The 110,831-nt window shown below is 73.4% G+C and carries 106 protein-coding genes, 2 pseudogenes and 1 riboswitch; of the genes and pseudogenes, 57 read left to right on the top strand and 51 right to left on the bottom strand.

The genetic code is table 11. From position 1 onward, the window contains the following. Positions 1–15: 15 nt before the first annotated feature. Both ACGFS9_RS01775 and mshA read right to left on the bottom strand, forming a co-directional pair. Positions 16–507, bottom strand: coding sequence for a YbjN domain-containing protein (locus ACGFS9_RS01775; RefSeq protein ID WP_393249728.1), 492 nt, complete (start codon positions 505–507; stop codon positions 16–18). Between the two features lie 79 nt (positions 508–586). Beyond that, complete coding sequence (gene mshA, locus ACGFS9_RS01770) at positions 587–1,924, bottom strand: D-inositol-3-phosphate glycosyltransferase (RefSeq protein ID WP_393249726.1); 1,338 nt, start codon at positions 1,922–1,924, stop codon at positions 587–589. Positions 1,925–2,485: 561 nt separating this feature from the next. Between mshA and ACGFS9_RS01765 the strand changes: the two genes are divergently transcribed. The 3 genes from ACGFS9_RS01765 to ACGFS9_RS01755 all read left to right on the top strand — a co-directional run bounded on the left by ACGFS9_RS01765 (position 2,486) and on the right by ACGFS9_RS01755 (position 6,529). After that, a complete protein-coding gene (locus tag ACGFS9_RS01765) occupies positions 2,486–3,334 on the top strand; it encodes a class I SAM-dependent methyltransferase (RefSeq protein ID WP_393249724.1) in 849 nt (282 codons plus the stop codon). 408 nt (positions 3,335–3,742) lie between these two features. Then, a complete protein-coding gene (locus ACGFS9_RS01760; RefSeq protein WP_393249722.1) occupies positions 3,743–4,882 on the top strand; it encodes an NlpC/P60 family protein in 1,140 nt (379 codons plus the stop codon). Positions 4,883–5,197: 315 nt separating this feature from the next. Then, the gene (locus ACGFS9_RS01755) at positions 5,198–6,529 is read left to right on the top strand and encodes a PP2C family protein-serine/threonine phosphatase (protein ID WP_393249720.1); all 1,332 of its coding nucleotides are present in this window, start codon (positions 5,198–5,200) and stop codon (positions 6,527–6,529) included. Between the two features lie 623 nt (positions 6,530–7,152). Here ACGFS9_RS01755 and ACGFS9_RS01750 read toward each other — a convergent pair. From ACGFS9_RS01750 to ACGFS9_RS01740, 3 genes are all read right to left on the bottom strand, one after another. Beyond that, the gene (locus tag ACGFS9_RS01750; RefSeq protein WP_393250487.1) at positions 7,153–7,494 is read right to left on the bottom strand and encodes a DUF2516 family protein; all 342 of its coding nucleotides are present in this window, start codon (positions 7,492–7,494) and stop codon (positions 7,153–7,155) included. A gap of 116 nt (positions 7,495–7,610) precedes the next feature. Next, complete coding sequence (locus tag ACGFS9_RS01745) at positions 7,611–8,198, bottom strand: hypothetical protein (RefSeq protein ID WP_393249718.1); 588 nt, start codon at positions 8,196–8,198, stop codon at positions 7,611–7,613. Positions 8,199–8,259: 61 nt separating this feature from the next. Beyond that, positions 8,260–8,799 carry a helix-turn-helix domain-containing protein gene (locus ACGFS9_RS01740; protein WP_393249716.1) on the bottom strand — a complete coding sequence of 180 codons (540 nt, stop codon included), beginning with the start codon at positions 8,797–8,799 and terminating at the stop codon, positions 8,260–8,262. A 483-nt stretch (positions 8,800–9,282) separates the two neighbouring features. On the opposite strand from ACGFS9_RS01740, the gene ACGFS9_RS01735 reads away from it, so the two are divergent. The 3 genes from ACGFS9_RS01735 (at position 9,283) to ACGFS9_RS01725 (ending at position 11,220) form a co-directional block, all read left to right on the top strand. Beyond that, on the top strand, positions 9,283–10,167 hold the full coding sequence (locus ACGFS9_RS01735) for an aminoglycoside phosphotransferase family protein (RefSeq protein ID WP_393249714.1): 885 nt from the start codon (positions 9,283–9,285) through the stop codon (positions 10,165–10,167). 223 nt (positions 10,168–10,390) lie between these two features. Continuing rightward, on the top strand, positions 10,391–10,852 hold the full coding sequence (locus tag ACGFS9_RS01730) for an NUDIX domain-containing protein (protein WP_393250485.1): 462 nt from the start codon (positions 10,391–10,393) through the stop codon (positions 10,850–10,852). A 143-nt stretch (positions 10,853–10,995) separates the two neighbouring features. Continuing rightward, on the top strand, positions 10,996–11,220 hold the full coding sequence (locus tag ACGFS9_RS01725) for a hypothetical protein (protein ID WP_393249712.1): 225 nt from the start codon (positions 10,996–10,998) through the stop codon (positions 11,218–11,220). Between the two features lie 84 nt (positions 11,221–11,304). Here the strand turns inward: ACGFS9_RS01725 and ACGFS9_RS01720 are convergent, their stop codons facing one another. Further along, entirely contained in the window at positions 11,305–11,853 is a 549-nt protein-coding gene (locus ACGFS9_RS01720) for a GNAT family N-acetyltransferase (RefSeq protein WP_393249710.1), read from the bottom strand. Positions 11,854–12,083: 230 nt separating this feature from the next. Here ACGFS9_RS01720 and ACGFS9_RS01715 point away from each other — a divergent pair, with 230 nt between their 5' ends. Further along, the gene (locus ACGFS9_RS01715) at positions 12,084–12,755 is read left to right on the top strand and encodes an SDR family oxidoreductase (RefSeq protein WP_393249708.1); all 672 of its coding nucleotides are present in this window, start codon (positions 12,084–12,086) and stop codon (positions 12,753–12,755) included. Between the two features lie 48 nt (positions 12,756–12,803). Here the strand turns inward: ACGFS9_RS01715 and ACGFS9_RS01710 are convergent, their stop codons facing one another. The 3 genes from ACGFS9_RS01710 to ACGFS9_RS01700 all read right to left on the bottom strand — a co-directional run bounded on the left by ACGFS9_RS01710 (position 12,804) and on the right by ACGFS9_RS01700 (position 16,054). Continuing rightward, complete coding sequence (locus ACGFS9_RS01710) at positions 12,804–13,865, bottom strand: phosphotransferase (RefSeq protein WP_393249706.1); 1,062 nt, start codon at positions 13,863–13,865, stop codon at positions 12,804–12,806. A 570-nt stretch (positions 13,866–14,435) separates the two neighbouring features. Then, positions 14,436–15,173, bottom strand: coding sequence for an HAD family hydrolase (locus tag ACGFS9_RS01705; RefSeq protein WP_393249704.1), 738 nt, complete (start codon positions 15,171–15,173; stop codon positions 14,436–14,438). Continuing rightward, entirely contained in the window at positions 15,173–16,054 is an 882-nt protein-coding gene (locus tag ACGFS9_RS01700; RefSeq protein ID WP_393250483.1) for a winged helix-turn-helix domain-containing protein, read from the bottom strand. The genes ACGFS9_RS01705 and ACGFS9_RS01700 overlap by 1 nt, the downstream gene beginning before the upstream one ends. A gap of 177 nt (positions 16,055–16,231) precedes the next feature. Here ACGFS9_RS01700 and ACGFS9_RS01695 point away from each other — a divergent pair, with 177 nt between their 5' ends. Then, a complete protein-coding gene (locus ACGFS9_RS01695) occupies positions 16,232–16,420 on the top strand; it encodes a hypothetical protein (RefSeq protein ID WP_393249702.1) in 189 nt (62 codons plus the stop codon). Positions 16,421–16,447: 27 nt separating this feature from the next. Here ACGFS9_RS01695 and ACGFS9_RS01690 read toward each other — a convergent pair whose 3' ends face one another. After that, positions 16,448–17,341, bottom strand: coding sequence for a GntR family transcriptional regulator (locus ACGFS9_RS01690; protein ID WP_393249700.1), 894 nt, complete (start codon positions 17,339–17,341; stop codon positions 16,448–16,450). Between the two features lie 219 nt (positions 17,342–17,560). Between ACGFS9_RS01690 and ACGFS9_RS01685 the strand changes: the two genes are divergently transcribed. Continuing rightward, positions 17,561–17,746 (top strand): hypothetical protein, encoded by a 186-nt coding sequence (locus ACGFS9_RS01685; protein ID WP_393249698.1) that lies wholly within the window; start codon positions 17,561–17,563, stop codon positions 17,744–17,746. A 300-nt stretch (positions 17,747–18,046) separates the two neighbouring features. Continuing rightward, entirely contained in the window at positions 18,047–18,478 is a 432-nt protein-coding gene (locus tag ACGFS9_RS01680; RefSeq protein WP_393249696.1) for a pyridoxamine 5'-phosphate oxidase family protein, read from the top strand. Between the two features lie 76 nt (positions 18,479–18,554). Here ACGFS9_RS01680 and ACGFS9_RS01675 read toward each other — a convergent pair whose 3' ends face one another. The 4 genes from ACGFS9_RS01675 to ACGFS9_RS01660 form a co-directional block, all read right to left on the bottom strand. Next, on the bottom strand, positions 18,555–20,006 hold the full coding sequence (locus tag ACGFS9_RS01675; protein ID WP_393249694.1) for an FG-GAP and VCBS repeat-containing protein: 1,452 nt from the start codon (positions 20,004–20,006) through the stop codon (positions 18,555–18,557). A gap of 115 nt (positions 20,007–20,121) precedes the next feature. Beyond that, the gene (locus ACGFS9_RS01670) at positions 20,122–20,724 is read right to left on the bottom strand and encodes a DinB family protein (RefSeq protein ID WP_393249692.1); all 603 of its coding nucleotides are present in this window, start codon (positions 20,722–20,724) and stop codon (positions 20,122–20,124) included. A 357-nt stretch (positions 20,725–21,081) separates the two neighbouring features. Beyond that, positions 21,082–21,543: a lamin tail domain-containing protein gene (locus ACGFS9_RS01665; RefSeq protein WP_393250482.1), complete on the bottom strand. Its 462-nt coding sequence runs from the start codon at positions 21,541–21,543 to the stop codon at positions 21,082–21,084. Between the two features lie 597 nt (positions 21,544–22,140). After that, positions 22,141–23,019: an alpha/beta fold hydrolase gene (locus ACGFS9_RS01660; RefSeq protein WP_393249690.1), complete on the bottom strand. Its 879-nt coding sequence runs from the start codon at positions 23,017–23,019 to the stop codon at positions 22,141–22,143. Between the two features lie 57 nt (positions 23,020–23,076). On the opposite strand from ACGFS9_RS01660, the gene ACGFS9_RS01655 reads away from it, so the two are divergent. After that, on the top strand, positions 23,077–23,565 hold the full coding sequence (locus ACGFS9_RS01655) for a MarR family winged helix-turn-helix transcriptional regulator (RefSeq protein ID WP_393249688.1): 489 nt from the start codon (positions 23,077–23,079) through the stop codon (positions 23,563–23,565). A gap of 149 nt (positions 23,566–23,714) precedes the next feature. After that, complete coding sequence (locus ACGFS9_RS01650) at positions 23,715–24,326, top strand: DUF4232 domain-containing protein (protein ID WP_393249686.1); 612 nt, start codon at positions 23,715–23,717, stop codon at positions 24,324–24,326. Positions 24,327–24,462: 136 nt separating this feature from the next. Here the strand turns inward: ACGFS9_RS01650 and ACGFS9_RS01645 are convergent, their stop codons facing one another. Further along, positions 24,463–28,737, bottom strand: coding sequence for a discoidin domain-containing protein (locus ACGFS9_RS01645; protein WP_393249684.1), 4,275 nt, complete (start codon positions 28,735–28,737; stop codon positions 24,463–24,465). A gap of 881 nt (positions 28,738–29,618) precedes the next feature. Between ACGFS9_RS01645 and ACGFS9_RS01640 the strand changes: the two genes are divergently transcribed. Beyond that, on the top strand, positions 29,619–30,965 hold the full coding sequence (locus tag ACGFS9_RS01640; protein ID WP_393249682.1) for a Rieske 2Fe-2S domain-containing protein: 1,347 nt from the start codon (positions 29,619–29,621) through the stop codon (positions 30,963–30,965). A gap of 30 nt (positions 30,966–30,995) precedes the next feature. Here ACGFS9_RS01640 and ACGFS9_RS01635 read toward each other — a convergent pair whose 3' ends face one another. Beyond that, positions 30,996–32,207 carry an MFS transporter gene (locus tag ACGFS9_RS01635; protein ID WP_393249680.1) on the bottom strand — a complete coding sequence of 404 codons (1,212 nt, stop codon included), beginning with the start codon at positions 32,205–32,207 and terminating at the stop codon, positions 30,996–30,998. A 270-nt stretch (positions 32,208–32,477) separates the two neighbouring features. Between ACGFS9_RS01635 and ACGFS9_RS01630 the strand changes: the two genes are divergently transcribed. Beyond that, positions 32,478–32,987: an SRPBCC family protein gene (locus tag ACGFS9_RS01630; RefSeq protein WP_393249678.1), complete on the top strand. Its 510-nt coding sequence runs from the start codon at positions 32,478–32,480 to the stop codon at positions 32,985–32,987. Between the two features lie 134 nt (positions 32,988–33,121). Here the strand turns inward: ACGFS9_RS01630 and ACGFS9_RS01625 are convergent, their stop codons facing one another. Continuing rightward, positions 33,122–33,475 carry a hypothetical protein gene (locus ACGFS9_RS01625; RefSeq protein WP_393249676.1) on the bottom strand — a complete coding sequence of 118 codons (354 nt, stop codon included), beginning with the start codon at positions 33,473–33,475 and terminating at the stop codon, positions 33,122–33,124. 89 nt (positions 33,476–33,564) lie between these two features. Continuing rightward, on the bottom strand, positions 33,565–34,221 hold the full coding sequence (locus ACGFS9_RS01620; RefSeq protein WP_393249674.1) for a hypothetical protein: 657 nt from the start codon (positions 34,219–34,221) through the stop codon (positions 33,565–33,567). A 270-nt stretch (positions 34,222–34,491) separates the two neighbouring features. Here ACGFS9_RS01620 and ACGFS9_RS01615 point away from each other — a divergent pair, with 270 nt between their 5' ends. After that, positions 34,492–36,276, top strand: coding sequence for a SpoIIE family protein phosphatase (locus ACGFS9_RS01615; protein WP_393249672.1), 1,785 nt, complete (start codon positions 34,492–34,494; stop codon positions 36,274–36,276). A 45-nt stretch (positions 36,277–36,321) separates the two neighbouring features. Here ACGFS9_RS01615 and ACGFS9_RS01610 read toward each other — a convergent pair whose 3' ends face one another. After that, positions 36,322–37,605 carry a phosphatase PAP2 family protein gene (locus tag ACGFS9_RS01610; RefSeq protein WP_393249670.1) on the bottom strand — a complete coding sequence of 428 codons (1,284 nt, stop codon included), beginning with the start codon at positions 37,603–37,605 and terminating at the stop codon, positions 36,322–36,324. Between the two features lie 379 nt (positions 37,606–37,984). Here ACGFS9_RS01610 and ACGFS9_RS01605 point away from each other — a divergent pair, with 379 nt between their 5' ends. Together ACGFS9_RS01605 and ACGFS9_RS01600 are read left to right on the top strand one after the other, a co-directional pair. Continuing rightward, positions 37,985–38,785 carry a class I SAM-dependent methyltransferase gene (locus tag ACGFS9_RS01605; protein WP_393249668.1) on the top strand — a complete coding sequence of 267 codons (801 nt, stop codon included), beginning with the start codon at positions 37,985–37,987 and terminating at the stop codon, positions 38,783–38,785. Positions 38,786–38,966: 181 nt separating this feature from the next. After that, the gene (locus ACGFS9_RS01600; RefSeq protein WP_393249666.1) at positions 38,967–39,314 is read left to right on the top strand and encodes a VOC family protein; all 348 of its coding nucleotides are present in this window, start codon (positions 38,967–38,969) and stop codon (positions 39,312–39,314) included. Between the two features lie 52 nt (positions 39,315–39,366). Here the strand turns inward: ACGFS9_RS01600 and ACGFS9_RS01595 are convergent, their stop codons facing one another. After that, positions 39,367–40,404, bottom strand: a complete 1,038-nt coding sequence (locus tag ACGFS9_RS01595) for a ferritin-like protein (protein WP_393249664.1) — start codon at positions 40,402–40,404, stop codon at positions 39,367–39,369. Between the two features lie 437 nt (positions 40,405–40,841). Here ACGFS9_RS01595 and ACGFS9_RS01590 point away from each other — a divergent pair, with 437 nt between their 5' ends. Then, complete coding sequence (locus ACGFS9_RS01590; protein WP_393249662.1) at positions 40,842–42,644, top strand: PP2C family protein-serine/threonine phosphatase; 1,803 nt, start codon at positions 40,842–40,844, stop codon at positions 42,642–42,644. A 2-nt stretch (positions 42,645–42,646) separates the two neighbouring features. Continuing rightward, positions 42,647–43,123, top strand: a complete 477-nt coding sequence (locus ACGFS9_RS01585) for a response regulator (RefSeq protein WP_393250480.1) — start codon at positions 42,647–42,649, stop codon at positions 43,121–43,123. Here the strand turns inward: ACGFS9_RS01585 and ACGFS9_RS01580 are convergent. Then, positions 43,075–45,441, bottom strand: a complete 2,367-nt coding sequence (locus tag ACGFS9_RS01580; protein WP_393249660.1) for an ATP-binding protein — start codon at positions 45,439–45,441, stop codon at positions 43,075–43,077. The genes ACGFS9_RS01585 and ACGFS9_RS01580 overlap by 49 nt on opposite strands. A gap of 502 nt (positions 45,442–45,943) precedes the next feature. Here ACGFS9_RS01580 and ACGFS9_RS01575 point away from each other — a divergent pair. The 7 genes from ACGFS9_RS01575 to ACGFS9_RS01545 all read left to right on the top strand — a co-directional run bounded on the left by ACGFS9_RS01575 (position 45,944) and on the right by ACGFS9_RS01545 (position 51,945). Then, entirely contained in the window at positions 45,944–47,125 is a 1,182-nt protein-coding gene (locus ACGFS9_RS01575; protein WP_393249658.1) for an ATP-binding protein, read from the top strand. Then, positions 47,122–47,964: a roadblock/LC7 domain-containing protein gene (locus tag ACGFS9_RS01570; protein ID WP_393249656.1), complete on the top strand. Its 843-nt coding sequence runs from the start codon at positions 47,122–47,124 to the stop codon at positions 47,962–47,964. The genes ACGFS9_RS01575 and ACGFS9_RS01570 overlap by 4 nt, the downstream gene beginning before the upstream one ends. Next, positions 47,957–48,340, top strand: coding sequence for a DUF742 domain-containing protein (locus ACGFS9_RS01565; protein ID WP_393249654.1), 384 nt, complete (start codon positions 47,957–47,959; stop codon positions 48,338–48,340). Before ACGFS9_RS01570 ends, ACGFS9_RS01565 begins: the two co-directional genes overlap by 8 nt. Before the next feature lie 3 nt (positions 48,341–48,343). Continuing rightward, positions 48,344–48,904, top strand: coding sequence for an ATP/GTP-binding protein (locus tag ACGFS9_RS01560; RefSeq protein WP_393249652.1), 561 nt, complete (start codon positions 48,344–48,346; stop codon positions 48,902–48,904). Between the two features lie 10 nt (positions 48,905–48,914). Continuing rightward, on the top strand, positions 48,915–50,282 hold the full coding sequence (locus ACGFS9_RS01555; RefSeq protein WP_393249650.1) for a cytochrome P450: 1,368 nt from the start codon (positions 48,915–48,917) through the stop codon (positions 50,280–50,282). A gap of 99 nt (positions 50,283–50,381) precedes the next feature. Next, positions 50,382–51,401 (top strand): alcohol dehydrogenase catalytic domain-containing protein, encoded by a 1,020-nt coding sequence (locus ACGFS9_RS01550; protein WP_393249648.1) that lies wholly within the window; start codon positions 50,382–50,384, stop codon positions 51,399–51,401. A gap of 106 nt (positions 51,402–51,507) precedes the next feature. Next, the gene (locus ACGFS9_RS01545) at positions 51,508–51,945 is read left to right on the top strand and encodes a glutaredoxin domain-containing protein (RefSeq protein ID WP_393249646.1); all 438 of its coding nucleotides are present in this window, start codon (positions 51,508–51,510) and stop codon (positions 51,943–51,945) included. 206 nt (positions 51,946–52,151) lie between these two features. Here ACGFS9_RS01545 and ACGFS9_RS01540 read toward each other — a convergent pair whose 3' ends face one another. Next, entirely contained in the window at positions 52,152–53,369 is a 1,218-nt protein-coding gene (locus ACGFS9_RS01540) for an alkaline phosphatase (protein ID WP_393250478.1), read from the bottom strand. Positions 53,370–53,797: 428 nt separating this feature from the next. Between ACGFS9_RS01540 and ACGFS9_RS01535 the strand changes: the two genes are divergently transcribed. Next, positions 53,798–54,400, top strand: a complete 603-nt coding sequence (locus ACGFS9_RS01535) for a DUF998 domain-containing protein (RefSeq protein WP_393249644.1) — start codon at positions 53,798–53,800, stop codon at positions 54,398–54,400. Positions 54,401–54,636: 236 nt separating this feature from the next. On the opposite strand, the gene ACGFS9_RS01530 is transcribed toward ACGFS9_RS01535, so the two are convergent. After that, positions 54,637–54,819, bottom strand: a complete 183-nt coding sequence (locus ACGFS9_RS01530) for a CsbD family protein (RefSeq protein ID WP_393250476.1) — start codon at positions 54,817–54,819, stop codon at positions 54,637–54,639. Positions 54,820–55,273: 454 nt separating this feature from the next. Here ACGFS9_RS01530 and ACGFS9_RS01525 point away from each other — a divergent pair, with 454 nt between their 5' ends. After that, complete coding sequence (locus ACGFS9_RS01525) at positions 55,274–55,624, top strand: PRC-barrel domain-containing protein (protein WP_393249642.1); 351 nt, start codon at positions 55,274–55,276, stop codon at positions 55,622–55,624. 61 nt (positions 55,625–55,685) lie between these two features. On the opposite strand, the gene ACGFS9_RS01520 is transcribed toward ACGFS9_RS01525, so the two are convergent. Further along, a complete protein-coding gene (locus ACGFS9_RS01520) occupies positions 55,686–56,510 on the bottom strand; it encodes an SDR family oxidoreductase (protein WP_393249640.1) in 825 nt (274 codons plus the stop codon). 195 nt (positions 56,511–56,705) lie between these two features. Between ACGFS9_RS01520 and ACGFS9_RS01515 the strand changes: the two genes are divergently transcribed. The 3 genes from ACGFS9_RS01515 to ACGFS9_RS01505 all read left to right on the top strand — a co-directional run bounded on the left by ACGFS9_RS01515 (position 56,706) and on the right by ACGFS9_RS01505 (position 59,277). After that, positions 56,706–57,416, top strand: a complete 711-nt coding sequence (locus ACGFS9_RS01515; RefSeq protein WP_393249638.1) for a hypothetical protein — start codon at positions 56,706–56,708, stop codon at positions 57,414–57,416. A gap of 173 nt (positions 57,417–57,589) precedes the next feature. Further along, positions 57,590–58,666 carry a MerR family transcriptional regulator gene (locus tag ACGFS9_RS01510; RefSeq protein ID WP_393249636.1) on the top strand — a complete coding sequence of 359 codons (1,077 nt, stop codon included), beginning with the start codon at positions 57,590–57,592 and terminating at the stop codon, positions 58,664–58,666. 32 nt (positions 58,667–58,698) lie between these two features. Continuing rightward, entirely contained in the window at positions 58,699–59,277 is a 579-nt protein-coding gene (locus tag ACGFS9_RS01505) for a putative immunity protein (protein WP_393249634.1), read from the top strand. A 25-nt stretch (positions 59,278–59,302) separates the two neighbouring features. Here ACGFS9_RS01505 and ACGFS9_RS01500 read toward each other — a convergent pair whose 3' ends face one another. Both ACGFS9_RS01500 and msrA read right to left on the bottom strand, forming a co-directional pair. After that, positions 59,303–60,118, bottom strand: a complete 816-nt coding sequence (locus tag ACGFS9_RS01500; protein WP_393249632.1) for a spermidine synthase — start codon at positions 60,116–60,118, stop codon at positions 59,303–59,305. A 261-nt stretch (positions 60,119–60,379) separates the two neighbouring features. Continuing rightward, positions 60,380–60,892, bottom strand: coding sequence for a peptide-methionine (S)-S-oxide reductase MsrA (msrA, locus tag ACGFS9_RS01495; RefSeq protein WP_393249630.1), 513 nt, complete (start codon positions 60,890–60,892; stop codon positions 60,380–60,382). A gap of 278 nt (positions 60,893–61,170) precedes the next feature. On the opposite strand from msrA, the gene ACGFS9_RS01490 reads away from it, so the two are divergent. Next, on the top strand, positions 61,171–61,989 hold the full coding sequence (locus ACGFS9_RS01490; RefSeq protein ID WP_393249628.1) for an alpha/beta fold hydrolase: 819 nt from the start codon (positions 61,171–61,173) through the stop codon (positions 61,987–61,989). Positions 61,990–62,445: 456 nt separating this feature from the next. Here ACGFS9_RS01490 and ACGFS9_RS01485 read toward each other — a convergent pair whose 3' ends face one another. Further along, the gene (locus ACGFS9_RS01485; RefSeq protein WP_393249626.1) at positions 62,446–63,060 is read right to left on the bottom strand and encodes an ATP-binding protein; all 615 of its coding nucleotides are present in this window, start codon (positions 63,058–63,060) and stop codon (positions 62,446–62,448) included. A 222-nt stretch (positions 63,061–63,282) separates the two neighbouring features. On the opposite strand from ACGFS9_RS01485, the gene ACGFS9_RS01480 reads away from it, so the two are divergent. Then, positions 63,283–63,879 (top strand): TetR/AcrR family transcriptional regulator, encoded by a 597-nt coding sequence (locus tag ACGFS9_RS01480; protein WP_393249624.1) that lies wholly within the window; start codon positions 63,283–63,285, stop codon positions 63,877–63,879. 29 nt (positions 63,880–63,908) lie between these two features. On the opposite strand, the gene ACGFS9_RS01475 is transcribed toward ACGFS9_RS01480, so the two are convergent. Next, entirely contained in the window at positions 63,909–65,561 is a 1,653-nt protein-coding gene (locus ACGFS9_RS01475) for a sigma-70 family RNA polymerase sigma factor (protein ID WP_393249622.1), read from the bottom strand. A 446-nt stretch (positions 65,562–66,007) separates the two neighbouring features. Between ACGFS9_RS01475 and ACGFS9_RS01470 the strand changes: the two genes are divergently transcribed. Beyond that, positions 66,008–67,423, top strand: a complete 1,416-nt coding sequence (locus ACGFS9_RS01470) for a DEAD/DEAH box helicase (RefSeq protein ID WP_393249620.1) — start codon at positions 66,008–66,010, stop codon at positions 67,421–67,423. A 135-nt stretch (positions 67,424–67,558) separates the two neighbouring features. Here the strand turns inward: ACGFS9_RS01470 and ACGFS9_RS01465 are convergent, their stop codons facing one another. Continuing rightward, positions 67,559–69,082: a methionine--tRNA ligase gene (locus ACGFS9_RS01465; protein ID WP_393249618.1), complete on the bottom strand. Its 1,524-nt coding sequence runs from the start codon at positions 69,080–69,082 to the stop codon at positions 67,559–67,561. Between the two features lie 299 nt (positions 69,083–69,381). Between ACGFS9_RS01465 and ACGFS9_RS01460 the strand changes: the two genes are divergently transcribed. Further along, on the top strand, positions 69,382–71,733 hold the full coding sequence (locus ACGFS9_RS01460; RefSeq protein WP_393249616.1) for a discoidin domain-containing protein: 2,352 nt from the start codon (positions 69,382–69,384) through the stop codon (positions 71,731–71,733). A gap of 83 nt (positions 71,734–71,816) precedes the next feature. On the opposite strand, the gene ACGFS9_RS01455 is transcribed toward ACGFS9_RS01460, so the two are convergent. Further along, the gene (locus ACGFS9_RS01455) at positions 71,817–72,836 is read right to left on the bottom strand and encodes an aldo/keto reductase (protein WP_393249614.1); all 1,020 of its coding nucleotides are present in this window, start codon (positions 72,834–72,836) and stop codon (positions 71,817–71,819) included. Positions 72,837–73,019: 183 nt separating this feature from the next. Here ACGFS9_RS01455 and ACGFS9_RS01450 point away from each other — a divergent pair, with 183 nt between their 5' ends. Both ACGFS9_RS01450 and ACGFS9_RS01445 read left to right on the top strand, forming a co-directional pair. After that, positions 73,020–73,610 (top strand): TetR/AcrR family transcriptional regulator, encoded by a 591-nt coding sequence (locus ACGFS9_RS01450; RefSeq protein ID WP_393249612.1) that lies wholly within the window; start codon positions 73,020–73,022, stop codon positions 73,608–73,610. Between the two features lie 237 nt (positions 73,611–73,847). Then, positions 73,848–74,312: an SRPBCC family protein gene (locus ACGFS9_RS01445; RefSeq protein WP_393249610.1), complete on the top strand. Its 465-nt coding sequence runs from the start codon at positions 73,848–73,850 to the stop codon at positions 74,310–74,312. Between the two features lie 30 nt (positions 74,313–74,342). Here the strand turns inward: ACGFS9_RS01445 and ACGFS9_RS01440 are convergent, their stop codons facing one another. Next, positions 74,343–75,914, bottom strand: coding sequence for a cation acetate symporter (locus ACGFS9_RS01440; protein ID WP_393249608.1), 1,572 nt, complete (start codon positions 75,912–75,914; stop codon positions 74,343–74,345). 371 nt (positions 75,915–76,285) lie between these two features. On the opposite strand from ACGFS9_RS01440, the gene ACGFS9_RS01435 reads away from it, so the two are divergent. The 3 genes from ACGFS9_RS01435 to ACGFS9_RS01425 all read left to right on the top strand — a co-directional run bounded on the left by ACGFS9_RS01435 (position 76,286) and on the right by ACGFS9_RS01425 (position 77,883). Beyond that, the gene (locus ACGFS9_RS01435; RefSeq protein ID WP_393249606.1) at positions 76,286–76,759 is read left to right on the top strand and encodes a carboxymuconolactone decarboxylase family protein; all 474 of its coding nucleotides are present in this window, start codon (positions 76,286–76,288) and stop codon (positions 76,757–76,759) included. Positions 76,760–77,029: 270 nt separating this feature from the next. Continuing rightward, complete coding sequence (locus ACGFS9_RS01430; protein ID WP_393250474.1) at positions 77,030–77,659, top strand: AAA family ATPase; 630 nt, start codon at positions 77,030–77,032, stop codon at positions 77,657–77,659. After that, a complete protein-coding gene (locus tag ACGFS9_RS01425) occupies positions 77,656–77,883 on the top strand; it encodes a hypothetical protein (RefSeq protein ID WP_393249604.1) in 228 nt (75 codons plus the stop codon). Before ACGFS9_RS01430 ends, ACGFS9_RS01425 begins: the two co-directional genes overlap by 4 nt. 199 nt (positions 77,884–78,082) lie before the next feature. Here the strand turns inward: ACGFS9_RS01425 and ACGFS9_RS01420 are convergent, their stop codons facing one another. Both ACGFS9_RS01420 and ACGFS9_RS01415 read right to left on the bottom strand, forming a co-directional pair. Further along, positions 78,083–78,346, bottom strand: coding sequence for a hypothetical protein (locus ACGFS9_RS01420; RefSeq protein WP_393249602.1), 264 nt, complete (start codon positions 78,344–78,346; stop codon positions 78,083–78,085). A 180-nt stretch (positions 78,347–78,526) separates the two neighbouring features. Continuing rightward, complete coding sequence (locus ACGFS9_RS01415; RefSeq protein WP_393249600.1) at positions 78,527–78,934, bottom strand: YrdB family protein; 408 nt, start codon at positions 78,932–78,934, stop codon at positions 78,527–78,529. 137 nt (positions 78,935–79,071) lie between these two features. Here ACGFS9_RS01415 and ACGFS9_RS01410 point away from each other — a divergent pair, with 137 nt between their 5' ends. After that, positions 79,072–79,605, top strand: coding sequence for a GNAT family N-acetyltransferase (locus ACGFS9_RS01410; RefSeq protein WP_393249598.1), 534 nt, complete (start codon positions 79,072–79,074; stop codon positions 79,603–79,605). A 42-nt stretch (positions 79,606–79,647) separates the two neighbouring features. On the opposite strand, the gene ACGFS9_RS01405 is transcribed toward ACGFS9_RS01410, so the two are convergent. Together ACGFS9_RS01405 and ACGFS9_RS01400 are read right to left on the bottom strand one after the other, a co-directional pair. Then, a complete protein-coding gene (locus tag ACGFS9_RS01405; RefSeq protein ID WP_393249596.1) occupies positions 79,648–80,841 on the bottom strand; it encodes an MFS transporter in 1,194 nt (397 codons plus the stop codon). 201 nt (positions 80,842–81,042) lie between these two features. After that, positions 81,043–81,801, bottom strand: a pseudogene (locus ACGFS9_RS01400) (glycoside hydrolase family 2 TIM barrel-domain containing protein); the annotation flags it as partial. Between ACGFS9_RS01400 and ACGFS9_RS01395 the strand changes: the two are divergent. Both ACGFS9_RS01395 and ACGFS9_RS01390 read left to right on the top strand, forming a co-directional pair. Then, positions 81,794–82,237 (top strand): annotated as a pseudogene (locus tag ACGFS9_RS01395) (ABC transporter permease); the annotation flags it as partial. The pseudogenes ACGFS9_RS01400 and ACGFS9_RS01395 overlap by 8 nt on opposite strands. After that, entirely contained in the window at positions 82,234–83,256 is a 1,023-nt protein-coding gene (locus ACGFS9_RS01390; protein ID WP_393249594.1) for an ABC transporter permease, read from the top strand. The pseudogene ACGFS9_RS01395 and the gene ACGFS9_RS01390, both read left to right, overlap by 4 nt. Before the next feature lie 112 nt (positions 83,257–83,368). On the opposite strand, the gene ACGFS9_RS01385 is transcribed toward ACGFS9_RS01390, so the two are convergent. The 4 genes from ACGFS9_RS01385 to ACGFS9_RS01370 all read right to left on the bottom strand — a co-directional run bounded on the left by ACGFS9_RS01385 (position 83,369) and on the right by ACGFS9_RS01370 (position 86,232). Continuing rightward, positions 83,369–83,998: a class I SAM-dependent methyltransferase gene (locus ACGFS9_RS01385; RefSeq protein WP_393249592.1), complete on the bottom strand. Its 630-nt coding sequence runs from the start codon at positions 83,996–83,998 to the stop codon at positions 83,369–83,371. 229 nt (positions 83,999–84,227) lie between these two features. Then, positions 84,228–84,431 carry a cold-shock protein gene (locus ACGFS9_RS01380; RefSeq protein WP_037622929.1) on the bottom strand — a complete coding sequence of 68 codons (204 nt, stop codon included), beginning with the start codon at positions 84,429–84,431 and terminating at the stop codon, positions 84,228–84,230. A 408-nt stretch (positions 84,432–84,839) separates the two neighbouring features. Continuing rightward, positions 84,840–85,406, bottom strand: coding sequence for a lamin tail domain-containing protein (locus ACGFS9_RS01375; RefSeq protein WP_393249590.1), 567 nt, complete (start codon positions 85,404–85,406; stop codon positions 84,840–84,842). 373 nt (positions 85,407–85,779) lie between these two features. Further along, entirely contained in the window at positions 85,780–86,232 is a 453-nt protein-coding gene (locus ACGFS9_RS01370) for an iron chaperone (protein ID WP_393249588.1), read from the bottom strand. A 162-nt stretch (positions 86,233–86,394) separates the two neighbouring features. On the opposite strand from ACGFS9_RS01370, the gene ACGFS9_RS01365 reads away from it, so the two are divergent. The 4 genes from ACGFS9_RS01365 to meaB all read left to right on the top strand — a co-directional run bounded on the left by ACGFS9_RS01365 (position 86,395) and on the right by meaB (position 92,238). Then, a complete protein-coding gene (locus ACGFS9_RS01365) occupies positions 86,395–87,003 on the top strand; it encodes a TetR/AcrR family transcriptional regulator (protein ID WP_393249586.1) in 609 nt (202 codons plus the stop codon). Positions 87,004–87,257: 254 nt separating this feature from the next. Next, a complete protein-coding gene (locus ACGFS9_RS01360; protein WP_393249584.1) occupies positions 87,258–89,066 on the top strand; it encodes a methylmalonyl-CoA mutase family protein in 1,809 nt (602 codons plus the stop codon). Continuing rightward, positions 89,066–91,240, top strand: coding sequence for a methylmalonyl-CoA mutase (gene scpA / locus ACGFS9_RS01355; protein ID WP_393249582.1), 2,175 nt, complete (start codon positions 89,066–89,068; stop codon positions 91,238–91,240). The genes ACGFS9_RS01360 and scpA overlap by 1 nt, the downstream gene beginning before the upstream one ends. Continuing rightward, positions 91,237–92,238 (top strand): methylmalonyl Co-A mutase-associated GTPase MeaB, encoded by a 1,002-nt coding sequence (gene meaB, locus ACGFS9_RS01350; RefSeq protein ID WP_393249580.1) that lies wholly within the window; start codon positions 91,237–91,239, stop codon positions 92,236–92,238. The genes scpA and meaB overlap by 4 nt, the downstream gene beginning before the upstream one ends. 81 nt (positions 92,239–92,319) lie before the next feature. Here the strand turns inward: meaB and ACGFS9_RS01345 are convergent, their stop codons facing one another. The 8 genes from ACGFS9_RS01345 to ACGFS9_RS01310 form a co-directional block, all read right to left on the bottom strand. After that, positions 92,320–93,078 carry a CbtA family protein gene (locus tag ACGFS9_RS01345; RefSeq protein WP_393249578.1) on the bottom strand — a complete coding sequence of 253 codons (759 nt, stop codon included), beginning with the start codon at positions 93,076–93,078 and terminating at the stop codon, positions 92,320–92,322. Positions 93,079–93,099: 21 nt separating this feature from the next. Next, complete coding sequence (locus ACGFS9_RS01340; RefSeq protein WP_393249577.1) at positions 93,100–93,321, bottom strand: CbtB-domain containing protein; 222 nt, start codon at positions 93,319–93,321, stop codon at positions 93,100–93,102. A 60-nt stretch (positions 93,322–93,381) separates the two neighbouring features. After that, a riboswitch (cobalamin riboswitch) is annotated at positions 93,382–93,457 on the bottom strand. 151 nt (positions 93,458–93,608) lie between these two features. Continuing rightward, positions 93,609–94,709, bottom strand: a complete 1,101-nt coding sequence (locus ACGFS9_RS01335; RefSeq protein WP_393249575.1) for an enoyl-CoA hydratase/isomerase family protein — start codon at positions 94,707–94,709, stop codon at positions 93,609–93,611. Positions 94,710–95,084: 375 nt separating this feature from the next. After that, on the bottom strand, positions 95,085–96,335 hold the full coding sequence (locus ACGFS9_RS01330) for a PP2C family protein-serine/threonine phosphatase (protein WP_393249573.1): 1,251 nt from the start codon (positions 96,333–96,335) through the stop codon (positions 95,085–95,087). A 90-nt stretch (positions 96,336–96,425) separates the two neighbouring features. Continuing rightward, the gene (locus ACGFS9_RS01325) at positions 96,426–97,184 is read right to left on the bottom strand and encodes an IclR family transcriptional regulator (RefSeq protein WP_393249571.1); all 759 of its coding nucleotides are present in this window, start codon (positions 97,182–97,184) and stop codon (positions 96,426–96,428) included. 70 nt (positions 97,185–97,254) lie between these two features. After that, complete coding sequence (locus ACGFS9_RS01320) at positions 97,255–97,713, bottom strand: MarR family winged helix-turn-helix transcriptional regulator (RefSeq protein ID WP_393249569.1); 459 nt, start codon at positions 97,711–97,713, stop codon at positions 97,255–97,257. A 57-nt stretch (positions 97,714–97,770) separates the two neighbouring features. After that, on the bottom strand, positions 97,771–98,136 hold the full coding sequence (locus tag ACGFS9_RS01315; protein ID WP_393249567.1) for a DUF6204 family protein: 366 nt from the start codon (positions 98,134–98,136) through the stop codon (positions 97,771–97,773). A gap of 176 nt (positions 98,137–98,312) precedes the next feature. Beyond that, on the bottom strand, positions 98,313–98,696 hold the full coding sequence (locus tag ACGFS9_RS01310; protein ID WP_393249565.1) for a hypothetical protein: 384 nt from the start codon (positions 98,694–98,696) through the stop codon (positions 98,313–98,315). A gap of 390 nt (positions 98,697–99,086) precedes the next feature. Between ACGFS9_RS01310 and sigK the strand changes: the two genes are divergently transcribed. The 10 genes from sigK (at position 99,087) to ACGFS9_RS01260 (ending at position 108,531) form a co-directional block, all read left to right on the top strand. Further along, a complete protein-coding gene (sigK, locus tag ACGFS9_RS01305; RefSeq protein WP_393249563.1) occupies positions 99,087–99,683 on the top strand; it encodes an ECF RNA polymerase sigma factor SigK in 597 nt (198 codons plus the stop codon). Further along, entirely contained in the window at positions 99,680–100,423 is a 744-nt protein-coding gene (locus ACGFS9_RS01300; RefSeq protein WP_393249561.1) for an anti-sigma factor domain-containing protein, read from the top strand. The genes sigK and ACGFS9_RS01300 overlap by 4 nt, the downstream gene beginning before the upstream one ends. A 214-nt stretch (positions 100,424–100,637) precedes the next feature. Continuing rightward, positions 100,638–101,483, top strand: a complete 846-nt coding sequence (locus tag ACGFS9_RS01295) for an MIP/aquaporin family protein (RefSeq protein ID WP_393249559.1) — start codon at positions 100,638–100,640, stop codon at positions 101,481–101,483. A gap of 24 nt (positions 101,484–101,507) precedes the next feature. Continuing rightward, positions 101,508–103,025, top strand: a complete 1,518-nt coding sequence (glpK, locus tag ACGFS9_RS01290) for a glycerol kinase GlpK (protein ID WP_393249557.1) — start codon at positions 101,508–101,510, stop codon at positions 103,023–103,025. Between the two features lie 232 nt (positions 103,026–103,257). After that, positions 103,258–103,749 carry a peptidylprolyl isomerase gene (locus ACGFS9_RS01285; RefSeq protein ID WP_393249555.1) on the top strand — a complete coding sequence of 164 codons (492 nt, stop codon included), beginning with the start codon at positions 103,258–103,260 and terminating at the stop codon, positions 103,747–103,749. A gap of 497 nt (positions 103,750–104,246) precedes the next feature. After that, positions 104,247–104,858 (top strand): hypothetical protein, encoded by a 612-nt coding sequence (locus tag ACGFS9_RS01280; RefSeq protein ID WP_393249553.1) that lies wholly within the window; start codon positions 104,247–104,249, stop codon positions 104,856–104,858. A 344-nt stretch (positions 104,859–105,202) separates the two neighbouring features. Beyond that, entirely contained in the window at positions 105,203–105,646 is a 444-nt protein-coding gene (locus ACGFS9_RS01275) for a DUF485 domain-containing protein (RefSeq protein ID WP_393249551.1), read from the top strand. Further along, a complete protein-coding gene (locus tag ACGFS9_RS01270; RefSeq protein WP_393249549.1) occupies positions 105,643–107,283 on the top strand; it encodes a cation acetate symporter in 1,641 nt (546 codons plus the stop codon). The genes ACGFS9_RS01275 and ACGFS9_RS01270 overlap by 4 nt, the downstream gene beginning before the upstream one ends. A 253-nt stretch (positions 107,284–107,536) precedes the next feature. After that, on the top strand, positions 107,537–107,911 hold the full coding sequence (locus ACGFS9_RS01265) for a hypothetical protein (RefSeq protein WP_393249547.1): 375 nt from the start codon (positions 107,537–107,539) through the stop codon (positions 107,909–107,911). A 203-nt stretch (positions 107,912–108,114) separates the two neighbouring features. Beyond that, positions 108,115–108,531: an ArsR/SmtB family transcription factor gene (locus ACGFS9_RS01260; protein WP_393249545.1), complete on the top strand. Its 417-nt coding sequence runs from the start codon at positions 108,115–108,117 to the stop codon at positions 108,529–108,531. A 42-nt stretch (positions 108,532–108,573) separates the two neighbouring features. Here the strand turns inward: ACGFS9_RS01260 and ACGFS9_RS01255 are convergent, their stop codons facing one another. From ACGFS9_RS01255 to ACGFS9_RS01240, 4 genes are all read right to left on the bottom strand, one after another. Continuing rightward, the gene (locus ACGFS9_RS01255) at positions 108,574–108,951 is read right to left on the bottom strand and encodes a toxin Doc (RefSeq protein ID WP_393249543.1); all 378 of its coding nucleotides are present in this window, start codon (positions 108,949–108,951) and stop codon (positions 108,574–108,576) included. Then, positions 108,951–109,187 carry a hypothetical protein gene (locus ACGFS9_RS01250; RefSeq protein WP_393249541.1) on the bottom strand — a complete coding sequence of 79 codons (237 nt, stop codon included), beginning with the start codon at positions 109,185–109,187 and terminating at the stop codon, positions 108,951–108,953. Before ACGFS9_RS01250 ends, ACGFS9_RS01255 begins: the two co-directional genes overlap by 1 nt. Before the next feature lie 285 nt (positions 109,188–109,472). Then, on the bottom strand, positions 109,473–109,937 hold the full coding sequence (locus ACGFS9_RS01245; RefSeq protein WP_393250472.1) for a GNAT family N-acetyltransferase: 465 nt from the start codon (positions 109,935–109,937) through the stop codon (positions 109,473–109,475). 115 nt (positions 109,938–110,052) lie between these two features. After that, complete coding sequence (locus ACGFS9_RS01240; protein ID WP_393249539.1) at positions 110,053–110,463, bottom strand: Fur family transcriptional regulator; 411 nt, start codon at positions 110,461–110,463, stop codon at positions 110,053–110,055. Positions 110,464–110,831 lie beyond the last annotated feature (368 nt).

Here is a 110,831-nt window from a genome sequence, read left to right as displayed (position 1 = left end):
CCCGCGCGGGTGGCGTCAGGCGGAGGGGCGTTCGGTCAGGTGCGTGAACGCGTCCAGGTTGCGGGTCGACTCGCCGCGGGAGACCCGCCACTCGTACTCCTTGCGGATCGCCGAGGCGAAACCCAGCTCCAGGAGGGTGTTGAAGGAGCCGTCCGCGGCTTCCAGGACCGAGCCGAGCAGCCGGTCCACCTCATCGGGCGTGACGGCGGCGAGCGGGAGCTTGCCGACCAGGTACACGTCTCCGAGGGAGTCGACCGCGTAGGAGACCCCGTAGAGCTTGAGGTTGCGCTCCAGGAGCCAGCGGTGGACCGCCGCGTGGTTCTCGTCGGGGTGCCGGATCACGAAGGCGTTCAGCGACAGCGAGTGGTTGCCGACGATGAGCGAGACCGTCGTGGAGAGCTTGCGGGTGCCGGGCAGTTTCACCACGTACGAGCCCGCCGCGGGACTCTCCCACTCCAGCTCGGCCTCGGTGAGGACCTGCTCGATGATCGACGCTGCGTCAGCCATGCAGGCGAGCGTACGTGACGGCCGCGCGCCGCGTCGCGCGCCGCCGCCCGGCGCCGGGCCCCCGGGTGCGGCCGGCGGCTCAGGCGAGGTGGGCGCGCACCCGGCGGCGGTGGTCCTGGGCCGCCGCGGCGTAGACGTCCGCCGTCGCGGCGGCGGCGGTGTCCCAGCCGAAGCGTTCGGCGTGGCGGGCCGCGGTGGCTCCCATCCGGTCCGCGAGGGTCGCGTCGTCGGCGAACTCGGCGAGCACGCGCGCGTAGTCGGCGGGGTGGTGGCCGGGGACCAGGAAGCCCGTCTCGCGGTGCCGGACCGCGACCGGCAGGCCGCCGACCTCGGCGGCGAGCACCGGCGTGCCCGCGGCCTGCGCCTCGATGGCGACGAGGCCGAAGGACTCGCTGTAGGAGGGCATGACCAGCACGGACGCGGCGCGGAACCAGTCCGCGAGCTGGTCCTGGCCGACGGGCGGGCGGAACCGCACGACGTCGGCGATGCCGAGCCGCGCGGCGAGTTTCTGGAGCCCCTCGGGCTTGGCCAGCCCGCTGCCGCTGGGCCCGCCGACCACGGGGACGACGATCCGGCGGCGCAGCTCGGGCCGCTCGTCGAGGAGGACGGCGACGGCGCGCAGCAGCACGTCCGGGGCCTTCAGGGGCTGTATGCGGCCCGCGAAGAGGGGGATCAGGGCGTCCTGCGGCAGGCCGAGGCGGGCGCGGGCCGCGGCGCGGCCGTCGGCGGGCCGGAACCGGTCGAGGTTGACGCCGGGGTGGACGACGGCGACGTTCCCGGACGCGGCCTCGTAGTGGCGGACGAGTTCGTCCGCCTCCTCGGCGGTGTTGGCGATGAGACGGTCGGCGGCGCGGACGATCTGGGTCTCGCCGATGACACGGGCGGGCGGCTCGGGGGTGTCGCCCTCGGCGAGCGAGGCGTTCTTGACCTTGGCCATGGTGTGCATGGCATGCACCAGAGGGGCTCCCCAGCGCTCGGCGGCCAGCCAGCCCACGTGCCCGGAGAGCCAGTAGTGCGAGTGGACGAGGTCGTAGTAGCCGGGGCGGTGGCCCGCCCATGCCTGCATGACCCCGTGCGTGAAGGCGCACAGCTGGGCCGGCAGGTCCTCCTTGGCGAGACCCTCGTAGGGGCCCGCGTCGACGTGGCGGACCAGGACGCCGGGGGCGAGTTCCACGCTGGGCGGCAGCGCCGCCGTGGTGGCGCGCGTGAAGATCTCGACCTCGATGTTGATCGCGGCCAGCCGCTGGGCCAGCTCCACGATGTAGACGTTCATGCCGCCCGCGTCGCCCGTGCCCGGCTGGTGCAGCGGCGAGGTGTGCACCGAGAGCATCGCGACGCGACGGGGCCTGCGGTGCAGCCGGAGCCGCGACGGGGCCACCGCCGAGCGACGCCCGAGCCTGCTGACGTACTGGCTCACCTGGCGTTCCTCCTCGCTGCGGGCATGCCGGTCGGAGGACCCATCACGCCCTCCAGCAGGGGCAACGCCGGAGGAGTCTGCTCCATTTCCGCTTTGCCGAATCATTACCGCCTGTCGCTCAACCGTTCGACCGAAGAGTGCGTCTGCCCCTCGGGTCTCCGTACGGCGGGTCCCGGACGCCGGGGGTGGGGGATCCGGCCTCCGGCAGCGGGGGGCCTGGTCTCCGTACGCCGGGCCTGGGGGGCCGGACGCCGGGGAGGCTCGCCGGACGTCGGGCCTCGGGCGCCATGCGCCGGGCGGTCGATGCGGTGGGGCCGGCCGCCGTACACGGCTCCGGCACGCGCTCGGCGACCGTTCGCGGATCGATACGGTCCCGTCGATCCATACGTCGATCCATACGGTCCGTACGGATCGATACGCTCCAGGAGACCGCCCACAGCCGCCGTGCCAGGCGCCCGAGCCCGGCGGGCACCCCCGGTTCTCCACAGGCTCGACGGGGCGCCGCCCGACGTTGTCCACAGGCCGGAACGGCCCTCGGCGAAGCCGCCTACTCTCGTACGCATGACACCGCGCGCCGCGTCCCTCCCCCACTCCCGGCTCCCCTTGAGCCGCGGGGCCTCCGTGGTGGGTTCGGTGACGCGCGGGACGACGAACCCGAACCGCCTGCGGCGCATGGACCGCTGGATCGCCGCGACGCACGGCGCGGAGCTGCGCCGCTCGGCGGAGCCCGTGGCGGTCGACCTCGGATACGGGGCCGCGCCGTGGACCGCCGTCGAACTGCTGGCCAGACTGCGCACCGCCGCGCCCCGGACCCGGGTGTTCGGCGTCGAGATCGAGCCGGCCCGCGTCGCCGCCGCGCTGCCGTACGAGCGCGAGGGCCTCGCCTTCCGGCACGGCGGCTTCGAGGTGCCGGTGCCGGGCCGCCCCGTCCTGATCCGCGCGGCGAACGTGCTCCGGCAGTACGACGAGGAGCGGGTCGCCGAGGTCTGGCGGGGGCTGTGCGCACGGCTGGCACCGGCGGGTCCGGGGTCCCGGGGCGGGCTGCTCGTCGAGGGCACCTGCGACGAGATCGGCCGTCGGCACGTGTGGGTCGCCCTCGGCCCGGACGGCCCGCGCACGGTCACCTTCGCCACCCGGCTCGGCTCCCTGGACCGCCCCTCCGACCTGGCCGAACGGCTGCCGAAGGCACTCATCCACCGCAATGTCCCGGGAGAGCCCGTGCACGCCTTCCTGCGCGACTTCGACCGCGCCTGGGCGGCCGCCGCACCGTACGCGTCGTACGGCGCCCGGCAGCGCTGGATACGCGCGGTCCGCGACCTGGCCGCCGACTGGCCGGTCGCGGACGGGGTCGCGCGCTGGCGCCAGGGTGAAGTGACGGTCCGCTGGCAGGCGTTGGCGCCCCGGGGCTGACGCGGGACGGGCGGGCCGCACCGGGCCCCCTCCCACGGAAGCCCGACCGCGCGACGGACCGGCCGCCCGACAAGCCGGCCGCGTCGCATAGCCCTGCGCAGAAGCGGCGGCCGGGCTCCGGGGGCGGCGGGCGGGTCACGGAGTGACGGCCGGGCTTCGGGGGCAGCGCCCGGGTTCCGGGGCCGCGGCCCGGAACCCCGGGTGCCCGGGGAGCCGCCCAGTCCGTGGACGACAGGGGGGAACGATCCCGCCGCCTCGCACGTCACACAGCCCGGGGGTACGGGCGTGATGCCCGGCGGGGCTTGGGGAGGGAGTTTCCGCCCGGCTCTGTCGTATTGCGCGCCGTCATGGCACGATCCCCGGAGCGTCCGAAAGTTACTGACGGTAAATCAGGTGGGGGGCGGAGCAATGCGATCCGGCAAGCGGAGCCTGACGACGGCGACCCTGTTCCTGGCCTGCGCGTGCGCCTGCGTGGTGCTGGCGACACCGGGCGCGGCGTACGCGAGTCCGACACCGAAGCCGACGGCCACCGGCTCCCCGGCGCCGGCCCCCGCACCGAAGGGGAGTCCGACACCGGCACCGACGGGCACCGCCACCCCGAAGCCCGTGAGCACCAAGGAACTCGAAGCGGTCCGCGAGAAGCTGGACACGCTCTACCACGACGCCGCGGTCGCCACGGACGCCTACAACGCCGCGGAGGAGAAGGCCCGCAAGCAGTCGGCCGAGATCGTCGACCTGGCGCGAAAGATCGCCAAGGGCCAGGCGAACCTGGACAAGCTGAAGGACCGTGCGGGCGCCGCGGCCCGCGCCCAGTACCGCGGCGGCGGCCTGCCACCCGAGGCCCGGCTGTGGCTGAGCGAGGACCCGCAGCGCTTCCTCGACGGCACCGGCCGGGTGCGGGCGGGCGAGCACGCGACCAAGGGCCTGCTGGACGAGATGACGCGCACCCAGCAGGACCTGAGGCAGTACGAGAAGGACGCCTCGGCGCGGTGGAAGAAACTGGAGTCCAACCGCGAGGAGAAGGCCGAGGCGCAGAAGAAGATCACGAAGAAGATCGCCGCCGCGGAGCAACTGGAGTCCCGGCTGGAGACGAAGGAGAAGGAGCGGCTGGCGAAGCTGGAGGAGGAGGCCGCGCAGGAGGCGCAGTCGGTCTGGCTCGGCTCCGGCGTCCTCGCCGACATCAAGGCCAAGGCGTCCGCGAGCGGCAGGAAGGCGGTCGCCTACGCGACGGACCAGATCGGCAAGCCGTACGTGTGGGGCGCCGAGGGGCCGGGCTCGTTCGACTGCTCGGGGCTCACCTCGCAGGCGTGGGCCGCCGCCGGACATCCCATCCCGCGCACCTCGCAGGAGCAGTGGCACCGGCTCCGGCACGTCGCCGTCGAGGACATGCGCCCCGGCGACCTCGTCATCTACTTCGATGACGCGAGCCACGTGGGGATGTACATAGGCGACGGCTCGATCGTCCACGCGCCCCGCCCCGGACGGAACGTCACGATCACCGGAGCCGGCTCGATGCAGATCCTGGGCGTCGTGCGACCGGACGCCTGACGGGACGGCGGGCCGGTGGCGGCGGCCTCCGGGCAGCGCACCTCCGCCGACCGCCCGGGCCCACGTGACCGGGCCCACGTGACCCACCGCACCGTCGTCCCGGAGCCCGGCTGGCGGTGACGTGACCTTCGTCATCCCTGGCCGGACCGCGTCCTGTCCAAATGCGGTACGGGATGCGGCATATGACGGGGGCCCCGTGCCGTCCGGGACGCCGTACGCCATTCCGCTGCGGCACCGACGGACGCTATGGTCCCCGTCGGTGGGTCGAGGTCCTTCGCCCCACCACGCCCTCGGGGGAGGGAAGGAACCCAGACGATGCCCGTACCCGTACCGCGGCAGAGAGCGATCCCGGCCGTGGAAAGTGGTCAGGCTCACGCCGTGCTCTCACCCGGCGGCCCCTCCGGAGACACCACCGGCGGCCCCGCCGGGACAGCATCGGCGCCCCGCGCCACCACGACCCCGGCCGACAGCACCACCAACCTGACCCTCCTGGTCATCGAGGACGACCCGGGGGGTTCGCTCGGCGTGCCCGACATGCTCGACGCGACCGGCAGGCCGATCCGTATCCGCACCGCCCGCAACCTCACCGAGGCCGAGCGGCTGCTCACCGACGACGTCCACTGCATCCTGCTCGACCTCGCGCTGCCCTCCCCCGGCCGGTCGGCCGACACCGCCGACGAGCTGACGACGCTCCAGCACGTCCTGGAGCTCGCACCCCGGCACGCCGTCCTCGCGCTCACCGCGTCCGGCGACACCGAGACCGGCGCGGAGGCGGTACGGGTCGGCGCCCAGGACTACCTCTTCCGGGACGAGCTGGACAGCCGGCTGCTGAGCCGCGCGATCCGGTACGCCGTCGAGAGGAAACGTTCCGACAAAGCCGAGCGGCGACTCACCGAGTCCCGGCTGCGCGCCCAGGAGAACGCCCGGCTGGAGCGCGGCCTGCTGCCGACACCGCTGCTGGAGGGCTCCTCGCTGCGGTTCGCCGCCCGCTACCGCCCGGGCCGTTCCCGCGCGCTGCTCGGCGGCGACTTCTACGACACGGTGCGCACGGCCGACGGCACGGTGCACGCCATGATCGGCGACGTCTGCGGCCACGGCCCCGACGAGGCGGCGCTCGGCGTGGAGCTGCGCATCGCCTGGCGCGCCCTGACCTTCGCGGGACTGTGCGGCGACGAACTGCTCTCGACACTCCAGCAGGTCCTGGAGCACGAGCGCGAGAACGACGAGATCTTCGCGACGCTGTGCACGGTCGACATCGCGCCGGACGGCCGCCGCGCCGGGCTCTGCCTGGCCGGCCACCCCTCGCCGCTGATCGCCCGCCCGGGCCGGCCCGCGCGACTGCTGCCGTACGAGAACAACGGCCCGGCGCTCGGCCTGCTGCCGAACGCCCGCTGGCCGCGCATGCAGGTGGAGCTGGGGGCCGCGTGGAGCCTGATGCTCTACACCGACGGCCTGATCGAGGGTCACACCGGCGTCGGCAACGAACGCCTGGGCCAGGACGGCATGGTCGACATGGTCCGCAGGCAGCTCGCCCAGGGCCTGGAGGGCGAGGCACTGCTGCGCGCGGCGGTGAACGAGGTGCGCGACCTCAACGGCGGGGAACTGGCGGACGACGTCGCCGTCCTGCTGCTCGACCGGACGCCGTAGTCCCGCCCGGTCGCGGAGCCGCGCGGACCGCGGAGCCGCGCGGACCGGGGAACGGCGCGCACCGAGGAGCGGCGCGCACCGAGGAGCGGCGCAGACCGGGGAGCAGCACGCACCGAGGAGCAGCGCAGACCGGGGAGCGGGTGTACCCCGCGGCCCCGACAGTGCGCGGGGTGCGGCGATGACCGCCGGGGGCGCGAGGGAGTCGGCCGGTGACCGTCCGGAGGAGCACAACGAGCGGGTGACCGCCTGGCGGAGCACAACGAGCGGGTGACCGCCTGGCGGAGCACGGCGAGCGGGTGACCGGCGGCCCGCGACGCCGAGGAAGACGACGGAAGCTGCCGTCGGCGCGACGGGCGCGGGCCGTGCGACGGGCACGGGCGGTGCGGCGGGCGCCTGTTGGTGCGATCGGCGCGACGGGCGCCGTCGATGTGGCGCGCCGACCGCAGATGTGGCGGGCGCCTGTTGGTGCGGTCGGTGCGGCGGGTGCAGTCGGTGTGGCGGGCGCCGGCGAGTGCCGTGAGTGCGGGCAGGCGCGGGCGAGTGCCGACGGTGCGGCGCGTGCGGTTGGTGCGGCGGGTGCCGTGAGGAGAGGCAACCTGACTCTCGGCGCGGCCGGCGTGTGGCTAGCGTCCGCCGTTGTAGGGGCCGTAGGGACCGTCGCTGCTGCTGCCGCCGCGACGGCCGCCGCGGCCTCCTCCGGAGACCTGACGGAGGGCGGGCCGGACGTCGACGAAGAAGACGATCGTGGCGACCAGGCCCGCGATCTGCAGGAACAGCATGGGAACCAGAAGGTTCACGGCGACCGTGACGCCCAGGATGATCAGCCAGAACATCTTGTTCTGCTTGTCGGCGGCGCGATAGGCGTCGTCGCGGGCGACCGCGGCCATCACCAGCGCCACCACGGCGAGCACGAGCATGGCTGTGAAGATCAGCCACATGAGGCCGCCGAATGCCGTCATCAGCACAGTGTCCACCGCCCGGGTCTAGTCGTCTTGACGCCACCGTACCCGGAGAACGGGCCGGGAACTCCGAGAGTGCCCGGCCCGCCCGCCGATGACGCGGTGGAGGTGCCGCCGCTCGCCTACTTGGCGGGCGGGGTCGTCTTCTTGGCCGCCGGCTTGCGGGCCGGAGCCTTCTTCGCGGGAGCCTTCTTGGCGGGCGCGGCCTCGGCGACGGCGGTCGGCTTCGGCTCGGTCTTGATCTCGCCCGGCTCGGCGTTCGGCTCCACGGCGATCGCGAAGTCCTCGATCTCCTCGGCGGCCTCGCCGCGCCAGGTGCGCACGGTCGCCTCGCCGTGCTCGGCGACCTTCTCGTACGTCTCCCGGGCCTTGACGGCGTACTCGGCGGCGACGCCGACACCACGCAGCGCGAAGTCCTGGGCGGACTCACCGAGCTTCTTCAGGTCGGTGTCGAGGGAGTTGATGAACTCCGTCACCTTCGTCTGAAGGTTCTCCTGCGCCTCCTTGGCGCGGGAGGCGGCCTTCTCCTGAACGGCGTTCGGGTCGATGTTCTTCACGGTGTCGATGCGCGCCGGAGCCTCGGCACGGATCTGCTCCACCAGGCCGGGGACCTTCCTGGCCTGCTGCACGGCCAGGTCGGCGGTGCCGGCGAGGAAGTACAGCGGGGTCGGGTCGGTGGCGGCCTTGCGGATGTCGTCGGTGATGGCCATGACGGTGGTCCTCCCGTGAATCGCTGTCAGCTGAGGGTTTTCGTGGTCCGCACGCGGCCGGTCACCCGGCGTTCTGCTGCGGACCGGCATCGCTGCCGTCGGCCGTGCGGGGGCCGCGGACGGCGGTGTCCTGGACAGGCTGGGCGTCCGATATGTTCCGAACCTCGGGCCCACCGGCGCCGGGGTCCTCGTCGACCGCGGGGGCCTCCGGGACCTCGGCGGTCCCGTCGGCCTCGTCCGCCGCCGCGATCTCGATCCCGTTCTCCTTGCGGAAGGACTCGTAGATCTGGAGCAGCACCTGCTTCTGCCGCTCGTTCAGCGTGGGATCGGCGAGGATGACGGCGCGCGTCTCCACCTCGTCCCGGTCCCGCTCGGCGTCGAGGATGCCGGCGCGCACGTACAGCGTCTCGGCGGAGATCCGCAGGGCCTTCGCGACCTGCTGGAGCACCTCCGCGCTCGGCTTGCGCAGCCCGCGCTCGATCTGGCTCAGATACGGATTGGACACCCCGGCGGCGTCGGCGAGCTGCCGCAGGGACAGCTGCGCGGTGCGCCGCTGTTCCCGCAGATACTCACCAAGATTGCCGACGTTGAGCGATGCCATGCCTCCACCTTGCCCCACCTCCGCTAACTTTTGCAAGCAGCCGCTTGCAAAAGTGCGCCACGCCATGCGGTGAGGGGGTCGGGGTTCCCTGTCTCAGGCTGTCCGGGCCGTCTCGGCGATCTCCGGCCGGGCGAGACACCGTCTCGGTCACCTGCGGGCGGAACCCGTGCCCTCGACGCCTCCCCTGCCGTCCCCGTCTCATGCCTGCCGCTTGCAGCATGTAGGTGCGGTTCGAAGCGGAGTTCATGCGGCGCCCGCCCCACGACCGAATCTTCGAAGGAGCCTGCAAGTCGTGGTTCTCGGCGAGCTGAGCGAGAGAGCGCAGGCCCGTCCTGGCAGCCGTCAGCGCCGTCGCCGCCGAGACCGGGACCTGAGACCCGGAACTCGGGATCCGAGACCCGCGCCCGGGAGGTGCGGCATGCGCCGGGGGCCCGGCAAAAATCGGTGTCCCCTCGCCGGCCGCTTCCTTAGAGTCTCGGACCGATGATGCACGAGAACGAGACTCCGACCGACGGCGCGCTGGTGCGGCGGCTGCTCACCCACCAGTTCCCGCACTGGGCGGGTCTGCCCGTCAGCCCCGTGGACTCCGCGGGCACCGAGAACGCGATCTACCGGGTGGGCGACGAACTCGCGGTCCGTTTGCCCCGGGTGGAGGGCGCTGTCGGCCAGGTGGAGTTCGAGCGGGAATGGCTGCCACGGCTGGCCCCCCGCCTCCCCGTCGCCGTGCCCGAGCCGATCGCCGTGGGACAACCGGGCCACGGGTATCCCTTTCCGTGGGCGATCAGCCGCTGGATCGACGGCTCGCACCCCGCCACCACGCCGGACGGGTCAGCCGACGGCCACCGGCTCGCCGGAGACCTCGGCGCGTTCGTCACGGCGATGCGCGCGGCCGACACCACCGGAGCCCGCCCGGGCTACCGGAGCGTGCCCCTGCGCACCCGCGACGCCTCCGTACGGGAGTGGACCGCGAAGGCGGCCGACGACATCGACGCTCCCGCTCTGCTGTCCGCCTGGGAACAGGCCCTCGACCAGCCGGACTGGGACGGGCCACCCCAGTGGACGCACGGCGATCTCATCCCCGGCAACATCCTCCTCGACGGCGGCCGGCTACGAGCAGTGATCGACTTCGGCACCGCGGGCGTGGGCGACCCCGCCTGCGATGCCGTCGCCGCCTGGACGCTGCTCGACGCGGAGACCCGGAAGACCTTCCGCACGGCGGGTGGATTCGACGACGCCGCCTGGGCCCGGGGACGAGGGTGGGCACTCACCTTCGTCAGCGGGATCGACTACTACCGCCACACCAACCCCGCCATGGCCGAGCTGGGACGCCGCGCCGTCACGGAGGTCCTCGCGGAACCGGCCGGATGAACCCCCATCTCCCGCCGTGTGAATGGTGAGTGGTGAGCGGTGAGCGGTGAGCGGGGTCCGGACGGCCTGCGCGGCAGGATGCCCCGCCGGGCCGCCCGGGCCTGACCCCCTGTCCCTGCCCCTGCCCCTGCCCGCCTGTCGCGCGGCGGCGTTGTCGGCGGGCCGTGCCAGGGTGCACGTCGTGGACGAACGGGTGGAGCGGGTCGACGGTCGGGATCGTGGAATGGGGCTGGTGGTCGGCCGTCGGGAGGCCGTCCGACGGGGTTGGCTGCACCGGATCGCCGTGACGCTGTGCCGTGACGATCGCGGCCGGGTCCTCGTCCACCGGCGGTCGAAGCACCTGTCGCGCTTCCCCGGACTCCACGAGGTCGTGGTCGGTGGCGCGGTGAACGTGGGCGAGTCCTACGAGCAGGCCGCCGCTCGGGAGCTGGCCGAGGAGCTGGGCGCACGGTGCCGGCCGCGTCTGCTGTTCACGTTCCTCAACCGCAGTGGTGTGAGTCCTCACTGGCTGGGGGTGCACGAGGCCCTGGTGCCGGACACCGTGGTCCCCGATCCCGACGAGGTCGCCTGGTACACCTGGCTGACCGAGCCGGACCTCGACTCGGCCCTGCGGGAGTGGCGCTTCACCCCCGACAGCCACGAAGCCTTCACCCGGTATCGCGCCTTCCGCGGCGCGCAGTCCTGACACGCCCCTCTCGTGGGCCCGGGACGTCCCACCCGGCCGGACCCCGGCTCGGGGGTGGGTGCCGCCGGGCGCCCTCCGTGCCGGGTCCGACCGCAGGGGGCGTAGCCGGGTGGACCTTCGGACACGTTTTCTAGACTCGCCCGGTGAACAACTACCTGTGCACCTACTGCGGCACCGTCGGCCTGGTGGAGGGCTTCATCGAGGACGGCGGTGACAACGCGCGGGGGTACGCGCGCTGGATCGAGGGTGCGCTGGAACGGGGCATCTTCGGCGGAGCCCGGCGGATGGGGCGCCCGCGGCGACGGATCGAGGCGTTCCGGTGTCCCCGGTGCGGGCACCTGGCCCTGTTCGCCACCGACACCGTGTAGCCGGCGTCCGCCACCGGACCCCATGCAGCCGCGTCCGGCACTGGTGCGCTCGGCCCGCGCGGGCACGCACGGCGTCCGGCCCGTTCAGTGGCGCGCGGCCCACTCCTCGCGCAGCAGGCCGAACTCGACGCTGTCGTACCAGGCGTCGCCGACCCGGACGCTCGACCTGCGCCGGCCCTCCTCGACGAAACCGGCCCGGCGGAAGGCGCGCAGGGCACGCTCGTTGCCGCTCCAGGTGTCCAGTTCGACGCGGTGCAGCCGGCAGGCTCCGAACAGGTGGCCCACCAGGAGGCCGAGTGCCTCGGAGCCGTAGCCGCCGCCCCAGCGGTCCCGCTCCCCGATGGTGATGCCCACCGTCGCCCGCCCGGCGAAGGGGTCCAGGTCGCGGTAGTCGGCCATGCCGATCGCCCGGCCCTCCGCCCGGTCCTCCACGGTGAACGTCAGCTCGCGGGCGGGGTTGTCGCGCAGCCGGGCCTCGTGGAAGGCGGCCATCGCCTCCCGGCTGACGGGACCGAAGTACGGATTGTCGCCGGTGGCCCAGTGCACCACCTCCGGGTCGTTGCGCCACCGGACGTGCGCGTCGAGGTCGTCGGCGCGCAGCGCCCGCAGTCGTACCAGTGAGCCTTCGATCATGCGGTGATCGTAAGGATCGGCCCGGCGGCGGCGACACCGGTTTTCCACGGTCCGCGCCGGCCACCGGGACCTCCCGCCGCTCGCCGAACCGCGCGGCGCCGTCGTTCCCGAGCGGGGCGGCCCGGCCCGCGTACGCTCCGGGGTGGACCGCCTCACCGGCGAACGCGAAGCCCGTCCGGGCAGGAGGAGAAGCAGTTGATCCCCGTCCCGGACAGCGCCGGAGCACCCTCGTGATCGCGCTCGTCACCGGCGCGAACCGCGGAATCGGCCGCGAGGCCGCCCGGCTGCTCGCCGCCGGCGGCCACACCGTCTACCTGACCGCCCGCTCCGCCGAGGCGGCCACCGGCGCCGCCGACGCCCTGGCCGGGCCGGACGTCCGGCCGCTGCGCCTCGACGTCACCGACGAGGGCGACATCGCGGCGGCGGCCCGGGACATCGGCGCCCTCGACGTGCTGATCAACAACGCGGCGATCAACTACGACACCTGGCAGCGCGCCACGAGCGCCGATCTGGACGTCGTACGGGAGGCGGCCGAGACCAACCTGTACGGGCCGTGGCGGCTGACCCGCGCCCTGCTGCCGCAACTGCGCGCGAGCGCGCACCCGCGCGTCGTGAACGTCTCCAGCGAAGCCGCCTCGCTCACCAGCATGGGCGGCGGCACCCCCGCCTACGCGACGTCGAAGGTCGCGCTCAACGCACTGACCAGGATGTTCGCCGCCGAGCTGCGTTCCGACGGCATCCTCGTGAACGCGGTCTGCCCCGGCTGGGTCGCCACCGACATGGGCGGGCCCGGCGGCCGTCCCGTCGAAGAGGGCGCGCGGAGCGTGCTGTGGGCGGCCACCCTCCCGGACGACGGCCCGACCGGCGGCTTCTTCCGCGACGGGCGCCCGCTGCCCTGGTGAGGCGAGGGACGGCACGGCGGCCCCCGCCGCGCCCGGCGGTGCGTTCGCTCAGGTCCCGCGGCACCACCGTTCGAGGGCGCCGGCGACGTCCTTCCCCGTCGGCACCTCGTCGAGGTGGAGCGGCTCCCGGGCTGCGGCGAGCAGCGTCTCGATCCCGTGCCCCGCGCGGAGCAGGTCCCGCTCGCCCGCCGCTTCCTGCTCCAGGGTCAGCGCCGTGCGGATGACGTCGGTGAACACGGACTGGGCCCGCTTGTAGGCGAGCAGCCGGGGCAGGTCGTCCCGGTACCCGGACGAGGCACGCGGGTCGACGCCGTCGACGGCGTCGGCCCACGACCGGATCACCCGGCGTTCCTGGTCCGCCGGATAGCGCATCAGGTGCAGGTGCGTGGCCAGGTCGTAGAGCGGGTCGCCGAACAGGGCGAGCTCCCAGTCGATCGTCCAGAGCCGTTGCCGCGCGTCGACCACGAAGTTCTCCCGGTGGAGATCGGCGTGCAGCAGGCAGAAGGGGCGCTCGGTCAGCCCCGACAGGTGTTTGCGGAGCTTCCCGAAGGAGTCGTCGTCCAGTCCGAGGGCGTGGAACAGGCCGGAGAAGCGGGGCAGGTTGTCCCGGTAGACCCGCTCCTGGGTGAAGACCACGAGGCGTTCCAGGAAGCCGGAGCTGTCGCCCTCGCACGCCCGGTCGGCGGGCCGGCAGGTGCGCTCGGCCGTCAGGGAGTCGGGCCGCACGGCGGCCAACCGGCGGAAGAGGTCGATGATCTGCTCGACCAGGGGTTCGGGGACGGCCGTGCCCGCTCCGTACAGCCGGCCCAGGGTGTCGCCTTCGACGAACCGCTGCAGCGAGGTCGAGCCGGCCTGGATCAGCTCGGGGATCTGCTCGATCCGGCCGGCGAGGGAGTGGAGCAGTTCCTCCTCGGAGGCGAAGCACCGCCGGTCGAACCAGAGCAGGTCCGGGCGCGGTTCCCGGCATTTCCAGCGGACGGCGCCGGAGCCCGGCAGGGGGACGACGTACGTCTCGTGGTGGTAGCCGCGCAGCGGTCCATCGACCGCGTCGGCGTCGCCGCTCACCGCGATGGCCCGCAGCAGGGCGGGGGAAGGCGATTGCGCTGACATCGACCGTCTCTTCGTCGGACCGCGGCCTGGGGAAGGAGGGGCACGCTACTCCCCCTCGCGTGCGCATGGTGCCAGAAGCTCTCGTCCGGCCGCCTCGCTCCTCTTTCCGAACGGTTGGTCGCGTCCGCGGCCCCGATGCGGCACTGAGCAGCGGCGAACGGCGCCGCGGGGGCCGCTCGCCTGCCGCCGAGGTTCACACGGTCGAGTGCTCCCCGGCGGCCTCGGCGCCGGAGGCGGTGGAGCCGCGGTCCGGATCGCCGTATCCGCGCCCGGGACCGCCGGGCAGCCGGACCGCCGGGCGCGGCGGCCATCGGGCCGGCCGCCGCCGAGCCGCGGGGGCGCGTGTCCCGGAGTCCGGCCGCGTCCCGGAGTCCCGAGGCCCGGAGTCCCGAGGCCCGGCCGTGTCCCGAAGTCCGGGAGCCCGAGAGTCCGGCCGTCTCCCGAAGTCTTGAAGCCCGGGAGCCCGGGAGCCCGGGAGTCCAAGAGCCCGGGAGTCCCAGAGCCACGAAGAGCCTTGGCCCGGGGATACCGGCAGGTCCCCGGCCGGGTGCGCCCCTCGCCGCGAACGGATCAGAGTGTGCCGCGCAAAATGCGCAGCACCGTCTCCAGCGAGGTCACCACGTCGTCGGCCCCCGCGCCGCGCAGGGCCCCCTCCTGGCGCTCGTTGCGCGCGTAGCCGAGGAAGGGCACTCCCGCGCTCCGGGCCGCGTGCAGGTCGGAGGGCGTGTCCCCGATCATGAGGGCGGCGGACGGGGCGGCGCCGAGCGCGTCGAGTGCGCGGTGGAGGCAGTGCGGGTCCGGCTTGAGGTGGTGCAGATCCCGGGTGCGGCCGTACACGTTGGGGGCGAAGCACTCGGCCAGACCTCGCCCTTCGAGGTAACGAGCCGCGGTCTGGGCCGAGTTGTTGGTGGTGACCGCGAGACGGGCGCCGACGGCGCTCCAGGTGCGGATCAGCGGATCGGCGTAGGGGGTGGGACGGGCGGAGGCGACCGCCGTCAGCTCCTGCTGGGCGAACCGCTCCTCCAGCTCGGAGACCAGGTCGCTGCGCGGACGGCGCCGGTCGACCGCGTGCAGCACCACCATGGGATCGGGGTGCACCCGCTCCTCGTCGGTCAGCAGCCCCCGCATCCCCTGTTCCTCCAGCCAGTCGACCAGGTCGCGCGCCACCCGCTCGGCGGAGTGGCCCGCGTACAGGCGGAAGACGGGGCCGTCGAAGTCGAAGAGCACGCAGCGGGCGCGGGTGACCACGGTCCTGACCCTCGCCGTCCGGGTCGCCGTCGCTTCGGTCTGCGCCGTTTCGGAAGTCACTAGGAGAGTTTCAGGTCCGTGGTGATGGTTTCCCAGAGGGCGTCGAACCACTTCTGCGATTCCTCCACGAACGCGGTGTCCCGCCGGCCGGCCCGGCGCTCGAAGGAGAACAGCAGGGAGGCCGCCCCGATGGTGTCGTACATCTCCAGGACCTCGCTGTCCACGGTCTCCTCGCGCCGGGCGACCATGTAGTACGCCATCAGCGCCTCCGACGCGTTGAGCAGGTACAGCTTCACCGGCGGGGTGAAGGGCAGGGCGCGGAAGGTCACGCGGACGTCGATGCCGTGCGAGGAGCGCAGCGACCGGAGGTTGTGCCGCAGCACCTGCCCCTGGGCGTTGCGCTGGCTCAGCCAGCGGCTGTGGACGGCCTCGTCGTCCTCGCCCTGGCCGGGGACCGGCACCGGGAAGGCGAGCGCGATGTCCCGCGAGGGCAGCATGATGCGGACGTCGACGGACTGGGGGCGGAGCCGGCCGTCGTGGATCTGCCGGATGGGTTCGCTGAGCGCCAGCATCAGGGACTCCGCGGTGAGGCACACCGCGTCGATGCGCACCTGGGGGACGGCGAACGCCTCCACCAGGCGGGGAGCGAGGGCCACCATCGTCGGCTGCGGCCCGTCCCGGGTGGGGACGATGTCGGCGATCCGCGGCGGGCTGCCCTTGCTGACGTTGCTGAGGAGGCCGTCCGCCTGGAGCATGCCCAGCGCCTGCCGGACGGTGCCGCGTTCCACGCCGAACTCCTCGGCGAGTTCCGCTTGGGTGGGCAGCCGGTCGCCCGCCTTCAGCGCGCCGCTGCGGATGCGTTCGCGAAGGGTGTCGGCGATCTGCTGAGGCGGGAGCCTTGTGCTGTCGTTCACGGCCACGTTCTCCTGGGTCACGACCAGACGCTACAACTGACCTGCACCTGGCGGCAGTTGTCGGAAACCTGTTTACGACGGGTCACCAAGTGGGGACAACTTAAGCATAGTTGGCAACCAACCTGGCCAAGTTGGCGGAAGTTTTGCCTCCCCATCGTGGCCGGTCCCCCTGCCGGCCCTCCTACCACCGCAGGAGGAACCACCATGCCCGTCATCGCCCTCCTCTCCGCCGTCCTCGTCGTCGGCTTCGAGCAACTCGTCCAGTGGCAGTACGGCCCGTCCGGCCTCGTCGGGCTGCTGCTGCTGGCCGTCGGCATCAAGGCCAAGAGCCCCACGTGCAGCTCCGTCGGGGCGGTCGTGCTCGCCCTGATGGTCGCGGGGCCGGCTCTGTGACCCGCCGGAAGCCGCGTCCGGGGGACCTCAGCCCGCGAGCACCAGCTCCGAGCTGATGGTCTCCCACAGCGCCTCGAACCACAGGCGGGACTGCTCCACGAACGCCCGGTCGCGCCGTCCCGCCCCCTGCGCGAAGGGGAACAGGGTGGAGCGGGTCCCCTGCGCGTCGTACATCTGCAGCCGCTCATGGTCGATCTCCTCCTCGCGCCGGGCGAGCGTGTAGTACGCGAAGAGCGCCTCGGCACCGTTGAGCAGGTACAACTTCACCGGCGGGGTGAAGGGCAGCGCGCGGAAGGCGACGCGGACGTCGACGCCGTGCGTGGAGCGCAGCGCCAGCAGGTTGTGCCGCAGCACCTGCCCCTGCGCGTTGCGGTTGGCCAGCCAGGTGCGGTGCAGGCGGCTGTCCGAGCGCGCCCCGACCGGCGCCGGAAAGGCCAGGTCGATGTCGCTGCTGGGCAGCAGGACCCGCACGTCCACCCGGGCCGGCCGGGTGTCGCCGGCGTGGATGCGGCGCAGCGGTTCGCCGAGGGCGAGGGTCAGCGAGATCGCGGTGAGGCACAGCGCGTCGATCTCCACGTGCGGGGCGGCGAACGCGGCGGCCACCCGCTCGCCGAGGGCCACGGTGGTCGGCTGCGGCACCGCTTCCGGGCCGGTCGGCGCCCTCTCGGGCGGTTCCGCGACGGTCGCCGGGCTCCCCTTGGACACGTTGACGAGCAACTGCTCCGCCTGGAGGATGCGCAGCGCCTGGCGCACCGCGCCGCGCTCGACGCCGAATTCCTCGGCCAGCCTGGCCTGGGTGGGCATGCGCTCACCGGCCCGCAGCCGACCGGACCTGATCCGGCCGCGCAGCTCGTCGGCCACCTCGCGGTGCGACGGCGGCGGCCCCTTCCGCCCGCAGGCGGCGGCATGTTCCGGCTCCACGACCGAACACTACAACTTCGGGCCATCTTTGGGCAGTTGCCGGATGGATGGTTATGAGTCGACCCAACATGGAGATACTGAAAGCAAGTTGGTCGCCAACTTGAACAACATGGTCAAGCTTCCCGGGGGTTGGCCGCCTACGGGGCACCGTGAGCGTCGGGTGCCGGGGCGGACGGTCCTCAACGGGGTCCGTCTCCCCGTCCCGAAGGAGGGACCGTCATGCCGCTCGTCGCCCTCGCCGTCGCCGCCATCGCCATCGGATTCGAGCAGCTCGTCCAATGGCGCTACGGGCCGATGGGCATCATCGCGTTCATCGCACTGTCCGTCGGCCTCAAGGCCAAGAACACCACGGTCAGCGGCATCGGGGCCGTGATCCTCGTGATGCTGCTCGCCCAGTCCGGCTGATCGGACCCCGCCGTCCGCCGGCCCGGGGGCCCCCGGGGCCCCCCCCCGGGGGGGCGGGGCGGGGGGCGGGGCGGGCCCCCCCCCCCCGGCCCGGGGCCGGGCGGGGGGCCGCCCCCGCCGGGGGGGGGGGGGCGCGGCGCGGCGCCCCCCCCCCACCACGCCGGCCGAGCCGCCACCACCCCGGTCGCGCGCGGCCCGCGGCCGCACGCCGGGGACCGTCCCACCCGCCGCCCTCGGCCCGCAGGACCGGGCCTGCCGTGCGCCCGCGAGGACAGGGCCCGGGACCCGCCCTACAGTCGGTTGCACGGCCTCTCACCCGCAGAACGCGAAGCCTTCCTGGCCGAGCCGCACGTCACCACGCCGGGCGTCGCCGCCGGAGGGGACCGAGGCCCTCTGCTGGTCCCGATCCGGTACGGCTACGAGCCCGGCGACACGCCGTGGATTCTCACCGGCGCCGACTCCCGGAAGATGGGTCTGATCAGGGCCGCGAGCCGCTTCAGCCTGCTCGTGCAGCGCGTCGAACCCACCCCGCGGTACGTGTCGGTCGAGGGACCGGTCGCCGAGATCGCCGAACCCGCCGCGGGCGTGCACCGCGGCCTCGCCGCACGCTATCTGTCCGGCGAGGCGCTCGACCGCTACGCCGCCTGGGCCGGGGCCCGGCTCGGCGACCACGTGCCGGTCCGGATGCGTCCGGCGCACTGGACCGGCGCCGACCTCGGCTCGGTCGGGTGACAGGACCGGCCGCGGGCACCGGACACGGCGTCCCGCACGCGGCTCGCCCGACAGGCGGACCGGGCCGTCCAGCGCCTCAGCGGCTCGCCAGCGTTCGGCCGTAGTGCGGCGCGCCCGAGGAGGAGGGCAGTCCGAGCCGGGCAGGGGTCAGCACCCCGGACCCCGCGGAAGAGGCTGCCGGGAGCACCCAGACACCACCGGAACCCGCGTTCTCACCGGGCGAGCCGACGGCCAGGTCGATCGAGCCGTCGCGGTCGAAGTCGGCGGTGGCCAGGGCGCTTCCGAAAGCGTCATCCGTTTCCGCGACGCCGGGCACGCCACGGGAGTCCTGGTGGTAGGCCACCGACCGGCACGCGCCGTGCGCGTCGACGAGGCCGGTCGGGCCGCCCAGCAGCAGGGTCGCGGCGCCCGCTCCCGTGCGGCTGCCGATCGCCTCGCCGGGCGCCCCGGCGATCAGGTCGTCGCGGCCGTCGCCGTCGACGTCCGCCGCGCGGAGTGCCGCGCCGAAGCGGTCGCCGCTCTCGGCGACACCGCGCACGCCGGGGGTGTCCTGGTTGAGGGTCTGCGCGCGGTAGCCGAAGTTCCAGGGAACGCCGGCGCCGTAGTGGACGTGGATGCCGCCGCCCTCGGCGAGTTCCTCGGGACCGCAGGGGTCGTCGATGTTCTCGTCCGCGATCTCCCGGCATTCGCCGAGAGCCAGGTCGTCGTGGCCGTCGCCGTCGAAGTCGCCGGCGGCCAGCGAGGAGACGCCGGCGTTGTCGGTGTTCCAGAAGTTGGCGAGCGACGTCTCCTGCGCCGACCAGGTCCACAGGCGCACGTGCGACTGGGTGAAGGGGGTCGTGGACCAGTACGCCGTGGCGAGGTCGGCCGTCCCGTCGTCGCTGCCGTCGAAGTCGCCGGCCGCCAGGACCGGGGCGCGCCCGCCCATGGCCCCGGTGAACACGGTGGTCGCGGGAGCGCCGCGCCGTTTCAGCACGACGGCGTCCGTCGCGCCGACGGCCACGTCCGTGACGCCGTCGCCGGTGAAGTCGGCCGCCGCCAGGGACCGTCCGTACCCGGCGGAGCGCCGGGGGCCGTTCAGGATCGTCGCGCCGGTGCGCGGACCTCCCCGTGCGCCGTACACGACGGCGACCGTGCCCGCGTCGGCACCGGTCGTCCGGACGTCCTCGCCGGGGGCGCCGACGACCAGGTCGGCCGTACCGTCCCCGTTCACGTCGGCGACGGACACCGCCGCGCCGAAGCGGTCGCCCTTCTCGGGGGTGCCGGGGACCCCGGGTGTCGCCTGGGTGATCCGCATGCCGCCCCGATGGCCGAGGCCCTTCGGCCCGCCCCAGACGAGGTCGACGTATCCGGCCTTCGCCTTGCCGCCGACGGCACCGTCCGGCACCCCCACGGCGAGATCGGCGAATCCGTCGCCGTCGACGTCGCTGACGAGCGGCGCGGGAATCGCGGCGGTCGCCGGCGGGGCCAGGCTCAGCCCGGCGGTGGCGGCGACCGTCAGTGCTGCGGCGTACGTCCGAATGCGCACGGGGGCTCCATCTCGGTGGTGAACACGGGCGACATGGGTGTGACCACCGAGAAGGGGCAGGGGTTGTAGGGGAGTTGGCCTGGGCCCGCTCGTCCCGGTCGGACGGGGGCGGCGATCAGCCGTCGCCGGCCTGCCGGGCCGCCCGCTCCAGTCGGTCCCGGTGGCGCTCCCAGTCCTCCCGGCCGCCGTCCGGGAGGTTGCCGCGTCCCTCCGACTCGCCGGCGGAGCCGTCCACGAGTTCGCGCACGATGTCGGCGTGGCCGGCGTGCCGGTGCGTCTCGGCCAGGACCCGCACGATGACGTGATGCAGCGTCACCTCGCTTCGTTCCGCCGGCCACCAGGGCACCCGGCCCACGGCGTCCAGAGCGAGGGAGTCGATCGTGGCGTTCGCGTGACTCCACGCCTCGCGGTACAGGCCCACGATCCGCTCGCGCGACTCCTGCTCAGTGGCCCACATGTCCGCGTTGGGTTCGGGGTCCCGCGTGTACCACCAGGCGGGCGGCGGCTCCCGGTGAAAGCGGGGCCGGCCGAAGGTGTCGCCGAAGTACCCCAGCTCCACGCCGGACAGGTGCTTCACCAGTCCCAGCAGGTTCGTCCCCGTCGGGGTGAGGGGACGACGGATGTCGTACTCGCCCAGCCCGTCCAGCTTCCACAGCAGGGAGTCCCGCGCCTGCTGGAGGTAGCGGAGCAGATCGGCCTTGGCCGCTTGATCCTTCATGCCGGGCAGTCTCGCACCCGGCACCGACACCCGGCATCGGTTCCGGCCGCCGCTCCCCCACGGTCGAAGGCCCAGGCGGCCGGCCGCCTGGGCCTTCGATCGAGCGGTCTCCGGGACCGCCCTCTCCGCGGTGACGATCCGGGCCGTGCCCGCGGACCGGTGCCCGGCCGGAGCCGCACGGCCGGGACACCCACCCGTGAGCGGGGACGGCTCCGAGCGGTGGTCCCGGCGACGGCGTCGCGGGGTGGAGCGGGCGCGGCCGCGCCCGCTCCACCCCGTTCCGTCACGGTCTCCCTCGCGCCCGCCGCGGGACGGGGACCGGGTGGTCCACGTCCGGCGACCGGCGGTCAGATCCGGTTACCGGCGGCCCTGGTGGTGGTGGCGCCCCCACGACACCTCGTCGACGAGGCGGCGGTGGTCGTTGCGCAGGGTGGCGGTGTCGGCGTGGTTGTCCCACACGTAGTTGCGGCGGTCCTGGTAGACGTCGCGGCGGGTGTCGCGGCCGACTCCGGTGTGGACGCGGACGGTCGAGCGCCCACCGAGGCGGTAGTGGTGGAAGGTGTAGGTGCGGCCGTCGCGGGAGGAGAGCGTCCAGCCGCTCAGGTTGACGGCGTGGCGGGTGTTGTTGGTGATCTCCACCCACTCGTGGTTCAGGGAGCGGTTGGAGCGGTTCTCCGGGCCCGGGGAGTCGTACTGCACCCGGCTGATCTCGACGCTCTGCCGGTGCGGACGGTGGTCGGCCGCGGACGCCGGCACCGCGATCGCCGCGGTCACGGCGGCGGTGGTCATCGCGGCGGCGGTCAGACGACGGGCGGTCATCGATACGGTCACAGGTTCCCCCTGCTCGGTGCGGGCACAACCGGCGGACGTTCCGGCCGTGTTGTGCGGCGTGCGGGTGGCGGCCGGTCGGCCGCGCATTCACACCTTGCCCACGCCGGCGCCACGATGTGAACGAGACGTGCGTCGCGTAGCCGTTCGCCTACATTTCGGTGACCCTTGATTGCAGTGTCCATCTAGGTGATGTAGGCACGAAGTTGACGCCCGCGCCGGGGGTGAACCCTTGCCGCCACTGCCTGCGGGAGCCCTTTCGCCAGGCCACGCCACCCCGGGCGCCGCCGCCCCGTCACCCGAAAGTGGGTAACAGCCGCCGCACCAGGACCCGGTCGGAGACTCGCCGGGACAACGAAGAAGACCCCGCCCCGGACATGGGGCAGGGTCTTCACAGAGCGCCGGGCAGGCCTTGCACCTGCATTTCCCCGCAGGAAGCGGGGCGTCTTTCCTTGGACCACCGACGCAAGCATGAACCGGGTTTCGCACCGCCCGGCTCAAGATCGACTCTAGCACTCACCGTCCAGGGTGCACAGCCCCGGCGGCATCCGCCCTGGAGCCGCGGGCACCGCGACCCAGCCGGCCCCGTCACGCACCGGCCGCTTCCTCGCGCCCCTCCGACAGGAAGTCGACGAGAGCGCGGGCGAAGCGCTCCGGCCGCTCCAGCGGGACGTGGTGACCGGCGTCCTCGACGTCGACGACCCGCCCGCGGGGCACGGCCGCCATCAGCGCGGCCACGGTCGCCAGGCAGCCCGGCGCGTCCAGGCGGCCGTTGACGGCCAGGACCGGCACGGCGACGTCCCGGGCACGCGCGGCCACGTCGGTCACCGGAACACACAGGTCCGGCTCGTCGGGGGTGTGCTTGGAGAGGGTGCGCACGGCCATCTCCCGCAGCCGGCGCACCACGTCCGGGTCGAGATCGTCCAGGGTGCGGGTGGGTCCCGCCGCCCAGCCGGCCCTCGCGAGCGACCATGCGGCGACGTCCCCGGCGGCCAGCGCTTCCGCCTGGGCCCGGCCGAGCGCCGCCGACCAGGGATCGTCCGCCTCCGGTTCGCCCAGACCCCGGCCGCTCACCACCAGCGCCTCGACCAGGGAGGGGTGTTCGAGTGCGGTGTCGAGGGCGATGAGCGCCCCCATGGAGACGCCCGCGAGCGTCGCCGGGCCCGCGAGGCCGAGATGGCCGAGCAGGGCGGCGAGGTCGTCGGTCTGGCGGAACGGCCGACTCGCGTTCGCGGACCAGCCGTGGCCGCGGGCGTCCGGGGCGATGACCCGGTATCCCCGGCCGGCCAGCAGCGGGAACAGGTCGTCGAACTCCGTGTGGTCCGCGAAACCCGCGTGCAGCAGGACGACCGGGCGCCCCGAGCGGGGCCCCTCGTCGCGATAGGCCAGGGGGCCGTCGCCGGAGGCGAAGACGTCGAACACGGGGGTGGGCTGGACGGCCTGGTCGGGCCGCGCGATCTCGGTCATGACAACCAAGGTGTCATAACGCGGCCATCATGACAACCCGAGTGTCATGATGGCCGTATGGCCGACGCTTCCCGCCCCCTCACCCCCGACGAACTGCCCGGACGCCTCATGGAGGTGTTCGCGGTCGTGGGGCCCCTCTACCGGCGCGTCCAGCGCAAGATCGAGCAGGACGCCTCGCCGGATCTGCCCGCCGGCGTCCGGGCGGTGCTGGACCTGCTGCGCGAACACGGGCCCCTGACGGTCCCCCAGATGGGCCGGGCCCAGTCGCTCAGCCGGCAGTTCGTCCAGCGGATGGTCAACGAGGCCGCGGCCGGAGGTCTCGTCGAGATCGTCCCCAACCCCGCGCACCGGCGGTCCTCGCTGATCCGGCTGACCGGCACGGGACGGGACGCCATCACCGCCGTGACGCAGCGCGAGCACGCTCTGCTGCGAGGGGCCCGCGGCGATCTCACCGGCGCCGACGTCGACACGTGTCTGCACGTCCTCGGCCGGATGCTGGAGTTGTTCGACGACGTCGATCTCGCCCGAACCGACCCCCCGCGCTGACGCGGTCCGGCCGCGCCCGGTCAGCCGGACGAAGATTTCTTCGCTCTCTCGCGAACTTTTCCCGCCCGCCGCTCATCGGACCTTGTGTACGGCACCGACCGACGGCGCGGGCGCACCTCTGCCCGCGCCGGTGAACAGGAGTGGAGAGCATGCTCATGAGCGACCGCCACAGCACCGCCGACCAGAACGCCGTCACCGCCCCGGGCGACGGCCGCAGGGACCGCCGGCTGCGCCGCGCCGCGCTCGCCGCGACCGTGGCCGCCGCCCTGGGCCTGACCGGAGCGGGCGTCGCCAACGCCGCGGGGGGCGGCGCGCGGACCGGCACGGCCACCCCGACCTGTGCCGCCGCAGCCCTCAAGGCGACCTTCGGCGAGAAGCTCGCCGGAGGCATGAACCACGAGGGCGTCGTGGTGAGGCTGCGCAATCTCAGCGGCACCACGTGCGCGCTGCGCGGCTTCCCCGGCCTGGGCCTGGAGGACTCCGCGCACAGGACGCTCACCTCGCACACCCACTGGGGCGACACCTGGTACGCGGCGAACCCGGGGAAGCGGACCCTGGTCCTGGAGGACGGCGAGAGCGCGGAGGCCGTCGTGGCCTGGACGCACGCCAACGCGGGCACCGACGACGCCGTGCACGCGTCCTACCTCGAGATCACCCCGCCCGCCTCGACCCGTCACAAGACCCTCGCCTTCCCCGAATGGGTCGACCACGGGGACCTCAGCGTGACCGCTCTGGCCCGGCACATCGACATCCCGCGCTGAGCGGGAGCCGCTCCGGATCGGACCGGGGACGGGGCCGTTCGGCGGCGCCCTCCCCGGCCGGCGGCGGACACGGGCGCGGGGCCGTCCTCCTCGGAGGGCGGCCCCGCGCCGTCGGTGTGTCAGTCCACCTCGCGGGTCACTCGACGTTGATCTTGAACGTGCTGGTGGTGTTGCGGATGTCCCGGGCGTTGCCGCTCATCCGCAGGTTGCGGAAGGTGGCCTCGCCGACCGCCGGACCCTGGCCGGGCTCGGGGAGTTCGTTGGCCCAGATGCCGAACCCGGACTTGGCGTCGAAGGCGTCGCCGCTCTTCTTGGAGTTGGTGATCGAGATGTCGGTGAAGACGGTGTCCTTGACCGGGAACTGCGGCTGCCCGCCGACATAGTTGGTCTGGAACATGACGCCTCCGTAGGTGGAGTCGTCGATGTCGACGTCGTTGACCCGGATGCCCTGGAACACCTTCGACGCGGAGAAGGCCCAGATGGCGGGGAAGACCTGGGAGCCCCAGAAGTGGCCGCCCGTTCTCTCCAGCGAGACGTTCTCGATCGTCGTGGGATCGGTCCCGAAGCCGTTCATCGGGTAGCCGAAGTCCAGCGAGGAGATCGTGATGCCGGAGTACACCAGGGTGTCCGCGACCCGGATGTTGCGGAAGGTGTTGTGGTAGCCGCCGTAGACGGCGATCCCGGCCGCTCTCCAGGTCAGGGTGGACGTCAGGTTCTCGTAGAGGTTGTTCTTCTCGTCGGCGCCTCCGGAGTCGATGGCCGAGAAGAGCGCGAAGCTGTCGTCGCCCGTCGCGCGGGCGTCGTTGTTGACGACGTGGTTGTCCGTGGAGCCGTTCGTCATGTTGACGCCGTCGGCGAACGTGTCACGGATGCGGGAGTTCTTGATCGTCATGTTGTCGGTGTTCGCGCCCCAGTAGAGGCACACCATGTGTTCGACCCAGACGTTGTCGATCGTGATGTCGGAGACGTTGGAGAAGTCGAACACCTTGCCCGGACCGTCGATCCGGGAGGTGTAGTTGCCGAAGTAGGCGAAGCCGGCGAACGTCGAGCCCTTCGCGGTCGCCTCGGCCCGGAAGCCGATGTCGGTGTTCTCCTGGGAGGACGGGGCGTGGAAGCGGGTGAACCACGGGCCGGCTCCGACGACCTTGACGGCCTTGCCGTAGACCTGGAACTTGCTCGCGGTCTCGTAGTCGCCCGCGGGCAGGTAGACGCCGACGAGCTTGCCCGTGGTGTCCATCCGGACCTTGTCGAGCGCGTTCTGCACGTCCTGGTGGGAGAAGCCCGCGGGGACCGCGTAGGCGGCCGGGTCCGGGTTCGCGGCGGCGGTCGCCTGTTCGGTGTTGACGAAGTCGATGGCGTAGGTGGAAGTGTTGGCGGCGTCCTTCTGGAGACGGATCTTCGAGCCCGCCGGCACGGTCTTGCCGAGGAGCAGGTTCGCCTCGTCGTAGATGTGGCGCGGTGCTCCGGAGCCGGGCGAGTTGCCGGGCGCGGTCTCGCTCCCGTAGAGCCAGGCGTACTGCGAGGTCAGGTCGATGGCCTTGAGGAACTGGCCGTCCACGTAGACGTTGAGGGTGGTGTTGGTGCCGTCCGGGATCGAGAAGCGGGTGACCAGGGTGTTGGTGGCCGCCCGGGTGGTCCACTCGACGTACTGGCCGGTGCCGCTGAGCGTGACCGCCTTGCGGCCGCTCGCCTCTCCGGCGATGTCGCCGACGGTCCGGTTCGGGCCGACGACCTTGGCGCCGCCGCCGACCGTGCCGTCCTCCGCCTCGTACATGTCGTACGGCATGTCGGCGCCGCGCCCGACGAACAGGGGCTGGCTGGTGGTGTTGTTGGCGCGCTTGACCGGGAGTTCGTTGGCGTCGTCGGCGATGACCGTCTTGACGGTGTACTTGCCGTTGCCGGCGGTCCACGTGCCGAGGCTGACCGGAGCGGTGGTCTGGCCGGCGGCGATGGCGCCGCTGTAGGAGCCGGTGAGCGTCTTGACGGTGGCGCCCTTGGAGTCCTGGACCGTCAGGGTCACGCCGTGCGAGCCCGCGGCGGAGGCGACGGTTCCCTGGTTCTTGAGGGCGACGGTGAACTTGACGTCGTCCCCGGCGGAGGGGCTGGACGGCGACCACGCGACGGGCGCGGCCACCAGGTCGGAACTGGAGACGGGCTTGACGACGAGGGCGTCGGAGCGGGTGAAGGTGTTGTTCGCCTCGTTCTGCTCGATGACCTTGCCGGCCGGGTCCACCTCGGCCCCGACGGAGTAGCTGCCCGCGTCGCGGGCGCCGATGCTCGCGGAGACCGTTTCGCTCTCGCCGGCGGCGAGGGCGGGGACGTCCGCCGTGGCGACCTTCGTTCCCCCGAGGGTGAAGTTCAGGTCGGTGGCCTTGGACGCCTTGGTTCCGCTGTTGGTGACGGTCGCGGTCAGGCTGATCGCGTCCGACTCGACGGGGGCCGCGGGGGTGCTGGTGATACCCGTGACCCTGAGGTCGGGGTTCGCCGCCGGGGTGCCGACGACCTGGAACTCGGCGACCTGCGCGCCGGGCGCGCCGGTGTTGGAGGTGAACGTGAGCCGGACGTCGGCGGCGGTGCCGGAGACCGGGATGGTCACCGTGTTGCCGCTCGCGGGCGAGAACGTGTAGTCCTTCGCCGCGGCGAGGGAGGTGAACGTCGTGGCGTCCTGGTCCCGGCCGAGCACCTGGATGTTCTGCGTGCGCGTCGCCCACGCGGCGTCCGGACTCAGCTTGACCACGACCTGGCCGAGGTCGGCGTTGGCGCCCAGCCGGGTGGTGAGGGTCGCCGGGTAGGCGCCGCCCGCACTCTCCCAGTAGGTGCTCGTCGAACCGTCGTTGGCGTTGGCCGCGACGTAGGTGAAGGTGGAGGACGAGGCGTCGATGGGCTTGCCCTGGGCCAGGTTGGACCCGCCTCCGGTGGAGCCGGTGCGGGTGACGCTGTTGCTCGCCGTGGAGACGTTCCCGGCGGCGTCCTTCGCCTTCACGGCGTAGGTGACGGTGGCCGTCGGGGAGGGGGTGTCGGTGTACGTCAGGACGTCGCCCGCCACGGAGGTGACGATCCGGTCGTTGGCGTAGACGTCGTAGCCGGTGACCTTGACGTTGTCGCTCGACGCCTGCCAGGTCAGCTTGACGTCGTTGCCGGACTGGGTGAAGGCGAGGTTGCCCGGGGCGGTGGGGGCCGTGGTGTCGCCGGTCGCCCCCTTGCGGGTGACGCTGTTGCTGTTCGCGGAGGCGTTGCCCGCCGCGTCCCTGGCCCGCACGTAGTAGGTGACGTCGGCGCCGGCGGGCTGGGTGTCGGTGTACGTCAGGACGTTTCCGGCCACGCCGGCGCGCAGTTGGCCGTCCGCGTAGACGTCGTACCCGGTGACGGCCGTGTCGTCGGTGGCCGCGCTCCAGGTCAGTTTGATCTGCCCGGTGGCGGGTTCGGTGTAGGCGAGGTTCGTCGGCGCGGTCGGGGCCTGGGTGTCGCCGGTGGCGGGGCCGTAGACCTCCAGTTCGGACACCTGGCCGGCCGGCCAGCCGGTGTTGGCGGTGATCAGCACGCGGACGTAGCGCGTCGTGGTGGTGTCGAGGCCGATGGTCGCCGACTGGTCGTTGCCGCTGTCGAAGGTGTACGCCTTGGAGGCCGTCAGGTCGGTGAAGTTCTGGTTGTCGGTGGAACCCTGGATCTTGAGGGTCTGGGTCCGGCTCGGCCATCCCGCGGGCAGCCGCAGGGCCACCTGGTTCACCTTGACGGAGGAGCCGAGGTCGACCTGTATCCACTGCGGGAAGGCGTTGTTCCTGCTCTCCCAGTAGGTCGCCCGGTTCCCGTCACCGGCGTTCGCGGCGCCGTACACGTCGGCGTGCCCGCTCTCGGTGAACGGCTTCCCCTGGGCGAGGTTGGGCGTCGAGGCGGCGCTCGTGAGCACCTGCATCTCGGCGAGTTGCGCGGTGGGGGCGGCGGAGTTGTCGCTGAAGTCGGCGCGGACGTAGCGGGCGAGGGTCGCGGGGAAGGAGACCTTCACGGTGTTGCCGTTGCCGGGGCTGAAGACGTACCGGGCGGACGACCTGAGGGTGGCGAAGCTCTTGCCGTCGGCGCTGCCCTGGATCGCCAGCGTCTGCCTGCGGGTCTGCCAGTGCTCGGGCAGGCGCAGCACCACCTGGCGGACGCGCCGGGTGCGCCCGAGGTCGGTCTGCACCCACTGGGCGGACTTCCTTCCGGCCTGCCAGTAGGTGTCGCGGTCGCCGTCGGTGACGTTGGCGGCCTGGTGGGCCTCGCGGGCGCTTCCGGCCCTGGTCGCGCTGTCCGCGGCGGCGTCGGGGCCGCCGGCGGCGTTGGCGCCCACGGCGGGCAGGCCCAGAACCATGACGGCGGAGGCGAGCACAGCGGTCGCTGCGCGGCGTCTCCACGATCTCGGCTGGTGGTCAGTCATGCGGGGTCACTCCCTGCGGAGGCTCGCGCGCCGGAGGGGCGGCGAGGTCGGCTCGTTCCTGGCAGAGCGGTGGCGCGGTCCGGTATGCGGGACGGCACGGTGTCGTCGTCCCCGGACGACTGCACGCCTCACGTGAGCGCGCGCAGCTTCTTGCAATGATTCATCGCAATATTGCAGAGCAATGCACAGGCGTCTACGGTCCGTGCGCCACAAGTTTCACGTCCGTCCGGACCCCGACGAACCGGAAGTACCCGGTGCAGGAGCCGACCCGTCTGGGAGGGCACCTCCCGTCACGTCCCGAACACGGAGCGAGCGACCGGGACAGGGGATCGACACTCACCGCCTCAGCCCGCCAAGCCGTGGAGACAGCGCCGTACCACGCCCGCTCGCGGCCCGACCCGCCACTCCCCCGGCCCCTGCGCCGACGCTCACCGCGGGCACCCGATGCAGCACCGCGCCGGACCCTCACACCTGAACGCAGGTCACGCAAATTCTTGCAAAGCCCGGGGGTGCTCGCCCCTCCGATACCGGCGCTCACCTCACGCAACCGATTGCGCGTCCTGGACGGCAGCGGGGGTGCCCCGCGGAGCGACGTCCCCTCCCCGGGCACGCGGAATTCGTCCGCGAGCTCCTCGAACGGCTCCGGTCCGCGCCGCGCCCCCACCCCGCCGGACGCGCCGCTGCCACACCAACGCACCCCCACGGTTGCCGTGAGGCGGAGCCCCGGCGACCGTGGGCGGGAGGCCCCCCGCGAGACGGCGACGGCGCACCCCGCGGGTCGCGGGTCTCCGGCGCGGTGCCGCCGGGCGGGACGCCGCGCCCGCGAGAGACGGCCCGACGCACGTCAGGATGTTCCGCCCGAACGCAAGGGACCCCAGACCATGACCCAGGCCCGCCCCGACCGACCCGGAGCAGACCGGCCGGACCGAGCCGTCACCGCCGCACCCCGGCCCGGCGCGGACGGACGCCCGCGGACGTCCGGCGGCCCGGTGCCCGATCTCCGGCGGACCGGGATCGCGCCGGACCACTGGTATCCGGTCGCGACCTCACGGAGCGTTCGGCGCGAACGCACCTTCGCGACGGCCTTCGCCGGCCGTCGGATCGCGCTGTACCGGGGACGCGGCGGCGTCGTCCACGCCCTGGAGGACCGCTGCGCGCACCGGCAGGTGCCGCTGAGCATGGGCGTCGTCGAGGGCGACATCCTGCGGTGCTGCTACCACGCCTGGGCCTACCGGGGCGACGGGCGCATCTCGCAGATCCCGTATCTGCCCAAGGGCTGCGAGCGACCGCCGCGCGGGGTGCGCTCCTACCCCGTCCGCGAGGCGTACGGCCTGGTGTTCGTCTTCCCCGGGGACGCCGGCCGGGCCGAGGCCGCGGCCTTCCCCCGGCTGCCCGAGTACCACTCGCCCGCCCACCGGACGATGACGTTCTCGCGCACGGTCCACTGCCACTACTCGTTCATGCACGAGAACCTGCTCGACATGAACCACCAGTTCCTGCACCGGAGCGTGCTCGGCAGGATCCGTCCCGAACTGCTCGGCTACGAGGCCGGGACCCGTCACGTCGAGGCGCGCTACCGCTTCGTCCCCGCCGGAGGCCGCAAGGACCGGGGCGCCGGGCTGCTCTCCTCGGAGGGCGTCGGCGGGCGGGACACCCCCGACGTCATCACCATCCGCACCGAGTACCCGTACCAGACGCTGCGGGGCGTCCCCGAGGGCGGCGACCTCCCGGCGTTCTCGCTCTGGGCCGCCTATGTGCCCGAGGACGCGGAGCAGCGCCGGAACCACGCCTACGGCCTGCTCACGATCGCGAAGCCGTCGGTCCCGGGGGCCATCCATCTCGCCTGGCCCCTCATCCGCCGCTTCACCGAGCGGGTGTTCGCGCAGGACAGGACCGCGGTGGAGGCGGAGCAGCGCGCCTGGGACGAGCAGGGCGAGGACCGCAACCACGAGGTGTTCCCGCTCATCCTCGACCTGCGCGACGTGCTGCGGAGCAACGGGGTCGCGCTGCGCCCGCCGGAGGCGTGGGGTCCCGGGGCGGCCTGCGGGCCGCCGTCCTCCGGAGCGCCGACGGGCGCCCCGCAGGACGCGAACGGCGACATCCGACGGACGCCACGCGCGGCTCCGGCGGCTCCGGCGGCTCCGGCGGCTCCGGCGGCTCCGGCGGCTCCGGCGGCTCCGGCGGCTCCGGCGGCTCCGGCGGCCGAGGGTGCGACCGGGGCCGAGTAGCCGGGGCACCGACGACGTGGGCCCGATCGCTCAGACGGTGGGGGCGGATATCTCGCGTTCCGCGGCCGGCATCCCCTCGGAGACGATCGCGGACCGCCGCTGCCCCCGGTCCATCAGCCCGCCCGTGAACGCGAGGCCCAGTCCCGCCAGGGCGAGCGCCGCGCCGACCAGGTTGGGCGAGGCCCAGCCCCAGCCGGCGGAGATGACCAGGCCGCCGAGCCAGGCACCGCCGGCGTTGGCCAGGTTGAACGCGGAGTGGTTGGAGGCCGCCGCCATGGTGGGCGCGTTCCGCGCCTTGGCCATGAGGAGCATCTGGACGGGCGTGGTGATCAGGGAGCCCATCGCGCCGATGAAGACGATGGTCAGCAGGGCGGGCACGGTGCTGTGGACCGAGAAGTAGAAGGTCACCAGGCCCACTGCGAGCAGGACCAGCCCCGCGTAGAGCGTCGGGCGCAGGGCCCGGTCGGTGAGCGGTCCGGCGAGCAGCGTGCCGAGCGTCATGCCGACGCCGTACAGGGCGAGGATCCAGGTGACCGACGTGCCGGAGACTCCGGTCAGGTGCGTGAGCATGGGGACGAGGTAGCTGTACACGGCGAAGAATCCGCCGAAGCCGACGACCGCGGTGGCCAGGCCCATCACGACCTGCCGGTTGCCCATGGCGCGCAGTTCGTGGCGGATGCCGGACTGCGCGCCGCGCGGCTGGTGCGGGACGAAGGCGGCCAGCGCCGCGAGGGCGGTCAGTCCGATGACGGCCACCGCGCCGTAGGCGGCGCGCCAGCCCAGGTGCTGGCCGAGGGCGGTGCACAGGGGAACGCCGACGATGTTGGCGACGGTGAGACCGAGGAACATCCTGGAGACCGCTCGGGCGGCGCGCTCGGGGGCGACGAGGCGCGAGGCGACGACGGCGCCCACGCCGAACAGGGCGCCGTGCGGGAGCCCCGCCAGGAAACGGGCGGCGAAGAGGGTGCCGAAGCCCGGTGCGAGCGCGGACGCGACGTTGCCGACCACGAACAGCCCGGTCAGGAGCAGCAGCAGCTTCTTGTGCGGCACCCGGGCGCCGATGCCGGTCAGCACGGGCGCGCCGACGACGACGCCGAGCGCGTACGCCGACACGACGTTGCCGGCCTGCGGTACCGACACGTCGATCCCGTCGGCGATCTGGGGCAGCAGCCCCATCGTGGCGAACTCGGTCGTGCCGATGCCGAACGCGACGACGGCAAGGGCCAGGAGAGCCAAGGGCATGGTGCGGGGGAACCTTTCGGGGACAGCGGGCAGGGGACGCGGGAGAGGCGGGGCCGCGGTCCGCCCGCGCCTCCCGTGTCCGGTCGTGCCGAGCGCCGTTGCCCGGAGCACCTTCCCGACCAGTGTGAGCCCCCGGGAGGGGGAACGGCGCCGAGGGGTCCCGCATTCCGGGACCGGCCGTCGCGCGACGACCCTGCCCTCGGTGCGCGGCGCGGTGCGTGCCATGATCCCTACTCGTCGGTAGTTCCGTGTCCCGTCGGGAGGATCGCCATGACCCGTGTGTTCACCGTGAGCGGCAGCATCGTCGTCGGCGTGTCCCCGGAGACCGCCTTCCGGGCGGTGAGCAGCCCGGCCGACATGGGCCGCTGGAGTCCGGAGAACCGGGGGACGACGGATGACGGCCCGGCCGGTCCGGCGGTCGAGGGCAGCACCTTCGTCGGGCGCAACAAGCGGGGTGTCTTCCGCTGGGTCACCCGGTGCCGGGTCGTCGCGGCCGATCCCGGGGTCCGCTTCGCCTTCCGTGTCCGCGCGATCGGAGTGGGCCGTCCTCGTCTGCGGGCCCCGATCGCGACGTGGGAGTACCGCTTCGAGGCCGTCGAGGGCGGCACACGGGTCACGGAGACGTGGACGGACGACCGCCGGGCCTGGCCGGCGTTCGCGGCCCGCGCCTTCGACTGGATCGTGACGTCGGGGAAGACGTTCGCGCAGTTCCAGGAACGCAACATCGCGATCACGCTGCGCAATCTCAAGCGCGAGCTGGAGCACGACCGGGCGGTGTGAGCGGCCCGATCCGCGGGCCGCGCGGCGTGCGACCCGGCGGGCGGATGCCTTCGCGGGCCGCCCGCGCCACGCCGTGGCCCACCGTCGCGCCTCTCCGCGCGGCTGTCGGCGGGTCGGGCCGGCCCGTGGACCGATCAGCCGGTACGGGGCGCGCGCGGCGGGCGGGACAGCAGCAGCACCGCGCCGACGACCCCGGCCGCGAGGAGGCCCCGGGAGGAGCGCCAGGACAGCACCGACCACCGGGACTGCGCGGACAGGACCGATCCCGTGCTCAGCCACGATCCCGCGGAGATCAGCGACAGTGAGGAGCCGATCGACCCGAGGGAGAGCGCGCTGCCGACCGATCCCACCGACAGCACCGAACCGACGGAGCCGACCGACAGCACCGAACCCGCGGACCCGATCGACAGGACGGAGTCCCGCGACCACAGCGAGAGCACCGAACCGGACGCGTCCCGGCCGGCCGTGGGTGCGCTGAGAGGTGCCATGGGGCCATCCTGCCCGATGCCGGTCCGCGGCGGGAGCGGAGTCGGCCGGGCCGGGCTCCTCGGACGACGCCGCTGCCCGCGCCCGCGGGTCACGTGGCCGGTGCGGCCTCGGCGATGTCCTGGTGCATGTGCCCCATCAGCTCGCCCATTTCCCGGACGTCGGCCGTCGGGTTCTCGGCGTCGCGCGCCGCGCGGCGCAGCCAGTCCGCGGTGGTGAGCGCGAGCGCGGTCGCGTCCTGCTGCCGGTTGTCGCCGAGCAGTTCCTCGACGCGGAAGGCGAGCCCGCCGAGCGTTTCGTCGTTGGTCTCGGGGATCAGGTAGCCGCGGAGACCGGCGGGTTCGGGGGTGCGGGACCTGGCGTGCCGCACCGCGTCGAGCACCTCGCGGTCCTCGCTGTACTGGTCGAGGTGGCCGAGCAGGACGTAGATCCGTGCCGTCAGGCGGGGCAGGCCCGGATGGTGGTCGAGCCAGACCATCAGCTGCGGCTGGCCGCCGAGATGGTCGACGAGCGGCGTCAGCGCCTCGACCGACTTCGTGGGCAGGTCCCAGTGGTGCGGGATCATCCGGGCGACCTCGTCGGCGAGTGCCGTCTCGTCCTCGGTGCCGATCTCCCCGGAGACGAACTCCGCGATCTTGGCGTTGTCGAGGACGAAACCGTCCCGGGTCGCGCGGGCGGCGCGCGTGGAGACGCCGTGCCGCCGGCGCAGCAGCTCACCCACGCTCTTGAGGAGCGGCTTGTCGTGCACGAGACCTCCTGGTGAACGCTCCCGGGAACCGGCCGGCCGGGCACCGTGACCGGTGGTGCCGCGACTGCTGCATCACGCCGCCGACCGGTGGACGCGATCGGCACTAACACCGTGCCGCCGGGTCTCCGGGAGCGCGCGCCCGGTGACCCGAACGGGTGCGGCCGGGACGGGGCGGCGGCGGGGCCCTGCCGAGCTGGGGAGGCGGCGCACGCGGGCGGGACGGAGCATGGGGAGATCACAGGACGGTGGCGCGCGGACGGGAGGGCACGGGTGGGTGGTGGGCGGGAGGACCGCAGCTTCGAGGAGGACGCCGGGGCGCGCCAGATCGCGGCGCTCAACCGGATGGCGGGCCCGGCCGGGGACGGCTCCGGTGACCTCGCCGACCGGATGCGCGGCCGGGAGACCGACCTTCTGGTCGGGCACGCGCTCGCCCGCGCGGACACGCTGCGCGAGGCGCTGGCGCTCGTCCCGCGGCTGGCCGACGGCTCGCTGCCGCTGGACGGCCAGGTGGTGCTCCGCTCGGACCGTGAGCGGCTGCACTGCGTGGCCCGGCTCGGGTTCGAGGACCGCGGGGTCGACGACCTCGCGGTCCCGCTGACGGCCGGCCATCCGGCGGCGCAGGCGCTCCGCACCGGCAGGGCCGTGTTCCTGCCCTCGGCCGAGGAGTTCGCCGACCGGTTCCCCGCCGCGGGGACACCCCGCGGCGGGGACACGCAGGAGGCGTGGGCCTATCTGCCGCTGACCACCTACGGGCAGGTCACGGGCGTGTGGGTGGCCGGATTCGGCGCTCCGACGGAGATGACCGAGGGGGTCCGCGCGCTGCTGGCCACGGTGGCGCGCCTGCTCGGGCAGACCATCGAGCGCACATACACCGACGAGGCGGATCTGGCGCTCTCGCAGAGCCTGCGCAGCAGTATGAGCCGTGTGGGTCCGGGCGTCGACGGCCTCACGGTGGCCGCCCGGTACGTCCCCACCGGCGGCGGGCTCATGGTCGGCGGCGACTGGTTCGACAGCCTCACCCTCCCCAGCGGCCGGCTGGGCCTGGTGATCGGCGACGTGCAGGGCCACGACCTGCACGCGGCCGGGCTGATGTCCCGGCTGCGCACGGCGATCCACGCCTACGCGGCCGAGGGGCACGGGCCGGACGCCGTTCTGGTGAGGGCCTCGCAGTTCCTCGCGGCGCTGGACGAGGACCGCTTCGCCACCTGCATCTACCTGGAGGCGGACCCGGCCACCGGGACGCTGCGCGTCGCCCGCGCCGGCCACCCCCATCCCGTGCTGCGCCTGCCGGACGGCACCTGCCTGCTCAAACACCTCGACGGGGGGCTGCCGCTGGGGCTCGGACTCGGCGAGGACGACTACCCGGTCAACGTGCTCACCCTGAACGAGGGCGAGGTGCTCATGCTGTGCACCGACGGTCTGATCGAGAGCGGCGGCCACGACATGTACTCGGGGTGGCTGCGGGTGCGGGGCGCCCTGTCGCCGGGGACGTCCGAGAACCTCGACGCCATGGCGGACCGGCTGCTGAACGCGGTCGTCACGCCGCGGGAGCCGGGTGACCGGTCGCGGCCCGCCCCGCTCACCGAGGACGACGTCGCGCTGCTTCTGCTCCGCCGGGACGTGGGCGGCCCGGCCGCCGTCCCGCCCGAGCGGCGGCTCGTCCTCACGCTCGAACAGGATCAGGCCCGCGGGCTGTCCGACGCCCGGCGCGAGCTCCAGGGCCTGCTGCACGACTGGGCCGGCCCCGGCCAGGTGGACACGGCGGTGCTGCTCACCTCGGAGCTGCTCGGCAACGTGCTGGTGCACACCGACCAGGCGGCGGTCCTGCGGGCCGAGATCAGCGGCACGCCCGAGCACCGCCGGCTGCGGGTGGAGGTCACCGACCGCAGCGACGACGTACCCCACCGGCGGGCCCCCGGCGAGATGTCCTCCTCGGGCCGCGGCCTGGTCCTGCTGGACCTGCTGGCCCACCAGTGGAACGTGCGCCCGGAGCCCGAGGGCAAGACGGTCTGGTTCGAACTCGACGAGGACCGGCCCGAGGACATCCCGGTCTGACCGCGCGGTCCGCCCGCGCCCGAAGATCGCCGGCCCCGCCCGGGCTCACGCCTGCTGGAGAGCGGGCTCCAGCTGCCCGGCGGCGGTTGTCTTCCCTCCGGGTTCGGCGTCCCAGCGGCCGGTGGTGCGCACGTAGCGGTGGATCACCGATCCCGTCGCGAGCAGCAGGAGCGGGCCGTACACCCAGGGATGCCGCGCCATCTCCAGGGGCAGCAGCCGGTAGGACACCAGCAGCGCGGTGAACACCGTCGCGCCGAGGACGACCAGGCGGGTCCCCGCGCGGTCCCAGCCGCGGTCGAACAGACGCATCGCGGCCTCGATGGTGAGCGCGAACACCACGCCCGCCAGCAGATCGGCGCCGTAGTGGTAGCCGAATCCGAGGGTCGCGGTGAGCGTGCCGACCAGCCAGAAGGCACCGGCCCAGCGCATCGCGCGCGGGGCTCTGCGCGAGTGGACGAAGAGGGTGGTGGCCCAGGCCGTGTGCAGGCTCGGCATGCAGTTGCGGGGGGTGACCGCGTCGAACGGGACCGCGTGCGGGGCGACCGCCGGCGGCGCCGTGTTCGGCCACAGGTCGGCGACCGCCCAGTGCCCGCCGTCGGGTCCGTAGGCGAAGACCGGGCCGACCACGGGGAAGATCATGTAGATGGCCGGGCCGAGCAGGCCGATGACCAGGAACGTCCGCACCAGGTGGTGGCCCGGGAAGCCCCGCTCGGCCGCGACGTTGCGCAGTTGGTACAGGCCGAAGAGGGCCGCCGCGAGCGGGAGCTGGCCGTAGACGGCGCCGAGTAGATGAGTGCCGACCGGATCGGTGGCCGCGACCAGGCGGCCCACGACCCACGAGGGGTTGCCGAGCGCGTGGTCGGCGGCGGACACGTACGGGTCGAGCACCGCGTGGCGGGTCTTCGAGGTGATCAGCAGCCAGGTGTCGCCCGTCTTGTGGCCGCCCACCAGGAGCAGGCCGAGCCCGACTCCCTTGAGCAGCAGGGCGCGCTCGCGGCCGGTGCGCCGGGTGACGGCGAGCACCGCGCAGCCGAGCATCACCCACAGCGCGCCGCTGCCGAAGTTGAGGTCGGCGCCGGCCGCCCAGCGCACCAGGGTGAGGACCACGTCGATGGCGATCGCGGCGCCGGCCGCGGCGAACCGCTGCCGCCAGGTGAGCACCACCATCATCAGGGCGAGACCGGCGTACAGCAGCGGCCCCGAATGCGGGGCGAGGACCATCTCCCGCCCGAGGTTGGCGAGGGGGCCCGCTTCGCCGTACCCGCGCGCGACGATCTCCAGCGCGACGAGGAATCCGGCGGTCGCCACGCCCGCGGCGGCCCACAGCACGGCCCGGTGACGAGATCGCCGGGCGGACGCGGTGTCGTCGTCCGGCCGCGGGGTCTTGCGCGAAGTCTCAGATATCAACTGTCCGGCCGATGTGTCAGGTGGTGGTCATCCGGGCTCACCCTTCTCGCTGGACGGCAGGATGCCGCAGGAAAAGCCGGGCGATCAGGCGATCACCGTGAGTCCGATGATGTTATCGGAGGGGGTCAAGCAGGTTTCGTGGTCCGTCGGGCGCGCACGACCCGGCCGCGCGGAGCCCGGCGCCCTGCGGCGCGGGCGGACAACTGTCAGGCTGGTGAGGACCGGCCGGCACCCCTGAGGGAGGCCCCATGGCACGGACGGACACGGCAGCCGCGGGTGGCCGGGGGCGGGTGCGGCGGTCATGAGCGACGCTCCGGCGCCCCAGGGCGGCTACGGGAGGGACCTGTTCGCGCCCGAACACCCGGAGGAGGCCGGGCGGATCGACGCGGCGGCGCTCGTGTACGACCCGGTGACGTTCCGGCGCCTGCGGGCACTGGGCGCGGGGGCGGGCGGCCGGTGCCTGGAGGTCGGGGCGGGCACGGGCACGGTGGCCCGCTGGCTGCTGGACGAGGCGGGCGCGGCCGAGGTGGTCGCCCTGGACCGGGACACCTCGGGCCTGGAGACCCTCGCCGGACCCCGGATCAGTGTGGTGGCCGCCGACCTCCGGGACGAGGACCTGGACCTGGGGCGCTTCGACGTGATCCACGCCCGGTTCGTCCTCATGCACCTGCCCGAACGCCGCCGCCTCGTCTCCCGGCTGGCGCGCCGGCTGAACCCCGGCGGCTGGCTGGTGCTCGCCGACGCCGTGGAGCTGCCCGACGGCCACGACACGGCGTCGGCGTACCGGCGCACCATGGACGCCATGTGGCGGGCGCTGGCGACGACGATCGGCACGGACATCTCCACCGTGCCCGCGTATCCGCGCTTCCTCCGCGAGGAGGGGCTGCTGGACGTCGCCGGGGAGGTCGTCTGCCCGCCGCTCACCGCCGGCGGTCCCCTGGCCCGCTTCTGGTCCGAGACGTGGAGCAGGATGCGGCCGCAGTTGGAGGAGACGGGGCTGGTGGACGCCACCGCCGTCGACGCGGCGCTCGCGCGTCTCGCCTCGCCCGACCTCGCCGTGTTCGGTCCGGGGATGGCGATGGCATGGGGACGGCGGCCGTGAGCGGCCGTCCCGCGCGGGCCGGGGCCGCCCCTGCGGACCCTGCGCGCGGCGCAGGCGGCGGCGCCTCGCCGCCGGCAGCCGGGTGCGGCCGTGGACCCGCCCGCGCCGCGGGGCGGAGCGCATTCCCCCCGAACGCACCCGGCGCCGCGGACGCCGGAGAGCCGGAAGAGAGGTTCACGTCATGAACGTCAACCGCGTTCTCGCGGTCGCCCCGGTGCGCGACATCGAGAAGGCCGTCGCCTGGTACGAACGGCTGCTGGGCCGGCCGGCCGACCGCAGGCCGATGCCCGGGCTGGCGGACTGGCATCTCACGTCCGCCGGCTGGGTCCAGGTGTTCCAGGACCCGGAGCACGCCGGCTCCACGCTCCTCAACCTGGCGGTGGACGACCTCGACCGGGAGCTCGCCGCTCTGTCGTCCCGGGGGCTGACGGCCGGGGAGGTCCGGCCCGGAGCGGGGCGGGTGCGGTTCGCCGCCCTGCACGACCCCGACGGCAACCGGGTCACCCTGATCGAGAACCCGGTCGAGTGAGGGCGGCGGGCGCCGCGCGGCCGAGGTCCGGCGGAGCCGGGAGGCGACGCGCTCAGGCGGGCCGGAACTGCGGACCGTACGTGTACGGGGTGCCCGGGATCGGCATCTCCATCAGTTCCACGGCGGGAGACTCCAGCCGGCCCATGCCGCGCACGGCCGTCATCAGGCTGCCCGTGTCGCCGTCCGCCCACGCCGCGTCGAGCGAGTCCAGCACGCTCGCATAGGCGCTGTCGAAGGCGTCGAGGAGCCTCCGCGCCTCGTCGGGCGGGGCGTCCCAGCCGCCCGCCGGAACCGTGGCCATGGGCCGGGCGTCGGGAAACGGGACGGCGCTTCCGGTGTACCGCCAGCCGCCGTCCTCGTTCAGCCGCCGACCGTGGTAGATCTCGGCGAAGGCGTAGTAGTGGGCGACGTGGTCGTCGCCGGGGGCGTCGGCGGGCGAGGCGGACGTGCCCTCCCCCTGCTCCCGGATGACGCCGATGGCGTGCTCCACGTCGTCGGTCGTCCGGATCACGACCAGGTCGTCCTCGCCGATGCGCTGCCGCAGCTGGCGGGCCGCGGACAGCTCGGGCGCGGCCGACCGGAAGGTCCGCAGCAGTTCCTCGTAGAAGGCCCCGATGCTGAGCGAGCCGTCGCCGGTGCCGGCGAGGGGGGCCGCCGGGGCCTCGATGGCCATCATCACGTCGCGCACGAACGGCTTCGTGAGGCCCGACAGGTGAACGGTGAGCCCGGGATGGACGCCGCCCGGCAGCGGTCCCGGGTAGACGGGCGCCGCCGCCCGGATGCGCGGCCTGCCGCCCACGGCCGCCAGCAGGTTGCAGACCACGCCGAAGTGGTACATCTCGTCGAGCACCACGCGCCGGATCAGCTGGGCGGCCTCACTCCTGCGGTCCCTGACGGACCACCAGCCGCACAGGTACGGCGGGATCGTGCTGAACTCGATCTCCACGGCCACCTGGAGGGCGGAGCGGAGCCAGTCGTCGCGGCGGCTCCGGCGCGGCACGGCGAGGAGGCGCTCCACCGTCCCGCGCCCGGCGGCGGACGACCGCCCCGAGGCCGGGCGCTCCGCGGCGGCGGCCGACGGGGCCGCCATCGGCCCGGCTGCCGCGAGAGCGGCCGACGCCAGGAAGCCGCGGCGCCCGAGCGGCGCCGCCCCTGTCCCTCCGGGGGTTCGTCCCGTCTCCGCCACCGCAGCCTCCGCGCTCGCCCAGATCCGGTACCGGCCGGCGGGCCGGGCGGCACCCAACGATCGTGAAGCTAACAGCCCGGTGCCTCCGTCCCGGACCGCCCGGGCCGTGTGGCGTCCCCTCCCCCACCGACAGCCCAGCGCAGCCCGGCATCCGGCCCCCGCTCCGCGCCGTGGGACGACGGACCGCCGCTTCGGGGGAAACCGGACGGGAGCGGGCGCATCGCGGTTCGGACACGGGGAGGCCGTAGGGTTCCCGGAGCAGGTAGTTTCCTCATGACAACAAATTCAGGTCGGGCGGGTCCACATCCGCGCCCGCACGGCGCGGAGGAAGAAGCGGGGCCATGCCAGAGAAACCCGAGCGGGAAGGACGGGCCGTGGGCGACGCGGCCCGTCCCGCCGCGGGCGACGGGTGGTCCAAGGCGCTGCACGGCCTGTGGCTGGCGGCGAACGACATCCAGGACGTCACCGATCTCGCGCACCTGGTGTACGAGGCGCTGCTGACCGAGCCCGGCGCTTTCGTGACGGCCGGAGCCCGCTGGAGCGACCACGGACTGATCTACTCGCGCACCCTGACGCGGTCCATGGCCGCCCCGGACACCCGCCGCCCCCCGGCCGGACGGAACGGCCCCCTCGCCGACGCGCTCCGGCGGCGCGGAGCCGCCGCCGCGGACGGCCCCGTGGTCGTCGAGCACGACGCCCTGGCACGCGACACCGCGCTCTGGCCGGACGACGTGATGCGCGCGTTCGCCGACGCCGCGGTGGTGCTGGAGTGCGTCTTCCCGCTCGGCACCGACCGGGCGGCGATGTGGGTGGGCCTGGACGCGCCGTCGGACCATCTGCCGGTGCTGCGGACCCGGCTGAAGCAGGTGTCCGAGATCCTGATGTCGAGCAACCACCGCTTGCTGGTCCACCGGGCCCACGAACGCCGTCAGGTGGAGGACGCGTTCCTCGCCGAGGCCTCGCTTCAGGTGGACTCCAGCCTGGACGTCGAGGAGACCCTGCGCCGGGTCGCGCGCCTGGCCGTCCCGGCGGTGGCCGAGGGCTGTGTCGTGCATCTCTTCGGAGCCGACGGCCGGCTCACGCCGGTGGCCTCGGCCCACGTGGCCGCCCCCGCCCAGGACTGGCTGGCGGAGGTGTCGCTGAACGACGGCTGGCTGGGCAAGGCGCTGCGCGGGGCCTCGGAGCAGGTCGAGGGGGCGTTGCTGCGCGGTCCCGACCTGGCCGGGGGGCCGTTCGGCGCCGACGCGCGAGGGCACGGGGCGGCCGTCCGGGCCGTGAGCATCAGTCCGCTGCGCGCCCGGGGACGCGCGCTGGGCACCCTCACGTTCCTGCACCACAACGCGGACGGCGTCGAGAGCCTGCGCATGCTCGGCGATCTCGCCGGCCGGGCGGCCCTCGCCATCGACACGAGCACGCTGTACGAGCAGCGCCGGCGGCATGTGGAGATCCTCCAGCGGCACCTGCTGCCGCGGGATCTGCCCGAGGTGCCCGGGCTCGTCCTCAGCAGCGCCTACGAGGTGGCCGACGCGTCGCTGGAGGTCGGCGGCGACTTCTACGACGCGGTCCTCGCCGGTGACGGCCGGCTCGCCCTGATCATCGGGGACGTGTGCGGACGCGGGGCGGAGGCCGCCGCGCTGACCGGCCTGGCGCGGCACACGCTGCGCACGCTGCTGGAGGACGGGACCCCGCCGGGGCAGGCCCTGTCCCGGTTGAACCGCGCGCTCGTCGGGGAGCGCAGCACCCGTTTCGTCACCGCGCTCGTCGCGCTGTTCACGCCGGTGTCCGACGGCTGGGAGGTGGAGCTGGCCAACGCCGGCCACCCCAGGCCGCTCGTACGCGGCGCCGACGGCGTGAGCGTGGAGGAGGTGAAGGCCGGCGGCATACTCCTCGGCGTCCTCCCCGAATCCGCCTACACGCCCAGCGCGCTGAGGCTTGGCGAGGGCGAGTCCCTCGTGCTGTTCACCGACGGCCTGCTCGAAGCCCGGGGCGGGGACGGTACCTTCTTCGAAGAGCACCTCGCGGCCGCGGTCCGCCGCAGCGGCGGGGGATCGTCCGCGTCCGAACGGCTGATCTCCCTGGCAGCGGAGTTCCGCGCGGCAGGCGACGACGACACCGCCGTACTGATCGCCGAGGTGAGGACGTGACCGTGCAGGGCGCGAACGAGGGCAGCCGACGGGTCGACAACGGTCGGATCCTGGTCGTGGAGGACTCCGCAGAGGACGCCGAGGCCATCGAGCGGGCGCTGACCCGCACGCATCCGGACCTGCGGCTGGAGTTCACCGACCACGGCGAGGGGATCGCCGAGCGGCTCCTGGACTCGGCCGACCTGCCGGGCCTGGTGCTGCTCGACCTCAACATGCCGGGACTGAGCGGGCACGCGGTGCTCGGCGCGATCCGCAGCCACCCGCAGCTCGCCGAGGTGACCCTGATCGTGTTCACCTCGTCGACGGCGCCCGCCGAGGTCGACGCCTGCTACGCGGCAGGCGCCGACAGCTACATCTACAAGCCGGTGAACTTCGCCCTCTTCCGTACCGTGCTGAAGGGCGCCATCGACTACTGGCAGCAGACGAAGGGTCAGGACGGCTCGGGCTCCACCGCGCCGGGGGCTCCGAGCGTGAAGTAGAACGTCGTTCCCCGGCCCGGCTCGCTCTCCAGCCAGATGCGTCCGCCGTGCCGCTCGACGATCCGCTTCACCACGGCGAGACCCACTCCGGTCCCGCCGCCGAACTCGGCCGGTCCGTGCAGCCGCCGGAACAGGTCGAAGACCTCGCCCTGCCGGCCGGTCGGGATGCCGATCCCGTTGTCCCGGACGAGCACGGCCCGCTCGCGGGCGGTCCCGTCCGGCGCGGGGACGCCGCACACGGCGATCTCCACGGTGCGGTCGGGACGGTCGGCGGCGTACTTGGCGGCGTTGACGAGCAGGTTGACGAGGATCTCGTAGAGCCGGTCGGGGTCGGCCTCGATCGGGCCCAGCGCGGCCGGGCGGACGACCGTGACGTGCTCGTCGGCGAGGCGCGGCCCGGCCACCTCCAGGGCGGCGTCCACGACCGTGTCCAGATCCAGCTCCGCGCGCCGCAGGCCGCCTCGGCCCAGCCGGGCGTAGTGCAGCAGGGAGTTGAGGAGCTCGTCCATCCGACCGGCCAGCCGCCGCATCGTCTCCAGGCGCCGCACGCTGGTGGCGTCCAGGGCGTCGGCGGCGTCCTCCAGGGTGAAGGTGGCGGCGTTGGAGATGCCGCGCAGCGGTTCCTTCAGGTCGTGGGCGGCCGCGTGGGCGAAGGAGTCCAGGTCCATGTTGATCAGACGCAACTCGTCGTTGAGGCGGCCGAGTTCGCTCGCGTGGCGCAGGACGAGACCGGTGAGCATGCGCCACATCTCCAGTGCGGCCGACTGATCCTGGGCGGACCACGGCAGGCTGCGCCCCCGCATGACCGACCGGAAGACCGCGCCGGAGCCGCGCGGGGTCAGGCGTTCCCCGCGGGGGCCGACACGGACCGGCGTGGCCGGGTCGGCGGCCCACTCGCGGGGCATCGGCCGCTCCGCGCGGGTCCAGGCGAGGAACTCGCCCGACCGTCCGAGCGAGACCATCAGCACGCCGGCGGGTCCGGCCGGATCACCGTCCGCGCCGCCGGCCGCCTCCCCGGCCGGGAGTTCCGGCAGCCGGTCCGTCGCCCATACCGTGCCGGGCGTCATCGAGGCCGCCCTGCGGCCGAGTTCGGACGCCAGGCGGTCGGAGAGCGGCAGTCCGGCGGCGACCACGCGCCCGGAGCGGGCCAGGGCGATCCCGTCGGCGTTCGTCAGTTCGCGGAACGCCTCCTCGTGGCGCAGCAGCGACGCCTCCACGTCGGCGTCGAGGAGTTCGGCGACGGCGCCGGCGCGGGCCCCGGAGCGGGCGAAGCCGTCGGCCCGCTCACGCTCCTCGATGGCCGCCAGTTGCAGGGAGAAGGCGGCGCCGAACAGTTCGCAGGCTGAGCGGAGTTCCGGTGCCAGCACCTTGGGCGCCGCCCCGTGACAGGCGATGAGGCCCCACAGGTTCCCCTCGCGCAGCACCGAGACGGACATGGACGAGCGGACCCGGATGTTGCGCAGGTACTCCAGATGGAACCCCGAGACCGTACGCAGCGCCGCGCCGGACAGGTCCAGGGGCTCGCCCGTGGCCGGCCGGATCGCCGGGTGGAGGCGGACGGTGGGGTCGTCGACGTCCGTGATGACGCGGATCCAGTTGTCCTGGTAGAGCCGGCGCGCCTGCGGGGGGATGTCGGTGGCCGGGAACCACAGGCCCAGCCACGGCTCCCAGGACTCGGTGACCTCCTCGGCCACCACCTCGCCGGGGCCGTCGGGACCGTCGAAGCGGTAGGCCACGACGCGGTCGAAGCCCGTCAGGGCCCGGATCTCCCGCACGGCCGTCCGGCAGCAGTCGGCGACCGTGGCCGCCGACCGCAGCCGGGCCAGGGCTCGCCGGACGCCCTGGTAGAAGCCGGAGAAGAGGAACGCCTGCTGTTCGTCGCGGGGCTCGAACTCCAGCAACAGCAGCGGGCCGCTGCGGTGGGCGGACAGGTCGAAGGGGCCCCGCGTCCCCGCGGCGCCCGCCGTCACCGGCAGCGCGGCGGAGGACGCCTCGTCACCGCCCGTGGACTCCAGCACCTCGGCCCAGTCCCCGGCATCCATGACCGCGGTGACCGGCCCGCCGACGAGTTCCTCGGCCGGCACGCCGAGCAGCACGCCGGTGTTGGCCGCCGCCGTGTCGACCACGCCGGTCGCCGCGTCGACGGCCAGCAGGGTGCCGTACGACTGGACGCCGCCCAGCAGGTGGATCGGCTCCCGTACGCATTCCGACAGGTCGAAGCCGCCCGGCACCGCCTCCTCCGCCGCCTGCGCCCGCCGCGACAGCCAGTCATCCCCCACGGGCCTGCACCTCCGATTGAGCCGATCGTTCCCGCGCATCCTCCCCCACCGGCGGGGACCGGGCGCACCCGACACCCGAGCGGGGCCGACCGGGACCGCCCGCACCTCACCCCGACGGGGGCCGCGCACGGCTCCTGCCCGTCCCGCCGGCGGCGACCGCCGTCCCCGTCCCCGGCGCGGCTCCGCGGGACCCGTCGTGTGAAGGTTCCGTGACGGACCGGGCGGACGAAGAGAACGCGCATGATCCGCGGGCTTGCGGAAAGGCGAACCGGAACCGCCCCGGACCACCTCCGACGGTGCGTCAACAACCCTGTGCAGCAGCCTCGTTGACGTCCAATCCGGTCAAAGGGGGCACGATCCGGAAGCCCCTTCGGAGTGATAGCATTCCCGCGTCTTCGACCTTGATCAACTCGGCTCGCGTGGTGGTCCGAGGTCGGCCTGCTCTTCGTGTAACAGCGGTCATGCAGTTAACGGATGTGTCGCGGGTCCTTTCGGGGTGTATCTGGTGATGCCTGCATGCCACGCACCAGGAAAGGTTTCCATGAATCAAGACACGCTTCTATGGTGTCTGGCCGCGGCCACGGCGGTGGCCGTCGGCGCAGTCGTGGTCCTCGTCATACGGAACAAGGCCCTCGGGGCCAGGAGGAAGCAGGTCGAGGCGGCTCTGACCGCCCGGTTGAGCGAGTCCGAGGGCCGGCTGGGCCACTCCCGGGCCGAGCTGCAGAAGTTCACGGACGAGCAGGCCGCCGTCATCCAGGAAGCCGAGCGGTCGGCGGAGGAGAGCACCAAGGCCGTCCTCAAGGGCGCGGCCCGCTTCCTGCAGAGCCTCGCCGCCGAGCAGACGACGCTCCTCGACGGCATCCAGCGCAAGTACGGCGGGCACGCGGTCCTCTCCGACCTGCTGGACGTCAACCACGCCAACGCCCAGATGGCACGCAAGGCCCAGGGCATCGCGGTCATGTGCGGGGCGCCGCTCGGCCGCCGCAACCAGCCCGCCAGCGTCTACGACGTGGTGCGGAGCGCACAGGGCCAGATCCGCAACTTCCACCGGGTCCAGATCATGCAGCAGAGCGGCATCGCGCTGAAGGCGTCCGCGGTGGCGCCCGTCGCGCTCGCCGTGGCCGAGCTGCTCGACAACGCTGCCAGCTTCTCGCAGCACGACGCACCGATCGAGGTGACGTTCCAGCGGGTCCAGAGCAACCTGTGCATCGTCATCGACGACGCCGGCGTCAGCATGAGCGACGAGGACCGCCAGAAGGCGACCACGCTGCTGGCCGGCGAGTCCGTTCCGCGCCTGTCGGAGCTGGGCACCCAGCCGAAGTTCGGCTTCCCGGTGATCGGCCTGATCGCCCGTCAGTACGGCTTCAAGGTGGACGTCACCGGGGTCTCCCGGTACGGCGGCGTCCGGGCCGTCGTCCTGCTGCCCGAGGAGCTGTGGACCGTGGACGAGACCCCGCCGGCCCCCAAGGAGGCTCCCGTCACCAGGATCAGGCGGATCGAGAACCGGGAGGAGCAGCCCGCGCCCCGGACGCTGCACGGCCTGCCGAAGCGCGCCGACCGTCAGGAGCCGGTCGCCTCCCGCACCGACGACGCGGAGGCGCCCGTCGCCCGCACGCCCCGGCGCACCGCCCGCGGCTCCGGCGGTCTCGGCGCCCTCCAGCGTGGCACGCTCTCCGGCCGCGACCTCGCAGTCCCCTCGCCCGAAGGGTCCGAAGACGCATGACCACTGACATGTCGTGGATGGTCCGGGACATCGTGGACAACGTCCCCCGGGCCCGGCACGCCGTGGTGCTGTCCGCGGACGGCATCCCCCGGGGGTCCACGGACGGCCTCACCCCGAAGGACGTCCGGACCATCTCCGCCGCGATGGCCGGCATGCAGTCGCTGAGCCGGGCCACCGCGCACTTCGCCGGTCCGGCCGAGGAACGGCGCTGGAACCAGACGGTCATCGAGTTCTCGCACGGGTGGATCTTCCTGATCGGCGCGGGGCAGGGCGCCTACCTGGCCGCCGCCGCGGAGCCGGACGTCGACCTCCAGCAGATCTCCTTCCGCATGCACCGCCTCGTCGCCCGGCTGGGCGACAACCTCACCTCGCCGCCGCGGGTGAGCGCCGGTGAGGCGCGGACCGAGGGCGCGGCCGACGCCCGCGAGGGCAACGGCTCACCGGGGTTCGTGCTCGGCGGGCTCGACGACGTCATCGCCGAGGTCCCCGGGGCCCGGCACGCGGTGCTCCTCGGCTCGGACGGACTCCCCCGCGGCGCCACCTCCGGGATGGGCAAGGACCTCGCGGACACCATCTCCGCGGCGATGACGGGCATCCACGCCTACAGCCGCGTCACCTCGCAGTTCGCCGGCGGCCTGGAGGACGCCGAGTGGCGCCAGACGGTCATCGAGTTCGAACACGGCTGGATCTTCCTCATCTCGGCCGGGGACGGCGCGTTCCTCGCCGCGTCCGCCGACCACGACTGCGACATCGAGGAGTTCACCGCGCGTCTCGAGGACGCCGTTCCCACACTGCTCGCCCACCGGGCGCCCAAGGGAGAGAAGGCCGACGATGCATGACGGACCGGACGACGAGCTGGAACTGACGGCGCCCTTAGTACCGCTGTTCGTGATCACGGGAGGACGTGAGCTTCCCGCGGAGCACGAGTACGGACACACCACCCTGGTCACCGCCCACGAGGGGGTGCCCGGCGCGGCACCCGTGCTGTCCCCCGAGGCCCGCAGGGTGCTGGACCTCGTCGCCGACGGGTTCCTGTCCGTGGCGGAGGTGTCCGGCCACACGCACCTGCCGCTCGGCATCGTGCGCATCCTGCTGGCGCAGTTGGAGGAGAACGGCCTCATCGTGGTGAGGAAGCCCGTGCCCCGCGCCGAGCGTGTCGACCGCGAACTGCTCAGCGCCGTACTCGACGGCCTGCGCACCCGATTCGGAGCGTGACCCGTGTACCTGGATCCAGCCGTCTCCACCTCCGTGAAGATACTCATCGTCGGGCACTTCGGCGTGGGCAAGACCACGTGCATCGGCAGCATCTCCGAGATCGAGCCGCTGCAGACGGAGGAGGAGATCACCGAGGCCAGCGAGGGCTTCGACGATCTGACGGGGACCCCGGACAAGACGACCACCACGGTCGCCATGGACTTCGGCCGGCTGACGCTCAGCGAGGAACTCGTCCTCTACCTCTTCGGCACCCCCGGCCAGGAGCGCTTCAAGGAGATGTGGGAAGAGCTGTCCCGGGGCGCGCTGGGCGCCCTGGTACTGGTCGACCCCACGCGCCTCCACGAGAGCTTCGCCATCCTCGACCTGGTCGAGCGGTTCGGCCTGACGTACGCCGTCGGCGTCAACCGCTTCGACAACACCCCCGACTACCCGCTCGACGAAGTTCGCGAGGCCCTCAACCTCTCCGAGGAAACGCCCATCGTGCACTGCGACGTCCGCGACGAACAGTCCTCCGCGCAGGCGCTCATCGCCCTCGTCACCCACCTCATGACCGTCCTCGGCTAGGAGACACCCCATGCAGCAGCCCTTCAACACGCCGGGGACACCGCCTGGTTGCCCCGCGCACGGCAACGTCCGGTTGTTCGGCCCGGAGTTCGGCTCCGACCCCGAGGCCCGCTACGCCGAGCTGCGCGCGGCCGGTCCCAGCGCGCCCGTCGACATCGCGCCGGGCGTCGAGGTCGAACTCGTCACCAGCTACGACGCGAGCCTGTACATCCTGCAGAACCCCGCCTGGTTCGTGCGCGACTCGCGACGCTGGAACGCGCTGAACGAGGGACGCGTACCCGCGGACAGTCCCGCCCTGCCGATGCTGTGCTACCGGCCCAACGCCCTGTTCAGCGACGGCGCCGCCCACGCCCGGCTGCGCCAGGCCGTCACCGACAGTCTGGCCACCGTCAACGAGCTGCACCTCATCCGGCAGGTGCAGCAGTCCGCCGACTACCTGATCAGCCGGTTCGGTTCCGAACTCCGCGGCCAGGCCGAGCTGATGGCGGAGTACGCCCAGCCGCTCCCGCTGCTCGTCTTCAGTGACCTGTTCGGCTGCCCGCCGGAGATCGGCGACCGCGTCATCGTCGGGATCAGCGGCCTCTTCGAGGGCACCCCGGGTGCGGACGAGGTACTGGGGGGCGCGCTGGCCGAACTGATCGCGCTCAAGCGCAGCCGCCCCGGGGAGGACGTGACGACGCGGCTGATGGCCCACCCGGCGGGCCTGACGGACGAGGAGGTCCTGCACCAGTTGGTGACCCTCCTCTCGGGCGGCACCGCACCGCTGGCGGCGGCCATCGGCACCAGCAGCGCCCTGTACCTGGGCGAGGACTGGCAGGCCGGTCTGCCCATCGAGGACGCGGTGGTCCAGACGCTCTGGAACTACGCGCCGATCGCCAACTACGCGGCCCACTACCCGACGCACGACGTGGAGTTGGGCGGACGGACGCTCCGGGCCAACGACCCGGTCCTCATCTCCTTCGCCGCGGCCAACACCGACCCGAAGCTGACCGAGCACCGCGAGCAGCTCAGCGGCAAGGCCCATCTGGCCTTCGGCGCGGGACCGCACGCCTGCCCGGCCAAGGACCCGGCGTTCATGATCGCGGTGACGGCGGTGGAGTCCCTCCTCAACCGGCTGCCCGACGTGGAACTGCGGGTGCCCTTCAAGGACCTGTCCTGGGTGCCCGCACCCTGGAGTCGCTCCCTGGTGACCGTCCCGGTCCGTTTCACCCCGCGCCAGGTCCCCTTCGCCGCCACGCCGCAGGCGCACACCCTGCCCGACCGGACGCCAGTGGCTCCGGCGCCGCAGCAGCCCGCCGGCGGGCCGGCCGCCCACGCCGCGCCGCAGCACAAGGGGGGACTCTTCAGCCGCTTCCTCGCGTGGACGAGAGGCGAGTGACGCAGATAACCGAGAAGGGCCCGCCGCCCCGGCGTGCGCGATCCCCGCGGAGCTGGTTCGCTGGACGGGGGGCATCCCACGCACGCGCGAGGAGTTGCCATGAGCACCTTTCGAGTCGCGGAGGTCCGGGCCGCGAACGGTCCCTTCGAGATCACCGAGCGGGAAGTACCCGAACCCGGCCCCGGGCACGTGCGCATCCGCGTCGAAGCCTGCGGGATCTGCCACAGCGACGCCTTCTTCGTGGGAGCGGGCCTGCCGGGCGTGACCTTCCCGCTGGTCGCGGGCCACGAGATCGCCGGACGGATCGACGCCGTCGGCGAGGGCGTCCACGACGGCTGGAAGCCCGGCGACCGCGTGGGCGTGGGGTGGTTCGGCGGAAGCTGCCACCACTGCCGGCCCTGCCGTCAGGGCGACTTCGTCGTCTGCGAGAACCTCAAGGTCCCCGGCTGGAGCTACGACGGCGGATTCGCCGAAGCGGTGGTCGTCCCCGAGGACGCACTGGCGCGGATACCGGACGGCCTGACCTTCACGGAGGCGGCGCCGCTCGGCTGCGCGGGAGTAACCGTCTACAACGGCCTGCGGCGCAGCCCGGCCCGCCCGGGTGACCTGGTCGCCGTGCTGGGGCTGGGCGGCCTCGGTCACCTCGGTGTGCAGTACGCGGTGGCCATGGGCTTCGAGACCGTGGTCGTCGCGCGCGGCGGCGCGAAGGCCGAGCTGGCCGAGCGGCTCGGGGCGCACCACTACATCGACAGCACCGCCCGCGATCCCGCCGAGGCGCTGCGGTCGCTGGGCGGCGCCCGCGCCGTACTGGCCACCGCCGCGAACGCGCAGGCCATCTCCGCCGTCGTCGACGGTCTGCTGGCTCGCGGTGAACTCATCGTGGTGGGCGCCGACATGTCGCCCCTGGAGATCGCCCCCACCCAACTGCTCATCTCCGGCAGGGTGGTGCGCGGACATCCGTCCGGCACCTCGCAGGACGTCGAGGACGCGATGGGGTTCAGCGCGCTGTACGGAATCCGGCCGATGACCGAGATCGTGCCCCTGGACGCCGTCGGCGACGCCTACCGGCGGATGCTGTCGGGCGACGCCAGGTTCCGCATGGTGCTCACCATGTCCTGACGACCGGCCCTCGGTCCGGCGCCCCACCGCCCGATGTCCGGGGCGCCACAGGCCCCGGACCCGGTACCTGTCGCGACGTCTCGTGGGGGCTGTAGCCTGGATCGCCATGGTGCGTTCCTGGTTGCCGCCCCTGTTGCTCGTGGTCTGCGGCGTGTTCGTCGCGGGCGGATGGACGCTGGGCGGGAACGCCGGCCCGGCCGCCTTCCTGCTGCTGGTGTTCCTCGCGCTCGCGGCTGTCCAGTCGCCGCTGGTCTTCCCCCGGTCCGTCGACGCGGAGGAAGCGCTGCGCCGGAGCGCGGCCGACGGCCGGCCGGTCGTCTACTGGCGGCCGGGATGCGTGTACTGCCTGCGCCTGCGATGGCGACTGGGCCGGCACGCACGCGGGGCGTACTGGGTGAACATCTGGCGGGACCCGGCGGGCGCCGCCCGGGTGCGGGCGGTGAACCAGGGCAACGAGACCGTCCCGACCGTGTTCATGGCGGGCAGCCCGCACGTGAACCCGGATCCCGCCTGGCTGCGCGAACGGCTCTCCTCCCCTGCCTGACGCGCCTGCGGCGACTCTCCGCGCCGGGTCGACGCCGGCGCACGCGCGGACGCGGCCCTCGGTCGTGCCGGGCACCGGGAACCGCGGACCCGCCACCGGAGCCGGGCACCGGTGGCCGAGACGGTGACCGGTGCGCTTGCCCGCAACGACGCCGCGGGGGACGCCGCGCAAGGCGGGCGTCCCCCGTGGCGTCGGCCTGCCGCCGGTCAGCGGCGGGTGAGGGCCTGGCGCAGCACGTCGTACACGTGGGTGTTGGGGTGCTTGCCGGTGAAGCGGTCCGAGAGCGGGCCGACCGCCGTCACCGGGACGTCGACGCCGGTGTGGCCCGACGTGGTCCAGTCGATGAAGAAGGTCTTCCGGCTGCCGCGGACGGTGAACGGCCCGTCCTCGGCGGAGATGCCGGTGCCGGACTCGTCGCCGGTGTCCGGCTCCTCGACGGCCAGACCGCCGGTCTCGTGGTCGCCGGTGACGACCAGCAGGGTGTCGGGGTGCGTGGCGACGTACGCGCGGGCCACCGCGACCGTCTTCTCCAGTTCCTGCATGGACTGCAGGACCCGGGCGCCGTTGTTGGCGTGGGCGAACTCGTCCACGCCCTCCTCCTCGACCATGAGGAAGAAGCCCTTCTTGTTCCTGTCCAGCGTGCCGAGCGCCTTGGTCGTCATGGTCGACAGGCCGACCACCGGGTCGTAGACGTCGCCCTGGCCCTCGGGGCGCTGCTGGAACATCTCCTCGTTGGCGAACAGGCCGAGGAGCTTGCCGCTCCCGGCACGGCGCAACTGGTCGGCGCTGTTGACGTAGGAGTAGCCGGCCTTCCTGGCCTTCTTGACGAGGTCGCCCTTGGTGCCCTTGCTGCCCTCCGAGGGGTCCTCGGCCGGCTTGTCCCGGAAGGCTCCGGCCTTGCCCGCGGGCAGCCACCAGTCCTCGCCGCCGCCGAGGATCACGTCGGGCTTGGAGACCTCGATGTACTGGCGCGCGATCTCGTCCTGCGCCGACCGGTTGGCGGTGTTCGCGAAGAACGCCGCGGGCGAGGCGTCGGTGACCTGCGCGGTGGTGACCAGGCCGGTCGCCTTGCCGGCGGCCTTCGCCTGCGAGCCGAGCGTGGCGAGCGGGTTGCCGTCCACGTCGACGCTGATCGCGCCGTTGTACGTCTTCTCGCCGGTCGCCCACGCGCTCGCAGCGGCGGCCGAGTCGGTGACGACGGCCTTGGGGTCGTCCGGATCGGTGGTCAGCTGTCCCGAGACGGGCAGCCGGTCCATGGCGAGCTGTCCGCCCAGCCCGGCCAGGTGCAGGCGGGCTGCCTGGCGGGTCGCGGCGCCCATGCCGTCCCCGTTGATGAAGATGACGTTCTTCGCGACCCGGGTCTTGGCCTCGGCCGCGCCCTGCGGCACGGAAGCCGACGCACCCGGCGTGGGGTTGACCACCATCGTCACCACCGCGGCCGCGACCGCCGCGGCTGAGGGGGCGGCGAACCGGCGAGCCCTGCGGACATCCAGCGACACAACGTCCTCCGTTACTGTTCTTTCCCTTTGCCTGACCGTGAACATAGAGATCGCCGGGGGTCGGACGACCACCAGCAGGTGACCAGGACACGTCGAGATCCCCAGCGGCGGGTTACGGCGGACGCCGACGCTCCGACCGCCCCGGCACGGCTATGGGCGCCGGCGTGGGCGGGAGCTGTGCGGACGACCGATCCGATCCGCACGCTCCACATCACCTGCTTCGGCTCCCGATTCCGTTCACCGCCGCCCTTCGCCACATCCAGGCGCGGCCACTCACCGCGCCGCCGCCGAGGCGCACACCTCGTCGCACCCTCGAGCCGCCACGACCGGTTTGAACCTTATATCGTGGATTGGTGGCACATGTACCGAGATGGGTTCTTCTCTCGTCGGGATGCGCGCCTGTCCTGTTCACCGCAGGCTGGGTCCTCGCCGCCCACCTGGTGGGACCCACCTACGACCCCGTCACCCAGACGATCAGCGTCCTGGCCGCCTACGGCGAGGCGGGCTTCCGGGTGATGACCGGCGCACTGCTGGCGCTGGGCATCTGCCACCTCCTCACCGCATGGGGTCTCCGGCCGGTCCCCGTGCCGGGCCGCCTCGCGCTGGCCGGCGGGGGTGTGGCGGCGCTGGTGGTGGCCGTGGTGCCGGCCCCGATGAGCGGGGGTTCCCTGCGCCACGGCACGGCGGCCGCGATCGGGTTCGCGCTGCTGGCCCTGTGGCCCGTCCTGTCCGCGGACGCCAGGGCGACCGCGCCCTGGGCGCTCAGACGGATCCCGTCGATCACGGCGACCTCGGTGATGGTCGCCGGAGCCGCGTGGTTCCTCGTGGAGACCCAGCGCCACGGGGACATCGGCGTGGCCGAGCGCTTCGTGACGGGCGTTCAGTCCCTGTGGCCGTTCGTGGTGGTCGCCTCGTGCGTCCGCCACACCCGGGGACCGTCCGGTGCGCGGGCCTGACGCCTCCCCCGTGCCCCCTGCTCCTGCTCCCGCTCCTGCAACCGGTCGTCCCGAACGCGCGGCGCGGGCCGGCCCCGAGCGGTGCGGCCACCCGTCGGCGCCCCTCCCGGCGAGGCCCCACCGGACGCGGACACGGCCGTGCGCCCGGCACGAACGCCGTCCCGGCACGCCGCGATCCCGGCGGCGGACCGTGAACGTCCGCCGCCGGGATCGCGGACCGCCGCGCCTCCCGTCCGCTACCGGGACTCGGGCTTGAGGGCGTCCTTGGCCTTCTCCTTGGCCGCGCGCAGGTCTCCCTTGGACTCCTCGGCGCGCCCCTCGGACCGGAGGGACTCGTTGCCCACGGCGCGGCCGACGGCCTTCTCGGCCTTCCCCTTCGCCTGCTCGCCCTTGGCCTGAGCCTTCTCGTCCGCCGCCATCGTCATTCACTTCCCGTCCTGCTCGTCCGTCGATTCCTCTCCTGGGTGACCAGCGGGCAGATATCCAAACCCGCGATTTCTCCTGCGGCTTTTCTCCGGGGCCGGCGGCGAGCGGCCCACGGGAAATGGCCAGGGATTCCAGGTCCGCTCCGCACGAGTTCCGCCCGACGGATCCCGAGACGACCGGCCGTCACCACGGTGACGCTGGTGCGGGTGGGGCATCCGCGACGCACGGGGCGCCCACCTGGCGTTTTCGGCCGCCGGACGCCCGGTGCGGCTGCGCGGAAAGGCGCGGAGAATTTTCTCGGAATCCCGTGTGTGGAGTCCGGGAGGACGGGCACTCGGCGCTCCGAGGAAACGTCATCACTCGAAAAGATGACGGTTGTACCGATCCATGGCCACGTTAGTCGTTCGGCTGTGGACCGCCGAGACATTCTGATGAGGGAGCCGTTTTATGAGTGACAACATCTGGGGCTACCAGGCGACCACCGGCCACACCGCGGGCACCGACCTGATCGGCTACAAGGTCGAGGCGACCGACGGCAGCATCGGCAAGGTCGACAAGCACTCGGACGACGTCAACTCCTCGTACCTCGTCGTCGACACCGGCGTCTGGATCTTCGGGAAGCACGTGCTCCTGCCCGCCGGAACCGTGCGGACGGTCGACACCGCCGAGCGGAAGATCCACGTCGACCTCACCAAGGAGCAGATCAAGGACTCCCCGGAGTTCGACAAGGACAAGCACGTCGGCGACGCCGGGTACCACCAGCAGATCGGCGACTACTACCAGGGCCACCGCTCCTGACCCGAGGGCGCACCCCGCGAGGGGCCGGCCGGAGACGTCTCCGGTCGGCCCCTCGCGCCGTTCAGCCCTGCGCCAGCTCGGCGAGGGGCTGCCACTTGTCCCAGACGGCCAGACGCTGCTCGTAGTCGGCCTTGGCGATCCCGAGCGGCGCGGAGCCGAAGAAGCAGCGCAGCGGCGGCTCGTCGGCGTCGACGAGTTCCAGCACCGCCGCCGCGGAGGCGGCCGGGTCGCCGGGCGTTCCGGCGCGCTTGCGGCGCTGCTCCTGGACCTCCTGGTGGAACGCCGCGTACGCGGGGAGCGGCTCGGAGGTGCTCGACGAGGAACCCGCCCAGTCGGTGGCGAAGCCACCGGGCTCGATGAGCGTGACCTTGATGCCGAACGGGGCCACTTCCTGGGCCAGCGACTGGCTCATGCCCTCCAGGGCCCACTTCGACGCGTGGTAGATGCCGACCAGCGGGAAGGCGCTGATGCCGCCGATGGAGGACACCTGGAGGATGTGGCCGCCGCCCTGCTCCCGCAGGTAGGGCAGCGCCGCCTGAGTGATCCACAGCGCTCCGAAGAGGTTGGTCTCCAACTGCGCGCGGGCCTCCGCCTCGGTGAGTTCCTCCACCATGCCGAAGTGGCCGTAGCCGGCGTTGTTCACCACCACGTCGAGCCGCCCGAAGTGTTCGTGCGCCTGTCGTACGGCGGCGAAGTCGGCGTCGCGGTCCGTCACGTCGAGGCGCAGCGGCAGCAGTCGTTCGCCGTACGTCTCCGCAAGGTCCGCGAGCGCGGAGAGGTCGCGTGCGGTGGCGGCCACCGAGTCGCCGCGTTCCAGAGCGGCGACCGCCCACTCCCTGCCGAAGCCGCGCGAGGCACCGGTGATGAACCAGATTTTATGCGTCATGGTGTGCTCCCTAAAGGAAACCCGTCACCGGCGACAGTCGTCGGCCGGGATGTTCCCCCCACCAGCCAACACCCTGGAGCGGACTCCAGGGCAACCGGCCCGTCCCGGATGCCGGTCCCCGTCACCGGGACGGGCCGTCCGGCGTGCGCGAATCCGCTCGACGCGAGGGCCCGGCAGCGGCCATGATCGGCAGCCGTGACGCATGACGAACAGTTCCCTGTCGGGGCCGCGGCCCGCAACAACGCCGAGTGGTGCGCGGCCATGTGCCGCGCGCACGGCCTGCGCGGCGTGTTCGGCACGCTCGCCTGGACGGCTCCTGCGCGAACGCCGCCCTTCTACCCCGACGCGGTGACCCTCGGACCGGGTGCCGATGCGGACGCGGTGCTGGCGGGCGTCGACACCCTCACCCCCGGCGCGTCCGTCAAGGACAGCTTCGCCGATCTCGATCTCGCGCCGGCCGGGTTCCGTGTCCTGTTCGAGGCCCGGTGGATCCATCGGCCGCCCGGCCCCCCGGCGGTGCCGACGGATCTCCTCCCCGGGGTGGCGGCCGATCCCGCCGCACTCCGCGGCTGGGCGCTCGCACGGGAGGAGCAGGGTGACAGCGACCTCTTCGTTCCACGGTTGCTCGACGATCCCGCCACCTCGGTCCTCGTCGGACGCTCGGGCGACGGGCGGGTGGCGGCCGGTGCGGTCGCCACCCTCGGTGCCGGGGTGGTCGGCCTCTCCAACGTGTTCGCCCGGGAGGGCGGCCCCGACGCCGCCTGGGCCTTCGCCCTCACGGCCGCGCACCGCCTGCTCCCCGAGCTGCCGGTGGTCGGCTACGAGCACGGCGAGGATCTGGACGCCGCACTCCGCCACGGATGCCGGGCGATCGGGCCGCTGCGGATCTGGCTGCACGCTCCGTGACCGCGACCCGGGCGGGCCGAGGACGCACGGGCGCGCAACGTTCCCGCCGCGGAGCGGCAACCGCCTGTTCGACCAGGGCACCGGGGCACCGGGGCGCCGGTTGACCTTCCCCTTGGGTGAGCCCGCAGCATCGGTGGGGCCGGGCGAGGCGCCCGGTTCGAGGAGGAACAGGCATGGGGCTGCTGACCATCGGGGCGTTCGCCAGGGCGTCCCGGCTGTCGCCGAAGGCGTTGCGTCTCTACGACGAACTCGGCCTGCTGTCGCCGGAGCGCGTCGACCCGGTCACCGGGTACCGGCTCTACGCACCGCACCAGCTGGACCGGGCGCGACTGGTGGCGTGGCTGCGGCGGCTGGGCATGCCGCTGGCCCGTATCCAGCGGGTCTGCGCGCTCGCTCCGCAGGAGGCGGTACCGGAGATCCGCCGGTTCTGGGCCGAGGTCGAGGCCGAGACCGCGGCCCGGCGTGACCTCGCCACCTTCCTCGTCGACCACCTGTCACGGAAGGACCCCGCCATGACCGTCGAGACTCCCTCCCTGGGCATCCGGTACGCCGCCCTGTCCGACACCGGACTCGTCCGCGAGAGCAACCAGGACACCGCGTACGCCGCGTCCCGGCTGCTGGCCGTCGCGGACGGTTTCGGCCGCGCCGGCGCTCCCGCGGGCGCGGCGGCCGTCGAGGCGCTCAAACCGCTCGAATCGGCGGGGTTCGCCGCGGGTGATCTGCTCAACGTCCTCGAAGACGCCGTGGAGCAGGCCGAGTCGGCCGTCGGCCGCCTCTCCCGCACCGGTTCGGCGCCCGCGGATTCCGGCACCACGCTCACCGCGATGCTCTGGACGGGTTCGCAGCTGGCCCTCGTCCACATCGGCGACTCGCGCGCCCATCTCCTGCGCCAGGGCGAGCTGTTCCAGATCACCCACGACCACACCGTGGTGCAGTCGATGATCGACGAGGGACGCATCCGCGCCGAGGAGGCCGTCTCGCACCCTCAGCGCATGCTGCTGATGCGGGCGCTGGGCGGCGGCCACGGCAGGCCCGACCTGCGGCTGCACGACGCCCGGGCGGGCGACCGCTATCTGCTCTGCTCCGACGGGCTCTCCCGAGTGGTCGATCCCGTCGAACTGCGCCGTGTCCTGGTCGAGTTCCGCGACCCGGAGCAGGCGGTCCGGGAACTCGTCGCACGCGCCAACCGGGCGGGCGGCCCCGACAACATCAGCTGCGTGGTCGCCGACGTGGAGCAGGTCCGGGCGTGAAGGGGAGGCACGGGCCCCGTCCATGAGGCAGGGTGGAGCCCGTGCAGGACGCGGCGGACACCCCGGGGATCATCGAACTGACCGAGGACGAACTCCGGGCGGTCACGGGGTTCGCGGCAGGATGCGCGCGCCGTGTCCTGCCGCTCTTCGAGCGGGAGCGGCCCGCCGACGCCCGGCCCCGGGACGCGGTCGACGCGGCCGACGCCTTCGCCTCGGGCGGACGGCGCACGCGCGCCCTCCGGCAGTGCGCGTGGGCGGCTTTCACCGCGGGCCGTGACACGCGGGACGCAGCCGCGGCGGCCGACGCCGCGCGGGCCGCGAGCCACGCGGCCGCGGCCGCCTACCTGCACCCCCGGGCGAGCGCCCATCAGGTCAAGCACGTCCTGGGTGCCGCGGCGCACGCGGCGCGGGCGGAGGAACTTTCCGCCGGTCGCGCCCCGGAGTCCGGCGAGCGACCGGTGGAGGACGGCGCGACGGGGACGCTGGAGTGGGCCCGCCGTCACGCCCCGCCCGCGGTGCGCGCGGTGCTCCGCCGACTGCCTCCCGCGCCCCCGGGAGGCGGCCCCGTCGGCGCGCTGCTGCGGCTGCTCGACGCGGACCTCCGGACCTGAGCACGGCCGCCGTCCGCGGGGCGGATCAGGCGCCGCGGCGCGCGACGTAGACGGTGTTGGAGGCCGTTCCGCCCTGGAGGGGATTGTCGAAGTCGACCACGTGCGCGGCGGTCACCGGGAAGACCCGGGCGAGCACGGCGGAGAACTCCGCGTCCGGCGGATCGTTCGACCACAGCGCGAACACGCCTCCCGGGAGCAGCAGGTCGGCCAGGGCGGCCAGCCCCGAGGCGGTGTAGAGCGCGGCGTGGCCGGGGTGCAGCACATGGCGCGGGGAGTGGTCGACGTCGAGCAGGATCGCGTCGAACCGGCGGCCCGGGCTCTCCGGGTCCAGGCCGGTCGGGGCGGGGGCGGTCCGCGCGGCGGCGCCTTCCCCCGGTTCGCAGGGGCCGGGCACCGCACCGTCCGCCGGCACCGGCCGGCCGGTGGCCGAGGTGGAACCCGTGACCATGGCGAAGAAGTCCCCGCGCACGAAGCGGCAGCGCGGGTCGGACGCCAGCCCGGTGCCCAGCGGCACGAGACCGCGGCGGTGCCAGTCGATCACCTGGGGCAGGGCGTCGACGACGACCAGGGACCGCACCCGGGGGTCGTCGAGCGCGGCCCGGGCTGTGTAGCCGAGGCCGAGACCTCCCACGACGACGTCCAGGGGGCCCTCGGCCGACTCCTTGAGGCCGAGCCGGGCCAGTTCGACCTCGCCCTCGGTGAACAGGCTGGACATGAGGTACTCGTCGCCGAGCTTCACCTCGTGGACGTCCTGGCCCGACACGGGATCACGGCGGCGGCGCAGGCTGATCTCGCCCATCGGGGTGGGCTGCCAGTCAAGTTCCTGGAAACGTGCGCTCATCCGGTGGCCTGCTCCCGTCGTCGGATGCCGTCCGCCACGCGTGCGGGGGCACGCCGCGGACCCGCACCGTACCTCTCGGGGCGCGGCGGGCGCTCGCGAGGGCCCGCCGCGACCGCTCCACGGAAGGAGTGGTCGCACAGGCGTGCGCGCCACGGCGGGCCGCGCCGCCGTCCAGGGGCGGGGCCGAGCCCGGGTCTCCGCTGACGCGACGGCCCCCCGCAGCGCCGGTGAAGGCCGCTGCGGGGGGCCGGAGGACCGGGGTCAGGCCTCGGCGCGCTTCGGGAGCCGCCACCCGGGGCGCACGAAGTGGCAGGTGTACCCGTCCGGATAGCGCTGAAGGTAGTCCTGGTGCTCCGGTTCGGCCTCCCAGAAGGGACCGGCCGGCGCGACCTCCGTCACGACCTTCCCCGGCCACAGTCCGGAGGCGTCGACGTCGGCGATGGTGTCCTCGGCGACGCGCTTCTGCTCGTCGTCGAAGTAGAAGATCGCGGACCGGTAGCTCATCCCGATGTCGTTGCCCTGACGGTTCTTCGTCGACGGGTCGTGGATCTGGAAGAAGTACTCCAGGATCGTCCGGTAGTCGGTCCGGGCGGGATCGAAGGTGATCTCGATCGCCTCGGCGTGCGTGCCGTGGTTCCGGTACGTCGCGTTCGGGACGTCGCCGCCGCTGTACCCCACCCGCGTATCCAGGACCCCGGGGAACGTCCTGATCAGTTCCTGCACACCCCAGAAGCAGCCGCCCGCCAGCAGCGCCTTCTCCTCGTTCCGGCTCATCGCACACACCCTTCCTCGTTCCGGCCAACAGGCTCGCACACGGAGACCGCCGCACCCGCTTCCCGCGGTGCCTCTCCCCCGCTCCCCACGGCGGCACGGCCACCGTTTCCCACAAGGCCGCGAGCGCTGCCGAAATTCCCGCCCCGAACTCGCCCCCGGGGCGGCGATGCCGGAACCGGCACGCTCTCGCCCCTTCGGCCGGCCGGTCGCCGCCCGCCGCGCCCTGCCCCGCCGGACCCGGCTGCGGGGCACGGGCGGCCCGGCCCTAGGGTGCCGCCATGACCTCACTGGCGCTGGGCGACACCGAGATCCGTTACGACGACTCCGGCCCGGCGGCCGGACTGCCCGTGCTGCTGATCCACGGGCACCCCTTCGACCGGACCCTGTGGGCACCGCAGGTGGCGGCGCTCGTCACGGCCGGATACCGCGTCGTGACGCCGGACCTGCGCGGCTACGGCGGCAGCGGCGTGCGCGAGGGCGTCGTGCGGCTCGGTGACTTCGCCGACGACCTCGTGGCCCTGCTCGACCATCTGGGCATCGGCCGTGCCGTGGTCGGCGGGGTGTCGATGGGCGGGCAGATCGCCATGGAGATGCAGCGGGGACACGGGGAACGGGTCCGCGCCCTCGTCCTGTCGGACACCTCCGCGCCGGCCGAGACGGACGAGGGCAGGGCCGCGCGCCACAGGATGGCCGACCGGCTCCTCGCCGAGGGGATGGGCGGCTACGCCGAGGAGGTCATCGGCCGCATGATCGCCCCGTACAACGTCACCGCCATGCCCGCGGTGGCCGAGCACGTTCTGGGGATGATGCGCCGCACCGATCCGCGGGGCGCGGCGGCGGCCCTGCGGGGGCGGGCGGAACGGCCCGACTACCGCGACACGCTCGCCGCGGTCCGGTGTCCCGTGCTGGTCCTGGTCGGTGCCGACGACTCGTTCACCCCGGTCGCGGACGCCGAGGCCCTGCGCGCCCTCGTGCCGCACGCGGTCCTGTCCGTCATCCCCGGTGCGGGTCATCTGCCCGGCGCCGAACAGCCCGGCCTGTTCAACGCGGCGCTGCTGGAGTTCCTCGCCGGCCGGGTCGCCGTCACCGGGGCGTGAACCGCCCGGAGGCCGGCCGGCCGGGAACGGGACGCACGGGAAAGCGGGCACCGGCGGGAGTGGGCCGCCGGTACGACCGGGGGCGCGGCCGTACCGGCGGAGCCGGGAGGTGCGGCGGTCCCGCGGAGCCCGCGGCGCGGCTGTCCGGCGGAGCCGGGGGCGCGGCGGTGGCCAGGGGGGTGAGGGCGGTGCGCTTCGCCCACGGGGGTCGGCGGTCCGCGCGTCGAGAGGAGCCGGGGGTACGGGCTCTTCTTCGGAAGCGTGGGGCGGCGGTCCGGCGGAGCCAAGGGGTGGGGCATCCGTGCGTCGGAGCCGGGGGTGCGCGGGTCCGGAGAAGCCGGGGTGCGGCGATGCGGCGGGGGCCGGGGAGCAGCGGTCCCGGGTGGGGCGGTCCGGCGGAGCCGGGTGAGGGGTGGTCCGCGGAGCAGGGGTGTGCGGTCCGGCGGAGCCGCGAGGTCAGGCGTTCCGCTGCGGCATCGGCATCCGGAACCACATGGTCTTGCCGGTGGCCGTGAGCGTGCTGCCCCAGGACTCGGCGAGGAGGTCGAGCAGTTCGGTGCCGCGGCCGCCTTCCGCGTCCGCGTCCACGACGCGGCGCACGGGCCCGGCGGGATCGGTGTCCTCGACCTCGCAGCGCAGATGCGGCGCTCGGGCGCACAGGTTCAGCCGCAGCGGTCCGCGGGTGTGGCAGAGGGCGTTGGTGACAAGCTCGCTCACGAGGAGTTCGGCGGTGTCGGTGAGGTCGTCCAGCTTCCACTCGGCCAGCTGGGCGGTCACCAGGCGGCGCGCCCGGCCCGCGGAGGTCAGTTCGCGCGGCAGCGGCCAGGAGGCGTCCCAGACGGTGGCGCAGCCGCGCGGGGCGTCGAGCGGGCGCAGCGGCTGCAGGGTACGGGACCAGAGTGCCTGGTTCCTGCTGAGCCACGACGCCGGCCGCGCCTTCGCGGGCCGTTCCGGTTCCTGAACGGGTATCGCCCCGCCCTCACCGGCCGTCTCCTGGGATCGGAGTCGGGAGAACCGGCCGAAACGTCCGCGACGGGAGACCGTCGCGGGGCCGATGGCCCAGGGGGCCATGAGAATCAGTCCCTTCTGAACTGCGGGCGGCCGGAACCGCCCGCACTCACGGTACTCCACCGTTCTGTGCGGCCGGGATGGCGCGGAGAGGTTCGTCACGTGGCGCGCGCCACGTTTGCGGATATACATGGAGCGCCCGCTACGGTAAATATTCGCATCAACTGTATTTAACCAGACATACGGAAAGTGTCAGATTCTCCGTCGAACTCTCCGGGAAGTGGCATGCCTCGCCCCGCTGACCTGGCAAAACGCCGCGCCCTGGTGGACGGCGTCCGGGAGTACATGATCCACAACGGTCTGGCCGACCTCTCCCTGCGCCCGCTGGCAAGGGCTCTCGGCACCAGCGACCGGATGCTGCTCTACTACTTCGGCACCAAGGAGCGCATGGTGACCGAGGTCCTCGCGCTGGACGAACGGCGGCCCCTGCGGCACGCGCGCGACCTGCTCGCGCGCGCGGGCAGCCCCCGCGACCCGGCGCGGATCCGGCGCTTCCTGGAACTCGTCTGGCAGGGATTCGACCGGCCCGACCTGCGGGCGGCCCTCCCCCTGTACCTGGAGATCCTGGCGGCCGGCCTGCTCCGCTCCGACCGGTACGGGCCGGTCATGCGCACCATCCTCGCCGAGTGGACCGCCCTGCTCAGGCAAGCCTTCCGGGACCTCGGCATGGCCGAGGCGCGGGCCGCGGCGGAGGCCGACGTCCTGGTGGACGCGTGCCTCGGACTGCTCGTCGCGCCGCTCGCCGACGGCCGCTGGGACCGCGCCGACGCGGCCTTCCGCACCCTGCTGGACCGGCTGGAGCCCGGCTGGCGGGGCGCCTGACGGCGCCCCGGCGGGCTGCGCCCGCGCTGTCACATCCTGGTGCCGAAGTCCTGTGTCCACCAGGGGCCGCCCGAGCCCTTGTGCACGCCGACACCGATGTTCTTGAACGAGCAGTTCAGGATGTTCGCGCGGTGGCCGGGGCTGTTCATCCAGGAGTCCATCACCGACTCCGGGGTCTGCTGGCCCATGGCGATGTTCTCGCCGTAGGTGGACCAGCGGTAGCCCGCGGCCGTGATCCGCTCGCCGGGGTCCTCGCCGTCGGGGTTGCCGTGGTCGAAGAAGTTCCGGGCGTCCATGTCCACCGAGTGGTCCAGCGCCGCCTTCTCCAGCTGCGCGTCCTCGGTGACCGGGCCGCATCCGGCGGCGGCGCGCTCCTTGTTCACGAGGGCGACGACCTGGGCCACGGTGCCGGCCGGGGCGGCCTGGGCGCGCGGTGCCGCTGAGGCCGTGCGGGGCGGGGCCTTGGAGGACGGGGCGGCGGACGTGGAGGGCTTCGCCGGCCGCGGCGTCGGGGACGCCTTGGGCTTCGCGGACTTCGACGGCGACGCGGACGCCGAGGGGGACGGGGAGGCGGTGTGCGACGGCGAGGCCGGGACGCCGTCGGCGCCGGATGCCGACAGGTCCTCGACCGGGTCGCCCGCGGTGCGCGCCGCGGTCGCGCCCCCGCCCGATTCCCCGGAGTCGATGGCGAAGTACCACAGGCTGCCGCCGGCCAGGCACGCGGCGACGACGGCGCCGCCGACGGCCCGGCGCCGGACGCGCCGCCGGCGGCGGGCCTCGAGGCGTGAGGCGGCTCCGCCGCGCGGGGCGCGGTGCCCGGCCGCGGAAGCCGAAGCGCCGCCCGGGTCACCGGACTCGCGCAGCAGCGACGCCGACCCGGTGGCCGTCATGGCGTCCGGAGCCAGTGCCGCCAGGAGGCCGGGCGAGACCGCGATCAGCGCCAGTCCGGCCAGCAGACCCTCCGCGGGCACCAGCCCGTTCCACAGGCCCGAGCAGCGCACGCAGCCGCGCGCGTGGCGGGCTATTCGCTTGCGCCACAGCGCGGAGGGGCGGCCGTTCCAGGAGGCGGTCAGGTCGTGCAGCTCGGCGCAGGGCGGTTGCGCGTCCAGGGCGCGTACGACCACCCGCGCCGTCTCCAGCTGTGCCTTCATCCGCTGCACCTGGACCGCCGTGTGCTGCGGGGACAGTTCCAGTGCCGCGGCCACCTCGGCCCGGGTCAGCTCGCCCGCGCACTCCAGCCACCACAGGGAGAGCACGGCGCGGTCGTCCGGTTCGAGCCAGCGGGTGGCGCGCGCCGTCTCCTGGCGCTGGCCGGACAGCTGGAGCTGCCACATCGTCAGGTCCACGAAGTCCGCGCCCGGGTCGGCGAGGTGTTCGGCCTCCTCGACACCGCCCGGGGCGGGCTGCCGTTCCTGCCAGTGCGCGCGCACCTGGTTCATCGCGATCGCCACGAGCCAGGAGCGGAAGTTCTCCGGAGCCCGCAGCCCGTCGAGGCCGTCCAGGGCGCGGAGCATGGTGTTCTGCACGACGTCGTCCACGTCGACCGAGCCGTTCAGCGCCCGCCCCACGACGTTGTAGACCAGGGGGAGATAGGCGCCGACCAGGGCGTCCTGGGCCGCCGAGTCGCCCGCTCGGGCGGCTGTGACCAGTGCCGCCGGGTCCGCGTCGTGCTGTCTCCTCATGAAATCTTCCCTGTCCTCGACTCCGAACGATGCTGCCGTCGTATGGGAGACCGCCCCCAGGGCCCCGGATAACAGTTCTTCGCACCACGTGTTCCGGCAGACACTCGCCGCCCCGGCGCCCGCCCGCAATGGACGACGTCACATCCGGCGGCCCGAGCACGAACAAGCGGACGGATATGGCCCCCTTGCCGGGATTGCACCACGGCGTGGAGGCGCGGCGCGCCCCGTGGTGTCCCGGCCGGAGCAGTGCTGCGCCCGGGAGGACCGGCCCCGGACCGGGCTCCGGGACGCTCCCGGCAGGCGACCCGGGGGCCGGGCCCGTACCGGCCCGGACGGCGTCCCGGCCTCCGCTGGTAAAATGGCGGAACGCTTCGTCGTCGCCGGGGCCCGTACCAAGCGGTACGGGCCCCGGCGCGTTGCGGGCGTCGGACTCAGGAAGGTTCCCCATGAACGCGAAGCCTCCGGCTTCTGGACGCCCCCGCACGGGCGAGTACCGGCCGACGACGGCGCCGCGGGCTGAGACCGAGGTACCGCGGGACGCCGCCGCGGGTCTGCCGCCGGCGGCGTCCTTCGGTGAACTCGGACTCCCGCCCGAGCTGCTGACCGAGCTCACCGGCCTCGGGGTCACGGAGCCGTTCCCCGTCCAGGCGGCGACGCTGCCGAACGCCCTCGCCGGGCGTGACGTGCTCGGACGGGCCCGCACCGGTTCCGGCAAGACGCTCGCGTTCGGACTGGCCCTCCTCGCCCGGACCGCCGGACGTCGCGCGGAGTCCAAGCGCCCCCTGGCCCTGGTCCTGGTCCCGACCCGGGAACTCGCCCAGCAGGTGGGCGACGCCCTGGCGCCCTACGCCCGGGCCCTCGACCTGCGGCTGGGGACCGTGGTCGGCGGCGTCTCCATGAACCGGCAGACCGCGCTGCTGCGCACCGGCGTCGAGGTCCTCGTCGCGACCCCGGGCCGGCTGACCGATCTGGTCTCCCGCCGCGAGTGCCACCTGAACCACGTGCGGATCACGGTGCTCGACGAGGCCGACCAGATGTGCGACCTGGGCTTCCTGCCGCAGGTGTCGCAGATCCTGGACCAGGTGCGCGCCGACGGGCAGCGCCTGCTGTTCTCGGCCACGCTGGACCAGGGTGTCGACCAGCTCGTCCGCGATCACCTGCACGATCCGGTCCTGGCGTCGGTCGACCGGGCGGCGGCCTCGGTGACCACGATGGAGCACCACGTGCTGACCGTGCACGGCGCCGACAAGTACGCGACGGCGACCGAGATCGCCGCGCGGGACGGCCGGGTACTGATGTTCCTGGACACCAAGGCGGGGGTGGACCAGTTCACCCGCCACCTGCGGGCGAGCGGGGTCCAGGCCGCGGCGCTGCACAGCGGGAAGTCCCAGCCGCAGCGCACGCACACGCTGGGCCGGTTCAAGAGCGGTGAGCTCACCGTGCTGGTGGCGACGAACGTCGCCGCGCGCGGCATCCACATCGACGATCTGGACCTCGTGGTCAACGTCGACCCTCCGGCCGACTCCAAGGACTACCTCCACCGGGGCGGGCGTACCGCCCGCGCCGGTGAGTCCGGCCGGGTGGTCACCCTCGTCACCGCCGGCCAGCGGCGCGAGGTGAACCGGATGATGTCGGATGCGGGGATCCGTCCGACGGTGACCCAGGTGCGCTCCGGGGAGGCGGCGCTCACCGCGATCACCGGTGCCCGGCGGCCTCCGACGGAGACGAAGAAGACGGGCAACGCCCCGTTCCGCGGCATGGGCACCCGGCCGGGGCGTCCGGGCAAGGAGTCCCGCAAAGCGGCGGACGCCCGCAAGGCCGCGGAGGCGCGCGCGGCGGCCCGGGTCCGCAAGAGCCGCTGACGCACGGTCCGCGCCGGGCCGGCCGCGGACCGGGTCGCCGAGAGGCCGGCTCCGACCCGGTCCACGACGGCTCCCGTCAGGGAGGTGCGCCCGGCCGGCTGCCGCTCTGCCGCGGACAGCGGTGCCCGGGCCGGCTCACCTGCCCTCCCGGAGCCGGGGAAAGAGCGGCACGGGCGCCGGCAGTGTTCCGTTCCCGGTGGTGCGAAGCTGTGCGGAGATCCGCGCGACGGCTCCCGGGACGAACGGCGCGAGTTCCTCGGCGAGCAGCCGGCAGGCATGCACGAGCGCGGCGAGCACGTCGTCGAGGCGCGCACCGGCCGCGAGGTCCCCGCGCCCCTCGGCGCGCGCCAGTTCCCAGGGGCGGGTGGTCTCGACACACCGGTCGGCGGCCTCCACGATCCGCCAGGCGGCGGCGATGGCCCGGCGGAAGTCGTGGTCCTCCAGGGCCGCGTCGATCCTCTCGGGAGCGGTGCGGCAGACCGCGCGCAGCGGCGCCGCGGCGGGCTCGGCCCCGGACGGCGCGGGCACGGCACCGGCCCGGTAGCGGTGGACGACGGTCACCACCCGGTGGACGAGGTTGCCCAGGCCGCCGGCGAAGTCCCGGTCGGCCCGCGCCGTCAGCCGCTCGACGCCGAAGTCGGCGTCTCCGACCCGGGGTACGTCCCGCAGCAGCCACCAGCGGACGGCGTCGGCTCCGACGGCGCCGACGAGCGCGACCGGGTCGACGGTGGCGGGACCCGACTTGCTGATCTTGCGGCCGTCGACGGTCAGGTAGTCGTGGACCAGGACGTCGGTGGGCAGCGGGAGTCCGGCCGACAGCAGGATCGCCGGCCAGTACACGGCGTGGAAGCGGACCACTCCCTTGCCGGCCAGGTGGACGCGGCGGCCGTCGCCCGCCCACCATCGCTCGAACGCGGCTCCGTCGGTGCCGTAGCCGAGGCTGGTGACGTAGGCGGCGAGCGCGTCCCACCACACGTAGATCACCTGGCCGGGGTCGCCGGGCACGGGGATGCCCCAGCCGCGGGCGCGGTCCTGGGAGCGGGAGACGGAGAAGTCGCGCAGACCGCCGTCGATCAGCGCGAGTACCTCGTTGCGACGGGCGGCCGGCTCGATGCGCAGCCGCCCGTCGGCGATCAGCTCACGCAGCCGGCCGGCGTGCCGCGACAGGCGGAAGAACCAGTTCTCCTCGGCGACCGGCCGCGGCTCGGTGCCGTGCTCGGCGCAGCGCCCCCCGATCAGCTCGTCCGGGGAGTAGAACTGCTCGCAGCCGACGCAGTAGAGACCCTCGTACCGCTGGCGGTAGAGGTCGCCCGCGGCGGCGCAGCGGCGCCACAGCGCCTCGACGCCGGCCCGGTGGCGGGGGTCGCTGCCGGTGCGGACGAAGTCGTCGAGCGAGAGGTCCAGCGGACCGCGCAGGGCGGCGAACGCATCGGCGTTGCGGTCGACCAGCTCCCGTACCTGCAGGCCTTCGGCCTCGGCCGCCAGCACGTTCTTGAGCGAGTTGTCGTCCGTGCCGCCGAGCAGGCGCACGTCGCTGCCCCTGCGGCGCCAGTGGCGGGCCAGGGTGTCCGCCTGGACGAGTTCCAGGGCGAAGCCCAGGTGCGGGGCGGAGTTGACGTAGGGAAGGGTCGTGGTGACGAAGTGGCGTGGTGCGGTCATCGGTCCTCCTGCCGGGGTGGAGCCGATCCGCGGTGCACGCCGGGGCCCCTCCCGGGGCCTCGGTGTGCGGTACGCATCCGTGCTCAGCAGCCCCGTGTGCGGGGCATCATCCGGCGCTGAGGCGAAGGCGTGATCATGGCGGGGATGCTAGCAACGGAGCGTCAGGTCCGGCACCTCGTTTGTCAGTTCATTATTTGCAGGTCCCTGTATCAATCTTGCGCACGTTCTTGGACTTCTCTTGCCGCCGCTCCTAGCCTTCTTGCGTCCGCTCACCCCACGAGCCCTGAGGACGCACGCCTGTGAATCCATCCCCCAACCGCAGACCCCTGCGCCGAGGCCTGGCGGCGACCGTGTCGCTGGCTCTCGCCGCGGCCGGCACGGTCGTGGCCGTCGCCTTCGCACCCGCCGCCGCGGCGGCCGGGGTGCCCGCCCCTTCCCCGGTCGGCATATCCGGCCGCGGTGCCACCGTCCCGTTCAAGGAGCAGGAGGCCGAATACGCCGCCACCAACGGCACCCTGATCGGACCGGACCGCCTCTACGGCCATCTCCCCTCGGAGGCATCCGGACGGCAGGCGGTGACGCTGGACGCGACGGGCGAATACGTCGAGTTCACCCTGACCGCGCCGGCGAACGCCATGTCGTTCCGCTATTCCCTGCCCGACAACTCCGCGGGCACCGGCCGCGACGCGAGCCTGGACCTGAAGATCAACGGCACGCAGCTGAAGTCGGTGCCGGTCACCTCCAAGTACGGCTGGTACTACGGCGGTTACCCCTTCAACAACAACCCGGGCGACACCAACCCCCACCACTTCTACGACGAGACCCGCACCCTGCTCGGCTCGACCCTGCCGGCCGGGACCAAGGTGCGGCTCCAGGTGTCGTCCACGAGCGCCTCACCGTCGTTCACCATCGACCTCGCCGACTTCGAGCAGGTGGGCGTGCCCGTCGGCAAGCCCTCCGGAGCCCTCGACGTCGTCGGCGACTTCGGGGCCGATCCGACCGGCGCGGCGGACTCGACCGCCAAGATCCAGGCCGCCGTCGACGCGGGCAAGGCCCAGGGCAGGACCGTGTACATACCCCAGGGCACCTTCCAGGTCCGCGACCACATCGTCGTCGACCAGGTGACGCTGGCCGGAGCGGGTCCCTGGTACAGCGTGCTGACCGGGCGCGACCCGGTGAACCGGTCCAAGGCCGTGGGCGTCTACGGAAAGTACGCGAGCCAGGGCGGCAGCAGGAACGTCACCCTCAAGAACTTCGCGATCCTCGGGGACATCCGCGAGCGCGTCGACGACGACCAGGTCAACGCCATCGGAGGCGCGCTGTCGGACTCCACGGTCGACAACGTGTGGATGCAGCACACCAAGTGCGGGGCCTGGATGGACGGGCCCATGGACAACTTCACCATCAAGAACAGCCGCATCCTGGACCAGACGGCCGACGGCGTGAACTTCCACATGGGCGTGACCAACTCGACGGTCACCAACACGTTCGTACGGAACACGGGGGACGACGGCCTCGCGATGTGGGCGGAGAACATCCCCAACGTCAGGAACAAGTTCACCTTCAACACGGTGATCCTGCCGATCCTCGCCAACAACATCGTCACCTACGGCGGCAAGGACATCACCCTTTCCGACAACGTGATGGCGGACACCGTCACCAACGGCGGCGGCCTGCACGTCGCGAACCGCTATCCCGGGGTCAACTCCGGCCAGGGCACGGCCGTCTCCGGAACCACCACCGCGGCCCGCAACACCCTGATCCGCACCGGCAACAGCGACTACAACTGGCAGTTCGGTGTCGGCGCGGTGTGGTTCAGCGGGCTCAACGAACCCCTGGACGCGACGATCGACATCACGGACAGCGAGATCCTCGACAGCTCCTACGCCGCCATCATGAACATCGAGGGCGCCACGAAGGGACTGCACTTCGAGAACGTCCGGATCGACGGTGCCGGCACCTACGCGCTCCAAATACAGGCGACGGGCACGGCCTCCTTCACCAACGTCACGGCCACCCACATCGCCCAGTCCAACCCGATCCACAACTGCGTCGGCCCCGGCTTCGTGATCACCCGCGGATCCGGCAACAGCGGCTGGTACGCCGATCCGCCGGCCTGCACCGGGAACTGGCCGGCGCCGCAGTGGACCAACGGCGGCGTACCCGGCGGAGGCACCACGCCCCCGGCCGACCCGCCCACCGACCCTCCGACGGACCCGCCGACCGACCCGACCGTCAACCTCGCCAGGAACCGTCCCGTCACCGAGACGAGCCACACGGACGTCTATCCCGCGTCCAAGGCCGTGGACAGCAACGCGGACACCTACTGGGAGAGCGCCAACAACGCCTTCCCGCAGTCCGTCACCGTCGATCTCGGCTCCGCCCGGGCGGTCAAGCGCGTCGTGCTCAAACTGCCGCCGGCGACGGCGTGGGCCACACGCACCCAGACCCTCGCCGTCCTCGGGAGCACCGACAACTCCGCGTTCACCACGCTGAAGCCGTCGGCGGGCTACACGTTCAACCCGTCGAGCGGCAACACGGTGACCATCGGCCTGACCGGCACGGCGACCCGCTACCTCCGGCTGACCTTCACCGGCAACACCGGCTGGCCGGCGGGGCAACTCTCCGAACTGGAGGCCTACACCGGCTGAGATCCTCCGTCCGCCCACCGATTCCTGGCGGCCCCGCCCCGAACCTGACCCGGGGCGGGGCCGCCAGGCCCGTCACCGGTGACTCAGCGGCGCCGTAGCGCCGGATCGATCAGCGCGGGCGGGGTGTCGAACTTCTCGTGCGCAGCGAGGTCCGTCCCGGGAGCCACGATCGCGTCGATCGCGTCGAGGACGTCCGCGTCCAGCACGGTGTCGGCGGCGGCGAGCTGGGCGCGCAGATGCTCGGGCGTGCGCGGGCCGAGAAGCGCGCTCGTCACGGCGGGGTGCGCGGTCACGAAACCGAGCGCGAGCTGGATCATCGACAGCCCCGCCTCCTCGGCGACGGCCGCGAGCCGTTCCACGGCGTCCAGGCGCGCCCGGTTCGCGGGCACGGACAGGTCGAACCGCTGCGGCATGGCCGCCGACCGGCTGGTGGTGATTTCCCGGCCGGCCCGGACCGCGCCCGACAGCCATCCCGAGGCCAGCGGGCTCCACACCAGGACACCGAGTCCGTACTCCTCGGCGACCGGCAGGACGTGCGCCTCCACGCCGCGCTGGAGCACCGAATAGCTGGGCTGCTCGGTGACGTACCGGCTCAGCCGGTGCTCGCGGGCGGCCCACTGCGCCTGGACGATCCGGTGGGCGGGAAACGTGGAGGAGCCGAAGTACCTTATTTTCCCCGCACGTTGCAGGTCGGTCAGCGCCGACAGCGTCTCGTCGTCGGCGGTCCGCGGGTCCCAGCGGTGGATCTGGTAGAGGTCGACGTGGTCGACGCCGAGCCGGCGCAGGCTGGCGTCCAGCTCGGCGACCAGCCACCGCCGCGAGCTGCCACGGCGGTTCGGCTCCTCCCCCATGGGCAGCCCGGCCTTCGTCGCGAGCACGATGTCGTCCCGGCGGCCGGCGACGGCCCGGCCGACCATCTCCTCCGACTCGCCCCCGCCGTACATGTCCGCCGTGTCGATCAGGTTGACACCGGCCTCCAGAGCGGCGTCGACGAGGGCGGTGGCCTCGGCCTGGGTGGTGCGTCCGATGCTGCCGAAGTTCATCGCGCCGAGCGCGAGCGAACTCACCTGCACACCGGTACGGCCCAACGTGCGGTACTGCATGAGCCTGACTCCTCTGTCCCTGGTGAGGGTGGGGCACGGCGCGGCTTGGTGGACAGGCCGCGCTCTGCCATGATGGTCAAACGGAACCCCGTCCCGTTTGACGATACGGGACAGTGTTCCGCTTATCAAGTTCGATCCGGAACGACGTCCCGTTCCGTCGGCCGGCAGCGGAGGAAGGCGACCATGAACGACAGCGGCGAGAGTGCGGGGCGGGCGCCCCGGGCCAAGCGGGCCGACGCGCGGCGCAACCAGGAGTCCCTGCTCGACGCGGCCGCGGCGATCTTCGCCGAGTCCGGCGTGGAGGCGCCGGTACGCGATGTCGCCGCGCGGGCCGGCGTCGGCACGGCGACCATCTACCGGCACTTCCCCACCCGGGCGGATCTCGTCATCGCGGTCTACCGGCACCAGGTGGAGGCATGCGCCGAGGCCGGTCCGGCCCTCCTGGACGCCGGACCGTCACCGCACGCGGCGCTGGTGCGCTGGATCGACCTCTTCGTCGACTTCCTCGTCACCAAGCACGGCCTCGCCGCCGTCCTCCAGCCCGGCAACACCGCCTTCGACGGGCTGCACGGCTACTTCCTGGACCGGCTGCTGCCGGTGTGCACCCAGCTCCTCGACGCAGCGACCGAGGCCGGTGAGATCCGCCCCGACCTGACGGCCTACGAACTGATGCGCGGGGTCGGGAACCTGTGCATCGGGGCGGGCGACGACCCGCGGTACGACGCCCGCCGGCTGGCGGCGCTCCTGATCGACGGCCTGCGCCTGCCCGGCTGAGTCCGGGAGAGATGCGGCGGGGGCAGGTGGCCGGGCCCGCTCGGCCGGCCAGGGCACAGGGCGGCACGGCGAGCAGGGATCGCCCGGGCGCCCTTCGTCCCGGCCCGCCGGCTCGGGGGGCCGGCCGTGTCGGCCGGGTGCACGCGCCCGGCGGGCGGGCGACGACCGGACGGATGCCGACGGCCGTCGTCCCCGGGCGCCGCGCCCGACCGGGCGCCGGCCTCTAGCATGGACCTCGTGTACACGACGCGCGTGGCGAGACGGGTGAACGCCCCCCGCAGTGCGGTCTACCGGGCACTGCTGGACGCGGAGGCGATCGCGCGATGGCGTTCTCCCGAGGGCATGCGCGCCGAGGTGCACGCCTTCGACGCCCGCGAGGGAGGCGTGTTCCGGGTGTCGCTCACCCACGACGCAGCGGACGCCGCCGGCAAGTCGGCCGGGCGCACCGACACCTACCACGGCCACTTCGTCGAACTCGTGCAGGACGAGCGGGTGGTGGAGGTCATCGCGTTCGAGGCGGACGACCCCGCGCCGGCCGGCGAGATGGTGCTCACCACGCGGCTCACGGACGTGGACGGCGGCACCGAGGTCGTGATCGTGCACGAGGGGGTCCCGGACGCGGTCCCGCCCGCCGACAACGAGACCGGGACGCGCATGGCGCTGGACAACCTGGCGCGGCTGGTCGAGTCCGCGGACCGCTGACGTCCCGCCGCCCCTCCCCCGCGCTCGGCCTCACCGGCTGAACCGCCCTCGCCCGGCCGGCTGCCGGGGTACCGCGCGGGCGCGGCGACGGCCCGCGAGCCCGAGCAGGAAACCGGCGGGCACGGTGACGATCCCCGGCGTCTGGAGCGGGAACCAGTGGACGTCGTGCCCGGGGAAGACGGCCGTCGGCGTTCCGGTGAAGGCGGGGGAGCCCGTCAGCAGCAGCACGATCAGCGGCAGGGTCCCGTAGACCGTCCAGCGCACCCCGGTCGCCGAGTGGCCCGGCAGGAAGAGGGCGTACGCCAAGACCGGGACGAGTACCGACGCGGCGGCGGTGAACGACAGGGAGAGCAGCGTCAGCCTTCCCCGGTCGGCCAGCGCGGCCGAGAGCACGACCGCCACCGCCCCCACCAGGACGATGCCCGCCCGCGCACGCCGGATCTCGCCGGCCCGCGAACCGTGCGCGGCCCGGGATACCCTCGGACCTCGGAAGTCACGGGCGAGGCTGGACGCGGCGGCCAGCGTGATACCCGCGACCGCCGCGAGCGTCGTCGCGAACACGGCACAGGCCACGATGGCGAAGAGCATGCTGTGCCGGGCCACCCCGTCGGCGGGGTCGAGCACGCCGGTCACCATGAGCAACGCCGTGGCCCCCGCCGGGTCCGCCGCCCGCAGCGCTTCCCGGCCGACGAGGGCGCACGCCCCCAGGCCCGCCACGACGACTCCCGCGCAGACCACCGCGACCGGGCCCACCGCCCAGCCGACGGCCCGCCGCGCGGTCCGCGCGTCGCGGACCGGGTGCAGACGCATGGTGATGTGCGGCAGGCAGGCGGCGCCCACCAGCAGGGTCGCCTGAAAGCTGATCAGGTCCAACCGTCCGGCCGTGGAAGGCCCGAAGTGGAGTCCGGGCCGTGTGTAGGCGGCCCCGGCCCCGGAGTTGTCCCGGGCCGCGGCGAGGAGCGCCGGCGGCGACCAGCCGAACCGGGCGAGGACGATCGCGGCGACCAGCGCCACCGCGGTCACGGTGACACCGACCTTGAGGATCTGCACGTAGCCCGTACCGCGCATTCCGCCGAACGCCGCGTAGCAGACCATCAGGGCTCCCCCGGCCACGGTGCATCCGGTGAGTGCTCCGTCGGGAAGCCCGAACATGGCCGCCATGATGTGCCCGGCCGTGCCCAGCTGGACCAGCAGCAGCGGAGTGAGGACGACGAGGCTCGCCACTCCCAGCGCGCGCCGCACACCGGGGTCCCCCAGCCGGTCGGCGACGAAGTCCCCGAGGGTGAACACCCCGCTCCGGCGCAGCGGTTCGCCGAGGAGGCGCAGGACGAGGCCGAGCGAGACCACCGTGGCGGCGGCGAAGAGGATGCCGTCGGTGCCGTCGAGGGCGACGGAGCCGGTGGTGCTGAGGAGCGTGGCGGCCGAGATGTAGTCACCGGCGATGGCCAGCCCGCCGCCGACCGGGCCGAACGCCGCGCCGCCACCGGCGTAGAAGTGCTCGGGATCGTCCAGGTCGGCCGCCGCGAGCCCGCACAGCAGGAGGGACACGGCGACGAACCCCAGGAAGACCACGACCGCCAGCGACTGCCCGCCGCCGCTCACGCGCCGCGCCCCCGTCCGGTGACGGCGCTCGGGCGGCGGACCGTGCCGGGCGGGCGAGGTGAGGGAGACGGCGAGGTGGATGGGGTAGGCATGCGCGGCATGGGATCAGTGCGCCGGGACCCGGTACAGGGGGCGGGGCGTTCACGAGGCCGCCGCACAGCCGGATTCCCGCGGGGGTGTGCCGGGGCACAGCGGGGCGCTCACCGTGCGTCGGGGCGGACGGCGAGGTGCGCGCGGGACCGTCGGCGCGGAGGCGGCGGGCGGGTGCGTCCCGTCGCGCGGGCGGGAGACTCAGGTCACATCGCGCGATGTCACGGGAGGGGCCGGTGTCTCGTCTCGGGTGCGGACGCATCGACGATCGGAGACAGGACATGGACGCACGACTGAACTGCTTCGCCCGGCCGAGCGCGGACGAGCCGCTCCGGTTCCTGATGTCGGCGGGCCGAGCGCTCAAGGAATCCCCGCTGCCGTCGGCGACGCAGGAACTGGTGGCCCTGCGCGTGAGCCAGATCAACGGCTGCGCCGTCTGCGTCGACATGCACACCAAGGACGCGACGGCGGCCGGAGAGAGCGCCGACCGGCTGCATCTCGTGGCGGTGTGGCGGGAGGCGACGGTCTTCACCGAGGCGGAGCGGGCCGCGCTGGAGCTGGCGGAGCAGGGGACGCGGATCGCGGACGGGCGCCCCGGGGTCGCCGACACGGTTTGGGAGACGGCGGCGCGGCACTACGACGAGGATCAGCTCACCGCGCTGGTGGTCCTGGTCTCCCTGATGAACGCGGCGAACCGGCTCAACGTCATCACCCGGCAGCCGGCCGGGGCCTACCGGCCGGGGCGGTTCCACTGAGCCCACCGGGCCTCCTGCGGCCCATCGGGCCCGATGGGCCGCAGGGCGAGGGCCCCGCCCGTCGTCGCACCATGCGGCGGGTCCGCCGCGGTGCCGGTCCCCTCCCTGCCGGTCCCCTCTCTGCCGGTCCGCCGCCCCGCCGCGCCCCGCCCGCACGCCGGGCGTTGATCCATCGGAATGATTCGGGGGCTCCGCAGGGTGAACGGCGGGGCGGCACTGCCAGCCTCGGCGGCGCGGGGCGCCGCACTCACTAGCGTCGCCTCCGTGTCGATGAGCTATGCCTTCGTGAACCTGAAACCCGGAGTGGGCAAGACGACCAGCGCGGTGTGGCTGACCCACGCGCTGCACGAGTCGGGCCGCTCCCCCCTGCTGGTGGACAGCGACCCGGCGTCGTCGGCGCTGCGGTGGAGCGAACTCGCGGGCGGCTTCCCGTTCCCGGTGTGCTCGCTGCCCGTGGGCGACGTGCACCGCCGGGTCGACGACTTCCTCGGCGACCGGCACGCCGTGGTCTTCGACGCTCCGCAGCTGGAGGACCACGCGCACATCGCCCGGAGCATCATGCGGTACGCGGACGAGTGGATCGTGCCGGTCACCCCCTCCCCGATCGAGCTGGACCGGATGGCGCCGATCGGCGGCGAGATGGGCGACGTGCAGTCCCTGCGGGTCCGGCCGGCCCGCTCCGCCGTGCTGCTGAACCGTACGAACCGGCCGGACGCCACCCGGACGGGACCCGACGCCGACGCCCGCGACGCGCTCACCGAGCGGGGCTTCGACGTGCTGTCCACCCACATCCCGCGGCTCGACCTGTACGCCCAGTCCTTCGGCAGCCCGGTGGACGTCAAGGGCTCGGCGTACATGGATCTCGCGGACGAACTCATCCAGCGTGAGGAGGCGCGGTGAACCAGCGCCGGGACACCTACCGGGCCGCTCTGCGGCGGGAGCCGAACACCACCCCGCCGCCACGGCAGCCGCCGGTCACCCACCTCGATCTGCGCTACGTCCGGGTGACGATCGAACTGGACCCCGCCCTGGCCCGCGAGGTGACGCGCTGGGCCGGGCCGCCCGTGTCGGCTCTGCTGCGCGTGGGCGCGGCGGTACTGCGCCCGCTCGGCGGCACGGCCTGACAGCCGTCCCGCCGCACGACGGCTCCCGCGCGGCCCGTCTCCCGGACCGCCCGGCGCAGCGGACACGGCCGGCGGGTCCGCTAGGGACGCTCGCCGGCCGGCCCGCGTCCGGCGGGCCGCTGCCGCAGCAATCGGGCGGCGCCGACGGACCGGTGGCACGGGCAGCGAGAGGGTGGCCGGCGCACGTGCCGCCGGCGGTTCAGGCCTCCAGCGGGTGCCCGCCGTCGCCCTCGACGACGACCCGGTCCACGCCCGGCTCGTCGGCACGCTCCACCATGGTGACGTCGATCTCGCCGTCCCCGGTGGTGTCGAACTGGTAGAGGTCGGCCTTGCCGTCGCCCGTGGTGTCGGTCATCCAGACGTCGGTCCGGCCGTCGCCGTTGGTGTCGGCGCTGAGAAGGACGTGGTGCTCGTCGCCCTGGGTCTCGACCGCTTCCTGCGTACCCTCGTTCTTCGTCTCCATGACGGCCGGTTGCCCCCGCCCGGGGGTCCGAAACTACGGGCCGCCGCCGCTGCCGCCGCCCCGCGCGCGGCGCTCGCGCCCACCGCCCGCCCTCCGGTCATCCGCCGTCCGGGCGTCGCCGCCCCGGCCTCCCCTCACTCAACGGTCATGGGGAGAGGGGGACTTGGCGGCGGACCCGGTTCACGGGGATGCCGGGCGCGCGCGGTGCGGGACGAAGCGGGGGCGGAAGACCTCCGCCAGCGCCGTGTTCGCGCCGGCCACGACCGCGAGGACGATCCCGCCGACAGGGTGCCCGAGGTCGTACACCGCCGCCGCGGCGCCGCAGAACACCAGCGCCTTCACGAGCAGCACACCGGGCAGGGCCGGCCGGAGCCGGGCCTTCGGCGCGGCGAAGAGGGCCCAGAGGACCATCGCCGCCACCGGCACACCCGCCCCGAGGGCGATCCGTGCCGCCGCACCGTCGCCGGTGCCCACCCCCCACCAGCCCAGCACGGCGAACGCCACGAGTTCCAGCAGGAAGGCGAGGACTTCGTTGGCGGTGAACCACCACGGTCCCGCCGCGAACGCCGTCTCGGCGGATTTCGGCATGCTGTCCCTCCCGACCGGTCCGGGGGAACAGCATGCCAGGGCGCCGCCGGCCGCGTGCGGGGCGTGCCCGTTCGGCGACCGCGTCCGGGCCGGGGACGTGGCGTTCCGGAGCGGTCGCCGTGCGGCAGGATGGGGGCATGACCGAGATCCGCACCCCTCGCCTGCTGCTGCGTCGCTGGTACGACGACGACCTCGCCCCCATGGCGGACATCAACGCCGACCCGCGGGTCATGCGCTGGGTCGACGACGGCTCGGTGCTCGGCCTCGACGCCACGGCCGAGGCGATCGAAGGCTGGGAGGACACGTGGGACGACGAGGGCTTCGGCCTCTTCGCGGTCGAACTCCTCGCCTCGGGTGAACTCGCCGGTTTCACGGGGCTGTTCGTCCCGGACTTCCTCCCGGAGGCGGCTTCCGAGGTGGCGATCGGATGGCGGCTCGGCCCGGCCTTCTGGGGACAGGGCTACGCGTCCGAAGCGGCCCACGCCACCTTGGAGTTCGCCGTCCAGGACCGCAACCTCGACCGGGTGGTCAGCATCAACCGGGTGGGAGACACGGCGTCGGAGAACATCGCCCGCAAGCTCGGGATGACCCGGGAGCGCGAGGCGGAAGATCCCCGGTACGGTTTCCCCCTCCACGTCCACGCCATCGACCTGACCGAGTTCCAGGCCTGACATCCGGCGGGACGCCCGTCGGGCGGACGCGGGGCCGGGCCCTCAGGTGTGCGCCGGCACGGGGCGCCGGACCAGGTAGGCGCCCGCGACCGAGACCAGGACGCCCATGCAGGCGATGAACACCAGGCCCGCTCCCTCCAGGCCGATGGGGCCGACGAGCAGGCCCACTCCGATCACCGGCAGCGAGATGCCCGTGTAGGCGACCACGAACAGGGTGGAGATCACCTCCGCGCGGTGGTCGGCCGGCGACGCCGCGGCCACGGTCGCCAGCGCACCGCGGAAGGCGAGGCCCTGCCCGGCCCCGCCGACCAGCGCGCTGAGCACCACGAGGGCCAGCGCCTCCCAGACGAGTGCGCCGGCCAGCAGGGCGAGCCCCGCGAGCAGTGCGGCGCAGCCCAGCGGGAGCGACCGGGCCGGCCCCACCCGGCCCACGGCCAGCTGCCCCCCGGTCGAGGCGAAGAAGGCCAGGGCCACGACCAGCCCGGTGACCGCGTGGTCGCTCACGCCCAGGGACTCGGCGAGGAAGGCGGGGCTGACCGAGGTGAACACGCCGAAGAGGGCGAAGCCCACGAAGGCGGCGACGGCGGAAGGGCCGAACACCGCCCGGACCTCGCGGGGCAGCCGGGGCCGGTGGGGCCGGACGCCGGTCAGCGGCCCGCGTTCCCGGACGGTCTCGCGCAGCCATAGGACCGCGGCGACCGAACAGGCGACGAGCGCGAGGTGCACGATGAACGGCAGGTACAGCGGCCAGGGGGCGAACTCCGCCAGCAGCCCGGCGAGCAGCGGCCCGCAGCCGAGCCCTCCCATGTTGGCGGCCGTCGCCACGAAGGTGGCCCGGGCCGTGCCGCCGCGGGGGGCCAGTTCCATGACGTAGGCCGTGGCGGCGCCGGTGAACAGGCCGGCGGACAGACCCGACATCAGGCGTCCGGCGTACAGCCAGCCCAGGCCGTCGGCGCTCAGGAAGCAGACGGCGCTCGCCGCGGCGAAGCCGAGGCCCCACAGCAGGACGGGCCGCCGCCCGACCGAGTCCGAGGCGTTGCCGGCCAGGAGCAGCACGCCGATCACCCCGAAGGCGTACACCGCGTACACCACGGTGACCGTCAGCTCGGAGAAGCCGAACTTGTCCTGGTAGAGCCCGTACAGCGGGGTCGGCAGGGTGGTGCCGGCCATGCAGACGGCGAACACGGCACCGGCGAGCAGGCACGCCCGCCACCCTCGGTGATCTGCACCTTCCATGCCGCCGACCTTAACCGGACGGGCCGGTGACGGACCCGCCCGACGTGCGCGGGTTCCGGCGAACCTCGCACCACCGGTGTCCGGGCGGGGCGTGCGCGGGCGGTCCGCCTCCCCCCGTACGGGAGGCGGACCGCTTCGCGCCGGCCCTCGTCGGGCCGGGGCGGGGCGCAGGGGACCGGGGAGGCCGATGCGCCCCGTCCGTCAGGAGCAGCCGGCCGGTACGGGCCGCGACGCGTCGCGGATCAGCGCGGTGTGCGCGGCGTGCAGCCGTTTCACGTCGGGCTTGACGACCTTGCGGTCGTAGGTGACGAGTCCGTTCAGCTCGCCCTCGACGTCGGATATCTGGGTGTAGACGGCGGCGTTTCCTCCCTTGCAGGCGAGCCGGTGCACCTCGTCCAGCCGGGCCAGGTAGTCGTCCGTGTACGCCGAGGGGTCGACGTCCACGTAGGACTGCTGGACGGACCAGGCGTGTCCGGGGACCGCGAGGCCCAGTCCGCCGTACTCGCCGCTGACCAGGGCCCGTTCGCCGTCCGGGGCGGGGGGCAGTACGGGGCTCGGGTAGCCGTGCTCGTCGATGACGTCGCCGGTCCCGCCGTCGACGCCGAGATTGATGCCCGACATGGAGTTGACGAGGCGGGTCGGGTCCCACGCCTTGGCCTGGTCCGCGATCCGGGCCTCGTCGTACTGTCCCCAGCCCTCGTTGAAGGTGACCCACATGACGACGGACGGGCTGCTGACGTGCTCGTCGATCATCTGCTTCATCTCGCGCTCGTACTCGGCGCGAGACGCGGCGTCCGGAGTGACCCCGGCGGTCATGGCGGGCATGTCCTGCCAGACCATCAGGCCGAGCCGGTCGGCCCAGTAGAACCAGCGGTCGGGTTCCACCTTGATGTGCTTGCGAACCGCGTTGAAGCCCATGCGCTTGTGCATCCTGAGGTCGTGGGCCAGGGCCTCGTCGGTTCCCTACCTGGTGCTGATCGCGTTCCTCGTGCGCCGCACCACCTTCGGCCGCCGGCTTTTGGCCATCGGGGACAGCCGGCCGGCGGCACGGCTCGCCGGGCTCCCGGTGCGGCGCGTGTTGATCCTGGTGTACGTCAGTTCGGGCGTCCTGGCGGCGGTCGCGGGCGTGCTGGCCACGGCGCGTCTCACGGCGAGCGACCCGACGTCCCTGGGGAACCTGATGGAACTCTCCGCGATCACCGCGGTCGTCGTCGGTGGAACGCCCCTGAGCGGCGGGCGGGTGCGGATCGGCGGCACGGTCGCCGGCGCCGCCCTGATCCAGCTGCTGACCACGACGCTGATCAAGCACGATCTGCCGCCGTCGTGGACCCGGATCGCCCAGGCCGTGGTGATCGTCCTCGCCGTCTACGCGGCACGGGAACGAGGGAAGCGATGACGACCGACGTGGACACTCCGGCGAGCACTCTGGCCGCGGGCGGTGGGGAACCCCTCGGCGCCGGCCGTTCCGAACGGCTCAGCGCGCTCGCCCAGCAGCACGGCGCGCTGGTCACGCTGATCGTGGCGATGGCCGCGGCGAGCATCGGCTTCGACACCTTCCTGACGGCGGACAACCTGGAGAACATGGCGCTGTCCTCGGCGTTCCTCGCCGTGGTGGCGCTGGGGATGACCTTCGTCATCGTCACCGGCGGCATCGACCTGTCGGTGGGCTCCCTCTTCGCCCTCGGCGGGGTGCTCGCGGCGTGGGGATCGCGGTACGGAACAGTGGTCGCGCTGCTGCTCCCGTCGGCGGTCTGCGCACTGATCGGCCTGGTCAACGGCGTGCTCATCGCCTGGTCACGGCTCGCCCCGTTCATCGTCACGCTGGCGTCCATGCTGGGCGCCCGGGGCCTGCTGCTCGCGGTGACCGACGAGGGCTCGAAGACCTACCTGGTGGACAAGGACTCCGTCTTCGCCGCACTCGGTCAGGGAACCCTCCTCGGCGTCGGCGTCCCGGTGTGGATCACCCTCGCGCTGTTCGTGCTCGGCGCGGTGGTGCTCCGGCGCACCCGGTTCGGGCAGTTCGTCTACGCGGTCGGCGGGAACGAGGACGCGGCGGCCCTGATGGGCGCACCCGTGGCCCGTACGAAGATCTCCGTCTACACGTTGTCCGGGCTGTGCGCGGGACTCGCCGGGGCGCTCAACGCGGCCTGGCTGGTGTCGGGCGTGACCATCCTCGGGTCGGGCATGGAACTGGAGGCGATCTCCGCGGTCGTCATCGGGGGCACCCTGCTCACCGGCGGCTTCGGCTACCTCAGCGGCTCGCTGGTGGGGGTGCTGCTGCTGAAGGTCATCCAGAACGTCATCAACCAGATCGGCTCGCTGGACTCGGCCTACCAGCAGGTGGTCAGCGGCGCGTTCCTGGCGGTCGTGGTGATCGCGCAGACCTGGCTGGGGCGCCGGCGCCGGGTGCTGTGAGAACCCGGCCGGCCCTATGCCCGGCGCCGCGGCGCGCGCCGCACGGGTGCGGAGGTACGGCGGGCGGTTGCGCGGAGGCGGCGTGCGGCGCGAGGCGCCGCGGCCGGCCGCCTCACTCCCGGGTCATGGACGCGCGCCAGGCGCGGATGCCGGTGTCGTCCAGCGTGATGTCGATCGTCACCGGTTCGACGGCGTCGATGCGCAGCGTGCCCGCGAACGCCGTCGTCAGATCGGCCCGGGACAGCCGGTACGGCCCCTTCCGGCCGCTCTCCGGTTCCCGGTCGCTGAAGCAGAGGAGGAAGTAGCGCCCGCCCGGCCGCAGGACGGCGTGCAGTTGCGCGGTGTAGGCGGGCCGGTCGGCCGGGTCGAGGAGGTGGAACAGCCCGGAGTCGAGGACCGTGTCGAACCGTTCGCCCAGACCGGTGATGCGCAGGGCGTCGTGACGCAGGAAGCGGACGGCGGCTCCCTTCCGGCGCGCCTTGTCCTCGGCGGTGCGCAGCGCGGTGCCGGCGAGGTCGACACCGGTGACGTCGAGGCCGAGGTCCGCGCACATGAGGGCGTGTTCGCCGGTGCCGCAGCCGACGTCGAGCACCCGTCCGCGCAGGGCGCCGGACCGGGCGAGGTCGAGGAAGGCGGGCTGGGGGCGGCCGATGTCCCACGGCGGCCGGACGGCGTACAGCTCGTCCATCCGCCGTGCGAGGTCCGCGGATGCGGTGCCGTCCGGTGGGGGCAGTCCGGCCATGGGGCGACCTTCCACCGCTGCCGCGGCCGGCTCGGACCCCGGCTCCTGGCACGGCAGCGCTCCGGCGGCCGACTCTACGCCGCGGGCAGGGCGCCCGCGGCCGGACGCCGTGCCGGGCCCGCGGTGCTCAGGGCCTGCGGCGGGCAGATCCGTGGCCGCGCGGCCACGGATACGGCACGGTGTCTCGGGGCGGATCGCTCCGAGACACCGTGCCGCCGGTGAGCGGCGATCAGGCGGGGGTGATGTTCTCCGCCTGCGGGCCCTTCTGGCCCTGCGTGATGTCGAACGTCACGGCCTGGCCCTCCTGGAGCTCACGGAAGCCGGTGGCGTTGATGTTGGAGTAGTGGGCGAAGACGTCGGGGCCGCCCCCGTCCTGCGCGATGAAACCGAAGCCCTTTTCGGCGTTGAACCACTTGACGGTTCCGCTGGCCATGACAATGCCTCTCGATTCAAGGACGGATCCGCACCACGCGGACCCGGAGGTGGTCGTCCTGGTCCTCGGGCACTGCACAGCAAAACGCCCGCACCAAAGCGCGGGCGAGGACTGCGAACCACGACATCTGCCGGAGACGTTACACGCAGACTTCACCCGTCACCAGAGAGCAAGGACCCTCAGGTGAAACAGGGTTGCCCGGGGTTACGGACATTTCGGCGCGAGCGGCCACGGGAGGGTGGGACCGCTCCCGTTCGCCCGTCCGGGGAAGACCCGCACCGGGTGGTGCGGGTCTTCCCCGGACGGGCCCGCCGCGCGGGGTCCCGGCGCGGTGGGCGCGGGCCTGGCAGAGCCCGGAACGCCGCGACCGGCGCCGGCCCCGCGGGCGGTGCCGTCCCCAGGGGACGTTCAGCGACCGTCGTGACGACGGTCGTGGTCGCGGCCGTGGTCCCGGCCCTGGTCGCGACCGTGGTCGTGACCGCGGCCGGCGGTGCGGCCGTGGTCACGGTCCATCGGCCGGCCCCAGGAGACGACGTCGACGATCCGGCCGCGGTCGTTGCGGAGCGTCGCGACGTCGGACCGGTTGTCCCACACCTCGCGGCGGCGGTCCTGGTACAGGTCCCTGAAGGTGTCGCGGCCGATTCCGGTGTGGACGCGGACGGTGGAGCGGGCCGCCAGGCGGTAGTGCCGGAACGTGTAGCGGTTGCCGTCCCTGTCCGACAGCGTCCAGCCGTTCAGGGCGACGGCGCGGCGGGCGGAGTTGGTGACCTCGACCCACTCCCCGTTCAGCGAACGGTTGGAGCGGCCGTCGACGCCGGGCGCGTCGCTCTGCACCCGGGTGATGGCGACGGACGACCGCTCGGCGCGCGGTCCCGGGGCGGCGGAGGCCGACACCGCCGCCGAGCCGACCAGGGTACCGGCGGCGAGTGCCGCGGCCACCAGCCGGCGGACCGCGACAGACGAGGAAACAGACATGAACGCTCCTGGATTTCGAGAGCCGGCCGCGCCCGCGGCGCCCTCCCGGAGGAGAGGCGAGGGGGCGAAGCCCGTGTGAACCCCGGCCCCTTTGGCCGAGGACCCACACCTTGCTCCTCGGGCGCGGCCATACCCGGCGACACCAGACCCCTGTTACCGATTGCGCACATTTCGGTGACAGAAGGATGCAGCGTCAATTTACGTCCCGAAAGCTCCTAAAGACCCCACTTCGGACGTCAACTCCCCTTCGCCTCACGCCCTCCACACACCACGGCATTCACCCCCGCCCCGTCGCGGCCCGGCACGTCACCCGAAAGTGGGTAACGGCGCCGGGCCGATCAGGCCCGGCCCAACCGGGAGCCGGCACGCCCTCTCAGCCGGCCGCCTGCCGCACGAGGGCCTCGATGCGCTGCTCGACGGCGTCCGTCACCTCCGTGAGGGCGAAGGCCGACGCCCACATCGGCCCGTCGTCGAGCCGGGCGAGATCGCTGAATCCGAGCGTCGCGTACCGGGTCTTGAACTTCTCCCCGCTCTGGAAGAAGCACACGACCTTGCCGTCCCGCGCGTAGGCCGGCATGCCGTACCAGAGCTTCGGGGCCAGGTCGGGCGCAGTCCGGGTGACGACGGCGTGGACGCGCTCGGCCATGACCCGGTCGCGGTCCTGCATCTCGGCGATCTTGGCCTGCACGTCCCGCAGCGCCTCCGCCGCCTTCTCGGCAGGGGAAGTGCGCCGGGCGGCCTTCTTCTGCTCCTGGGCGTGGTCCTTCATCGCGGCCCGCTCCTCGGCCGTGAATCCCTCGTACTGTCCGCTCGCGGCACCACTCATGACGGGGCTCCCCTCAAGATCCGGCGACACGGGCCGGCGGGCACCCGCGAAGGCGGCGCGCCATGGCCCGGATATCGGCACGCTGCGTGCTGATCAGAACCGAATACTGGCCGACGCGAGCGGAGTCGTCAACGGCACACATCGTGCCGATAGAGTTCTCCCATGACCGACACGCCCGCCGCACCACGGCGCCGCGGCTCCGTCCGTACCGAGGAACTCCTCCAGGCGACCCTCGACCTGGCCGCCGAGGTCGGTTACGCGGGGCTGAGCATCGAGGCGGTGGGCCGCCGGGCCGGGGTCGGCAAGCACACGATCTACCGGCGCTGGCCCTCCAAGGCCGCCCTGCTGCTCGACGCCCTCAGCAGGGTCTGGACCACCGACCTCGACTACCACGACACGGGGGACGTCCGCGCCGACCTGCGCGAGCAGTTCCTGCGCTCCGGGCACTCCCTGTCCACCCCGCCGATCGGCCCGGTGTACCGCGCGGTCATCGCCGAGGCGCAGGGCGACGCCGACCTGCGGCGGACCCTGCACGAACGCTTCCTGGCCACTGTCGAGCGCAGCACGCTGGAGCGGATCACCCGAGCGCAGCGCACGGGCGAGCTCACCCCGGACGCCGACCTGGAGTTCGCCGCGGAGGTCCTGTGCGGCACCCTCTACTACCGGAGCCTGCTGTCCACCCGGCCCATCGACGAGTCCGCGGTCGACGGCCTGCTGGACATGTTCATGGCCGCGTACGGGAGCGCGCGCCGATGGACCGGCGACGCCTGACCCGCCCCGGCCGGGCAGGGGGCGCGCGGAGCCGCGCTCGACCGGGCGTCGGCGCGCCCGGCGACCCCGCGCACGGACGCATCCGCCCGGCCCGGCCTCCCCTCACGACGCGGTGTGCGGCCCGTCCCGGACCCGGGACGGGCCGCCGGCCGGCACGCCGGCGGACCCTGAGATCTGGATCACCGAGAGCGGGAGGCCAAGGTCACAGGCGCCGCCTCTGCTGCCGCTCCAGAAGTCTGGCCTAGCATCCGAGCATGACAGTCCCGCCCCATGACGGGCTCGCGCTGGCCGCCGAGTTCCCTTCCGCGACCCATGACCAGTGGCAGCTCCTGGTGGAGGGTGTGCTGCGCAAGTCGGGCAAGGAGGTCTCGGGCGCGTCGGCCGAGGACGCGCTGTCGACCTCCTTGGAGGACGGGCTGCGCACCAAGCCCCTCTACACCGCCCACGACGCGGCCCCCGACCCCGGTCTGCCCGGATTCCCGCCCTTCGTCCGGGCGGCCCGCCCCGAGGGCGGCACCGCGGGCGGCTGGGACGTACGCCAGCGACACGTCGCCGCCGACAACGCCCTCGTGCTCGGCGACCTGGAGAACGGCGTCACCTCCCTCTGGCTGACCGTCGGCGAGGGCGGCGTGCCGCTCGGCTCGCTGGGCCGCGTCCTGGAAGGCGTCTACCTCGACCTGGCGCCCATCGCCTTGGACGCCGGGAGCGACGTCGAGGCGGCGGCCGAGGAACTGCTGCGGCTCTACGCGGAGCGAGGCGTCGCGCCGGGTGCCGCCCGGGGCAACCTCGGCGCCGATCCGCTCGGCCACGAGGCCCGCACCGCCACCGCCTCGGACTTCGCCCCCGCCGCCGCCCTCGCCCGACGCTGCGCCGAGGAGTACCCGGGACTGCGCGCACTGACCGTGGACGCCCTGCCGTACCACGAGGCCGGCGGATCGGCGGCCCAGGAGCTGGGCGCCTCGCTGGCCACCGCCGTCGCCTACCTGCGGGAGCTGACCCGGGCCGGGCTCGGCGTGGAGCAGGCGTGCGGGCAGCTGGAGTTCCGTTACGCGGCGACCGCCGACCAGTTCCTGACCATCGCCAAGCTCCGGGCGGCACGCCGGCTGTGGGCGCGGGTGGCCGAGGCGAGCGGGGCGCCCGACGCGGGTGCGCAGGTGCAGCACGCCGTGACGTCGCCGGTGATGATGTCGCGCCGCGACCCGTGGGTGAACATGCTGCGGACGACGATCGCCACGCTGGCAGCCGGTGTCGGCGGCGCCGACTCCGTCACCGTGCTCCCCTTCGACCACGCCCTCGGACTGCCCGACGCGTTCGCCCGCCGCATCGCTCGCAACACCTCCACCATCCTCATCGAGGAATCGCACCTCTCCCGGGTCATCGACCCAGCGGGCGGCTCCTGGTACGTGGAGCGACTCACCGACGAACTCGCCGTGGCGGCATGGGAGTTCTTCCAGTCCATCGAGCGGGACGGCGGCCAGGCGGCGGTACTGCGCTCGGGCCGGCTGAAGGACCGGCTCGCCGAGACCTGGGCGGCCCGCTCGGCGAAGCTCGCCGAGCGGCGCGAACCCATCACCGGCGTCAGCGAGTTCCCGCACCTCGCCGAGCGCCCGGTGGAGCGCACGGCGGCGCCGGCGCCCCCGTCGGGCGGACTGCCCCGGGTCCGGCGGGACGAGGCGTTCGAGGCGCTGCGCGCCCGGTCGGACGCCCATCTCGCCCGCACCGGGTCCCGGCCCCGGATCTACCTGGCCGCCATCGGCCCGGCCGCCGCGCACTCCGCCCGGTCCACGTTCGTGTCGAACCTCTTCCAGGCCGGCGGCATCGAGCCCGTCGCGGACGGCAGCTTCGAGGACAGCGGTGCCACCGAGGCATGCCTCTGCTCCAGTGACACGCTGTACGAGGAGCAGGCCGCGAGCACGGCCGGGGCCCTGGCCGCGGCGGGCGCGCGGCACGTGTTCCTCGCCGGCCGCCCCGGGGCGTACCCGGGTGTCGACTCCTACGTCTTCGCGGGCTGCGACGCCGTCGCCGTCCTCTCCGCCACCCTCGACCGCATGGGAGTGTCCTGATGGGAATCCCCGACTTCTCCGGGATCGACCTGGGGACCCCCGCCTCCGACGCCGGCATCGAGGAGTGGAGCGCCGCCGCGGCGAAGGCCGCGGGCGGAGCCGCGGCTCCGTGGGAGACCCCTGAGGGCATCGCGGTCAAGCAGCTGTACACGGGGCGGGACACCGAGGGCCTGGACTTCCTCGGCACCTACCCGGGCATCGCGCCCTACCTCCGCGGCCCCTACCCGACGATGTACGTCAACCAGCCCTGGACGATCCGGCAGTACGCGGGCTTCTCCACGGCCGAGGAGTCGAACGCCTTCTACCGCCGCAATCTCGCGGCCGGCCAGAAGGGCCTGTCGGTCGCCTTCGACCTGCCCACCCACCGCGGCTACGACAGCGACCACCCGCGCGTGACGGGCGACGTCGGCATGGCGGGCGTGGCCATCGACTCCCTGTACGACATGCGCCAGCTCTTCGACGGCATCCCGCTCGACCGGATGACGGTGTCGATGACCATGAACGGTGCCGTGCTGCCGGTCCTCGCGCTCTACATCGTGGCGGCCGAGGAGCAGGGCGTGCCGCCGGAGAAGCTCGCGGGGACCATCCAGAACGACATCCTCAAAGAGTTCATGGTCCGCAACACCTACATCTATCCGCCGAAGCCGTCGATGCGGATCATCTCCGACATCTTCGCCTTCACCTCGCAGCGGATGCCGCGCTACAACTCCATCTCCATCTCCGGGTACCACATCCAGGAGGCGGGCGCGACGGCCGATCTGGAGCTGGCGTACACGCTCGCGGACGGCGTGGAGTACATCCGCGCGGGCCGGGAGGCCGGTCTCGACGTCGACGCGTTCGCCCCGCGGCTGTCCTTCTTCTGGGCGATCGGCATGAACTTCTTCATGGAGGTCGCCAAGCTGCGGGCGGCCCGCCTGCTCTGGGCCAAGCTGGTCAGGCAGTTCGACCCGAAGAACTCCAAGTCGCTGTCGCTGCGCACGCATTCGCAGACCTCCGGCTGGTCGCTCACGGCTCAGGACGTCTTCAACAACGTCACCCGCACCTGTGTGGAGGCGATGGCCGCCACCCAGGGGCACACCCAGTCGCTGCACACCAACGCCCTCGACGAGGCGCTCGCCCTGCCGACCGACTTCTCCGCGCGCATCGCGCGCAACACGCAGTTGCTGCTCCAGCAGGAGTCCGGCACCACACGGGTCATCGACCCGTGGGGCGGCAGCGCCTACCTGGAGAAGCTGACGTACGACCTGGCCCGCCGGGCGTGGCAGCACATCGAGGAGGTCGAGGCGGCGGGCGGCATGGCGCAGGCCATCGACGCCGGCATCCCCAAGCTGCGGGTGGAGGAGGCGGCGGCGCGCACGCAGGCCCGCATCGACTCCGGCCGGCAGCCGGTGATCGGCGTCAACAAGTACCGGGTGGAGACGGACGAGAAGATCGACGTCCTCAAGGTCGACAACTCCTCCGTGCGCGCCCAGCAGATCGAGAAGCTGCGGCGGCTGCGGGCCGAGCGCGACGAGGGGGCCTGCCGCGACGCGCTCGACGCGCTGACCCGCGCCGCCGGCGGCCAGGGCAACCTCCTGGAACTGGCGGTGCGCGCCGCCCGAGCCAAGGCGACGGTCGGGGAGATCTCCGACGCCCTGGAGAAGGTCTACGGGCGGCACGCGGGCCAGATCCGTACGATCTCCGGGGTGTACCGCAACGAAGCAGGTCAGTCGCCGTCGGTGGACCGCACGCGCGCCCTGGTGGACGCGTTCGAGGAGGCGGAGGGCCGCCGCCCGCGCATCCTCGTGGCCAAGATGGGCCAGGACGGGCACGACCGCGGCCAGAAGGTCATCGCCACCGCGTTCGCCGACCTCGGCTTCGACGTGGACGTCGGCCCGCTGTTCCAGACCCCGGGTGAGGTGGCGCGCCAGGCGGTGGAGGCGGACGTGCACATCGTGGGCGTCTCCTCGCTGGCCGCGGGGCACCTCACGCTCGTGCCGGCGCTCCGCGAGGAGCTGGCCGCGGAGGGCCGGGAGGACATCATGATCGTGGTCGGCGGTGTCATTCCGCCGCAGGACGTCCCGACGCTGCTGGAGATGGGCGCGGCGGCCGTGTTCCCGCCCGGGACGGTGATCCCCGACGCGGCCCACGACCTCGTCCGGCGGCTCGGGGCGGACCTCGGGCACACGCTGTGATCGGACTCGACACCTACGTCGAGGGCGTGCTGGAGGGGAGGCGTGCGCTCGTCGCGCGCGCCATCACCCTCGTCGAGTCCACGCGCCCGCAGCACCGCGCGCTGGCCCAGGAGCTGCTGACCGAGCTGCTGCCGCACAGCGGCACGGCCCGGCGGATCGGGATCAGCGGGGTTCCCGGGGTCGGCAAGTCGACGTTCATCGACGCCTTCGGCACGATGCTGACCGGCCTCGGCCACCGGGTCGCGGTGCTCGCCGTCGACCCGTCCTCCAGCCGTACCGGCGGCTCCATCCTCGGCGACAAGACGCGGATGGAGCGGCTGGCGGTCGACCCGGCCGCGTTCATCCGCCCCTCCCCCACGGCCGGCACCCTCGGCGGGGTGGCGAAGGCGACCCGCGAGTCGATCGTGGTGATGGAGGCGGCCGGCTACGACGTGGTGCTCGTGGAGACGGTCGGCGTGGGGCAGTCGGAGACCGCCGTCGCCAACATGGTCGACTCCTTCCTCCTGCTGACGCTGGCACGCACCGGCGACCAGTTGCAGGGCATCAAGAAGGGTGTCCTGGAGCTGGCCGACGTGATCGCCGTGAACAAGGCGGACGGACCGCACGCCCGTGACGCGCAGGCCGCGGCCCGTGAACTGGCCGGCGCGCTGCGGCTCATGCACGGCAGGGACGCGGCGTGGACACCTCCGGTGCTCAGTTGCAGCGCCCGCGAAGGCTCCGGGCTGGACACGCTCTGGGACCGCCTGGAGCAGCACCGCACGCTGCTGGACTCCTCCGGCCGGCTCGCCGACAAGCGCCGTGACCAGCAGGTCGACTGGACCTGGACGATGGTCCGGGACGAACTGCTGGGCCGGCTGCACGCCGACCCGGACGTCCGCGCGCTCGCCCCGGACCTCGAACGGCGGGTGCGTGAGGGGTCGTTGACGGCGACTCTGGCCGCCGAACGGATCCTGCACGCCTTCCGGGGCGCGGACGCGGCGGGGTCCGACGGCCGCTGAGCGCCGGAGCACGGGGCGCGCTGCCGCCCCCGGACACGGAGAAGGGCTCCCCGGTCCGGGGAGCCCTTCTCCGTGTCCGCCTCAGCCGGCGGCCGCTGCCGGACGCCGCGCGTCCGCGGATGCCGGCTTCGGATGGAGCAGGCGCTCGGCCAACTCGCCGAAGACCAAACCGAATCCCGCCCACAGCGTGCCCTGGATGGCCAGCGCGGAGAGCCGGAACCGCCACAGCAGACCGGCGGGGAAGCCCTCGGGCACCTCGTCGACCACCGGCAGGAACGCGTACGCCAGACCGACCAGGACGACGAAGGCGCTCACCGCGGCGACCGTGGCGTACCAAGTGCCGGTGCGCGGGGCGAGACGTCTGCCCAGCAGGGTGGCGGCGACGGCCAGCAGCACGCCGAGGACCATCATGAGGAAGTACAGGGCCGTCCGCCGGCCGATGGTGTCGGCCTCTCCGACCGCCGGCGGGTTCGCCGGGTACTTCAGGAACGGGACGACGTACACGGCGATCAGAGCGCCGCCCGACAGCAGCAGCGCCGTTGCCCGCGCGCCGACGCGCCCCACCCGACCGAGGGCGAAGCAGTAGGCGAGAGCGGCGATCCCGCCGAAGGCGACGCCGTAGAGCAGCACGCCGGTGGCCAGGCCGGCGGTGGACTGGAGGCTGCGGGAGACGAGTTCGGCCTCGTGCTCGTGTGCGTGGGCGTGGGCCTCCTCCAGGTCGATGGCGCGGGCGACGCTCGGTTCACCGAGGAAGTAGGCGACCACCAGGGCGAGCAGACCGGCGGCGAGTCCGGCGAGCATGCCGCGCACGAGCAGGTTTCTTACCGTTGCGGAGTTCATGGGTGTGCTCTGTCCCCCGGGTCAGTGGCAGGGGAAGCCGAGCAGGTGGCGGGCGTCGTGCACCCACTCGTGGACGTCCGAGCCCGAGACGACCGTGGTCGCGCCCTGTTCGGCGCCGACGAAGTAGAGCAGGACCAGCATCAGGACGCCGAAGAAGAGCGCCCAGGGGGCGATCGCCTTGAGCGGCAGCTTGGCGGGAACGACAGGGGTGGTGGCTGTCGGCTGGGCGACGGTCTGCGCCATGGCAGGACCTCCTCGGGAGTTCGCGTCCCATATCGGTGGTGCACTGGATGACGTCCACGGGTCTGACTTGCGGAACTTCCCTGCCGGGAAGTCCCGTTCACAGTGGCGCGACCGTGCCGGATTCCCACCGGCTTCCGTCGTGACGTCATCGATATCGCATTGAAGGTACCGTCTGCCGGACCCCCGGCCAAGACCGCGCCGCCCGGCGTGATGCCGGTCTCCCTGCCGGGCGGCGGTCCGCGCACCGTTTCGCGGCGGCCCGTTCGGGCTCGCGGTGCGCGAGGCGGTCAGGCGGCCGGGCCGTCCGGTCCGCCGGCGATGCCCAGCCCGGCCAGTCCGAGTTCGCGTGCTCCGAGCGGGGCGAAGAAGCGTTCGACGTCCGTCACGGTCACCTCGGCCAGGGTGGCCGGGGTCCACCGCGGGTTCCGGTCCTTGTCGACGATCTGGGCCCGGACACCCTCCACGAGGTCCGGGGCGGCCAGGAACGCGCAGGAGACGCGGTACTCCTGGTCCAGGACGCGTTCCAGCGGACCGAGCAGCCGGGCCCGGCGCAGGGAGGCGAGGGTGACCTTCAGGGCGGTGGGCGACCGGCGCAGGAGGGTCTGCGCCGCGTCCTTGGCGGCGGGTTCCCCGTAGGTCTCCAGCCGGTGCAGGATCTCCTCGACGGTGTCGGCCGAACAGCAGGCGTCGATCCAGTCCCGGTGGCCGGCGAGTGCCGCGGGCGGGGCGGGCCGGGAGTGCCGGGCCACCGCCTCCCGCACCGGCAGGTCCGCGAGGTCGGCGAGGAAGGTCCCGAGGGCGTCGGACGGGACGAAGTGGTCGGCGAGGCCGCACAGCAGGGCGTCGCCGGCCCCGACCGGGGCGCCCGTGAGGGCGAGGTGGGTGCCGAGTTCGCCGGGCGCGTGGGCCAGCAGACGGGTGCCCCCGACGTCGGGCACGAAGCCGATGCCGGTCTCCGGCATCGCGATCCGGGAGCGTTCGGTGACGACGCGGACGCTGCCGTGGGCCGAGATGCCGACACCGCCGCCCATCACGATCCCGTCCATGACGGCCACGTACGGCTTGGGGTAGCGGGCGATGCGGGCGTTGAGGTGGTACTCGTCGCGCCAGAAGGCGGCGGAGGCGGTGCCGTCCCCGTCGCGGGCGTCGTCGTGGACGACGCGGATGTCGCCGCCCGCGCACAGGCCCCGGTCCCCGGCACCGGTGACGACGACGGTCTCGACGGCCGGATCGTGCTCCCAGGCCGTGAGCGCCCGGTCGATCAGGCGCACCATGTCGTGGTTCAGGGCGTTGAGGGCCTGCGGCCGGTTGAGGACGATGCGGCCGGTCCGGCCCTCGGTGCGCACCAGCACCGAGGGGGCGTCCGCCTGCTGCCCGGTGCCGTTCATCCGAGTACCTCCGTCGGGCCGTGGACCACGATGTCGTGCATGTTCGCGTTCGTTCCTTCCAGCGTCGGGGACGCAGCTCGCGGACGATCCTCTCAGTGCCGCCGGCCCCGGCGGCATCCGCGTCCGCCGGGTGCGCGGCATCCGGTCCGGGTTCCCGATCGTTCCGGGAGGAAGCACACCGGCGACCACGGCGAGACCTGGGGGCGTGCGGGGCCGCCGCGCGAACCAAGCGGGAGCGGAGGAGTCGGCACCGCGCGGAGACGGGCGGCTCCGCGGCGGCGCCGGGGGCGCGGCGTTCACCGGGCGGAGCGCTCCGCCCGGCAGGTGGGCACGAGCCCGTCGGCGGGCCTGGTCCGGTCCGCCGACGGGCTGCCGTCACCGTGGGAGGGGGCCGCAGCCGACCCCGGCGTCCGGCGCCGGGGCTCCGGCGCGGGGCACGGCGGCCGGCGCGCCACCGCCGGCCGGGCCGGCGGACACGGGGTCCGGCTCGGTCGGCTTGCGGAGCAGCAGCAGGGCCGCGTCGTCGTGCAGGCGCCCACCGACGTGGGCCTGCAGTTCGGCGTCGAGCGCGGCGAGGGTGGCCGTCGGCTCGTCGCAGACATGGCGGGCCAGGCCCTCGGTGAGGCGGTAGAACGACCGGCCGTGGTCGCGGGCCTCGGTGACGCCGTCGGTGTAGAGCAGGAGTTGCTCGCCGTCGGCCAGCGCCAGGACCTGGAGACTCGGCAACTCCCCGGTGAGGGCGCGCAGCCCGAGCGGCGGCGCCGGGTGGTCGGGGTCCGCCGAGGAGACGCGCCCGTCGGCGCGGACGTGCAGGGGCGGCGCGTGTCCGCAGTTGACGACTTCCAGACGGCCCGTCTCCGGGTAGCCGGCGACGACGGCGGTGACGAAGTCGTCGTATCCGAGGTTGCGGGCCAGGCTCCGCTCGATCCGGCCGACGACGGCGAGAAGGTCGGGCTCGTCGTAGGCGGCCTCGCGGAACACGCCGAGGACGAGGGCGGCCGTGCCCACGGCGGGCAGCCCCTTGCCCCGGACGTCCCCGATGATCATCCGGACGCCGTACGGGGTGGGAACCAGGGCGTAGAGGTCCCCGCCGATGCGGGCCTCGGCCGCGGCGGCGCTGTAGCGGACCGCGACCTGGAACGGCCCCACGCGGGAGGGGATGGGAGCGAGGACGGCGTGCTGTGCCGCCTCGGCGACCGACCGGACGGCGGCGAGCACCCGTTCCCGGCGCCACCGGAGCGCGGCGGCCAGGACGCTGGCCAGGGTGACGGCCGCCAGGGCGGAGAGGACCGCGGCGGTCTCACCGGCCGGAACGTCGCCCCGGACACCGAGCAGCGCGCCGGCGGACGCGGCGGCCAGGCCCACGCAGAGCACCCCGCAGGGCCGGCTGGTCGCGGCGGCCAGGGCGGGGCCCGCGGCGAGCAGCGACAGCCAGATCACGCTGGTCCCGCAGGTCAGGTCGACGAGCACGACCGCGGCGACGGCGAGCAGCGGAACGAGCGGCGTCGTGAGGGCGACGCGGACGGCGGCGCCCCGACCGCTCGCCGCCGCCCTGAGTCCGAGGCTGCCGTTCCCGCCCGTCCCCTTCCGTCCGTGGTCGCGTCCGTGTTCTCGGTCCTGGCTCATACCCGGGCGCAGTCCTCACCTAGATTCTTGAAGAAATGTCCGTTTCATCCAGGAAAGAGGTTCGCGGCGCGTGCCGCAAGGAGCGGGATTTCAGATAGTGAGCGACAGTCCCCGCGTGACCCGGTCCGCGGTCGGGATGAGGCGCGTCAGCACCTGCTCGATCGCGGGCAGCCGGTCGGCGGGCAGCGAGACGCCGAGCGAGCCGAGCGTGTCGCCACTGTAGACGGGGACCGCGACGCAGACGGTCCCGAGGGAGTACTCCTCCAGGTCCGTGACGGCCGGGGCCACCGGCGAGGAGGCGAGCCGGCGCAGCAGTTCCGGCCTGCTCGTGATGGTGCGGGGCGTCAGGTCGGCGAGGGTGTGCCGGGCGAGGTAGTCGTTGCGGGACTCCTCGTCGAGCTCGCGCAGGACCGACTTTCCCAGCGCCGTCGCGTGCCCCGCGTCCTCGAAGCCGACCCAGAGGTCGACGCGCGGGGCCCGGGGGCCGTCGACGATCTCGGCGACGCGGATCTCGCCGTCCTCGTAGAACGTGAGGTAGGCGGCCCCGGAGAGTTCGTCGCGCAGGGCGGCGAGGGTGGGGCGGATGCGGCCGAGCAGTTCCTGTCCGCGGCTCCGGGTGGACAGGGTGCGGACCTTGTCCCCGAGGATGAACCCGCCGTCGTCGAGCTTGCGCACGTATCCGTCGTGCACGAGGGTCCGCAGCAGGTGGTAGGCCGTGGCCTGCGCCAGTCCGGTCTCGCGCGCCAGCTGCTTCGCGGGCGCGCCGTTCTCGTGCGCGCCGACCGCCTCCATCAGGCGGAAGGCCCGCTGTACGGAGGTGATGAGCGTCGGCCCGTCACGCGCTCCCATGGGACCAGGGTGCGCCGAGGTCGGCGGACCGGCAAGGCGCGGAGGCCGGTGCGCCGTGAGGTTTGCGGGCTCAGGGCCCTCCGGCCTGGTGCCGGGCCGGGCCGGCGCCGCCGAGCCGGGCGAGGAGGTGGGCGAGCCGGGTGGTCTCCTCCGGGCTCCAGGCGGGTGCGCCGAACACCTCGCGCGCGACGTGTTCGGCGGTGACGCGCATCTCCGCGAGCCGCTCGCGGCCGGTCGGGGTGAGGGCGGCGTAGGCGACTCTGGCGTCGCGGGCGTCGGTGTCCCGGCGCACGAGTCCGATCCGCTCCAGTGGCACCAGCCCTCGGGTGACACCGGAGGCGGTGAGGCCGAGCGCCTCGGCCAGATCCACCCGCCGCATCCGCTCGCCCGGAGCCTGCGACAGCCTGAGCAGGAGCGTGAAGTCGGACAGGCTCACCCCGTGCAGCCCGCCGAGGCTCGCGTCGAACCGTTTGGCCAGCGCGGCCTGCGCCCGCATCAGGCGCAGGGCCGCGTCCAGTCCGTCGTTCATTGACACCTCCTTGACTGCTCAAGCATATGGCGCGCGGCGGTCGGGGAGGTCTGCGGGTCAGGGGGTGGCGGCGCCCCGGGCGGCGGCCTGCCGCCTGCGCTTGCCCAGCGGGGCCTGCGAGAGGTCCTCGGTGCTGACCCGGAGCCGGGTGAATCCGTAGCCGCGGCCGGTGAGCCAGCCGACCGCGGCGGCCCGGGCCCGATCGGCCGCTTCCAGGATGTCCTCCTCGGCCTCCCCTTCGTCCAGGAAGCGGAAGGTGAAGGCGGGGCGGGCGGCCAGGTCGTAGCTGAGGTGGCCCTCGGCGGTGAAGGCGGCGCGCAGGACGTCGTGCTCGGCGGCCTCGGCGAGGAGTGCGTCGCGTTGCGCGGCGGAGAGCCCCTCGAAGACGCCGCGGACGGTGATCCGGAAAGTACGTGTGGTCATCCGGGCAGCCTAACGAGCAGGCGGGGACCGCTCCAGCGGATATGCGTCCCGTCCCGGGACGGGACACTCGCGTGCGCCCCGGACCGGCAGGCGGCCGGGGGAGCCGCCCGGGACACCGCCGCGCACGGGAAGGGCCGGGGGCGGCGCCCCCGGCCCTCATCCCCGTTCGGGAGTGCTCAGCGGTGGTGGCAGTCCCAGTGCGCCTTGACCCAGTGGTGGTCCCAGTGGCCGGGGACGTAGGTCCACTGGTGCCTCCAGTCGTGACTGTGGTGGCCCTTGTGCCAGTGGCCGTGGCCGTCACGGTAGCCCGCATGCCAGGTGTCGTGGTTCACCCACTTCTTGACCCAGTGCCCGGGAACCCACTTCTTCTCCCAGTGGCCCTTCTTCCACTGGCAGCGGTCGTGGTGGTCGTGGTGGTTTCCGGTCACCGCCGAAGGCGCGGACGTCGGTGTCGGAGCTGCGGCGGCGACACCGGACGCGCCGAACGCGGCGCCACCGGCCAGCAGGCCCGTCACGGCGGCACCCGCCAGCAGGCGCCGGGGGCTGATGCGTGCGGTCATCGGACTCACCTCCCTCGAAAGCGTTATCGGTATGCACAACAGGAGCCGTTGCCACGGGAGTTCACCCCGGATTCGGCGGTGAAGCCGTGCCCCCTGCCGTGCGGGACACAAGCCATTCGGAGCCGTGAAAGGCGCGGATGAGGATGGACCACGACAATTTTACGCAATCCACATGCCGCGCCCTCGCGGGTCCGCGGCCGGCGCCCGACGGACACCGCAAGCCCGCAGGTCATCCGGCGGCGGCGCGGCTACGAATACCGGGTGGCGCTGCCGCGGTGCCGCCGCGGCGGATCCACCGCCGCGCACCGACCCCCTCGGGCTGCGGAAACGCCCGCGGGGCAGGAGAGTCGAACCGGACGAGACGGAAGCTACGGACGGATTCTGGAAGCGATGTCCAAGACCGGCGAGGACGGGCGCGGTTCGCCACGGCGATCCTCTGCGGAGGCATGGCTGGACGCCCGGCTGGAGCGGGCCGCGACAGGCGACCACGACGCCTTCGCCGACGTGTACGACACGCTGGCCCGGCCGGTGAAGGGCCTGATCTGCCGCGTCCTGCGGGACGAGGCCCAGGCGGAGGAGGTGACGCAGGACGTGATGGTGGAGATCTGGCGGACCGCAGGCCGCTACCGTCCCGAACTCGGCGCCGCCCGCGCATGGGTCCTCGCCCTCGCCCACCGGCGGGCCGTGGACCGCGTCCGGCACGCCCAGGCCAGCTCGGCGCGCGAACAGCGCAGCGCCCTGCTCGCCGAGGACCCGCCCTTCGACGAGGTCGCCGAGGCCGTGGAACGCCACGAGGACCGCCGGCGCGTCCGCCACTGCCTCGCCGCCCTGGAGCGGCACCAGCGCGTCCCGCTGGTGCTCGCCTACTACCAGGGCATGACGTACCTGGAGGTGGCCGCCTGCCTCGCCACCCCGGCGGGCACCGTGAAGTCCAGGATGCGTTCCGGACTGCGCCGGCTCCGCGCATGCCTGGAGGTCGGGCCATGACCGCCGAGGACCTCCACCAGCTCGTCGGCCCGTACGTGCTGCACGCCCTGCCCCCGGCCGAGGAGGCGGCGTTCGACAACCACCTGGCCGGCTGCGCCGCGTGCCGGGACGAGGTGGCCGAGCTGTCCGCCGTCACCCTCGAACTCGCCTCCGCCCACGAGGCGGAACCCTCCCCCGAGCTGCGCGGGCGCATCCTCGACCGGATCGCCCGCACCCGGCAGGACCCCGGGGCCGCGCCGCCCCCGGCGCCGGCCTCGGCCCGCCGGTGGGTCCTCAGCGTGGCGCTCGCCGCCTGCCTCGCCGTGGCCGCCGCGCTCGGCGGGGTCGCGGCGTGGCAGCACCAGCAGGCCGACGAGGCCCGGACGCAGGCCGCGCGGCAGCAGGCCAGGGCGTCGGCCGTCGCCGGCGTCCTCGGCGCCGGCGACGCCACCGTCGGCACGCGCAAGCTGACCGACGGCGGCAGCATCAGCGTGGTGGCGTCCCGGGCGCAGGGCCGGGCGGCGGTCGTCACGGCGGACCTGCCGCGCCTGACGGACGGCAGGGTCTACGAACTCTGGTACGCGGCCACGACGGGCGACCTGCGCCCGGCGGGCCTGCTGCCCGGCTCGGGCGGCGGGCACACGCGGGTGCTGCAGGGCCCGCTGGAGGGCGCCGCGGCCGTGGGCATCACGACCGAACCGGCGGGCGGCTCGGAACAGCCGACCAGCGAGCCGCTCGGCATCGTCACGGTGCCGGCCTGACCCTCCGCCACCCCGGGTGCCGCCGGGTCTCCCGGGCCGGTCCGCGCGGCCGCGCCACCCCTCCCACCTGGGCCCCCTCGGACCACCACACGGACCATCAGAAGGCGAGATTTCCCTTTTGATGCGATTGGCTGTTGATCACCCTATGCTGTTGGCAGGGAGGGCTCAGGTGGCAGTAGTCGGCCGGTCCCGGACCGGCGGGAAGTGGGCTTCCATGGCTGAGCGGTTCAAAAGGCTGGGGATAATCGGCGAAGTGTCCGCCGAGTTCCTCGGCACGATGGTTCTCATCCTCTTCGGGTGCGGCGTGGTGGCCCAGGTGGTCGCCGGCGGCGCGCTCACCACCCCACCGGGCGGTCTGGGCAACCACGACAGCATCGCCTGGGCCTGGGGTATCGGTGTCACCATGGGTGTGTACGTCGCGGCTCGCCTCAGCGGCGCCCACATCAACCCCGCCGTGACGCTCGCCCTGGCCACCTTCAAGGGGTTCCCCTGGAAGAAGGTGGCCCCCTACGTGGTGGCGCAGACGCTCGGCGCCTTCGTGGCAGCCCTCATCGTGCGCTGGAACTACACGGACGCGCTGGCCAAGGCCGACCCCGGACACACCATCAAGACGCAGGGCGTCTTCTCCACCCTTCCCGCCAACGGCAACACCAACCTGCCGGTCCACGAGTGGGGTGCGTTCCGCGACCAGGTCATCGGCACCGCGCTGCTGCTGCTGCTGATCCTGGCCATCACCGACCTGCTCAACACGCCGCCCGGCGCGAACCTGGCCCCGTTCATCATCGGCCTGGTCGTGGTGGGCATCGGCATGGCGTGGGGCACGCTCGCGGGCTACGCGATCAACCCGGCGCGTGACTTCGGTCCGCGGCTCGCCAGCTTCATCACGGGCTACGGCGGAGCGTGGCGAGATCAGTACGGGAACCTCTACTTCTGGGTGCCCATCGTCGGCCCCCTGATCGGCGGCCTGATCGGAGCGGCCATCTACAAGCTCTTCATCGGGCGCTTCCTGCCGGGGGCGGAGCCCGAGCCTCCGGGACGTGTCCCGGCGCCCGAGGACTGACACCGACAGCAGAGGCGGCAACCCATGGCTGACTTCGTGGGCGCGGTGGACCAAGGCACCACCAGCACCCGATTCATGATCTTCGACCACGCCGGCAACGAGGTGGCGAAGCATCAACTGGAACACGCCCAGATCCTCCCGCGCTCCGGCTGGGTCGAACACGACCCGGTGGAGATCTGGGAGCGCACCAACTCGGTGATCCAGAACGCCCTGCGGCACGGCGGCCTGGCCGCCGAGGACCTGGCCGCGATCGGCATCACCAACCAGCGCGAGACCTCCGTCGTGTGGGATCCGCGCAACGGCCGTCCCTACTACAACGCCATCGTCTGGCAGGACACCCGCACCGACTCCATAGCCGCCGCCCTCGACCGCTCCGGCAAGGGCGACGTCATCCGGCGCAAGGCGGGACTGCCACCGGCGACGTACTTCTCCGGCGGCAAGATCCAGTGGATCCTGGAGAACGTCGACGGTGTCCGCGAGGCGGCGGAGCAGGGCAACGCCATCTTCGGCAACACCGACGCCTGGGTCCTGTGGAACCTGACGGGCGGCCCCGACGGCGGCATCCACGCCACCGACGTGACCAACGCCAGCCGCACCATGCTGATGGACCTGGAAACGCTCGACTGGGACGACGAGTTGCTGGGCTTCTTCGGAATCCCCCGGGCCATGCTGCCCACCATCAACCCGTCCTCCTCCCGGGACGCGTACGGCACGACGCGGACGTCACGCCCGCTGCGGGCCCCCATCCCCATCGCCGGAGTGCTGGGCGACCAGCAGGCGGCCACCGTCGGACAGGTCTGCTACGCCCCCGGCGAAGCCAAGAACACCTACGGCACGGGCAACTTCCTGGTCCTCAACACCGGGACCGAGCTGGTCCGTTCGGAGCACGGACTGCTGACCACCGTCGCGTACCAGTTCGGTGACAGTCCCGCGGTCTACGCCCTGGAGGGTTCGATCGCGGTCACCGGCTCCGCGGTGCAGTGGCTGCGCGACCAGATGAAGATCATCAGCGACGCGGCGGAGAGCGAGACGCTGGCACGCACCGTCGAGGACAACGGAGGGATGTACTTCGTCCCGGCGTTCTCCGGCCTGTTCGCCCCCTACTGGCGCTCCGACGCCCGCGGAGCGATCGTGGGCCTGGCCCGGTACAACGACAGCGGCCACCTGGCCCGGGCCACCCTGGAGGCGATCTGCTACCAGAGCCGCGACGTCGTCGAGGCCATGGAGCAGGACTCCGGAGTCCACCTCGACGTGCTGAAGGTCGACGGCGGCGTGACCGCCAACGACCTGTGCATGCAGATCCAGGCCGACGTGCTCGGCGTACCGGTCAGCCGTCCGGTCGTCGCCGAGACCACCGCGCTCGGCGCCGCGTACGCGGCGGGCCTGGCCACCGGCTTCTGGGCCGACACCGACGAACTGCGCACCCACTGGCAGGAGTCCAAGCGCTGGGAACCCCAGTGGTCGGAGGACCGGCGCCAGCAGGGATACGCCGACTGGAAGAAGGCGGTGGAACGCACACTCGACTGGGCGAAGGTCGAATAGGCCCCCCGGTCGGCAGCGACCATGGCGAGGGTCGCGAGGTTCAGCCCCCGGCGCGTCGCATGCCGGGGGCTGAACGCTGCACCGGCTCACGCCGCGCCCCCGCCGCCTCCGGGGCCTCCGCCGTGCGCGGACGGCGCAGGGCCCGCACCGGATGATCACCCCCGGTCACCTCCCCACCGCCGCGGGCTCTCTATGCTCGGGGGCGACCATTTGCATCCAAAGGAGCAGAGCTATGAGCGAGAACGTCTATTTCGAGGTCACGGCCGACGGCGAGCCGATGGGCCGCATCGAGTTCAAACTCTTCGACGACGTCGTCCCGAAGACGGCCCAGAACTTCCGTGAGCTGGCCACCGGCGTACACGGGTACGGCTACAAGGGTTCGCCGTTCCACCGGGTCATCCCGGACTTCATGCTCCAGGGCGGCGACTTCACCCGTCAGAACGGCACCGGCGGCAAGAGCATCTACGGCGAGAAGTTCGCCGACGAGAACTTCACGCTGAAGCACACCAAGCCGGGTCAGCTGTCGATGGCCAACGCGGGCCCGAACACCAACGGCTCGCAGTTCTTCATCACCACGATCGTGACCGACTGGCTGGACAACAAGCACGTCGTGTTCGGCGAGGTCGTCTCGGGCATGGACGTCGTGAAGGCGATCGAGGCCCTCGGCAGCCGCTCCGGCGACACGAAGAAGAAGATCGTCGTCTCCGACTGCGGCACCGTCTGAGCCGTTCGGCGACACGGGTCCGGCCCGGAGGTCCCCGGCGGGGGCGGCGGTCGCGACCGCCACCCCGCCGGGCACGCCGGCCGGCCCTGCCGGACCCGAACCTTTGACACGCCGGCCCGGCACGCTCCCGCCGAGCCGTCGAATCCGGCCCCCGTCCCGCCCCTGCGCCGGACGGCCGGGCGTCACCGCCGGCGCGGCCGACCCGGCCCCCTGAGCGGCGCGCCCTCCCTCCCCCGCGCCCTCCGGCGCACGCCGGAGCGGATGCCCTCGGCCCGGCGGCCGACCGCACGCCCACATGCTCCCGCGCGCCGGAAAGAGTTCGGCCTGATTCGTGGCCGGATACCGCCTCCCGCACGATCCGGCCCTTCGCACTGGGTAGCTCTAGCCGGACGCCGAGGCGCGCGAGGGTTGGGGGGCTGGCCCGAGTGACATCGAGGGGGCGAACGGCGGCGAGGACGCCGTCGGCACGGGCGCGACGACGCTCCGCCGCGCGCCGGTTGCGCGAGCAGGGCCGCTCCGGCCCCACGCTGCGGGAGGTCCTGCCGGCGCTCACCGGCGTGGTCCTCGTCCTGTGCGCGACGGTCGCCGGCCTGGCCGCCGGGTACCGCGCCGCCGGCATCGCCGTGCCGCTCGGGGAGATGGCCCTGGCCCTCGTCGCCGGCCCCGCCCTGATCCGGCGGCACCGGCCGTCCGCCCGGCGGCGGCTCGGCCTCTACACCGCGGACGAACTCGCCGGCCTGGACGCTCCGGGGCTGGCCCTCGCGGTGTCGCGGATGCTGCGCCGCGACGGCTGGCGGGTGCTCCCGCCCTCGAAGCTGCTCCAGGACCGTCCGCGCGTCCGGGCGCGCAACGGGCTCGGACAGCGCGTGGAGGTGGCGTTCCGGCCCGTGGCCGAACCGCTGCCGGACGAGGACCCGCGCCCGCCGGCCGGGCCGGGCCGCGCGTCCACCGCCGATCCGCCGCTCCGCCTCGTGGTGCACCGGGGCACCTTCAGCCTCCGCGACGCGCACTGGGCGCGCCGGCAGGGCGACGTCCGGCTCATCGACGGCCCCGCCCTCGTCCGGTGGGCCCGCGGCACCCCGCTGGACCGTCTGGGCGAGTCCCCGTGATCGCGCGCCGGCGCCGCCGCCGTCCGCCGCGCGGCCCGCCCGCGGGACCGCCGCCGCTCCCCCGGACCGCCCCGGTGCCTCCCGCCGGAGGCTCCCCGCGCCGCGGCGGGCGGTGCGTCCCGGAACGCCGCCGAGGCGTCACAGGTCTCACTCACAGCCCTCGAACAACGGTGGTTTCAGCGACAACGCACGAGGTCAGCGGCTCGGCCTCGGCCCGACCAGCCACTTGCGGGAAAGCCCTTCGCATCGACCGACGGGCCGAATAGCGTGCGAGGACCCGAGCCGCGCCCCACCCCGCCCCGCGGTCCCCGCACGCCGGGCCCACACCCCACGAGGAGACCGGCATGTCCCACGACGACTCCGACGCCCGTTCCGCACGGCGGCTCCCCGAACGGCGCGACGACGCCACCCTGCCCGTCCGCCTCGTCCCCGCCGCCGGCGAACAGCCCCTGCGCCACGCGGCGTTACCCCGGGCCGGGACAGGCCACCACCGCGATCTGCGCGTCCTGCGCCGCGCCTACCGCCGGCAGCGGCGCGTGACCACCGCCGCCGTCCTCGGCTACTTCGCCCTCTTCCTCGCGCTCTCCGCGGGCGCCCCCGCGTTCATGGACCGGCCGGCGGCCGGCGGGCTCTCCGTCGGCCTGCTCCTCGCCCTCTCCCAGATCCCCGCCACCTGGCTCGCCGTGCTGCTGTACGAAGGCACCGCCCGCCGCTACGTCGATCCGCTCGCCCGCCGGGTGAACCGCAGCGTCCCCTGGGCCGGCGGCGAGCAGGAGCGGGAGCGGTGAACCCGTTCACCGGAGCCACCCAGTCCTGGTCCCTCGTCGCCTTCAGCATCGCCGTCACCGTGACCCTGCTGCTGTGCGTGCTCACCGGGCCCGACAGCGACGACCTCGCCGAGTTCTACACCGGGTACCGCTCGCTGTCGCCCCTGCGCAACGGACTCGCCATCGCCGGTGACTACATCTCGGCGGCGACCGTGCTGACCGTCGGCGGGGTGATCGCCCTGTGCGGGTACGACGGGGTCGTGCTCGCCCTCAGCACCCTGCTGTCCCTGCTGGTGCTGATGTTCCTGCTCGCCGAACCCCTGCGGAACACCGGCACGTTCACCATGGGCGACGTCCTGGCCCGGCGGATGCCCGGCCGGGGCGTGCGCATCGCCGCGTGCGGTGTCACGATCGCGGCCCTGGTCCCGATGATGCTCGTCCAGCTCGCCAGCACCGGGCAGTTGCTCGCCTTCATCCTCGGCTTCTCCGACAGCTCCATGAAGACCGGCTGCATCGTCGGCGTCGGCACCCTGATGATCACCTACGCGGCGATCGGCGGCATGCGCGGCACCGCGCTGATCCAGCTCCTGAAGATGGTCGTGCTCCTCGGTTCCGGGATCGCCGTCGCGGTACTGGTCCTCGCCCGGTTCCACTGGAGTCCGGGCGAGCTGTTCGACACCGCGGCCCGGCGCAGCGGAGCGCCCCACGCGTTCCTGCACGGCGGACTCCAGTTCGCCGGCGGTCCGCACCCCCGCCTCGACATGATCACCACGCAGTGCGCCATCGTCATGGGCGGTGCCTGCCTTCCGCACGTGACCATGCGCATGTTCACCGCCGGCAGCGCGCGCCAGGTGCGGCGTTCCATGTCCTGGGCGGTGTCGTCGGTCGCCCTGTTCGTGATGGTCGCCTGCGTCATCGGGATCGGCGCAACCGCGCTGATCGGCCGGTCCCACATCGCCGCCGCCGACCCGCGCGGGCACACCGCGTACCTCCTGGGCTCGCGCGCCGCGCTCGGTCCGGTGGTGTCCCGGGCCGAGACCCTGGTGTTCACGACGGTCACGACCGCGATCTTCCTGACCCTGCTCGCGTCGGTCGCCGGCATGACGCTCGCCTGCGCCAACTCACTGGCCCACGACGTCTTCGCCGGCCGGAGGAAGCCGCTGTCGCCGCGGCGCGAGACCGCCCTCGCCCGCGGCTCCGCGCTGGTGGTGGGCGCCCCGGTGATCGCGCTCGCCGTCCTCGTCCAGCACCGGAGCCTCCAGCCGCTCGCCACCCTGTCGTTCTGCGTCGGCGCCTCGGCGATCGCCCCCGCTCTGGTCTACAGCCTCTTCTGGCGCCGCTTCACCCGCGCCGGCCTGCTCGGCGCGCTGCTCGGCGGAACGCTCTGCGTCCTGGTCCTGATGCCCGGCACGCGCCTGGTGTCGGGCTCGCCCACCGCGGCCTTCCCCACGGCCGACGTCGACTGGTTCCCCTTCACCACCACCGCGCCGGTGTCCATCCCGGTGGGCTTCGCGTGCGGCTGGCTGGGCAGTCTGCTCTCCGGCCGTCGCGCCGCGGACCGCGAACGCCGGGTGTACGAGGGGGTCGAGAGCCTGATCCTCGCGGGCCCCCGGCGGGGGGCGTCCTCGGCGTCCGCCGCGGAGGCGGAGCGCCCGTGACCCAGGGCGCGACCGAGACCCGGGGGCGGGGCACGCCCGGCGAATCCCGGTGCAGCGCAGGACCGCCATCCGACCATCCACAGCCACCGATCGGCCAACAACGATCAGAAGATCGGGGTGGATCGGGCGCTTCCGTACTCCTTCCGCCAGTCCCGAAGGAACGCGACCGGCGGCGGAGGCCGGTCCGTAGTGTCCGGAGCGCCGACGGGCCGGACATCCCCAGGCCGCGCGGTGACCAGAAGGGGACATCAACATGGCGAACGCGGAGGTCTCCCTCAAGGAGACGATGACGTCGATCGAAGGCGCGCTGGGGGCCGCTCTCGTGGACTACACGAGCGGCATGGCGCTGGGAATGCTGGGGGGCGGCAAGGACCTGGACCTGAACATCGCGGCGGCCGGCAACACCGACGTGATCCGGGCCAAAATGCGGACCATGGAGCACCTGGGCCTCAAGAGCGACATCGAGGACATGCTGATCACGCTGGAGACCCAGTACCACGTGCTCCGGCCGGTCAAGGGCCGGGAAGGCAACGGCCTGTTCCTCTACCTGGTCCTCAACAAGGCCACCTCCAATCTGGCCATGGCCCGCCACAAACTGGCACGCATCGAGGCCGAACTGGAGGTCTAGAGAGCCGCCCGACCTTCGCCTTCGCACGCCCGCGACTTGAAGACTTCTTCAATTGGGTACATCCAGATGAGGTCATTCCCCTGGGGGTGCGGAGGCGAAGCCGCGAGGATCGGTTCATGACTCACCGCTTTGCGGCGGCGCGTGGACGGCGCCCGGCGCGGCGGGAGCAGCAACCTCCGTCCGAGGCCGCAGGGAGCGAGCGATTGACCAGGCAGGTGCCCCTTTACCAGGCCAAGGCCGAGTTCTTCCGCATGCTCGGACATCCCGTGCGCATCCGGGTCCTGGAACTGCTCCAGACCGGTCCGGTCTCGGTGCGCGACCTGCTGAGCGAGATAGAGATCGAACCGTCCAACCTCTCCCAGCAGTTGGCGGTACTGCGCCGTTCGGGAATCGTCGTGTCCATCCGCGAGGGCTCCACGGTCAGCTACGCGCTGGCCGGCGGCGACGTCGCGGAGCTGCTGCGCGCGGCCCGCCGCATCCTCACCGAGCTGCTCTCCGGGCAGACCGAGCTGCTGGCCGAGCTGCGCCAGGCGGACGGGCCCGCGGGAGTGCCGCCGGACCCGCAGACGCTGGTGACCACTCCGCCGTCCCGGCCCGCCTCCGCATTCCGAGGACACTGACCGGGGCCGCGCCCGAGAGGCGCCGAAGGCCGTCGGCGGGGCTCAGACCTTCCAGGAACGGATGTGTTCGGCAACCGTTCCGAGCGACAGGCGCTTGTCGCGGATCGCGCGCACGAGATCGGAGAGCGCGCCGTAGGGCGGGTCGATGCCCTCGCCGGACTGGTCCATGTACTGCGCGGCCACGAAGGCGGCGAACAGGCTGTTGCGGTGCGGGAGGGGCTCCAGACGGACGACGGTGTGCATGAGCGCGGCGGCACGCCACGCGGCGTCCGGGTCGGCGGCGGCGAGCGTCGGCAGCTTGGTCCGGTGGCGCGCCACGGCGGCGACGAGCGCCGAGTAGTCGGACACGGACATGTCCTCGTCGTCGAGGGCCGCCTCCTGGACGTCGAGCAGCCAGGCGACGTCGATGTAGAGGGCCATCAGGCGGCCGCGGCGCCGTCGTGGCGCGGAGGGGGCACCTCGTCGGGAAACGCCTCGTCGAACTCCTCGCGGAGCCGGTCGGCCCACGCGGTGGCGCCCGCGACGAACTGGCGGCGCTGCATCTCGCGCACGCCCAGGTCGTGCAGGTACTGCTTGAGGCTCTTGCCCTCGGCAGCGGCGGCCACCCGCACACCCTCGAGTTCGGCCTCGGTGAAGGACACGTTCAGTGACGGCATACCCCGATGGTACCTAGTAGGTGCCTGGAGGGCGAGAGCGGTCGCCGGGAAGCCGCTCGCGGGGCGTCCCCGGTGGCGGGCAGGATGACCGGCGTGAGAGCGCACGGGGGGGGTGATCGTGGGCGCCGCGGCCCGGGCGCAGGCGCATCGGGAAGCCCGGCGGCACCCCTGTCGCGGCGGACGGCGCCGCGGAGCCGGAGGGGCCCGGCCTCGGGTGCGGAGGGGGCCGAGGACACGGAGGACGGGCGGGCGCGGGACCGCCCGCCGGGACGACGGTGGCGGTCCTCAGTCGACGCGTCGGGCCAGGACCTGTCCCGGCCAGGCCCCGGCGAGGAAGCTCTCGGTGCGGGTGAAGCCGTTGCGCTCGTAGTAGGCGACCAGGTCACCGCCGCCGCCCGCCCAGCAGTCGACCCGCAGCAGGCCGACACCGGCCCGCCGGGTCTCCCGGACCGCGTGGGCGAGCAGCGCCGCCCCGACGCCCCGGCCGGCGTGGCGGCGGTCGGACACCAGCAGGCGGACGTACCGCTCGGGCTCGTCCGCCGGCGCGATCATCGGCATCTGCGGGCTGGGCCCGGTGTGCAGCACCAGGGTCCCGGCCGGGCCGCCGTCGAGTTCGGCGATGTACGGGGCGCACTCGGTGGTGTACCGGCGCACCCTCTCCACCCCGCCCGCGGTGCGCGAGTACGGGACGGTGCCCCATTGCCCGGTGTTGCCGCGCGCGTTCATCCACGCCACCGCGGCGTCGAGCATGCCCAGGATCGCGGGAGCGTCCCGCGGACCACCGGGCCGGATGCGCAGGCCGCCGGGCGCGCCGCCGTCGTCCGTCACGGGCGGCGAGCCGAAGGGCGCGCCGCGAGGCGCCGGCTCAGGCGCACGACGGGCACAGGCCGCGGTAGGTGACCTCGACGTCGGCCACCGTGAAGCCGAAGCGCTCGGCCGACGGGAGGTCGGCCAGCGGGTTCCCGGCCGGGTGGACGTCACGCACGGCGCCGCAGCCCGAGCAGACCAGGTGATGGTGCGGGCGGTGGGCGTTGGGGTCGTAGCGCTTGGCTCGGCCGTCGGTGGTGACCTCGATGACCTCGCCCAGGGAGACCAGTTCCCCCAGGGCGTTGTAGACCGTCGCCCGGGAGATCTCCGGCAGGAGTTCCGCGGCACGGGCGTGCACCTCGTCGGCCGTGAGATGCACGTGGTCACCGTCGAGGACCTGCGCCACGACACGCCGCTGGGAGGTCATCCGCCAGCCGCGGCCGCGCAGTCGTTCCAGCAGGTCGCTCATGTCGGTTCACCTTTCCGGGTTCGTGGGGACGCTCGCAGTTTATCGGTCCGGATCCGGGGTCCGATCCGATACGGGTTTGGCGTCCTTCTTGACTTGGACTCTGTCCATCGTAGGATCGGATTCGGCGCAAGCCAAGGGACAGGAATACTCCGGTACGGGCAAGGAGACACGGACATGCCGGGACCACCGCAGGTGGGACTGTGTGGCGCCGCCCTGCCCGTCACGGCCGGCCACGGCGTGGAGCCGCCTCGTGGCGCGCCCCGGGGGGGGGGGCCCCCCCCCCGGGGGGGGGGCCCCCCCGGGCGCCCCGCCCCCCCCCCCCCCCCCCCCCCCCGCCCCCCCCCCCCCCCCCCCCCCCCCCCCCCCCG

The sequence above is a fragment of the Streptomyces sp. NPDC048566 genome, from assembly GCF_043199735.1.
Classification (GTDB): Bacteria; Actinomycetota; Actinomycetes; order Streptomycetales; family Streptomycetaceae; genus Streptomyces.
This window is presented reverse-complemented; position numbering and strand designations above follow the sequence as displayed.

Excerpts from the sequence above, each read along its gene's own strand:
- ACGFS9_RS01775 (WP_393249728.1), bottom strand. The coding sequence starts at position 507 with ATGGCTGACGCAGCGTCGATCATCGAGCAGGTCCTCACCGAGGCCGAG.
- ACGFS9_RS01765 (WP_393249724.1), top strand. The coding sequence starts at position 2,486 with ATGACACCGCGCGCCGCGTCCCTCCCCCACTCCCGGCTCCCCTTGAGC.
- ACGFS9_RS01760 (WP_393249722.1), top strand. The coding sequence starts at position 3,743 with ATGCGATCCGGCAAGCGGAGCCTGACGACGGCGACCCTGTTCCTGGCC.
- ACGFS9_RS01755 (WP_393249720.1), top strand. The coding sequence starts at position 5,198 with ATGCCCGTACCCGTACCGCGGCAGAGAGCGATCCCGGCCGTGGAAAGT.
- ACGFS9_RS01745 (WP_393249718.1), bottom strand. The coding sequence starts at position 8,198 with ATGGCCATCACCGACGACATCCGCAAGGCCGCCACCGACCCGACCCCG.
- ACGFS9_RS01740 (WP_393249716.1), bottom strand. The coding sequence starts at position 8,799 with ATGGCATCGCTCAACGTCGGCAATCTTGGTGAGTATCTGCGGGAACAG.
- ACGFS9_RS01735 (WP_393249714.1), top strand. The coding sequence starts at position 9,283 with ATGATGCACGAGAACGAGACTCCGACCGACGGCGCGCTGGTGCGGCGG.
- ACGFS9_RS01730 (WP_393250485.1), top strand. The coding sequence starts at position 10,391 with ATGGGGCTGGTGGTCGGCCGTCGGGAGGCCGTCCGACGGGGTTGGCTG.
- ACGFS9_RS01720 (WP_393249710.1), bottom strand. The coding sequence starts at position 11,853 with ATGATCGAAGGCTCACTGGTACGACTGCGGGCGCTGCGCGCCGACGAC.
- ACGFS9_RS01710 (WP_393249706.1), bottom strand. The coding sequence starts at position 13,865 with ATGTCAGCGCAATCGCCTTCCCCCGCCCTGCTGCGGGCCATCGCGGTG.
- ACGFS9_RS01695 (WP_393249702.1), top strand. The coding sequence starts at position 16,232 with ATGCCCGTCATCGCCCTCCTCTCCGCCGTCCTCGTCGTCGGCTTCGAG.
- ACGFS9_RS01685 (WP_393249698.1), top strand. The coding sequence starts at position 17,561 with ATGCCGCTCGTCGCCCTCGCCGTCGCCGCCATCGCCATCGGATTCGAG.
- ACGFS9_RS01670 (WP_393249692.1), bottom strand. The coding sequence starts at position 20,724 with ATGAAGGATCAAGCGGCCAAGGCCGATCTGCTCCGCTACCTCCAGCAG.
- ACGFS9_RS01665 (WP_393250482.1), bottom strand. The coding sequence starts at position 21,543 with ATGACCGCCCGTCGTCTGACCGCCGCCGCGATGACCACCGCCGCCGTG.
- ACGFS9_RS01660 (WP_393249690.1), bottom strand. The coding sequence starts at position 23,019 with ATGACCGAGATCGCGCGGCCCGACCAGGCCGTCCAGCCCACCCCCGTG.
- ACGFS9_RS01655 (WP_393249688.1), top strand. The coding sequence starts at position 23,077 with ATGGCCGACGCTTCCCGCCCCCTCACCCCCGACGAACTGCCCGGACGC.
- ACGFS9_RS01650 (WP_393249686.1), top strand. The coding sequence starts at position 23,715 with ATGCTCATGAGCGACCGCCACAGCACCGCCGACCAGAACGCCGTCACC.
- ACGFS9_RS01645 (WP_393249684.1), bottom strand. The coding sequence starts at position 28,737 with ATGACTGACCACCAGCCGAGATCGTGGAGACGCCGCGCAGCGACCGCT.
- ACGFS9_RS01640 (WP_393249682.1), top strand. The coding sequence starts at position 29,619 with ATGACCCAGGCCCGCCCCGACCGACCCGGAGCAGACCGGCCGGACCGA.
- ACGFS9_RS01635 (WP_393249680.1), bottom strand. The coding sequence starts at position 32,207 with ATGCCCTTGGCTCTCCTGGCCCTTGCCGTCGTCGCGTTCGGCATCGGC.
- ACGFS9_RS01630 (WP_393249678.1), top strand. The coding sequence starts at position 32,478 with ATGACCCGTGTGTTCACCGTGAGCGGCAGCATCGTCGTCGGCGTGTCC.
- ACGFS9_RS01625 (WP_393249676.1), bottom strand. The coding sequence starts at position 33,475 with ATGGCACCTCTCAGCGCACCCACGGCCGGCCGGGACGCGTCCGGTTCG.
- ACGFS9_RS01605 (WP_393249668.1), top strand. The coding sequence starts at position 37,985 with ATGAGCGACGCTCCGGCGCCCCAGGGCGGCTACGGGAGGGACCTGTTC.
- ACGFS9_RS01600 (WP_393249666.1), top strand. The coding sequence starts at position 38,967 with ATGAACGTCAACCGCGTTCTCGCGGTCGCCCCGGTGCGCGACATCGAG.
- ACGFS9_RS01595 (WP_393249664.1), bottom strand. The coding sequence starts at position 40,404 with ATGGCGGCCCCGTCGGCCGCCGCCGCGGAGCGCCCGGCCTCGGGGCGG.
- ACGFS9_RS01590 (WP_393249662.1), top strand. The coding sequence starts at position 40,842 with ATGCCAGAGAAACCCGAGCGGGAAGGACGGGCCGTGGGCGACGCGGCC.
- ACGFS9_RS01580 (WP_393249660.1), bottom strand. The coding sequence starts at position 45,441 with ATGCGCGGGAACGATCGGCTCAATCGGAGGTGCAGGCCCGTGGGGGAT.
- ACGFS9_RS01575 (WP_393249658.1), top strand. The coding sequence starts at position 45,944 with ATGAATCAAGACACGCTTCTATGGTGTCTGGCCGCGGCCACGGCGGTG.
- ACGFS9_RS01570 (WP_393249656.1), top strand. The coding sequence starts at position 47,122 with ATGACCACTGACATGTCGTGGATGGTCCGGGACATCGTGGACAACGTC.
- ACGFS9_RS01565 (WP_393249654.1), top strand. The coding sequence starts at position 47,957 with ATGCATGACGGACCGGACGACGAGCTGGAACTGACGGCGCCCTTAGTA.
- ACGFS9_RS01555 (WP_393249650.1), top strand. The coding sequence starts at position 48,915 with ATGCAGCAGCCCTTCAACACGCCGGGGACACCGCCTGGTTGCCCCGCG.
- ACGFS9_RS01550 (WP_393249648.1), top strand. The coding sequence starts at position 50,382 with ATGAGCACCTTTCGAGTCGCGGAGGTCCGGGCCGCGAACGGTCCCTTC.
- ACGFS9_RS01545 (WP_393249646.1), top strand. The coding sequence starts at position 51,508 with ATGGTGCGTTCCTGGTTGCCGCCCCTGTTGCTCGTGGTCTGCGGCGTG.
- ACGFS9_RS01540 (WP_393250478.1), bottom strand. The coding sequence starts at position 53,369 with ATGGTGGTCAACCCCACGCCGGGTGCGTCGGCTTCCGTGCCGCAGGGC.
- ACGFS9_RS01530 (WP_393250476.1), bottom strand. The coding sequence starts at position 54,819 with ATGGCGGCGGACGAGAAGGCTCAGGCCAAGGGCGAGCAGGCGAAGGGG.
- ACGFS9_RS01525 (WP_393249642.1), top strand. The coding sequence starts at position 55,274 with ATGAGTGACAACATCTGGGGCTACCAGGCGACCACCGGCCACACCGCG.
- ACGFS9_RS01520 (WP_393249640.1), bottom strand. The coding sequence starts at position 56,510 with ATGACGCATAAAATCTGGTTCATCACCGGTGCCTCGCGCGGCTTCGGC.
- ACGFS9_RS01510 (WP_393249636.1), top strand. The coding sequence starts at position 57,590 with ATGGGGCTGCTGACCATCGGGGCGTTCGCCAGGGCGTCCCGGCTGTCG.
- ACGFS9_RS01500 (WP_393249632.1), bottom strand. The coding sequence starts at position 60,118 with ATGAGCGCACGTTTCCAGGAACTTGACTGGCAGCCCACCCCGATGGGC.
- msrA (WP_393249630.1), bottom strand. The coding sequence starts at position 60,892 with ATGAGCCGGAACGAGGAGAAGGCGCTGCTGGCGGGCGGCTGCTTCTGG.
- ACGFS9_RS01490 (WP_393249628.1), top strand. The coding sequence starts at position 61,171 with ATGACCTCACTGGCGCTGGGCGACACCGAGATCCGTTACGACGACTCC.
- ACGFS9_RS01485 (WP_393249626.1), bottom strand. The coding sequence starts at position 63,060 with ATGGCCCCCTGGGCCATCGGCCCCGCGACGGTCTCCCGTCGCGGACGT.
- ACGFS9_RS01480 (WP_393249624.1), top strand. The coding sequence starts at position 63,283 with ATGCCTCGCCCCGCTGACCTGGCAAAACGCCGCGCCCTGGTGGACGGC.
- ACGFS9_RS01475 (WP_393249622.1), bottom strand. The coding sequence starts at position 65,561 with ATGAGGAGACAGCACGACGCGGACCCGGCGGCACTGGTCACAGCCGCC.
- ACGFS9_RS01470 (WP_393249620.1), top strand. The coding sequence starts at position 66,008 with ATGAACGCGAAGCCTCCGGCTTCTGGACGCCCCCGCACGGGCGAGTAC.
- ACGFS9_RS01465 (WP_393249618.1), bottom strand. The coding sequence starts at position 69,082 with ATGACCGCACCACGCCACTTCGTCACCACGACCCTTCCCTACGTCAAC.
- ACGFS9_RS01455 (WP_393249614.1), bottom strand. The coding sequence starts at position 72,836 with ATGCAGTACCGCACGTTGGGCCGTACCGGTGTGCAGGTGAGTTCGCTC.
- ACGFS9_RS01450 (WP_393249612.1), top strand. The coding sequence starts at position 73,020 with ATGAACGACAGCGGCGAGAGTGCGGGGCGGGCGCCCCGGGCCAAGCGG.
- ACGFS9_RS01435 (WP_393249606.1), top strand. The coding sequence starts at position 76,286 with ATGGACGCACGACTGAACTGCTTCGCCCGGCCGAGCGCGGACGAGCCG.
- ACGFS9_RS01430 (WP_393250474.1), top strand. The coding sequence starts at position 77,030 with ATGAGCTATGCCTTCGTGAACCTGAAACCCGGAGTGGGCAAGACGACC.
- ACGFS9_RS01420 (WP_393249602.1), bottom strand. The coding sequence starts at position 78,346 with ATGGAGACGAAGAACGAGGGTACGCAGGAAGCGGTCGAGACCCAGGGC.
- ACGFS9_RS01415 (WP_393249600.1), bottom strand. The coding sequence starts at position 78,934 with ATGCCGAAATCCGCCGAGACGGCGTTCGCGGCGGGACCGTGGTGGTTC.
- ACGFS9_RS01410 (WP_393249598.1), top strand. The coding sequence starts at position 79,072 with ATGACCGAGATCCGCACCCCTCGCCTGCTGCTGCGTCGCTGGTACGAC.
- ACGFS9_RS01405 (WP_393249596.1), bottom strand. The coding sequence starts at position 80,841 with ATGGAAGGTGCAGATCACCGAGGGTGGCGGGCGTGCCTGCTCGCCGGT.
- ACGFS9_RS01390 (WP_393249594.1), top strand. The coding sequence starts at position 82,234 with ATGACGACCGACGTGGACACTCCGGCGAGCACTCTGGCCGCGGGCGGT.
- ACGFS9_RS01385 (WP_393249592.1), bottom strand. The coding sequence starts at position 83,998 with ATGGCCGGACTGCCCCCACCGGACGGCACCGCATCCGCGGACCTCGCA.
- ACGFS9_RS01380 (WP_037622929.1), bottom strand. The coding sequence starts at position 84,431 with ATGGCCAGCGGAACCGTCAAGTGGTTCAACGCCGAAAAGGGCTTCGGT.
- ACGFS9_RS01375 (WP_393249590.1), bottom strand. The coding sequence starts at position 85,406 with ATGTCTGTTTCCTCGTCTGTCGCGGTCCGCCGGCTGGTGGCCGCGGCA.
- ACGFS9_RS01370 (WP_393249588.1), bottom strand. The coding sequence starts at position 86,232 with ATGAGTGGTGCCGCGAGCGGACAGTACGAGGGATTCACGGCCGAGGAG.
- ACGFS9_RS01365 (WP_393249586.1), top strand. The coding sequence starts at position 86,395 with ATGACCGACACGCCCGCCGCACCACGGCGCCGCGGCTCCGTCCGTACC.
- ACGFS9_RS01360 (WP_393249584.1), top strand. The coding sequence starts at position 87,258 with ATGACAGTCCCGCCCCATGACGGGCTCGCGCTGGCCGCCGAGTTCCCT.
- scpA (WP_393249582.1), top strand. The coding sequence starts at position 89,066 with ATGGGAATCCCCGACTTCTCCGGGATCGACCTGGGGACCCCCGCCTCC.
- ACGFS9_RS01345 (WP_393249578.1), bottom strand. The coding sequence starts at position 93,078 with ATGAACTCCGCAACGGTAAGAAACCTGCTCGTGCGCGGCATGCTCGCC.
- ACGFS9_RS01340 (WP_393249577.1), bottom strand. The coding sequence starts at position 93,321 with ATGGCGCAGACCGTCGCCCAGCCGACAGCCACCACCCCTGTCGTTCCC.
- ACGFS9_RS01335 (WP_393249575.1), bottom strand. The coding sequence starts at position 94,709 with ATGAACGGCACCGGGCAGCAGGCGGACGCCCCCTCGGTGCTGGTGCGC.
- ACGFS9_RS01330 (WP_393249573.1), bottom strand. The coding sequence starts at position 96,335 with ATGAGCCAGGACCGAGAACACGGACGCGACCACGGACGGAAGGGGACG.
- ACGFS9_RS01325 (WP_393249571.1), bottom strand. The coding sequence starts at position 97,184 with ATGGGAGCGCGTGACGGGCCGACGCTCATCACCTCCGTACAGCGGGCC.
- ACGFS9_RS01320 (WP_393249569.1), bottom strand. The coding sequence starts at position 97,713 with ATGAACGACGGACTGGACGCGGCCCTGCGCCTGATGCGGGCGCAGGCC.
- ACGFS9_RS01315 (WP_393249567.1), bottom strand. The coding sequence starts at position 98,136 with ATGACCACACGTACTTTCCGGATCACCGTCCGCGGCGTCTTCGAGGGG.
- ACGFS9_RS01310 (WP_393249565.1), bottom strand. The coding sequence starts at position 98,696 with ATGACCGCACGCATCAGCCCCCGGCGCCTGCTGGCGGGTGCCGCCGTG.
- sigK (WP_393249563.1), top strand. The coding sequence starts at position 99,087 with ATGTCCAAGACCGGCGAGGACGGGCGCGGTTCGCCACGGCGATCCTCT.
- ACGFS9_RS01300 (WP_393249561.1), top strand. The coding sequence starts at position 99,680 with ATGACCGCCGAGGACCTCCACCAGCTCGTCGGCCCGTACGTGCTGCAC.
- ACGFS9_RS01295 (WP_393249559.1), top strand. The coding sequence starts at position 100,638 with ATGGCTGAGCGGTTCAAAAGGCTGGGGATAATCGGCGAAGTGTCCGCC.
- glpK (WP_393249557.1), top strand. The coding sequence starts at position 101,508 with ATGGCTGACTTCGTGGGCGCGGTGGACCAAGGCACCACCAGCACCCGA.
- ACGFS9_RS01285 (WP_393249555.1), top strand. The coding sequence starts at position 103,258 with ATGAGCGAGAACGTCTATTTCGAGGTCACGGCCGACGGCGAGCCGATG.
- ACGFS9_RS01275 (WP_393249551.1), top strand. The coding sequence starts at position 105,203 with ATGTCCCACGACGACTCCGACGCCCGTTCCGCACGGCGGCTCCCCGAA.
- ACGFS9_RS01265 (WP_393249547.1), top strand. The coding sequence starts at position 107,537 with ATGGCGAACGCGGAGGTCTCCCTCAAGGAGACGATGACGTCGATCGAA.
- ACGFS9_RS01255 (WP_393249543.1), bottom strand. The coding sequence starts at position 108,951 with ATGGCCCTCTACATCGACGTCGCCTGGCTGCTCGACGTCCAGGAGGCG.
- ACGFS9_RS01250 (WP_393249541.1), bottom strand. The coding sequence starts at position 109,187 with ATGCCGTCACTGAACGTGTCCTTCACCGAGGCCGAACTCGAGGGTGTG.
- ACGFS9_RS01245 (WP_393250472.1), bottom strand. The coding sequence starts at position 109,937 with ATGCTCGACGCCGCGGTGGCGTGGATGAACGCGCGCGGCAACACCGGG.
- ACGFS9_RS01240 (WP_393249539.1), bottom strand. The coding sequence starts at position 110,463 with ATGAGCGACCTGCTGGAACGACTGCGCGGCCGCGGCTGGCGGATGACC.